The 87,598-nt window shown below is 66.8% G+C and carries 82 protein-coding genes; 35 read left to right on the forward strand and 47 right to left on the reverse strand.

Annotation, left to right across the window (positions count from 1 at the left end):
• The first annotated feature begins 253 nt into the window (after positions 1–253).
• The 6 genes from GPA22_RS14315 to GPA22_RS14340 are packed head-to-tail and all read left to right on the forward strand — an operon-like array spanning position 254 to position 8,420.
• Positions 254–1,117 carry a M15 family metallopeptidase gene (locus tag GPA22_RS14315; RefSeq protein ID WP_246264388.1) on the forward strand — a complete coding sequence of 288 codons (864 nt, stop codon included), beginning with the start codon at positions 254–256 and terminating at the stop codon, positions 1,115–1,117.
• Between the two features lie 57 nt (positions 1,118–1,174).
• Complete coding sequence (locus tag GPA22_RS14320) at positions 1,175–1,441, forward strand: PAAR domain-containing protein (protein ID WP_169256743.1); 267 nt, start codon at positions 1,175–1,177, stop codon at positions 1,439–1,441.
• Between the two features lie 20 nt (positions 1,442–1,461).
• Entirely contained in the window at positions 1,462–2,874 is a 1,413-nt protein-coding gene (locus tag GPA22_RS14325) for a hypothetical protein (protein ID WP_169256744.1), read from the forward strand.
• Between the two features lie 13 nt (positions 2,875–2,887).
• The gene (gene tssM, locus GPA22_RS14330) at positions 2,888–6,667 is read left to right on the forward strand and encodes a type VI secretion system membrane subunit TssM (protein WP_169256745.1); all 3,780 of its coding nucleotides are present in this window, start codon (positions 2,888–2,890) and stop codon (positions 6,665–6,667) included.
• Complete coding sequence (gene tagF, locus GPA22_RS14335) at positions 6,664–7,641, forward strand: type VI secretion system-associated protein TagF (protein WP_169256746.1); 978 nt, start codon at positions 6,664–6,666, stop codon at positions 7,639–7,641. The genes tssM and tagF overlap by 4 nt, the downstream gene beginning before the upstream one ends.
• Positions 7,638–8,420, forward strand: a complete 783-nt coding sequence (locus tag GPA22_RS14340; RefSeq protein ID WP_169256747.1) for an OmpA family protein — start codon at positions 7,638–7,640, stop codon at positions 8,418–8,420. The genes tagF and GPA22_RS14340 overlap by 4 nt, the downstream gene beginning before the upstream one ends.
• 15 nt (positions 8,421–8,435) lie before the next feature.
• Here GPA22_RS14340 and tssA read toward each other — a convergent pair whose 3' ends face one another.
• The 6 genes from tssA to ffh all read right to left on the reverse strand — a co-directional run bounded on the left by tssA (position 8,436) and on the right by ffh (position 13,639).
• The gene (gene tssA / locus GPA22_RS14345) at positions 8,436–9,494 is read right to left on the reverse strand and encodes a type VI secretion system protein TssA (RefSeq protein WP_169256748.1); all 1,059 of its coding nucleotides are present in this window, start codon (positions 9,492–9,494) and stop codon (positions 8,436–8,438) included.
• Between the two features lie 74 nt (positions 9,495–9,568).
• On the reverse strand, positions 9,569–9,952 hold the full coding sequence (gloA, locus tag GPA22_RS14350; protein ID WP_121429850.1) for a lactoylglutathione lyase: 384 nt from the start codon (positions 9,950–9,952) through the stop codon (positions 9,569–9,571).
• 14 nt (positions 9,953–9,966) lie between these two features.
• Positions 9,967–10,758 carry a M48 family metallopeptidase gene (locus GPA22_RS14355; RefSeq protein WP_343036056.1) on the reverse strand — a complete coding sequence of 264 codons (792 nt, stop codon included), beginning with the start codon at positions 10,756–10,758 and terminating at the stop codon, positions 9,967–9,969.
• Positions 10,740–11,492 (reverse strand): competence/damage-inducible protein A, encoded by a 753-nt coding sequence (locus tag GPA22_RS14360; RefSeq protein ID WP_169256749.1) that lies wholly within the window; start codon positions 11,490–11,492, stop codon positions 10,740–10,742. The genes GPA22_RS14355 and GPA22_RS14360 overlap by 19 nt, the downstream gene beginning before the upstream one ends.
• 3 nt (positions 11,493–11,495) lie before the next feature.
• Complete coding sequence (locus tag GPA22_RS14365; protein ID WP_169256750.1) at positions 11,496–12,266, reverse strand: EI24 domain-containing protein; 771 nt, start codon at positions 12,264–12,266, stop codon at positions 11,496–11,498.
• Positions 12,267–12,280: 14 nt separating this feature from the next.
• Entirely contained in the window at positions 12,281–13,639 is a 1,359-nt protein-coding gene (ffh, locus tag GPA22_RS14370) for a signal recognition particle protein (RefSeq protein ID WP_169256751.1), read from the reverse strand.
• Positions 13,640–13,681: 42 nt separating this feature from the next.
• On the opposite strand from ffh, the gene GPA22_RS14375 reads away from it, so the two are divergent.
• The 14 genes from GPA22_RS14375 (at position 13,682) to cysQ (ending at position 26,891) form a co-directional block, all read left to right on the forward strand.
• Positions 13,682–14,509, forward strand: a complete 828-nt coding sequence (locus tag GPA22_RS14375) for a cytochrome C assembly family protein (protein ID WP_169256752.1) — start codon at positions 13,682–13,684, stop codon at positions 14,507–14,509.
• A 120-nt stretch (positions 14,510–14,629) separates the two neighbouring features.
• A complete protein-coding gene (pilB, locus tag GPA22_RS14380) occupies positions 14,630–16,348 on the forward strand; it encodes a type IV-A pilus assembly ATPase PilB (RefSeq protein ID WP_169256753.1) in 1,719 nt (572 codons plus the stop codon).
• A 16-nt stretch (positions 16,349–16,364) separates the two neighbouring features.
• Positions 16,365–17,600, forward strand: a complete 1,236-nt coding sequence (locus tag GPA22_RS14385) for a type II secretion system F family protein (RefSeq protein ID WP_169256754.1) — start codon at positions 16,365–16,367, stop codon at positions 17,598–17,600.
• A 55-nt stretch (positions 17,601–17,655) separates the two neighbouring features.
• Entirely contained in the window at positions 17,656–18,507 is an 852-nt protein-coding gene (locus GPA22_RS14390; protein ID WP_169256755.1) for a prepilin peptidase, read from the forward strand.
• 125 nt (positions 18,508–18,632) lie between these two features.
• Entirely contained in the window at positions 18,633–18,896 is a 264-nt protein-coding gene (locus tag GPA22_RS14395; protein ID WP_169256756.1) for an FmdB family zinc ribbon protein, read from the forward strand.
• A 15-nt stretch (positions 18,897–18,911) separates the two neighbouring features.
• Entirely contained in the window at positions 18,912–19,538 is a 627-nt protein-coding gene (locus GPA22_RS14400) for a DUF502 domain-containing protein (RefSeq protein WP_169256757.1), read from the forward strand.
• A gap of 43 nt (positions 19,539–19,581) precedes the next feature.
• Complete coding sequence (gene aspS / locus GPA22_RS14405; protein WP_169256758.1) at positions 19,582–21,381, forward strand: aspartate--tRNA ligase; 1,800 nt, start codon at positions 19,582–19,584, stop codon at positions 21,379–21,381.
• Positions 21,382–21,555: 174 nt separating this feature from the next.
• A complete protein-coding gene (locus GPA22_RS14410) occupies positions 21,556–23,178 on the forward strand; it encodes a response regulator (RefSeq protein ID WP_169256759.1) in 1,623 nt (540 codons plus the stop codon).
• A gap of 42 nt (positions 23,179–23,220) precedes the next feature.
• Positions 23,221–23,604 carry a guanyl-specific ribonuclease gene (locus GPA22_RS14415; protein ID WP_169256760.1) on the forward strand — a complete coding sequence of 128 codons (384 nt, stop codon included), beginning with the start codon at positions 23,221–23,223 and terminating at the stop codon, positions 23,602–23,604.
• A gap of 14 nt (positions 23,605–23,618) precedes the next feature.
• Entirely contained in the window at positions 23,619–24,062 is a 444-nt protein-coding gene (locus tag GPA22_RS14420; protein ID WP_169256761.1) for a barstar family protein, read from the forward strand.
• Positions 24,063–24,068: 6 nt separating this feature from the next.
• Positions 24,069–24,533, forward strand: a complete 465-nt coding sequence (nudB, locus tag GPA22_RS14425) for a dihydroneopterin triphosphate diphosphatase (RefSeq protein ID WP_169256762.1) — start codon at positions 24,069–24,071, stop codon at positions 24,531–24,533.
• Between the two features lie 120 nt (positions 24,534–24,653).
• Complete coding sequence (locus GPA22_RS14430; RefSeq protein ID WP_169256763.1) at positions 24,654–25,070, forward strand: Hsp20/alpha crystallin family protein; 417 nt, start codon at positions 24,654–24,656, stop codon at positions 25,068–25,070.
• Between the two features lie 115 nt (positions 25,071–25,185).
• Positions 25,186–26,088: an acetylglutamate kinase gene (gene argB, locus GPA22_RS14435; protein ID WP_169256764.1), complete on the forward strand. Its 903-nt coding sequence runs from the start codon at positions 25,186–25,188 to the stop codon at positions 26,086–26,088.
• A gap of 11 nt (positions 26,089–26,099) precedes the next feature.
• Positions 26,100–26,891, forward strand: coding sequence for a 3'(2'),5'-bisphosphate nucleotidase CysQ (gene cysQ, locus GPA22_RS14440; protein WP_169256765.1), 792 nt, complete (start codon positions 26,100–26,102; stop codon positions 26,889–26,891).
• Between the two features lie 135 nt (positions 26,892–27,026).
• On the opposite strand, the gene GPA22_RS14445 is transcribed toward cysQ, so the two are convergent.
• Positions 27,027–27,278, reverse strand: a complete 252-nt coding sequence (locus GPA22_RS14445; RefSeq protein WP_211169142.1) for an acyl carrier protein — start codon at positions 27,276–27,278, stop codon at positions 27,027–27,029.
• 149 nt (positions 27,279–27,427) lie between these two features.
• On the opposite strand from GPA22_RS14445, the gene GPA22_RS14450 reads away from it, so the two are divergent.
• Complete coding sequence (locus GPA22_RS14450) at positions 27,428–29,023, forward strand: acyl-CoA ligase (AMP-forming), exosortase A system-associated (protein ID WP_169256767.1); 1,596 nt, start codon at positions 27,428–27,430, stop codon at positions 29,021–29,023.
• A complete protein-coding gene (locus GPA22_RS14455) occupies positions 29,020–30,264 on the forward strand; it encodes a pyridoxal-dependent decarboxylase, exosortase A system-associated (protein WP_211169134.1) in 1,245 nt (414 codons plus the stop codon). The genes GPA22_RS14450 and GPA22_RS14455 overlap by 4 nt, the downstream gene beginning before the upstream one ends.
• Before the next feature lie 78 nt (positions 30,265–30,342).
• On the opposite strand, the gene GPA22_RS14460 is transcribed toward GPA22_RS14455, so the two are convergent.
• Positions 30,343–31,446: a porin gene (locus tag GPA22_RS14460; RefSeq protein ID WP_169256768.1), complete on the reverse strand. Its 1,104-nt coding sequence runs from the start codon at positions 31,444–31,446 to the stop codon at positions 30,343–30,345.
• Between the two features lie 332 nt (positions 31,447–31,778).
• The gene (locus tag GPA22_RS14465; protein ID WP_169256769.1) at positions 31,779–32,945 is read right to left on the reverse strand and encodes a porin; all 1,167 of its coding nucleotides are present in this window, start codon (positions 32,943–32,945) and stop codon (positions 31,779–31,781) included.
• Between the two features lie 389 nt (positions 32,946–33,334).
• On the opposite strand from GPA22_RS14465, the gene rpoH reads away from it, so the two are divergent.
• Positions 33,335–34,183, forward strand: a complete 849-nt coding sequence (rpoH, locus tag GPA22_RS14470) for an RNA polymerase sigma factor RpoH (protein WP_169256770.1) — start codon at positions 33,335–33,337, stop codon at positions 34,181–34,183.
• 46 nt (positions 34,184–34,229) lie between these two features.
• Here rpoH and GPA22_RS14475 read toward each other — a convergent pair whose 3' ends face one another.
• From GPA22_RS14475 to coxB, 11 genes are all read right to left on the reverse strand, one after another.
• Positions 34,230–34,823 carry an SCO family protein gene (locus GPA22_RS14475; protein WP_169256771.1) on the reverse strand — a complete coding sequence of 198 codons (594 nt, stop codon included), beginning with the start codon at positions 34,821–34,823 and terminating at the stop codon, positions 34,230–34,232.
• A 34-nt stretch (positions 34,824–34,857) separates the two neighbouring features.
• Entirely contained in the window at positions 34,858–35,766 is a 909-nt protein-coding gene (cyoE, locus tag GPA22_RS14480; protein ID WP_169256772.1) for a heme o synthase, read from the reverse strand.
• Positions 35,738–36,775 carry a COX15/CtaA family protein gene (locus tag GPA22_RS14485; RefSeq protein WP_169256773.1) on the reverse strand — a complete coding sequence of 346 codons (1,038 nt, stop codon included), beginning with the start codon at positions 36,773–36,775 and terminating at the stop codon, positions 35,738–35,740. Before GPA22_RS14485 ends, cyoE begins: the two co-directional genes overlap by 29 nt.
• On the reverse strand, positions 36,772–37,428 hold the full coding sequence (locus tag GPA22_RS14490) for an SRPBCC family protein (protein ID WP_169256774.1): 657 nt from the start codon (positions 37,426–37,428) through the stop codon (positions 36,772–36,774). The genes GPA22_RS14485 and GPA22_RS14490 overlap by 4 nt, the downstream gene beginning before the upstream one ends.
• The gene (locus tag GPA22_RS14495) at positions 37,406–38,131 is read right to left on the reverse strand and encodes an SURF1 family protein (RefSeq protein WP_169256775.1); all 726 of its coding nucleotides are present in this window, start codon (positions 38,129–38,131) and stop codon (positions 37,406–37,408) included. Before GPA22_RS14495 ends, GPA22_RS14490 begins: the two co-directional genes overlap by 23 nt.
• A 14-nt stretch (positions 38,132–38,145) precedes the next feature.
• Complete coding sequence (locus tag GPA22_RS14500) at positions 38,146–38,997, reverse strand: cytochrome c oxidase subunit 3 (RefSeq protein WP_169256776.1); 852 nt, start codon at positions 38,995–38,997, stop codon at positions 38,146–38,148.
• Between the two features lie 19 nt (positions 38,998–39,016).
• Positions 39,017–39,259: a DUF2970 domain-containing protein gene (locus GPA22_RS14505; protein ID WP_169256818.1), complete on the reverse strand. Its 243-nt coding sequence runs from the start codon at positions 39,257–39,259 to the stop codon at positions 39,017–39,019.
• Between the two features lie 5 nt (positions 39,260–39,264).
• Positions 39,265–39,828, reverse strand: coding sequence for a cytochrome c oxidase assembly protein (locus tag GPA22_RS14510; RefSeq protein ID WP_169256777.1), 564 nt, complete (start codon positions 39,826–39,828; stop codon positions 39,265–39,267).
• A complete protein-coding gene (locus GPA22_RS22635; protein WP_211169135.1) occupies positions 39,825–39,947 on the reverse strand; it encodes a cytochrome oxidase small assembly protein in 123 nt (40 codons plus the stop codon). The genes GPA22_RS14510 and GPA22_RS22635 overlap by 4 nt, the downstream gene beginning before the upstream one ends.
• Positions 39,948–40,086: 139 nt before the next feature.
• On the reverse strand, positions 40,087–41,664 hold the full coding sequence (ctaD, locus tag GPA22_RS14515; protein ID WP_169256778.1) for a cytochrome c oxidase subunit I: 1,578 nt from the start codon (positions 41,662–41,664) through the stop codon (positions 40,087–40,089).
• 56 nt (positions 41,665–41,720) lie between these two features.
• Positions 41,721–42,848: a cytochrome c oxidase subunit II gene (gene coxB / locus GPA22_RS14520; protein ID WP_211169136.1), complete on the reverse strand. Its 1,128-nt coding sequence runs from the start codon at positions 42,846–42,848 to the stop codon at positions 41,721–41,723.
• Positions 42,849–43,197: 349 nt separating this feature from the next.
• Here coxB and rfaE2 point away from each other — a divergent pair, with 349 nt between their 5' ends.
• Complete coding sequence (gene rfaE2, locus GPA22_RS14525) at positions 43,198–43,686, forward strand: D-glycero-beta-D-manno-heptose 1-phosphate adenylyltransferase (RefSeq protein ID WP_169256779.1); 489 nt, start codon at positions 43,198–43,200, stop codon at positions 43,684–43,686.
• A gap of 29 nt (positions 43,687–43,715) precedes the next feature.
• Here rfaE2 and GPA22_RS14530 read toward each other — a convergent pair whose 3' ends face one another.
• Positions 43,716–45,953 carry a putative bifunctional diguanylate cyclase/phosphodiesterase gene (locus tag GPA22_RS14530; RefSeq protein ID WP_169256780.1) on the reverse strand — a complete coding sequence of 746 codons (2,238 nt, stop codon included), beginning with the start codon at positions 45,951–45,953 and terminating at the stop codon, positions 43,716–43,718.
• A gap of 10 nt (positions 45,954–45,963) precedes the next feature.
• Complete coding sequence (locus GPA22_RS14535) at positions 45,964–46,236, reverse strand: hypothetical protein (protein WP_169256781.1); 273 nt, start codon at positions 46,234–46,236, stop codon at positions 45,964–45,966.
• A gap of 167 nt (positions 46,237–46,403) precedes the next feature.
• Here GPA22_RS14535 and recQ point away from each other — a divergent pair, with 167 nt between their 5' ends.
• The gene (gene recQ, locus GPA22_RS14540; RefSeq protein WP_169256782.1) at positions 46,404–48,233 is read left to right on the forward strand and encodes a DNA helicase RecQ; all 1,830 of its coding nucleotides are present in this window, start codon (positions 46,404–46,406) and stop codon (positions 48,231–48,233) included.
• A gap of 13 nt (positions 48,234–48,246) precedes the next feature.
• Here the strand turns inward: recQ and GPA22_RS14545 are convergent, their stop codons facing one another.
• Positions 48,247–48,849: an EAL and HDOD domain-containing protein gene (locus tag GPA22_RS14545; RefSeq protein ID WP_169256783.1), complete on the reverse strand. Its 603-nt coding sequence runs from the start codon at positions 48,847–48,849 to the stop codon at positions 48,247–48,249.
• A gap of 270 nt (positions 48,850–49,119) precedes the next feature.
• Positions 49,120–49,980, reverse strand: a complete 861-nt coding sequence (locus GPA22_RS14550; RefSeq protein ID WP_169256784.1) for a cation diffusion facilitator family transporter — start codon at positions 49,978–49,980, stop codon at positions 49,120–49,122.
• A 55-nt stretch (positions 49,981–50,035) separates the two neighbouring features.
• Here GPA22_RS14550 and GPA22_RS14555 point away from each other — a divergent pair, with 55 nt between their 5' ends.
• Positions 50,036–50,530: a YidB family protein gene (locus GPA22_RS14555; RefSeq protein ID WP_425483961.1), complete on the forward strand. Its 495-nt coding sequence runs from the start codon at positions 50,036–50,038 to the stop codon at positions 50,528–50,530.
• A gap of 72 nt (positions 50,531–50,602) precedes the next feature.
• On the opposite strand, the gene GPA22_RS14560 is transcribed toward GPA22_RS14555, so the two are convergent.
• Positions 50,603–51,655: a Glu/Leu/Phe/Val dehydrogenase gene (locus GPA22_RS14560; RefSeq protein WP_169256786.1), complete on the reverse strand. Its 1,053-nt coding sequence runs from the start codon at positions 51,653–51,655 to the stop codon at positions 50,603–50,605.
• Positions 51,656–51,747: 92 nt separating this feature from the next.
• Positions 51,748–55,365: an indolepyruvate ferredoxin oxidoreductase family protein gene (locus GPA22_RS14565; RefSeq protein WP_169256787.1), complete on the reverse strand. Its 3,618-nt coding sequence runs from the start codon at positions 55,363–55,365 to the stop codon at positions 51,748–51,750.
• A 436-nt stretch (positions 55,366–55,801) separates the two neighbouring features.
• On the opposite strand from GPA22_RS14565, the gene GPA22_RS14570 reads away from it, so the two are divergent.
• Positions 55,802–56,416 (forward strand): LysE family translocator, encoded by a 615-nt coding sequence (locus GPA22_RS14570; protein ID WP_246264393.1) that lies wholly within the window; start codon positions 55,802–55,804, stop codon positions 56,414–56,416.
• Positions 56,417–56,444: 28 nt separating this feature from the next.
• Here GPA22_RS14570 and GPA22_RS14575 read toward each other — a convergent pair whose 3' ends face one another.
• Both GPA22_RS14575 and GPA22_RS14580 read right to left on the reverse strand, forming a co-directional pair.
• On the reverse strand, positions 56,445–57,230 hold the full coding sequence (locus tag GPA22_RS14575) for an AraC family transcriptional regulator (RefSeq protein WP_169256789.1): 786 nt from the start codon (positions 57,228–57,230) through the stop codon (positions 56,445–56,447).
• 24 nt (positions 57,231–57,254) lie between these two features.
• Positions 57,255–58,526, reverse strand: coding sequence for an Hsp70 family protein (locus GPA22_RS14580; RefSeq protein ID WP_169256790.1), 1,272 nt, complete (start codon positions 58,524–58,526; stop codon positions 57,255–57,257).
• Positions 58,527–58,910: 384 nt separating this feature from the next.
• Between GPA22_RS14580 and GPA22_RS14585 the strand changes: the two genes are divergently transcribed.
• The 5 genes from GPA22_RS14585 (at position 58,911) to GPA22_RS14605 (ending at position 63,751) form a co-directional block, all read left to right on the forward strand.
• Positions 58,911–60,044 carry a branched-chain amino acid ABC transporter substrate-binding protein gene (locus GPA22_RS14585; protein WP_211169137.1) on the forward strand — a complete coding sequence of 378 codons (1,134 nt, stop codon included), beginning with the start codon at positions 58,911–58,913 and terminating at the stop codon, positions 60,042–60,044.
• Positions 60,045–60,205: 161 nt separating this feature from the next.
• Positions 60,206–61,138, forward strand: a complete 933-nt coding sequence (locus GPA22_RS14590) for a branched-chain amino acid ABC transporter permease (RefSeq protein WP_169256791.1) — start codon at positions 60,206–60,208, stop codon at positions 61,136–61,138.
• A gap of 18 nt (positions 61,139–61,156) precedes the next feature.
• Positions 61,157–62,245, forward strand: coding sequence for an ABC transporter permease subunit (locus GPA22_RS14595; RefSeq protein WP_169256792.1), 1,089 nt, complete (start codon positions 61,157–61,159; stop codon positions 62,243–62,245).
• Positions 62,242–63,012, forward strand: a complete 771-nt coding sequence (locus GPA22_RS14600; RefSeq protein ID WP_169256793.1) for an ABC transporter ATP-binding protein — start codon at positions 62,242–62,244, stop codon at positions 63,010–63,012. The genes GPA22_RS14595 and GPA22_RS14600 overlap by 4 nt, the downstream gene beginning before the upstream one ends.
• A complete protein-coding gene (locus tag GPA22_RS14605; protein ID WP_169256794.1) occupies positions 63,002–63,751 on the forward strand; it encodes an ATP-binding cassette domain-containing protein in 750 nt (249 codons plus the stop codon). The genes GPA22_RS14600 and GPA22_RS14605 overlap by 11 nt, the downstream gene beginning before the upstream one ends.
• A 40-nt stretch (positions 63,752–63,791) precedes the next feature.
• Here the strand turns inward: GPA22_RS14605 and GPA22_RS14610 are convergent, their stop codons facing one another.
• From GPA22_RS14610 to GPA22_RS14695, 18 genes are all read right to left on the reverse strand, one after another.
• Positions 63,792–64,250, reverse strand: a complete 459-nt coding sequence (locus GPA22_RS14610; protein WP_121429896.1) for an Lrp/AsnC family transcriptional regulator — start codon at positions 64,248–64,250, stop codon at positions 63,792–63,794.
• 110 nt (positions 64,251–64,360) lie between these two features.
• Positions 64,361–64,705, reverse strand: a complete 345-nt coding sequence (locus GPA22_RS14615) for an FKBP-type peptidyl-prolyl cis-trans isomerase (protein ID WP_169256795.1) — start codon at positions 64,703–64,705, stop codon at positions 64,361–64,363.
• Positions 64,706–64,738: 33 nt separating this feature from the next.
• A complete protein-coding gene (msrA, locus tag GPA22_RS14620) occupies positions 64,739–65,302 on the reverse strand; it encodes a peptide-methionine (S)-S-oxide reductase MsrA (protein WP_169256796.1) in 564 nt (187 codons plus the stop codon).
• A 60-nt stretch (positions 65,303–65,362) separates the two neighbouring features.
• Positions 65,363–69,265, reverse strand: coding sequence for a translocation/assembly module TamB domain-containing protein (locus GPA22_RS14625; protein WP_343036057.1), 3,903 nt, complete (start codon positions 69,263–69,265; stop codon positions 65,363–65,365).
• A gap of 90 nt (positions 69,266–69,355) precedes the next feature.
• Positions 69,356–70,144: an indole-3-glycerol phosphate synthase TrpC gene (trpC, locus tag GPA22_RS14630; RefSeq protein WP_169256798.1), complete on the reverse strand. Its 789-nt coding sequence runs from the start codon at positions 70,142–70,144 to the stop codon at positions 69,356–69,358.
• A gap of 7 nt (positions 70,145–70,151) precedes the next feature.
• A complete protein-coding gene (gene trpD, locus GPA22_RS14635; protein ID WP_169256799.1) occupies positions 70,152–71,183 on the reverse strand; it encodes an anthranilate phosphoribosyltransferase in 1,032 nt (343 codons plus the stop codon).
• Between the two features lie 46 nt (positions 71,184–71,229).
• Complete coding sequence (locus tag GPA22_RS14640) at positions 71,230–71,805, reverse strand: aminodeoxychorismate/anthranilate synthase component II (RefSeq protein WP_169256800.1); 576 nt, start codon at positions 71,803–71,805, stop codon at positions 71,230–71,232.
• An 84-nt stretch (positions 71,806–71,889) separates the two neighbouring features.
• Positions 71,890–73,377 (reverse strand): anthranilate synthase component I, encoded by a 1,488-nt coding sequence (trpE, locus tag GPA22_RS14645; protein ID WP_169256801.1) that lies wholly within the window; start codon positions 73,375–73,377, stop codon positions 71,890–71,892.
• A 229-nt stretch (positions 73,378–73,606) separates the two neighbouring features.
• Positions 73,607–74,284: a phosphoglycolate phosphatase gene (locus GPA22_RS14650; RefSeq protein WP_169256802.1), complete on the reverse strand. Its 678-nt coding sequence runs from the start codon at positions 74,282–74,284 to the stop codon at positions 73,607–73,609.
• Positions 74,281–74,976 (reverse strand): ribulose-phosphate 3-epimerase, encoded by a 696-nt coding sequence (rpe, locus tag GPA22_RS14655; RefSeq protein ID WP_169256803.1) that lies wholly within the window; start codon positions 74,974–74,976, stop codon positions 74,281–74,283. Before rpe ends, GPA22_RS14650 begins: the two co-directional genes overlap by 4 nt.
• A 100-nt stretch (positions 74,977–75,076) precedes the next feature.
• Positions 75,077–77,434, reverse strand: a complete 2,358-nt coding sequence (locus GPA22_RS14660; protein WP_169256804.1) for a GspE/PulE family protein — start codon at positions 77,432–77,434, stop codon at positions 75,077–75,079.
• Between the two features lie 75 nt (positions 77,435–77,509).
• A complete protein-coding gene (locus GPA22_RS14665; RefSeq protein WP_169256805.1) occupies positions 77,510–78,277 on the reverse strand; it encodes a 3',5'-cyclic-nucleotide phosphodiesterase in 768 nt (255 codons plus the stop codon).
• Between the two features lie 114 nt (positions 78,278–78,391).
• Positions 78,392–79,096: an FHA domain-containing protein gene (locus GPA22_RS14670; RefSeq protein ID WP_169256806.1), complete on the reverse strand. Its 705-nt coding sequence runs from the start codon at positions 79,094–79,096 to the stop codon at positions 78,392–78,394.
• A 28-nt stretch (positions 79,097–79,124) separates the two neighbouring features.
• On the reverse strand, positions 79,125–79,895 hold the full coding sequence (locus GPA22_RS14675) for a PP2C family protein-serine/threonine phosphatase (RefSeq protein WP_169256807.1): 771 nt from the start codon (positions 79,893–79,895) through the stop codon (positions 79,125–79,127).
• A gap of 24 nt (positions 79,896–79,919) precedes the next feature.
• The gene (locus tag GPA22_RS14680; protein ID WP_169256808.1) at positions 79,920–80,873 is read right to left on the reverse strand and encodes an ornithine cyclodeaminase family protein; all 954 of its coding nucleotides are present in this window, start codon (positions 80,871–80,873) and stop codon (positions 79,920–79,922) included.
• A 122-nt stretch (positions 80,874–80,995) separates the two neighbouring features.
• The gene (locus GPA22_RS14685) at positions 80,996–82,279 is read right to left on the reverse strand and encodes a TRAP transporter large permease (protein WP_169256809.1); all 1,284 of its coding nucleotides are present in this window, start codon (positions 82,277–82,279) and stop codon (positions 80,996–80,998) included.
• Complete coding sequence (locus GPA22_RS14690) at positions 82,276–82,971, reverse strand: TRAP transporter small permease (RefSeq protein ID WP_169256810.1); 696 nt, start codon at positions 82,969–82,971, stop codon at positions 82,276–82,278. The genes GPA22_RS14685 and GPA22_RS14690 overlap by 4 nt, the downstream gene beginning before the upstream one ends.
• A gap of 78 nt (positions 82,972–83,049) precedes the next feature.
• Complete coding sequence (locus GPA22_RS14695; protein WP_169256811.1) at positions 83,050–84,054, reverse strand: TRAP transporter substrate-binding protein; 1,005 nt, start codon at positions 84,052–84,054, stop codon at positions 83,050–83,052.
• A 138-nt stretch (positions 84,055–84,192) separates the two neighbouring features.
• On the opposite strand from GPA22_RS14695, the gene GPA22_RS14700 reads away from it, so the two are divergent.
• The 3 genes from GPA22_RS14700 to GPA22_RS14710 all read left to right on the forward strand — a co-directional run bounded on the left by GPA22_RS14700 (position 84,193) and on the right by GPA22_RS14710 (position 87,241).
• Complete coding sequence (locus GPA22_RS14700) at positions 84,193–86,187, forward strand: sensor histidine kinase (RefSeq protein ID WP_246264395.1); 1,995 nt, start codon at positions 84,193–84,195, stop codon at positions 86,185–86,187.
• Positions 86,184–86,798: a response regulator transcription factor gene (locus tag GPA22_RS14705; RefSeq protein ID WP_169256812.1), complete on the forward strand. Its 615-nt coding sequence runs from the start codon at positions 86,184–86,186 to the stop codon at positions 86,796–86,798. The genes GPA22_RS14700 and GPA22_RS14705 overlap by 4 nt, the downstream gene beginning before the upstream one ends.
• A gap of 71 nt (positions 86,799–86,869) precedes the next feature.
• A complete protein-coding gene (locus tag GPA22_RS14710) occupies positions 86,870–87,241 on the forward strand; it encodes an RNA-binding S4 domain-containing protein (protein WP_169256813.1) in 372 nt (123 codons plus the stop codon).
• A 30-nt stretch (positions 87,242–87,271) separates the two neighbouring features.
• Here the strand turns inward: GPA22_RS14710 and tilS are convergent.
• On the reverse strand, positions 87,272–87,598 hold a 327-nt coding region (gene tilS / locus GPA22_RS14715), incomplete at its 5' end, for a tRNA lysidine(34) synthetase TilS (RefSeq protein ID WP_169256814.1).

Genomic DNA, 87,598 nt, shown 5'->3' on the forward strand with positions numbered 1-87,598 from the left:
GCCCCCGACCGCGAGCACCACCCCGGCCAAAAGCACTTTTCTCACCCACCTGCCGCCCGCAACCCCTCTGCCACCTCCCGACAGTTCATCGAGGATCGGGAAGTCGCACACGTCACCTCGATGCGGGGCTGATGCGAAGAGGCTCGGCACACGGGAAGGGGCGGTCGCAGACACGGGCGATGAAGAACACATATTGGCAGACAATACACATGGAATATTCATATACAATACTCGATTCTAACGACAACAGCATTTGCTGCCCACCGACGGAACCGTGATTTCGCCAGCCTTTCTCGTCGCGCCCATCGCTTACTTCCTTCTTGTTTGCCTCGGCCTGGCATTCGCACGGCATTCCGCTATCACTGCGGGCACGCGGCGAGCACGTCGATTTGCCACCGCGTTGCGTCGCAGTCTCGGCGTCGCCACGCGATCTGTTCGTCTCGGCTGGCATCACCTGCGCGACCATCGCAGGCGCACGGCCACCCCGCTGATCCCGAACCGAACCGTCGCGATCGCCGGCCTCGCACTGACCGTCCTTCCACCGCTGGCCGTGCTCGCCTTTTCACCGCGCACGCTGTATGAATTTCCGACGGACAACGCCCTGCCTGATCGGCAGATATCGGTGCTTCTCGCGGGCGAACGCCTCACCCCCCCGTCGCCCCTGCCTCCCGCGGTGTTCGCTACAGCGGAAGTCGAAATGCTCATTCCGTACGCCGGGACCGCCAGCAGAGACTGGAATCTGCTCGACGATCAGTTCCGGCAGCAACTTCTCACCGTGTTCAAGGTGCTGAAGGAGAGCTACGGCTATGAGGCGGTGTTGCTCGAAGGCTACCGCAGCCCGGAGCGGCAGGCCGAACTGGTCCTGCGCGGTCCTTCGGTGACCCAGGCAGGTCCGAACATGAGCTACCACCAGCACGGCCTTGCAGCAGACGTCGCCTTCCTGCGCGACGGCAATCTCGTGATATCCGAGCACGATCCGTGGGCGATGCAAGGCTACAGGCTGTACGGCGCCCTTGCCGAGGCTGCCGGACTGACCTGGGGCGGGCGCTGGAAGATGATGGACTTCGGTCACGTCGAACTGCGGCGGCGCGGGATCCTTCCCGACCGGCACTCCTGAAACTCGCAGCCCGGGTCTGCGAAAAGTCATCCACCCTCTGCTTGGAAACCACGTCTCATGACACGTCCATTCATCCTGATCGGGGATCGGACCGATCACGGCGGTACGGTGATCGGGGCATCGCTCAGTAGCGACTGCAACGGCAAAGGCATCGCGCGCGTCGGCGACAAAGTCACCTGCCCGCAGAAAGGGCATGGCCGTGTAACGGTGATCGCGACGGGGGATCCCACCACGATCATCGACGGCCGCCCGGCCGCGCGTCATGGCGACCGGACCGCCTGTGGCGCGATCCTGATTGCGTCCCAGGCACTTACGGTCGACTGAGACCTCCCCTCCAGCCATCCATGTTCTCGATCACCTTCAGGTCTGCACTCCTCGCATTCCTTGCCGCAATGCTCGTCTGGGCGCTGGTTCTCGGATGGTGGCAGGCAGGCGGCTACCAACCCGGCGCGGCTGACCTGGTCACACACCTCATCGTCCTTCCGGCATCGCTTCTCGCCGGGTTCCGGCTCCTGTATTCATTCATCGAACACCTCCGCGCGCCGGGAGTCGACGCGGCGAGTTCCGGAGCACTCGGAGCGACCACGCTCATGGATTCGCCCCCTTTGCCGGCGGATCGCGACGAACGCAGTTCCCGTGTTCACCTGATCGGCCACGCGCTCCTGAGCGCGCATGGAACGGACGCCGCACAGGTGGCCGAAGCGAGCCGGCAAGGATGCGCGCCCGTGCTCGACGACGAACTCCGCGACGTAAACGGCTTCCCGGTCTTCGCAGCACGCGTGCCTTCGCTTCCGATAGATGAAGTCACGGAACAGCTGAATGGCCTCGGCGCGGCGGCGATGACCCCAGCGCTCGACGACGAGGACCTGCGCACCCTGGCCATGCTGCACATGACGCTTCCCCTGGCGCTCGATGAAATTGCCGAAATGGTTGTGCGCGAGCCCCGGGCACTCCGGTCCGTAATCTGGTTGACAAGCCGTGCCTGGCCCGACGCACGCCGAACGCGGCTTACGGAGTGGTTACGGCGCGAGCATCTCGCCCCCCGTGGCGTCGAAGCCGTCAGCGTTGAAGTTCGCTGCGTCCGGGACGACGCGCAGGCGTTCGAAGCCATCGACCAGTTGATCGCCGACCTGAACCGCCAGACGACACCGGCCATCGTTCTCGTGATGGGCGCGGTGTCCCACGTGGGCGAAGGGACCGTCGCGCAATGGCAGGCCGAGTCTCGCCTGTTCATGGCCAACATGCAGGAGGGCTTGATTCCCGGAGAGGCCGCCGCGGTCATGCTGCTCGCGAATGCCGCGGGCGCCGCGCTTACCCCGGGCCGGCCCGCAGCACTGATGTCGCGGGCCGCATCGGGCCGTTCCGAGCATTCTGCGCACGCGGCGGCCAGCCGGGCACTCGTGGGAAGCTGCATCGACGCAGCGCTGGCGGGCGCCGGCCTGAATGCATCCGACATCGCGAACGTGTTCGCCGACGCGGACCACCGCGCCGGCATAGCAAGGCAACTCCTCCCGACGCTTGTGGAACGATTTCCGGCACTCGAGCCGTTTGTCGACACCTTGACACTCGGTACGGCCACGGGATTCGCATCGCCAATCGGCGGGCTCGTTGCCTTGCTGTGTGCCGTCGATGCCGTCAGCACTTCGAATGGTGCCGCACTGTGCCTCACCTGCCAGTCCCCACTTGCCAGCGCGGCGATGATCGTCCACGCCGGCGGCTCCCCCTCTGTCTCTGCAAACGCTCACCCCAACGCCTGACGGCACTTGAACGATGTCTGCACTCCGAACCTTCCTGACCGACTCACGCACCCTCTCCTTCCTCGGAATCCTGGCGCTGTCGGCCTTCCTCATGCTCGGCGCCCGGACGCTGGAACTCGCGTTGTCATGGGCTGCGATCGCCTCTTTCGCCTTGCTCGTGATCTGGATCGCCATCTGGGCATGGCGCAGGCACCTGACCGGGCGGGCCGCTGCGGCGCTCGAACGCTTGCTCGATCCACGCACGGCAGCAGGCGAAAGCTGTGCGCAAGCGGAGATCGAGACCCTGCACAAGCGCATGAAGGACGCCATCCGGACGATCAAGACATCCAAGCTGGGACAGCTCTCGGGACGAACCGCCCTGTATGAGTTGCCCTGGTACATCACGATCGGCAATCCTGCCGCAGGAAAGAGCACGGCGGTGGTGAACTCGGGCCTGACCTTCCCGTTCGGCGACACGGGCGGCAGCGTCGTACAGGGGCTTGGCGGCACACGCAACTGCGACTGGTTCTTCACCACGGAGGGCATCCTCCTCGACACGGCGGGCCGTTACTCGGTGGAAGAAGAGGACCGCGGGGAATGGCTCGGCTTTCTCGACCTGCTGAGGAAGAATCGTCCGCTTGCGCCGATCAACGGCATCATCGTGACCGCGAGCATCGGCGAGCTGCTCGGCAATCCGCCCGCCCATGCCATCGCCCTCGCCAAACACCTGCGTCAGCGGGTCCAGGAACTCACCGAGCGGCTGGAAGTGTTCGCGCCGGTATATGTGATGTTCTCGAAGGCGGACCTGATTGCGGGCTTCAGCGATTTCTTTCAGGACCTCGACTGGAACGAGCGCGACCGCATCTGGGGCGCGACCCTGCCTTACGAGACCGCGGGCGGCAATGACGCGATCACGCTGTTCGAGCGTCACTTCGACGAACTGCATGAAGGGCTGCGGGAGTTGAGCGTTGCACAGATGTCGGTTGCGCGGGGCGAGCGAATGGCGCCGGGACTGCTTGCCTTCCCGCTCGAGTTCGCCGCGATCAAGCCGGTGCTGCGCTCCTTCATCGCGACGCTGTTCGAGGACAATCCGTTCCAGTTCAAGCCGATTTTTCGCGGCTTCTACATCACGTCGGCAATCCAGAGCGGCGAAACACCGAGCAGTTCCAGCGCGCGCGTGGAAACGCGCTTCGGCCTGTCGGGTGAAGGCTCGGCCACGACCCGAATCGCCTCGAACAACGGCTTCTTCCTGAAGGATCTGTTCTCGAAGGTGATCTTCGCCGACCGGCACCTGGTCCGGCACTATGTCAGCAGACGCAAGCGCCAACTCCAGCATGCCGTTTCGCTCACCGCTGCGGCACTCCTCGGCCTATCCCTGGCTGGCTGGAGTTGGTCCTATGCGAATAATCGCAGCCTGGTGGAAAACGTAAGAGCCGATCTCGACAAGCTCGTCCGCATCCAGGAGGGCCGCATTGACCTGCAATCGCGGCTCGAATCACTCGAAGCCCTGCAGGAACGCATCGCACAACTGCAGCACTTCGAATCCTCCCCCTCCCCCTCCTACTCCCTCGGACTGGGACTTTTTCAGGGCGACGATGTAAAGGCGCGGCTGCTCGACGAGTACTACCGGGGAGTAGCCGCAGTCCTGCTCGCGCCCGTCAGCGAAAGCCTCGAAGGCTTTCTGACGGCCGTCAATCGCCCCCCCGGCCAACTCACGCCGACCACAAATACCCCGTCTGACTCGCCCGGCACGTCGGTGGCAGGCGCACACCCGTACAAGGAGGCCTCACCGACAAACGCGCAGGATGCCTACAACGCGCTGAAAACCTACTTGATGCTCAGTAACAGGGAGCACACGGAAATCGGGCACCTCTCCGATCAGCTCAGCCGTTTCTGGCGCAACTGGCTTGAAGCAAATCGCGGCCCCATGCCGCGAGAACGGATGATGCGCAGCGCGGAACGGATCCTGAGCTTCCACCTCCGTCAAGCCAACGATCCCGCCTGGCCCACCATCGCCGGAAAGCTCGCGCTGATCGACGAAACCCGTGAAACGCTGCGCCACGTCGTGCGCGGCACGCCTGCAATCGAACGGGTCTATGCGGACATCAAGGCAAGGGCTTCCACGCGTTTTCCACCGGTGACGGTGGCGCACCTCCTGACGCAGGGTGATTCGAATCTGGTTGCCGGCAGCCATGTGATCTCGGGCGCGTTCACAGCCGAAGCCTGGCGCGACTACGTTGAGGCCGCCATCAAGGAAGCGGCCACGGGCGAACTGCAGAGTACCGACTGGGTGCTCGACACCAGCGCGAAGGATGATCTGTCACTCGTCGGTAGCCCGGAACAGATCCAGAAGACGCTCGTCGCGCTGTACAAGAAGGAATACGCCAACGAATGGCGGCGTTTCGCGCTGGGCATCAGCGTCAGCGGTTTCGACGACTTCCCCGCCGCAGTGGCAGCCATGAATCGCCTTGGCGATACGTCGTCCTCGCCCCTCGGCCGGCTCCTGCGCACACTGCATGAACAGACGGCATGGGACAACCCCATGATGAACCCCGCCATCGCCGAGCGCGCGCAGAGAGGCTTCATCGAGTGGTTCAAACACTCCATCTTGCGGATGTCGCCGGCGCCGGTCGCACTGGATGTGAATCTGAGCGCAGCCAGGACCGACGGCCCGACGGGCACCATCGGCCGCGAATTCGCGGGCGTCGGGCGCCTGCTGGCACGCAGGGACGGCGGAGACCCCATCCTCGACCTCTACCTGCGCCAGTTGTCCGGGCTGCGCACGCGGCTGAATCTCCTGGCAAATCAGGGCGACCCGGGGCCGGGCTCGATCAGGCTCATGGCCGAAACCATCGAGGGAGGCAAGTCCGAACTGGCCGACACCCTGCGCTTCGTTGACGAGCAGATGCTCACCGGCATGCCCGACGACCAGCGCGACATGCTCCGCCCGCTGCTCGTCCGCCCGCTGCTCCAGACCTTTGCCGCGCTCCTGCCTCCGGCCGAGCGGGAACTCAACAAGATCTGGGTGGCAAACGTGCATGAACCGTTCGGCCGCAAGCTTGCCCGCAAGTATCCGTTCGACGGCACCTCCAGTCTGGAAGCCACACCGGGCGAGATCGGGCAGTTCTTTGGTCCCGACGGAGCGATCTCGCGTTTCGCCTCGACAAGCATCGGCGCTCTGATCGTCCGGCGTGGGGACTATATCGAGCCGCGAACCTGGGGCGATCTGGGTATCCGCCTGCGTCCCGAATTCGTCTCCGCGTTCCCGGGATGGGTCGCGCCCCTGGACGGCGGCGGCGCCGTACAGGGGGCTGCGCCGGCACAGACGAGCTTCCGGCTGCTGCCGCTTCCCGCACCGGGCACGACCGAATACACGATCGAAATCGACGGCCAGAAGCTGCGCTACCGCAACGGTACCGCCCAGTGGGCGACCTTCGTCTGGCCGAATCCCGCAGGGACTCCGGGAGCACACATCGTCGCGACGACCTTCGATGGACAGGAACTCGAAGTCGCAAGCTTCAGTGGGCGCTTCGGGCTCGAAAAGCTCATCAATTCGGCCGCACGCACCCGGAATGCAGACGGATCGTTTGATCTTGCCTGGCAAGCAGGCGGGATTTCGATCCCGGTAACGCTCAAGATCGTAAGCAGTCCGGACATTCAGACGGGCAAGGACCCGGGCCCCAAGGGGTCCCGCAACACCCCCCTCCCGTCCAGCGTGGCCGGCGAGACAAGTGTCGAGGAGCAGGCGAAGTCCGGCACAGGCAATCCGACTGCAGTCGCGGCGACGAACTCCGAGCGGGGAGCGCAACCGTGACTGGCACCGGCAACACCGGCTTTTTCGGCAAGCTGCCCGCCCGCGGGGATTTCATCAAGGGCGGAGGAACTACCCAGTTGATCGCGATGCTCGATCGCTGGATCTCGGAGAGCATGAACCTCTTGTCCACGGATCCGCGGTGGCGCATTCAGTACGACAGCATGAGCCCCGTCCACTTCGCCTTCGTCGGGCCGCACAGCCGTCTCGCCGTCGTCGGCCACCTGCAGCCCAGCCACGACGCCTCGTCGCGACGTTTTCCGTTTCTCGTCGCCTCGACCATCGAGTGCGATCCGGAACGGTCGCGCAGGGGGCCCGAAGCCTTCACAGCCTTATGGGAGAAATTCGCGCATCTGGTCGGGCTTGCGCGAACGGCCGACGAACCGGCCTCCGTGCTGCAGGCCCTTGCCGACATCGATCACGGGCAGATGCTGGCGCAAATGCTGCAACAGCCCCCTGAACATGCGGCACCGGACACCGTGACCATCGGAGAGATCGACCACCTCCTCACGCACCGCGGACACACAGGAAGCGCCCGCCGCATCATCCTGTCCCTCGGGATCATGCTGCAGCCATTGCTCGGTGACAACAGACTCAGGATCGAACGCGGACTTCAACTCCCGTTGCCTGACGATCCTGTCCGGCGCGACGCGATCGCCCAGATCTGGCTGAATCTGATTTTCGGCTTCCTCAGGAATTCGCAACGCGAGCTTCAGTTGTTGCAAGGGCAGGTCAACGGCCGCAACACGCTTGTCGTCGGATTCAACGGCGCATCGCCATGTCCGCTCGTCACCCTTATTTCACCGGGGAGCGCCCCCGACGCACTCGTGAACCTGGAAGACCCCGAGTGGGTCGATGCACATCCCGCCCTGTCCGACGACTATGGCATTGCCAAGCTTTCGAGCTATCTGTCGCAATCGGACACGACCTTGGCGACTGCGCTGGCGACCTTCCGGGAAGTCTTTTTCGGAGAATGATCTTGAAGCTCAAATCGAAACTCGCGGCGGGTCTTGTCTGTGCCGCGACAGCGGCAGGCGCAATGCCACCGGGCGCCCCCGCTGCGGACGGAATGGTCTACGTGACAGGCACAGTGCCCGACGAACGCGCCCGCTCGACCCTCATCGCGCGCCTTCAGGGCATTTATGGCAAGGACAAGGTTGTCGACCGCCTCGAAACGGGAGGCGTCGTCGCACCACCCGACTGGACGGACCACGTGACGCAAATTCTGGGAGACGGTATCCGCGAGGTTCGCCAGGGACAACTGGACGTCGACGGAACCCAAGTCACCATCAGTGGCAACGTCGCCAACGAGGCCCGCCGACAGCAGGTCGCAAGCGCGATCGCCACCGCGCTGAACCCCACCTACACGGTGAACAACGGACTGCGGGCGCCTGCCGGCGCACAGGCCGTGCTCGATCAGACGCTCGCAGACCGGGTGGTCGAATTCGAGAGCGGATCCGCGATCCTGACCGCGGCCGGCATCACCATTCTCGACCAGATGGCCGCAGCCATCGCCAGACTCGATCGCCCCCGCATCGAGATCATCGGTCATACCGACTCGACGGGAAACCGGATGGCAAATGTCGCCTTGAGCCTCGCCCGTGCCGATGCGGTCAAGACCTATCTCGTCGGGACCGGTATCGCCGCCGCGAGCCTGAATGCCTCCGGCGCCGGCCCCGACCGGCCGATCACATCGAACGAGACGCCCGCCGGGCGGGCGCGCAACCGCCGAATCGAATTCCGGCTCGTCAACTAGGCCGGGCCGGACACGTCAGTGGCCGGCTGCATCCCGCGACACGAGTCCCAGCAACTCCTCGACATGCGTGAGCGCCCCGTCATCCTTGACGACGCTCCGCAACCATTCGTGCAGGGACATGTCACCCCAGCGTGCGGCCTTGTCGGCCAGATAGGCCACCGGGCTATGCGGTTCGGTGCGTCGGAAGAAGTCCGCGACCTCCCGAAGCCGCAAGAGGGCGTCCGCGCGTGTCGCGATCGGGCCGGCCGGCGCTCCGAACGCACCGGCCGGACGAGACTCTGCGCTGGCCGGCGCTTCCGGGGCGCCATGCGGCAACGCCGGCACGCCCGTCTCACCGGCGTAACGTCGCAAGGTGCCGAACGCCTCGGACAGCGCCTGACGCGCATCGCCGAAGCCCGGTCCGTCGAGGCCGAGTTTCGCATCGACGACCCGTTGCAGTTCGTTCAGCGCCTGCCGCGCCGCTTCCGCCTCCCTCGAGCTTCGCGCAAAGAAATCGGCCGCGGTGTCGCGCCGTGCCGCCTCGAATTCCTCGAGTGTCACGGACACGGCGCGCAAGGGCGGCTCAGCCTCCCGCGAATTGCGCTCGGGATTGCCTGCGCGATGCCTGGCGGCTTCCAGATCGGCCAGCGAAAACCGGCCAAGGGGGGAGTCGGTGATGGGCATCTCGCGGACGATGCGGCGGGACTGCGTCAGCAGCCAGTCGAGATTCCCGGCGCGCATTTCCTGATCGCCGTCCTCGGGCAGCGGATGGAGGTCGTCCCAAAAGATTTCGCACAATCCGGCGACGAGCCTGTAGCCGTCCGCCAGCCCCGCAAATCCGCGCGTCCGCGCCGCCGCTTCGGTCAGCCAGACGGCGAGACGAACATCCTTCGCGCGCGCGGCCAGTGCCTCAGCGCAGAGACGCACGACGCGCGGCCAGTCCGCCTCCTTGAGCGGCCTGACCCATTCCCCTTGACTTACCGAAGGATCGTCGAAGCGGCGCGCCTCCTGTATTTCGTCGAAAAGGATGGAGAAGGTCAGATCCTCTCCACAGCGGTTGCCGGCCAGCGGGCGAAGCAGTGCGTCCAACTCCATGAGCGATTCCGGTCCAAAACGAAACCGCCATATTACATGACAATCGCATTGTTTCTGCGCTGATCCGCAGGCAGTCAGCGATGCTGGATCAGTTCGATCTTGTAGCCGTCGGGATCCTCGACGAACGCGATGACCGTCGTGCCATGCTTCATCGGCCCGGCTTCGCGGACGACCTTCCCGCCGCGAGCGCGAATCTCGTCGCACGCGCGATAGGCATCGGGAACCGCCAGCGCGATGTGTCCGAACGCATTGCCCAGCTCGTACGCATCCACGCCCCAGTTGTACGTGAGCTCGATCACGGCCCCTTCGGCTTCATCCTGGTAGCCGACGAAGGCGAGTGTGAATTTGCCCTCCGGGTAATCGTGACGGCGCAGCAGACGCATGCCCAACACTTCCGTGTAGAACTTGAGCGAACGCTCGAGATCGCCGACACGCAGCATGGTGTGAAGCAGTTTCATTTGTGCACTCCTCTTCAGCCTTCAGTGATAAGTCCGGCATCGCCACCATCGATCACCGGCAACTCGCGCCCGGCTTCCCGCAGGCGCAGGCGCGCAGCCTTCCAGTCCGGATACAGGCCGGCGACCACGGCCCAGAAACGCGGAGAGTGGTTCATTTCCGCGAGGTGTGCCACCTCGTGGGCCACGACATAGTCGATGAGTTCGGGTGGCAGATGAATGAGGCGCCAGTGCAGGCGGATGCCTCCGCGACTGCTGCAACTCCCCCATCGCGTCCTCGCCGACGTCAGGCGCACCGGCGGAACCGGCCGCCCGAGCCGGAAGCAGAATTCCGCGACCCGTTCGCCAAACCATGGCAAGGCGCGTGCGCGCAATGCCCGCACGAGGGCCTTGCGTTCCGACGTAGCCGGCAGCACCAGTTCTTCGACGCCGTCCAGCCCCCTCCGCCAGCGCGCCGCGCGCGCACTGTCCCCCTGGCGCAGCCGGCATGTCTCGCCCAACAGCGGAATCGGCGTGCCGTCGGCAATGTTCAATGTCGGCGGCGGCGGAGTGCGCGCGGCGAGCTTCTCCAGCAGCCAATCGCCGTGGTCACGGATGAAACGCTCGATATCCGCTTGTGTCGCAAGCCACGGGACGGCGACGCGGACGCCGCGATGATCGATCTGCAATGCGAAACTGCGTCGCGCGGAGCGCCTCAGCAGGTAGACAACGTCCCGTGCGCCGAGACGGATCCCGCCCGACTCCTCGCTCGCAGGACGGGACTGGCGTCGCAACAAGCCTGCCGGTTTGCTCACGCCTTCTCCTGCCACACGTATCCGCGCGCCCCGACCTCTGCCTTGATGCGTGACATGGCCGCCGCGACACTCACCGCCGGACCTTTGACGCCGAGTTCTATCGATCGAACCTCGCCCACGGACGCCGGAACGTTTGGCAGGCTGAACAGATTCAGATCCGGAAACTCGGCCGTAACCTCCTCCATGAGATCGACCAGTCGCCCTTCCATCGCATCCAGCACCGTGATTGCGGCCTCGACGTAGTCTGCCGCATGGTGCAGGTGGCGAAATCGGGTATCCAGCACCCACTCCACCATCGGCCAGGCCATGACCGGAAAGCCGGGAACGAAAAAATGCTTGCCGATGGCAAACCCGGGAACCTGGTTGTACGGATTCGGGATGATCGCGCTGCCCCGCGGATACGTCCCCAATTGCAGACGGTGCGACGTGATCTCGTCGCCGAACTTCGCCCGCAGGATCGCCTCGGCCTCGGGGTGCAGCACGAGATCCAGACCCAGCGCTTCGGCCGCGGCCTGGCGCGTACGATCATCCGGCGTGGCACCGATGCCGCCGAAGCTGAACACGGCATCCCCGGTCGCCAAGGTTTCGCGCAGCGTGGCAACGAGACCCGCCGCATCGTCGCCGACATAGCGCGCCCACGCGAGCCTCAGGCCGCGCGCGCCGAGCAGTTCGATCAGTTTCGCCAGGTGCTTGTCGCTGCGCCGGCCTGACAGGATCTCGTCGCCGATGATGAGCGCGCCGAATGCCATGCGTCACTCCCGGCCTTGGGGTGCGGGCAGGGCCTCCAGTATCGTCACCCCCCGCTCTGCGCGCTCCCGTCGCAGTGCCTCGAGCATGAAATGGACAAAGGCCAAGCCGCAGAATGCGGGGGCGACCAGGTTCACGACCGGCACATAGGCGAGCAGCGCACACCCGCCGCCGAGCAGCAGCATGGATGCCTTCTGCACCCGCGGCAAACGCAGCAGCTCCTCGCGGTCGGCGTGCAGCATCAGCGCGTCGTAGCCGAATGCGCGCTGGTTGAGCCAGCCCGTCAGCACCACCGAGGCCACGAGCCCGGCGCCGGGGATCAGCCACAGCGGGAGGGAAACCAGCATCCCGAGCAGAAACAGCGCCCCTGCCACCAGCGCATTCCAGGCGCTGCCCAGGTTCGAGCCGCCCCGCCGCTGTTCCAGATCCCCGTAGTCCCGCTGCGCGACCCGCTCGAGCATCATCGGCAGCGCGAACACGGCCACCAGCAACGCTGCCGTCACGTAGATCAGCGGCAGAAAGGCCAGCGCCAGCGCGATCTTGACCACGACCAGCGTCGCCGCGGCGCCGAGGTCGGTCGTCGCCAGCCACTCCCCGACGAATGCCCATCCCTGGATCCAGTGCACGATCGCGTCGACCAGCGTCGACCACGACAGGACGGCGACGGTTGTCCACACGACCAGCGCCGCCACGCTGGGCCACACCAGATGGACGAACACACCCTTGCGCCCGAGACTGCGCAATGCCCGACCGACCGCAAGCAGAATGTTGCGCATCCGTCCGGCTCCCCTCAGCGTGGCATGCCCGGCAGCATGCCTTTCATGCCGCGCATCATCTTCTGCATGCCGCCCTTGGAGAACTGCTTCATGACTTTCTGGGTCTGCTCGAACTGGTTGAGCAGGCGATTGACTTCCTGCACGGTCACTCCCGCGCCCGCGGCGATCCGCCGCTTGCGGCTGGCCTTGAGAATTTCAGGCTTCGCGCGCTCGGCAGGCGTCATCGAATTGATGATGCCCTCGATGCGGCCGATCGCCTTCTCCTCGACGCCGCCCTGCAGCTTGCCGGCCATCTGGGAGAACTGCGCGGGCAGTTTGTCCATCATCGACGCGAGGCCGCCCATCTTGCGCATCTGCGCGATCTGCTCCTTGAAATCGTTGAGATCGAAGCCCTTACCGGTCTTGAGCTTCTGCGCAAAGACCCGCGCTTTCTCCTCATCGACACCGCGCCGCGCCTCTTCGACCAGACCGAGGATATCCCCCATGCCGAGGATGCGGCTGGCCATGCGCTCGGGGTGAAACTCCTCGAGGCCCGTGAGCTTCTCGCCGACACCGGCGAACTTCAGCGGCTTGCCGGTCACGTGGCGAACCGACAGCGCCGCACCGCCACGCGCGTCGCCATCGAGCTTGGTCAGGACGACGCCGGTCAGCGGAAGCGCCTCGTTGAAGGCCCGCGCCGTATTGACCGCATCCTGACCCAGCATCGCATCGACCACGAACAGGGTCTCGACCGGGTTGATCGCAGCGTGGATCGCCTTGATTTCGGCCATCATCGCTTCGTCGATCGCGAGCCGGCCGGCCGTGTCGAACAACACCACGTCGTAGTAGTGGCGGCGCGCGTGATCGACCACCGCGAGGGCGATATCCACCGGCTTCTGGTCGGGCGTCGTCGGGTAGAAATCGATCCCGGCCTGCGCCGACACCGCCTTCAGCTGCTCGATCGCAGCGGGCCGGTAGACGTCGGCCGACACCGCGAGGACCTTCTTCTTCATCCGCTCGTGCAGCAGCTTGCCCAGCTTGCCGGTGGTCGTGGTCTTGCCTGCGCCCTGCAGGCCCGCCATGAGGATCACCGCGGGCGGCTGCGCCGCCAGATTCAGGCCGGTATGCGTCCCCCCCATCAGCGCCTTGAGTTCGTCGTGCACGACCCCGACGAGCGCCTGACCGGGCGTCAGCGAGCCGACGACTTCCTGGCCGACGGCCTTCTCCTTCACCCGGGCGACGAAATCCTTGACAACCGGCAGCGCGACGTCCGCCTCGAGCAGCGCAAGCCGTACCTCGCGCATTGCATCCTGGATATTGTCTTCGGTGAGGCGCGCCTGGCCACGCAGGGTCTTGACGACCTTGGACAGGCGCTGAGTGAGATTGTCGAGCATATTGGCTGAGGCCCTAAGGCTTGGAGTAAACTGCGGATAACTATGCAAACCATTCTACTTCATCTGTTCGCTGCGACGCTCTACGCGGTCCTGGGCGCCCATTTCTGGCGCGTCACCGCTCAGGCGTCCCCCCAACAGCCGCGACGCGGAATGTCGGTTGCGGAGCGCCTGACCATGCTCGCAGCCATTGCAACCCACGGCTGGGCGCTGCAGGGGGAATTGTTCCCGGGCGAAGGCATGCGCTTCGGCTTCGGCTTCGCCGTCTCACTCGTCATCTGGCTCGCGGTCTGCTTCTACTGGATCGAAACTTTTTACGCGCGCCTCGACGGATTGCACGGCTTCGTCGTCATGGCGGGCGTCGCTGGCAGCCTGCTGCCCCTCGCCTTTCCGGGCCAGCACCTCCTCGTCAATGCCGGCAGTCCGGGATTCCGCGCCCATTTCATCATGGCGATGCTCGCTTACAGTGTCTTCACCCTGGCGGCACTGCATGCGATGCTGATGGCGATCGCCGAGCGCCAGCTGCACAGCGGGCGGCTGACAAAGACCTTCGCCAACCTTCCTCCACTGCTGACGATGGAAACGCTGCTGTTCCGGCTGATCGGCATCGCCTTCATCCTCCTGACGCTCACCCTGACCTCCGGCGTCGTGTTCTCCGAAGCCTTGTTCGGGCAGCCCTTCCGCCTCGACCACAAGACCGTCTTCGCGATCGTCTCGTGGCTGCTCTTCGGGGCGCTGCTCGTCGGGCGGCGTGCTTGGGGATGGCGCGGTCGCGTTGCGCTGCGCTGGACGCTTGCCGGCTTCACGACACTGGTGCTCGCATATGTAGGCAGCCGTTTCGTGATCGAGGTGCTTCTCGGCCGAGCCACCTGACCGGCCCGGCCCGTGCCCGCCGCAAACACCCCAGCCGCCATCCGCACTGCTGCAGTCTTTAGTCTTTACAATTCCTTACGCGGCGGGCAAGATCAGATGTCAGTTAGCTAAGACCGGGACATGGCAGCAAACCCCCAGACCGCCCTGAGCGGACTCGCGCGAGCACTGATCCAGCATGGCCGGCTCTCCGAAGCCGACGCCGTGGCGTGCACCAAGAGTGCAGCTGCGGTTCCGAACGGATTCATCCTCGAACTGGCGCAGCGCAAGCTGCTGACCGCCAAGGCCGTCGCCTGGTTCGCCGCTGAAACATTCGGTTACCCGCTGCTGGATATCGCGTCCGTAGACCGCGCCAGCATTCCCCGCGACGCCATCGACCGCAAGCTGATGGCCAAGCACCAGGTGGTTGCGCTGGGCAAACGCCAGAACCGCCTCACCGTTGCGACCGCCGACCCGTCCAACATGCGGGCGCTCGACGAGATCCGCTTCCAGACGGGGATGCAGGTCGACCTCATCGTCGTCGAAGCCGACCGTCTCGCGCGCCTTGCCGAGTCGCTGTCGGAGTCGACCGAGGACACGCTCAAGGAACTCACGGGCGAAGAGTTCGACATGGACCTCCTGCAGGATCAGGAGGTCGCCGAGCAGACAACGACCGATGACGCGTCGCAGGAAGTCGACGACGCGCCGGTCGTCAAGTTCATCCAGAAAGTCCTGATCGACGCGATCAATGAAGGCGCGTCCGACATCCACTTCGAACCGTACGAAAAGTACTACCGCATCCGCGTCCGTACCGACGGCATCCTGCGGGAGATCGCACAGCCGCCCCTGATCCTCAAGGAAAAGATCGCCGCGCGCATCAAGGTCATCTCGCGCCTGGACATTTCCGAAAAGCGCATCCCTCAGGACGGGCGCATGAAGCTCGTGCTGTCGAAGAACAAGTCGATCGACTTCCGCGTCTCGTCGCTGCCGACCCTGCACGGCGAAAAGATCGTCATGCGTATTCTCGACGCCTCGTCGGCGATGCTGGGCGTCGACGCGCTCGGTTACGAGCCGGACCAGAAGAAGCAGCTACTCGACGCCATCGAACGTCCGTACGGCATGATTCTCGTGACCGGACCGACCGGTTCGGGCAAGACGGTGTCGCTGTACACCTGCCTCAACATCCTCAATAAGCCGGGCGTCAACATTTCGACCGCAGAGGACCCGGCGGAAATCAACCTCGCCGGCATCAACCAGGTTAACGTGAATGACAAGGCCGGCCTGACCTTCGCGGCGTCGCTGCGCGCCTTTCTGCGTCAGGATCCGGACGTGATCATGGTCGGCGAAATTCGCGACCTCGAAACGGCGGAAATCTCGATCAAGGCCGCCCAGACCGGCCACCTCGTGCTGTCGACGCTGCACACCAACGACGCCCCGACCACGCTCGAGCGCCTGCGCAACATGGGCGTAGCGCCGTTCAACATCGCGTCCTCGGTGATCCTGATCACCGCACAGCGCCTCGCGCGGCGGCTGTGCACCTGCAAGCAGCCGGTCGACATCCCGATCGAAGCCCTGCTCGGGGCCGGCTTCTCCGGCGACGAGCTCGATGGCAGCTGGCGCCCCTACGGTCCGGTCGGGTGCGAACGCTGCAAAGGCAGCGGCTACAAGGGGCGCCTAGGCATTTACCAGGTCATGCCCATCTCCGAGGAAATTGCCCATATCATCATGACCAATGGCAATTCGATGGACATCGCCGCACAAGCCCAGCGCGAGGGCGTGCGCGACCTGCGCCAGTCGGGCCTGCTGAAAGTGAAACAGGGTGCGACCTCGCTCGAGGAAGTCCTCGCCACCACCAACGAATAGGGAACATCGAACGCTCATGGCGACCACTACCACCCGAGCCAGAGGTGCCGCTATCGGCCCCAAGGAAATCCTCTACACGTGGGAAGGCAAGGACAAGAACGGCAAGCAGGTACGCGGCGAAATGCGCGCGAGCGGCGAATCCGTGGTTCAGGCCACCCTGCGCCGCCAGGGCGTGCAGGTCCTCAAGGTCAAGAAAGCCAAGATGTCCCGTGGCCACAAGATCACGGACAAGGACATCGCTCTCTTCACGCGCCAGCTGGCGACCATGATGAAATCCGGCGTCCCGCTGCTGCAGGCGTTCGACATCGGCATCAAGGGCTCGGGGAACCCCAGCCTCGCGCGCCTGCTGAACGAAGTCCGCAACGATGTCGAAACCGGTTCCAGCCTGTCCCAGGCCTTCAGCCGTCACCCCGTCTATTTCGACAAGCTGTTCTGCAATCTCGTGGGGGCTGGCGAACAGGCCGGCATCCTCGACGGCCTGCTCGACCGCATCGCGACGTACAAGGAAAAGATCCTCGCGATCAAGGGCAAGATCAAATCGGCCATGTTCTATCCGATGGCGGTCATCGTGGTCGCGGCCATCGTCGTGACCGTCATCATGCTGTTCGTGGTGCCCGAGTTCAAGAAGGTGTTCGCGAGCTTCGGCGCCGAGCTTCCCGCCCCGACGATGATCGTGATCGGCATGTCCGACGCCTTCGTCGAATACTGGTATGTCGTGTTCGGCATCATCGCAGGCGTGATAACGGGGATCAGTTACACGTACAAGCGTTCGACGGCGATGCAGATCGCGGTCGACCGCGCCATCCTCAAGCTGCCCGTCGTGGGCGAGATCGTCCTCAAGGCGACCATTGCGCGCTGGACGCGCACGCTGTCGACGATGTTCGCCGCCGGCGTGCCGCTGGTCGAAGCACTCGACTCCGTCGGTGGCGCATCGGGCAACTACGTCTACCAGACGGCCACCAAGCAGATCCAGACGGAAGTCAGCACCGGCACCAGCCTGACGGTCTCGATGCAGAACTCCAACGTCTTCCCGAGCATGGTCGTGCAGATGGTGTCGATCGGCGAGGAATCGGGTCAGCTCGACTCGATGCTCGGCAAGGTCGCCGACTTCTTCGAACAGGAAGTCGACGACGCCGTCGCCGGCCTGTCGACGCTGCTCGAACCGCTCATCATGGTCTTCCTCGGTACGGTCATCGGCGGTCTCGTCGTCGCGATGTACCTGCCGATTTTCAAACTCGGCCAGGTCGTCTGAACCTGCCCGCGCAGCCCGGCGCAGCACTGCCGGGCTGCTCCACACGCTCTCTCCCATGCCCGAATTTCTTCGCGATCCTGTCGCATTCACGTTCCTCGCAACGCTTCTCGGCCTCTTCGTCGGCAGTTTCCTGAACGTCGTGATTCATCGCCTGCCGCGAATGATGGAGCGGGAATGGCACGCACAGGCAGCGGAGTTGCGCGATGAGCCGCCCCCCCAACAGGAGACGTTCAACCTTGCGACACCGCGCTCGCGCTGCCCGCACTGCGGGCATCTGATCACCGCGCTCGAGAACATCCCGGTCGTCAGCTACCTGATGCTGCGCGGACGCTGCCGCCACTGCGGGGCGCCCATCGGCCGCCGTTATCCCGTGGTCGAGACGCTGTCCGCCGTCCTGTCGGGCTACGCGGCCTGGCACTTCGGGGCGGGCCTTGCGGCACTCGGCGCAATGGCCTTCCTCTGGACCATGATCGCGCTCGCCTTCATCGATCTCGACACCCAGCTGCTCCCCGACAGTCTCACCCTGCCCTTGTTGTGGCTGGGCCTTGCCCTGAACCTGGGCGGCACCTACACGGATATCGCGACGGGCGTGGTCGGGGCGATGGCGGGTTACCTGTCACTGTGGTCGGTGTATTGGCTGTTCAAGCTGGCGACCGGCAAGGAAGGGATGGGCTACGGCGATTTCAAGCTGCTTGCGGCCATTGGCGCCTGGCTGGGCTGGCAGATGCTGCCCATGACGATCCTGTTCTCATCGCTGGTCGGAGCGGGGGTCGGCATCGGGCTCATCGTGTTCGCACGCCATGGCCGGAGCGTCCCGATCCCCTTCGGGCCCTACCTCGCGGGAGCGGGCATCCTGGCGCTGTTCTGGGGAAGAAGCCTCACGGAGCTGTATCTCGGCAGTTTCTGAGGCGGCAATTGAAGATCTGCGGCGAGCCCCCATATGGCAAATCGCTGGCGCCCCGCTTCAGGCGACTCACTTCTCGCCAATGCTGCGTTGCGCTAGACTTCACAGCTTGATTTCCGGAGGTTGCCATGCCCATTTACGAGTATCGTTGCGACAGTTGCGGGTTCCAGAAGGAACACCTTCAGAAGATGAGCGACGAGCCGCTCACCGTCTGCCCGTCGTGCAGCGCGAACAGCTATCGGAAGCAGCTCTCCGCTGCCGGCTTCCAGCTGAAGGGCACCGGCTGGTATGCGACGGACTTCAAGGGCGGCACTTCCGCGCCCGCAAAGCCGGCCGAATCCGCCAGCGCGCCGGCGGGTTGTGGCGGCGCATGCGCCTGCCACCCAGGCTGAGGGCGATCGGCGCACGTGAAAAAGTATTTCATCACCGGGCTGCTGATCTGGATCCCGCTGTCGATCACGTTCATGGTCCTGGCGTGGATCGTCGGCACGCTCGACCAGATCATCGAATGGCTGCCCAAGGGCCTGCAGCCGCGGAACCTGCTCGGCTTCGACATTCCCGGTGCCGGCCTCGTGGTCGGCCTCGTCATCCTGCTCGGCACGGGCCTCGTCGCGGCCAACGTCATCGGGCAGAAGCTCGTGCGCTACTGGGAGGCGCTGCTCGCCCGCATTCCGGTCGTGAAGTCGATCTACTACGGCGTGAAGCAGGTTTCCGACACGCTGTTTTCCAGCTCGGGCCAGGCGTTTCGCAAGGCATTGCTCGTCCAGTATCCGCGCGAGGGGTCCTGGACGATCGCCTTCCTGACGGGCAAACCCGGAGGCGACGCCGCCAATCACCTCAACGGCGAGCATGTCAGCGTCTATGTCCCGACGACGCCGAACCCGACGTCCGGGTTCTTTCTCATGATGGCGAAGGAAGACGTGATCGAACTCGACATGAGCGTCGATGAGGCCTTGAAGTACATCATCTCGATGGGCGTGGTGGCACCTCCCAACCACGTCACCCCAGCGCGCTCGGCGCTGCTGGTTGAGTAACCCGCGGCCGCACCGGCCGCGCCTTCGTTTCGGAACTGAACCCATGCGAACCAAGTACTGCGGCCAGGTAAACGCCGCCGACCTCGACCAGACCGTGACCCTGTGCGGCTGGGTACACCGCCGCCGCGACCACGGCGGAGTCATCTTCATCGATCTGCGCGATCGTGAAGGTCTCGTGCAGGTCGTCTGCGACCCCGATCGCGCCGACACCTTCCGCACCGCCGAATCGATTCGCAACGAGTACGTGGTCCGCCTGACGGGCAAGGTGCGCCGCCGCCCCGCGGGTACCGAGAATGCGAACCTCGTCTCCGGCGAGGTGGAAGTGCTGTGCCATACGCTCGAGGTGTTGAACGCTTCGGCGACGCCGCCCTTCCAGCTCGATGACGACAACCTGTCCGAGAACGTGCGGCTGGTGAACCGCGTGCTCGACCTGCGCCGCCCGCAGATGCAGCGGAACATGATGCTGCGCTACAAGGTGGCGATGGCCTTCCGCCGCTTCCTCGACGCGCAGGGCTTCATTGATATCGAGACGCCGATGCTCACGAAGAGCACGCCGGAAGGCGCGCGCGACTACCTCGTGCCCTCGCGTGTACACCCGGGCCAGTTCTTCGCGCTGCCCCAGTCGCCGCAGCTCTTCAAGCAGCTGCTGATGGTCGCGGGTTTCGACCGCTATTACCAGCTCACGAAGTGCTTCCGCGACGAGGACCTGCGCGCCGACCGCCAGCCCGAGTTCACCCAGGTCGATATCGAGACCTCGTTCCTGAACGAGACCGAGATCACCGCGATCATGGAAGACATGATCCGCTTCGTGTTCAAGGAAGCGCTCGCGGTCGAGTTGCCCAATCCCTTCCCGCGCATGACCTATGCGGAAGCGATGCGCCGCTTCGGCTCGGACAAGCCGGACATGCGCGTGACGCTGGAATTGACCGAAGTCACCGACGCCGTTCGCGACGTGGCCTTCAAGGTCTTCAGTGGCCCGGCCACCAGCGGCGGCCGCGTCGCCGCGTTGCGCATCCCGGGCGGGGCATCGCTGACGCGCGGCGAGATCGACGAGTACACCAAGTTCGTCGGCATCTATGGCGCGAAGGGGCTGGCCTACATCAAGGTCAATGACGTCGCGCAGCCCAACGAAACCGGCCTGCAATCGCCGATCGTCAAGAACCTCCACGAGACTGCGCTGCGCACCATCCTCGAGCGCACCGGCGCGCAGTCCGGCGACCTGATCTTCTTCGGTGCGGACAAGACCAAGGTCGTCAATGACGCCCTCGGCGCGCTGCGCATCAAGCTGGGCCACGAGAAGGGCTATGTGACCGGCGACGCGTGGCGGCCGCTGTGGGTGGTGGACTTCCCGATGTTCGAGTACGACGAGGAAGACAAGCGCTGGGTCGCATGCCATCACCCCTTCACCAGCCCGAAGGACGAGCATGTCGAACAGCTCGAATCGAATCCGGGCGAGTGCCTTGCGAAGGCCTACGACCTCGCCCTGAACGGCTGGGAGATCGGTGGCGGCTCGGTACGTATCCATCGCGCCGACGTGCAGGCGCGCGTCTTCGACGCGCTCAACATCGGCCCCGAGGAGCAGCAGATCAAGTTCGGCTTCCTGCTCGACGCGCTCAGGTACGGCGCCCCGCCGCACGGCGGTCTCGCCTTCGGCCTCGATCGCATCGTTACGCTGATGACCGGCGCCGAGTCCATTCGCGACGTGATCGCCTTCCCGAAAACTCAGCGTGCGCAATGCCTGCTGACCGATGCGCCGGGCGCGGTCGATGAGAAGCAGTTGCGCGAACTGCATATCCGCCTGCGCCAGAAGGTCGAGACCCAGGTCGAAGTCGCCAAGGCCTGAACGTCCGCACACATGGCATTATCGGGGGCAGATGGGTGACCATCTGCCCTTTTTCTTTTGCTCCCCTCCACCTGTCGGTACCCCGCAAGCACAAAAGCTACAGATTCTTCCCGACATTGCCGTAAGCTTCGGAAACGCCCCGTAGCGAAAAACCGAACCGCACCGAACGCGAACATGGCCGACCTCGAGCGACTGAATTTCCTCATCATAGAAAGCAACCAGGGCATGCGCAGCCAGCTGCGTTCGATGCTCAACAGCTTCGGCATCGCCAACGTCAAGTTCGCACCGTCGGCCGCCATGGCGATCAGCCAACTGCGCGACCGTCGCTACGACGTCATCCTGAGCGAGTACAACCTGGGTGACGGCCAGGACGGCCAGCACCTGCTGGAGGATCTGCGCAACAAGGAGATCATCCCGCTCGACACGCTGTTCATCATGATCACCGGCGAACGCAACTACGAGCGCGTGATGAGCGCCGCGGAACTCGCACCGGACGACTACATTCTGAAGCCGCTGACGCCCGACATGCTGCACATGCGGCTTCTCCGCGCGCTCGAAAAACGCGAAATCTTCCTGCCCGTGCATCGGCTGATCGAAACGGGGGAGACCCAGCAGGCGCTTGAACGGTGCATCGCCATGATGGAGTCCCATCCGCGCCACCGCATCGATTTCCTGCGCCTCCAGGCCGAGCTGCACGCCGCGCTCACGCAACCCGAACAGGCGGAAGCCATCTACCGCGAAATACTCGCGACCAAGGCGGTGCCGTGGGCACGGCTGGGGCAGGCGAAGATGCTGTTCGCGAAGAAAGACTATGCTGCGGCCGAGGAAATACTGAGCGCGCTGGTGGCGGAAAACAGCCGTTACGTCGATGCTTACGACTGGCTGGCCCGCACACGAGAGGAAACCGGCCGCATCCAGGAGGCCCGCGACGTGCTGGCGAGTGCAGTCGCGCTCTCGCCTCACCGCCTGAAGCGCCTGCGCCATCTCGGCAACGTCCAGCTCGCGGCCGGCGACGCAGCCGACGCCGAGCGGACCCTGGCCGAAGTGGTGCGCAAGGGCAAGTATTCCGATTTTCGGGACCCCGAAGATCATGTGCATCTCGTCCAGGCGCAGCTGAGCCAGGGGCGCACGGCGGAAGCGCAGGCGACGATCCGCGACCTCGAGTCCAGCATGGACGGCCTGGCGTCGACGCCCGTGTGCGCCTCGCTGTCGAAAGCCCTCTACCACACCCGCACGGGAGCCCCCGAGCTTGCCCAGGCGGCGCTGCAGGATGCCGTGCAGTCCGGAGCGGCCGTGTCTGCGCTGTCGATCGACATGAAGCAGGAACTGGTCAAGGCCTGCCTCGACAACCACCTGGAGGCGGCGGGCAGCCAGCTGGTGATCGACATCCTGCGCAACGCGGCGGACGAGCGCACCGTCGAAAGGACCCGCGCGATCCTGCGGGAGCGCGGACGCGGCGATCTTTCCAATGAACTGGAAGAGCGCGTCCACGCGGAAGTGCGCGGCCTCATCAGCGCGGGCGCGGACATGGTCAAGTCAGGCAACTTCGACGGCGCGGTGCGCGAGATGATGGCCGCAGTGCAGAAGATGCCGGGAAATCCGCACGTGCTGTTCAACGCTGCCCTCGCGGTATTGCGGCATATCGAGAATCGCGGATGGAACGAGCGCCTTGCGGCACAGGCACGCGGGTTGATCGCACGCACACGGCGCCTCGACCCGACCAACCCCCGCCTCGAGGCGCTGAGCGGGTTCATGCAGCAGCTGGTCAGGAAATACAATCCGCGCCACGGCGGCTGACCGGAAAGCCTGAATCGTATGCGCCACAGCCCTGCAAGCGGGATGGCATCGGAGAATCATTTGCGAGCATTGGTACTCAGACTGGCGCTGTTCGCGGCGACAGCACTCGCGGCACTCCCCGGATGCGGTCGCGGACCGGACAATGCGACGGCGGCGAATGCGCTCCCGCCCGAGGCGGTTGCCACGCTGCGGCTGATCGACCGGGGCGGCCCCTTCCCTTACCGCAAGGATGGCACGGTATTCCAGAACCGCGAGCGCCAGCTGCCGGACAAGCCGCGCGGCTACTACCGCGAATACACGGTGCCGACCCCGGGCGAGGATGATCGCGGCGCACGGCGCATCGTCACCGGCGGCAATCCGCCCGAGGTGTATTACTACACCGGTGACCACTATCGCAGTTTCCGCCGGATCGAGTCGCAGCGGTGATGCGGGAGGAATCGATGGTTCAGGAAAATCGACTGGCCGCGAGGCTGCACAAGGCGTCCGGTGCGGGGGCGTATCATTTGCCCGCTGACGGCGGAGCCGCCATCGCCGCCGCCGCCGCCGCGGCAGGCCTCGGCGTGGCTCATGTCGACCTGCAGGGTTGCCAGGACAAGGCCGAGTTCCTGCGCCGCGTTGCAGCAGCGTTGCGTTTTCCCGCATGGTTCGGGCACAACTGGGACGCGCTCGCGGATTGTCTGACCGACATGAGCTGGTGGCCGGCCGACGGCCATGTGCTGATCCTCGCCCATGCGGATCGTTTTCGCGCCGCCGCGGAAAAGGATTTCCTGCAGGCGCTGGAGATCCTTGGCGAAGCCGCGAGCGAACGAGCAGCGGACGGCGTACCTTTCTGGATCTTCGTCGGCCTGACCGCCGACGGACTCGCCCACCTGCGCAGGTTCTGACACGCGATGACCTACAAACGGCCGGTGTCGGTGCTCGTGGTCGTGCACACCGCGGCCTTCGACATCCTGTTGCTGGAACGCGTGGCACCGCCGGGGTTCTGGCAATCGGTGACGGGGAGCCTGGAGGCGGGCGAGACGCCCGCCGAGACCGCGTTGCGGGAACTGCGCGAGGAAACGGGCATCTCGGCCCGGCCGGAGCACCTTGTCGATTGGCACCACTGCAACCGCTTCGTGATCCGCGACGAATGGCGCCACCGCTATGCGCCGGACGTTTCGCACAACACGGAGCATGTCTTCAGCCTGTGCGTGCCGGATGGCCAGGTGGTAACGCTCGCGCCCGACGAGCACGACGCCGTGCTCTGGTTGCCGCAGGAGGCCGCCGCGGCGAAGGTGTTCTCGTGGACGAACCGCGATGCGATCCTGCAGCTTCGCGAATACTACCGCGGCAGCGGAGACCGCACACCCGGTTAGCTCCCGCCGCCCTGGCCGGTCGGCGCAAGCGCCTCCGGGGGCACGGTGCCGGTCTTGAAATGCCCCATTCCGATTCTATATTTGGGGTGAGAAGACCATGTTGCCGGAGAGGAGAAAGCCATGAGCAATCTGATTCGTCGCGATCCCTTCGATGACCTGCTGCGCGGATTCTTCGTCCGCCCGGTCGATTTCGGCGGCGGTGTCAGCGAAGCTCCCCACATGCGCGTGGATGTGAAGGAGGACAACGACGCCTACCAGGTTCACGCGGAACTGCCGGGCATCAGGAAAGAGGACATTCATGTGCACATCGACGGCCCGGTGGTGTCGATCAGTGCCGAACGCAAGCAGGAAAAGGACGTCAAGGAAGGTGAGCGGGTGCTGCGCACCGAACGTTATTTCGGCAAGGTGTCGCGCAGCTTCCAGCTCGGCCAGGAAATCGACGAAGCCCGGTCGAGCGCCCGATTCAACGATGGCGTGCTCGAACTGAGTCTGCCCAAGAAAGCGCACGAGCAGGCAAAACGGCTGACGATCGACTGACGATCCCCGCGGTCTGGCGTCCGGCAAAGCCGCAATCCCCCGGAAAGGGATTGCGGCTTCTGCTTTGCAGCATGACTCTTTAAAATGGCGGCGCACAATCATTCAGGAAGCTGCCATGTCCGACTCCCCCGACACCGGCAAGGTGACGCCCGCGCTGAAGGCCGAAATCCTCGCGGAGGCCCTGCCCTACATCAAGCGTTTCTTCGACAAGACGATCGTCATCAAGTACGGCGGCAACGCGATGACCGATCCGAAGCTGAAGGACTGCTTCGCGCGCGACGTCGTGCTGCTGAAACTGGTCGGCTTGAACCCGGTCGTCGTGCACGGCGGCGGCCCGCAGATCGAGAACCTGCTCGCGCGCGTCGGCAAGAAGGGCGAGTTCGTCCAGGGCATGCGCGTGACCGATGCGGAGACGATGGAAGTCGTCGAGATGGTGCTGGGCGGTCAGGTCAACAAGGAGATCGTTAACCTCATCAACCAGGCAGGCGGGAAGGCCGTCGGCCTGACCGGCAAGGACGCGAACTTCATCCGCGCGAAGAAGCTGTTGATGCAGAAGAAGGACGCGCCCCCGGGAGACCTCGTCGATATCGGCCAGGTCGGCGAGATCACGCAGATCGACCCGAGCCTGATCTCCTTCCTCGACAAGGGCGACTTCATCCCGGTGATCGCACCGATCGGCGTCGGCGAGGACGGGGAAACCTACAACATCAACGCGGACGTGGTCGCCGGCAAGCTCGCCGAAATCCTGAAGGCCGAGAAACTCGTGCTGCTGACGAACACACCCGGCGTGCTCGACAAGGACGGCAAACTGCTGACCGGCCTCACGCCGCGCCAGATCGACGGCCTCGTCGAGGATGGCACGCTGTCGGGCGGGATGCTGCCGAAGATCGGTTCGGCACTGGACGCGGCGCGCAACGGCGTGAAGTCGGTGCACATCATCGACGGCCGCGTCGAGCACTGCCTGCTGCTGGAGATCCTGACCGACCACGGCGTCGGCACGATGATCAAGAGCAAGTAACGGCGGGCCCCGTGTCGGATCATCATCACCTGCCCGATCTCCTCGAGCGCCTGCTGCCGATTGCGCGCCAGGCCGGCGAGGTCGTCATGTCGGTGTACGCGACCGATTTTTCAGTACGCGGCAAGGACGACGCATCGCCGGTCACCGAGGCGGACGAGCGCGCCGAAGCGGTCATCCTCGCCGGACTCGCACTCCTTGCGCCGGACATTCCCGTAGTGGCCGAAGAGGCGGTCGCAGCGGGACGTGTTCCGGCGATCGGCGAGCGCTTCTGGCTCGTCGATCCGCTCGACGGGACCAAAGAATTCATCAAGCGCAACGGCGAGTTCACGGTCAATATCGCGCTCGTCGAGAACGGCCGGCCGCTGCTTGGCGTGGTGCTGGCGCCAGCCCTCGGCAAGCTGTACGCGGGCTTGGCCGGCGCCGGCGCCTTTGTCGAGGACGGACAGGGCCGGCATGCGATCCGCTGTCGCGTGCCGCCGTCCGAAGGCCTCACCGTCGTCGCCAGCCGCTCACACGGCGATACGGCAGCGCTCGATGCCTTCCTTGCCGGACGCAAGGTCGCCAGACTCGCCAGTGCGGGATCGTCGCTGAAGCTGTGCCTGATCGCCACAGGCGAAGCCGATCTGTATCCGCGTCTGGGGCGCACGATGGAATGGGACATCGCCGCCGGCCATGCGGTGCTGGCCGCTGCGGGCGGGCGCGTGGCCGAACTCGATGGGCGTCCCCTCGGTTATGCCAAACCGGGCTTCGAGAATCCGCACTTCGTCGCATGGGGCTTCGAGGAAGGCACAGCGCCCGGGTGACCGAGACACACAGTCCGGCTGCCGATCATTGCCCTGCACGGATTGCTGATCCACGGCCGCAGCGGTGTGCGGCGAACCTCCCCATTTCGGTCTCTGCCCTGCCGGCGACGCCGGCATTGCCCGACCAGAGACCTTTCAGCGGGCGCAGAGACGGGAAACGAAGTCGACCACCGTACCGACCGTGGCGAAGGAACTGCCGTCGATCTCGTCGTCCGGCACCTCGATACCGAAGCGCTCCTCGATTGTGTGGATGACGGCGAGCACGGCCATCGAGTCGAGTTCGGGCACGCTGCCGAGCAGCGCCGTATCGGCGTCGAACTGCAAACCGCGGCCATCGAGGCTCAACACTTCGTCGAGCAGGGCCAAGACCTGTTCCTGGATGTTCAAGGCAAAAACCTCACTGCACCTACCAACGTATTTTCCTGGGGCAACCGTCCGCGCGACGCGGAAGTCGCGCATTATACTTCCGGTCCATACCTGCCCGGCCCCCTCCGCGGCGGGAAAGAATGCGCAATGCCCACCCTGACGACCGCAAAATGATGCCGACCGCCCTGCTTCACGACCTGATACGCGCCGCCGCGGTGCGCAATCCCGCACAAACGGCACTGACACGCGGCACGCAAACTTTATCGTACGCGGAACTTGAAGCCCAGTGCGGTGCATTCGCGCGGGGACTGCTCGGGCTGGGCCTTGCGCGGGCAGAGCGCGTCGCGATCTACCTCGACAAGCGCATCGAATTCGTCGCCGCCGCTTTCGGGACGAGTACCGCCGGCGGGACGTTCGTGCCGGTCAATCCCCTGCTGAAGGGCGAGCAGGTCGGGCATATCCTGCGCGACTGCAACGTCCGCGTGCTGGTGACGAGCGCCGAGCGGCTCGCGCTGCTGCAGCCGGTGCTGGCGCAGTGCCACGACCTGCGCCAGGTAGTGCTGGTCGGTACGCCGGCGGAGTCGCCGACGGTCGAAGGGGCGACCGTGCATCGCTGGAGCGAGCTTGCGGCCGCCCCCGCACGCGCCGGACATCGCGTGATCGACACCGACATGGCGGCGATCCTGTACACCTCGGGCAGCACCGGGCGCCCCAAGGGCGTGGTGCTGTCCCACCGCAACGTCGTCACCGGCGCGCGCAGCGTCGCGCAATACCTCGATAACGATGCCGGCGACACCCTGCTCGCGGCGCTGCCGCTGTCCTTCGACGCCGGCTTCTCGCAACTCACGACGGCCTTCCACGCAGGCGCGCGCGTAGTGCTGATCGACTACCTGCTGCCGCGCGATGTGCTCAACGCAGTCGTGCGCGAGCGCGTGACCGGACTCACTGCGGTGCCGCCCCTGTGGATCCAGCTGGCGGGACTCGACTGGCCGGAGACCGTCGGTGAGCACCTCCGCTACATTGCCAACACCGGTGGGCGCATGCCCTTCGAGACGCTGAAAACGCTGCGCACCAGGCTGCCGCGCACCCGCCTCTTCCTGATGTACGGTCTGACCGAAGCCTTCCGCGCGACCTACCTGTCGCCCGAGGAGGTCGACCGCCGGCCCGATTCGATCGGCAAGGCGATCCCGAACGCCGAGGTGCTGGTGCTGCGCGAGGATGGCACGGAATGCGCGCCGAACGAACCCGGCGAGCTTGTGCAGCGCGGCGCACTGGTCGGCATGGGCTACTGGAACGATCCGGAGAAGACCGCCGAGCGCTACAAGCCGCTGCCCGCCGGCATCGGCGGGCGCGACGCCGGGTTGATGCTCCCCGAGATCGCCGTGTTCTCGGGCGACACCGTGCGCCGCGACGAGGAAGGCTTCCTGTATTTCATCGGCCGGCGCGACGAGATGATAAAGACTTCCGGCTATCGCGTGAGTCCCACGGAGATCGAGGAGATCGTCTATGGCACGGGCCGCGTCGGCGAATGCGTCGCCTTCGGACTGCCGCATCCGGCGCTCGGCCAGGCAATCTGCATCGTCGCAACACCCGCCCCGGGCACGACGCTCGACACGGCGGCGCTGCTCGCCGACTGCCGCGGCCGGATGCCCGCCTACATGGTGCCGGCATGCATCGAAGTGCGCAGCGGCCCCTTGCCGCGCAACCCCAACGGCAAGATCGACCGCAAGGCGCTCGCCGGCGAAATGCAGGAGGCCGCCCGATGAGTGGCGCCGCGAAATCCCCCCCGGTCCACGCGCCGATGACGCAGTTCGCGAGCGAAAACGGCGAGCTCCTCGTCGGCGGCATCCCGCTCACCCGGCTCGCTGCGCGGGTCGGCCGCACGCCCTTCTACGCCTACGACCGAGGGCTGCTGACCCGGCGAATCGCCGAACTGCGCGCGGCACTGCCCGCGGCGATCCAGTTGCACTACGCGATGAAGGCGAACCCGATGCCGGCGTTGGTCGGCCACATGGCGAGGCTGGTCGACGGCATCGACGTGGCGTCAGCCGGCGAGCTGAGCGTGGCCCTCGACGCCGGCGTCGCCCCCCACGACATCAGCTTTGCCGGGCCGGGCAAGCGCGACGCGGAGCTGATGCAGGCAGTCGCCGCCGGCATCCTCGTGAATGTCGAATCGTTCCGCGAGATCGCTCCGCTGGCGGCCGCCTCTGCCGTGCTGGGGGTCCCGGCACGCGTCGCCGTCCGCGTCAATCCCGACTTCGAACTGAAGTCGTCGGGGATGAAAATGGGTGGTGGACCGAAACAGTTCGGGGTCGATGCGGAACAAGTCCCCGAGCTGCTCGGCGAAATCGGCCGCGCAGGCCTCGCGTTCGAAGGTTTCCACCTTTTCGCCGGATCGCAGAACCTCAAGACAGACGCGATCGTCGAAGCGCAACGCAAATGCTTCGAGCTCGCCGTGCGCCTCGCCGAGTCGGCGCCCGCGCCGGTGAAGTTCCTGAATCTCGGGGGCGGCTTCGGCATTCCGTACTTCCCCGGCGAACAGGCGCTCGATCTCGCACCGATCGGCGAGAACCTCGCCACGCTCGTCGGCGACGCGGCACGCGAGCTCCCTCAGGCTGCGCTCGTCATCGAACTGGGACGCTACCTCGTCGGCGAGGCGGGCCTCTACGTGTGCCGGGTCGTCGACAAGAAGGTCTCGCGCGGCCACACCTACCTCGTCACCGACGGCGGCCTTCACCACCACCTTTCCGCATCGGGAAATTTCGGCCAGGTGATCCGCAAGAACTACCCGGTCGCAATCGGAAACCGGATGGGCACGGTGACGGGCGAGCCGGTGTCGGTGGTCGGACCGCTATGCACGCCGCTCGATCTGCTTGCCGACCGGATGCCGCTGCCGGAGGCAGAACCGGGCGACCTGGTGGTCATTCACCAGTCGGGCGCCTACGGTGCCAGCGCGAGCCCGCAGGCCTTCCTCGGCCATCCTGCCGTAACCGAAGTATTGATCTGACAGCGCTGCAGGTTCGCAGGACCGCGAAATGAAAACGGGCGCCGAAGCGCCCGTTGCGGTCAGACCGTCGTCGGACGATCAGAAGTTGTGACGCAGGCCGACACCGATCGAGGTGTTGTCCAGGCCCAACCCCGTACCCGACAGGAAGCTGTACGCGCCGCCGCCGTCATACGCGCCGCCGGTGGCCGTCGACACCTTCTGCTTGTCGTTGTCGATCTTCGTCCACTGCGCGTAGACCTTGGTACGCTTGGACAGGTTGTAGTTGTACGCCAGCGTGAGCTGCTTCGCGCCCGTATCGCTGGTGTCGCTCCAGTCGCGCGCGACGCCGTAGTTCACGTGGAACTCGTTGGCACCGACCGGCACCATCACGGCGACGCGGTAGTAGTTGCGCGAATGGTCTCCGGTCAGCCCCGTGATGTCCTGCAGGCCGCCGTTCTCCGACCTGTCGTGCTCGGCAAGGGCGCCGACGACAACCGCCTTGAAGTCATACACGCCGGCCAGCGCCAGCATGCTGTCCTTGCTCTTGCCCTGGGCGAAGTTGAAGAAGCGGTTGGTCTGCGCGTAGCCGAAGCCGACGTGCAGCGGGCCGTTGTCGTAATTCAGCGTCCCGGAGTAGTGCGCCGGACGATCGTTGCGAGTGGCCGTTTTGACCGCCTGCTCGTTCAACGCCGAGTACTGGGCTTCGAACGTGAAGCCGCCACCGAAGGTCGGGCTCGCGTAGGCGACCGAGTTGCGGATGAAGAAGTTCTCGGGGTCGAAGGCAGGCACCCACAGGAAGGCATCCGACGAGTTGCCGGTGTCGTGGTTGTGCATGCCCAGGTAGTCATGCGTCGCGTAGTACAGCGGGCTGGTGAGGTAGCCGAGCTTGACCGTACCCAGGCTGTTGCTCTTCAGGCCGACGAAAGTGTCGCGGCTGGCGAGATTGCCGCCACCGGAATCCGACTCGAAACGGCTCTCGACCTGGAACAGCGCCGACAGGCCGTTTCCGAGATCCTCGTTGCCGCGGAAACCGATACGGGAGCTGTTGTTAACCAGTTTAGTGACGCTCTCCTGGCCCTCGATCTTGGTCTGTTCCAGCGAGGTATTCACGCGACCATAGATGGTCACATTGGATTGCGCCTGGGCGGCGCCGGCGACACCGATGGCAGCCAGCGCGATGGCCAGCGTCTTGACGTTCAGCATTGATTCGACTCCCCACTTGTAATGGATTTGATTGTCGGCTTTCTGCAACTTGCGCGCATGGCATCCCGTGTGAGGATCCATGCCCGATGCAGAGGCACCGCGCGATTATAGGGGGCGCAACAATGCAGGGGAGGAGAACCTTACCCGATCGTCACAGAACTGTCGCATGCATGCAACAGAAGGAAGACCCTTATTGCGGGCATCGCGTGCGAACGCCGGTCTGTTGAAGGAAGCGGCGCCAGACGCCGTTGCGTTGCCGCCATTAGCAGGCAACGTAGACAAAAAAACGGGCGCCGAAGCGCCCGTTTTGACCAATTCCGGACGAGCCGGAATTAGAAGGTGTGACGCAGGCCCAGACCGAAGCCGGTCGGGTCCTGGTCGGCGCGAACGCCACCGATGCTGCTCAGGTAGAAGTCGACATTCGACTCACGCTGGTTGTTGATGCGCGTGTAGTAGGCCTTGACCATCGTGCGCTTGCTCAGGCTATAGGTATAGCCGAGGGTCCATTGCGCGAACTGGGTCTTGCCGTCCAGGTCGGCGCATCCGATACCATCGACGCACACCTCTTCCTTGATCTTCTGCGAACGCGAGTACTGCAGATAGACGGCCTGGTTGCCGGCGAACTTCTGCTCGGCGCCAACCATCCAGGCGGTGCGCTTGGCTTCCGTCGAAGCAATCGACAGATCGGCTTCGTACTTCGTCTGATCCCACAGAGCCGAGATCGAGGTATTGGTCGGGAAGGTGTACTTGGCGGCGACACGGGCAGTCTTCAGCTTGTCGCTGGCGTTGCCACCCAGGCCGAAAGTGCCCGCGAAGTTACCATTGCCGGGGTTGGCCGCGGCGCTCGGATCCTTCGACAGCGCGTAGCCGGCCGACACGTACAGCGGGCCGTTCTCGTAGGCCGCAGCCAGCTGGTAGGCGTTCGCGTTCACGTCTTCCGCAGGTGCGGTCCGATCCAGCTTGTTCTCACCGGCCGAGTAGGCGAGCTGAGCAGCGAAGCCGCTGAAGTTCGGGGACGTGTACATGACGGCGTTGTTGATGCGCTCGTCGACGCCGGTCTTGATGCCGCCGATCGTGCCGTAGGTGGCAGCCTGGAAGCCGATGCCGGTCGCAGCCGGGTTGAAGTCGACCTTGGCACCCGCCTGACGCATGAACGTGGTGAGCTTGCCGAGCTGGACGGTACCGAAACCGCCGGTCAGGCCGACGAAGGTGTCACGGGTTGCCAGGGTGCTGGTGCCCGAACCGTCGGCGTTGAAGCCGCTTTCGACCTGGAACAGGGCCTTCAGGCCGTTGCCGAGGTCTTCGGTGCCGCGGAAGCCGATCAGCGAGCTGTTCGAGGTGACGCGGGTGCGACGCTCGATGTCGGCAGCGTTGCCGCCCTTCGCTTGCACCGATTCCACGGTAGCGTCGACCACGCCGTACACGGTGACGTTGGACTGCGCGAAAACCGGAGCGGACGCCAGGCCAGCGATGGCCAGGGCGATCAGTTTCTTCTGCATGTATTTCTCCTCTAATTGAAGCTGAAGCCGCGGTCATGACCCCGGCCCGACTTACCTCTCAAGCGAGAAGTTGCCACGATTGTGCTTAAGGGGCGCGCGGCGGTGCAAGAATCGTTCGCGCGGAACACGGCAAATGGATAAAAGTTGTTGCACAGGCGCAACAAGACGCCAATGCGGCAGCCGCCTGTAATTTGCGGGCGAGCATCCGCGTCGCTGCGGATCCCCTGCCAGCCCGCGTTCCGGTCCGTCGTGCTACCCGACGCGGGTAGGGGGCGCGGTAAATTCCACGCCTGCTGCATAGCCGGGACCACTCGCATGGGAACTCGCGGCCGGCTTTAGCACTCTGAGGCGTTGAGTGCTAAAATCACGCGCATGGAGGACCACTGTACATGAGCCAAGCCCTGTCGTTCCCCGTTCCGTCTGCCGCCGGCAGCATCGATCAGTACATCCAGTCGGTGAATCGCATTCCGCTGCTCACCGAACGCGAGGAGGTGGAACTGGCGACCAGGTTGCGCGACGAGGGCGACGTGGAGGCGGCGCGCCGGTTGGTGATGTCGCACCTGCGCCTGGTGGTGGCGATCGCGCGCGGCTATCTCGGCTACGGGTTGCCGCATGCGGACCTGATCCAGGAAGGCAACATCGGGCTGATGAAGGCGGTGAAGCGCTTCGACCCGACGCGCGGCGTGCGGCTGGTGTCGTTCGCGATCCACTGGATCAAGGCCGAGATCCACGAGTACGTGCTGAAGAACTGGCGGCTGGTGAAGATCGCGACGACGAAGGCGCAGCGCAAGCTGTTCTTCAACCTGCGCAGCCTGAAGCAGGATTCGACGACCTTGAGCGGCGACGAGATCCACGCGGTCGCGGCGCAGCTGGGCGTGAAGCCCGAGGAAGTCATCGAGATGGAGACGCGCCTGACCGGGCGCGACATCCCGCTCGAGGGCGACAGCGACGACGACGATGAGCGCTTCGCGCCGATCGCCTACCTGCCCGATCCGCACGCGGAGCCGTCGCAGGTGCTGGAGCGCGCCGAGCTTGCGCACCTGCACGACGTCGGCTTGCACGAGGCGCTCGCGCGCCTGGACGAACGCAGCCGCAATATCGTGCAGCGGCGCTGGCTGGCGGAAGGCGACAGCGCGACGCTGCATGAACTGGCGGCGGAGTACGGCGTCTCGGCGGAGCGCATCCGCCAGATCGAGGCGAAGGCGCTGCAGAAGATGCGCGGGCTGCTCGCAGCCTGAGCGGTTTTCCGGCCCGCACGCGAACGGCAGCCACTGGCTGCCGTTTTCATTTTCCGGCGAGCAGGGTGCGGAGGTCGGCGACGATGTTCTCGGCGGTCTCGCCGTGCTTCACGTACAGGCGTGCCCGGCCGGTGGGGTCGAAGACGTAGGTGCCGGTGGAGTGGTCGACGGTGTAGTTGGGGCCGGAGGTGTCGCCGCTCTTCTGGTAGAAGACGCGGAATTCCTTCGCCACCGCGGCCGTCTGCGCCGCGTCGCCGCGCAGGCCGAGGAAGTGCGGGTCGAACACCGGGACGTACTGGGCCAGGAGCTGCTGCGTGTCGCGCTCGGGATCGACGGTGACGAAGAGGACCTGCACGCGCGCCGCGTCGGGGCCGAGCTGGCGCATGGCTTCGGCCATGGTCCCGAGGTTGGTCGGGCACACGTCGGGGCACTGCGTGTAGCCGAAGAACAGCGTGACGACCTTGCCGCGAAAGTCGGCGAGGGTGCGCGGCGTGCCGTTGTGGTCGGACAGCGCGAGCCCCTTGCCGTAGTCGGCGCCGGTGATGTCGGTGGCGCGGAAAGTGGTGGCGGAGCTGGGGCTGGAGCAGGCAGCGAGGGTGGCAACCGCAAGGGTTGCGGCGACGATCAGGGCGCGGAGCATCTTTTCCCGGAATGAGGCGAATCGAAACGATGGATCAGAAACGCAGGTAATGATCCGCCAGCAGCGCCGCGAAGAGCAAGAAGAGATACAGGATGGAGAAACGGAAGGCGCGTCGCGCGCGGGCGTCGCTGTAGTCGCGGTACAGCCGCCAGGCGTGCCCGAGGAAGGCGCCGCCGAGCGCGGCCGCGGCGATCAGGTAGAGGAGCCCGCTCATGCGCGTGGCGAAGGGCAGCAGCGTGACGCCGAAGAGGATGCATGTATACAGCAGCACCGACAGGCGCGTGAATTCCGGGCCGTGGGTGACGGGCAGCATCGGCAGCCCGGCGCGCGCATAGTCGGCGCTGCGGTAGAGCGCGAGGGACCAGAAATGCGGCGGGGTCCAGGCGAAGATGATGAGGAAGAGGAGCAGCGCGTCGGCGCTGACCTCGCCCGTGACGGCAGCCCAGCCGAGTACCGGGGGCATGGCGCCGGAGGCGCCGCCGATGACGATGTTTTGCGGCGTGCGCGGCTTGAGGAAGATGGTGTAGACGACCGCGTAGCCGACGAAAGTGGCGAGCGTGAGCCACATCGTGAGCGGATTGACGAGCTGGTGCAGCAGGACGAGGCCGGTGCCGCCGAGGGCGGTGGCGAAGGCGAGCGTTTCGCGCGGGGTGATTTCGCCGCGCGGCAGCGGGCGACCGCGGGTGCGGCTCATGCGGGCGTCGATGTGCGCTTCGATGAGGCAATTCATTGCCGCTGCGGCGCCGGCGACACAGGCGATGCCGACGGTGGCGGCGAGCACGAGGGCCGGCGGGGGCAGGCCGTCGGGCACGGCGAGGAACATGCCGATGATGGCGCAGAAGACGATCAGCGTATTGACGCGCGGCTTCGTCAGCACGTAGAAGGCGTGCAGGCGCGATCCCGCGATATGGGATTCAGGCGTATGAACTTTCGCGGCCGGCATGGCCTGCCCTCCTCTGCGCGGCCGGTACGGGGAGGCGGGTCCCGCGCAGGCCGTGATTGATCCAGACCATCACCATGACCAGCGCCGCAGCGCCCGCGTTGTGCGCGACCGCGAGCGGCAGCGGCAGGCTGGACGTGACGTTGGCGATGCCCAGGGCGAGCTGGGCGGCGAGCGCGGCGAGCAGGACGACACCGAAACGGCGCGTCGCTGTCCGGCGCAGCAGGGCACAGCCGAGCGCCAGCAGCGCGGTGGCGGCAAGCAGCGCGCCGATGCGGTGCGACCAGTGGATGGCGGTGAGTGCCGCGAGCGGGAGCGCTTCGCCGTCGGCCGTCATGCCGAGCTCGCGCACGACGTGGAAGGCGTTCGCGTAGTCGGCCGCGGGCTGGAAGCTGCCCTGGCAGGTGGGGAAATCGGTGCAGGCAAGCGCAGCGTAGTTGGTGCTGGTCCAGCCGCCGAGCGCGATCTGGAGGGCCAGCAATATGAAGGCGGCGCGCGCGAGGCCGGCCAGGCGGCGCGAGACGGCGACGCGTGGCAGCGCATGCACGCGCAAGGCGAGCCACGCAAGCAGGGCCAGGGTCGTCAGCCCCCCCAGGAGGTGGGCGGTGACGATGGCGGGCTTGAGCAGCAGCGTGACGGTCCACTTGCCGAGCAGCCCCTGGAAGATCACGACGGCGACGAGCGCGGCGGCGATCCGTGGGGAGGCCCCCGCCGTGCCGCGCCGGCGCCACGCGAGGACAGCGATGGCGACAATGAGCAGGCCGAGGCTGGCGGCGAGGTAGCGGTGGATCATTTCCTTCCACGCCTTCTGCAGGCTGACCGGCCCCTGCGGGTCGGCGGCATGGGTGTCGCGGATCTCGTCGGCGGCGTGATGCGGGCTCACCTGGCCGTAGCAGCCCGGCCAGTCGGGGCAGCCGAGGCCGGCGTCGGAAAGGCGGACGTAGGCGCCGAAGACCACGACGAGGGTCGTCAGCGCGAGTGCGAGGAGAATCAGGCGGCGGTAGGCGGTCATCCCGGAGTCCGCATCGGGTTGGCGGAGTTCGGCCGGGGCGACTGCCCCCGGCCGAGCGCCGAATACTTGAGCAGGCGTTGCAGATCTTTGACGACGCGGCGCGGGTCGGCGTTCTCGGGGAAGCGCATCATCACGCTGCCGCGCGGATCGACCAGATAGACGTGGCGGCCACGCTCCGCGCCGGGCAGCCGTTCAAGCCAGGCCGGCGTGGCGCGGGCGAGGCGCAGGCCGGCATGGGGCGCGAGCAGGTCGTCGGCCGGCGTCGCGGCGTCGGACACCAGCCACAGGCGCGCGACGCGGTCCATCTCCTCGCCTTGCGCGAGCCGCGACTGGCGCATCGCATAGAGGGCCTCGGCACAGGCGCGGTCGCAGGTACCGGGCGCGGCGAACAGCAGCGTCCAGCGGCCATCGAGCTCGCTGCGGGCGAAATCCGGCTGGCCGGCGACGCCCGGCAGGACGGCGTCGGGCAGGGCGGCGGGGACGAGCAGTTCGCCGTAGTTCGTGCGCCCTTCGGGTTGCCAGACGTAGTACGCGAAATAGGAGGCGGCGACGGGCAGCACGCAGACGAAGGCGAGCAGCGCGAGCGTGCGGCGCCCGGCACGGGTTTGCGCGGGCGTTGCGGGCGAACGGTCAGACAGGCTTGCGCTGGTCATGCCGGGGGCTCCGGAAAGCGTTCCACAGGTACCACAGGGTGAGTGCGGTCGCGAGCGCCGAGAGGGCGTACCACTGCAGGGCGTAGCCGCGGTGACGGTCGATGCCGGCGTCGGGTTCGGGCCAGTCGCGGATCAGGCCGTCGGCGGCGGGGCTGGTCTGCTGCACGTAGAAGTCGGCGACCGGCAGATGCGTTTCGGCGCGGTAGCGGGAGAGATCGAGGGCCTGCCGGACGGGGCCCGAAGACGTGTCGCCCCCGAGCAGGAAGGGTTTGGCGTCGGGATGGCGCACACGGCCGGTGACGACGATCGCGCCGGGCGGATTGTCGATCCGGGGAAGTTGCGTCCGGTCGGCTGACGCCGCGATCCAGCCGCGATTGACGAGCACGACGCCCCCCTGCCCTGCGAGCTGCATCGGCGTGACGACGTGGTAGCCGGCGTGGCCCTGGTGCACGCGGTTGTCGATCAGGATGCTGCGCCCGGGGAGCCATTCGCCGCGGAGTTCGAGTTTCTGCCAGTCGGCCGGGGGCATCGCACCGGGGGGCTGTGCCGGGCGTTCGACAGCCGCGCGGTATGCCGCCTGCAGCTCGGCCTTTTCCGCTGCGCGGCGTGTCTGCCAGTTGCCCAGTTGCAGCGTGAGCAGCGCGAGCGCGATGCCGGCGAGCAGCGGCACGGGGTGCGGGCGGGCGTTGCGGCGCAGGCTCATCCGGACAGTCCTGCTCACAACAGGTAGACGACGAGGAAGAGCAGCAGCCACACGACGTCGACGAAGTGCCAGTACCACGCGGCGGCTTCGAAGCCGAAGTGGCTGTCGGGCGTGAAATGGCCGGCAATCGCGCGGCCGAGCATCACCGTGAGCATGATCGCGCCGACCGTGACGTGCATGCCGTGAAAGCCGGTGAGGAAATAGAAGGTGGAGCCGTAGATGCCGGTGTCGAGACGCAGGTTGAGTTCGGCGTAGGCGTGGCGGTATTCGTAGATCTGCAGGCCGAGGAAGAGCAGGCCCAGCAGGATGGTGACGAGCAGGCCGAGCTTGAGCTGGCCGCGCCTGTCGTTGCGCAGGCCGTGGTGCGCCCACGTGAGGGTGACGCCGGAACTCAGGAGGATCAGGGTGTTGAGCGCGGGGATGCCCCAGGCGGTCATCGGCGTGAAGGCGTCGGGCTTGTCGGGGCCGGCGGTGGGCCAGCCGCCGACGAAGCCCTGCCACAGCAGCTGCGCCGTATCGCCGGTCGAGAGCCAGGGCACGGCGAGCACGCGGGCGTAGAACAGCGCGCCGAAGAAGGCGGCGAAAAACATGACTTCGGAGAAGATGAACCAGGCCATCGACCACCGGAAGGAGCGGTCGACCCTGTGGCCGTACTTGCCGCCTTCGGATTCGTGCACGACCTGGCCGAACCAGCCGAACAGCATGATAACGAGCACGGCGATGCCGAGGAAGAAGATCCACGGCCCGGCCTGGATGCCGTTGAGCCACATCGTGGCGCCGCCGGTGAAGAGGAGCAGCGCGACCGAGCCGAAGATGGGGTACTTCGAGGGCTCGGGCACGAAGTATTTTTCGAAGGTCTGCGTCATGTGCGGTCTCCTTCCTTCCCTACCCCGATGAGCCGACCACCAGGCGCACGACGGCGATGATGGTCAGCACGAACACGAGCCCGGCGAGCAGGCCGGCGACGATGACCGCGCGCGGGTCGAGCGAGTGGGCGTCGCTCTCGTAATCGTGGCGCCGCCGTATGCCGATGAAGGACCACAGCACGGCGCGCAGCGTGGCGAGGAATCCGGCGCGCGGCGGCGTGGCGGGCTCGTTGCGGGGCGCGTGCGGGTCGTGGTTTTGCATGGCGATCACGAATTGCCTCCCGCACCTTCGCCGGCGACGCGGCGCGCGGCGACTTCGAAGAAGGTGTAGGAGAGCGTGATGACCCGGACGTCCGCGGGCAGGCCGGGGTCGACGACGAAGGCGACGGGCATGGTGCGCGTTTCGCCGGCGGCGAGCGTCTGCCTGGCGAAGCAGAAGCATTCGAGCTTGCGGAAGTATTGTCCGGCCAGCTGCGGGCCGTAGCTGGGGACGGCCTGGCCGGTGACGGGTTCACTGCGGGTGTTGGAGACTTCGTAGGCGACGGTGGCGAGTTCGCCGGGGTGGACGCTGATCTGGGTTTGCAGCGGGCGGAATTGCCACGGCAGGTCGTGGGTGTTGGCGTCGAACTGGATGGTGATGGAGCGCGCGAGGTCGACCTGGGTGTTGGCGACGGTGTCGGGCTTGATCAGGTTGTTGATGCCGGTGACTTCGCAGATCTTTTCGTAGAAGGGCACGAGCAGGAAGCCGAAGCCGAACATGACGACGGCGGCGATGGCGAGGCGCACGAGGAGGCGGCGGTTTTCCGCGGCGACGCGGCCTTGCGTGGTCATGGCGCGGGCCCCTTGAAGCTGAACAGGGCGGCAACGAAGAATGCGAGCGCGACGGCCGCCAGCAGGAGGGCCGTGCGGCGATTGGCGGCGCGGCGGGCGGGATCGTCGTTGCGCGTCATTGTGCTGCAGCCTTCGATCCGCGCCGGACGGGGTATCCGCTCTGCAGGCTGCGGAACTCGCTCTGCGGGCTCAGACAGTCCTCGCCTGCGCCGCGGATACCCCATCCGGCGCTCGCATCGGGGAAGCGTGACCGCGTGTTCATCTCACCACCGGCGCTTCTTCGAAAGTGTGGTGCGGCGCGGGCGACGGGACGGTCCATTCCAGTCCCTCGGCGCCTTCCCACACGCGTGCCGACGCCTTTTCGCCGCCGCGCACGCATTTCACGACGGCATAGAGGAAGATGAGTTGCGACAGGCCGAAGCCGAAGGCGCCGATCGAGGCCATCATGTTGAAGTCGGCGAACTGCAGCGCGTAGTCGGGGATGCGGCGCGGCATGCCGGCGAGGCCGAGGAAGTGCATCGGGAAGAAGGTGACGTTGAAGAAGATCATCGAGCACCAGAAGTGCAGCTTGCCGATGCGCTCGTCGGGCATGTGGCCGGTCCATTTGGGCAGCCAGTAGTAGGCGCCGGCGAAGAGCGCGAAGAGGCTGCCGGCGACGAGCACGTAGTGGAAGTGGGCGACGACGTAGTAGGTGTCCTGCACCTGGATGTCGATCGGGGCGATGGCGCAGATGAGGCCGGTGAAGCCGCCCATCGTGAACACGAAGATGAAGCCGACCGCGAAGAGCATGGGCGGCTCGAAGGTGAGCGAGCCGCGCCACATCGTCGCGACCCAGTTGAACACCTTCACGCCGGTGGGCACCGCGATCAGCATCGTCGCGTACATGAAGAAGAGCTGGCCGGCAGCGGGCATGCCGGTCGTGAACATGTGGTGCGCCCACACGCTGAAGGACAGGATCGCGATCGACGCGGTGGCGTAGACCATCGACGCGTAGCCGAAGAGGGGCTTGCGCGAAAAGGTCGGGATGATCTGGCTGATGATGCCGAAGGCCGGGAGGATCATGATGTAGACCTCCGGGTGGCCGAAGAACCAGAAGATGTGCTGGTACATCACCGGGTCGCCGCCGCCTGCGGCGTCGAAGAAGCTGGTGCCGAAGTGGCGGTCGGCCAGCACCATCGTGACCGCGCCGGCGAGCACGGGCATCACGGCGATGAGCAGGTAGGCGGTGATGAGCCAGGTCCAGCAGAAGAGCGGCATCTTCATCATCGTCATGCCCGGCGCGCGCATGTTGAGGACGGTGACGACGATGTTGATCGCGCCCATGATGGAGCTGAGACCCATGATGTGGAGGGCGAAGATCGCCATGTCCATGCCCATGCCCATCTGCACCGAGAGCGGCGCGTAGAGCGTCCAGCCCGCCGCGGTGGCACCGCCGGGGACGAAGAAGGAGCCGATCAGCAGGATCGCGGCCGGCGGCAGCAGCCAGAAGCTCCAGTTGTTCATGCGCGCGAAGGCCATGTCGCTGGCGCCGATCATCAGCGGGATCTGCCAGTTCGCGAAGCCGACGAAGGCGGGCATGACCGCGCCGAACACCATCACGAGACCGTGCATGGTGGTGAGCTGGTTGAAGAACTCGGGCCGCACGATCTGCAGGCCCGGCTGGAAGAGTTCCGCACGGATCGTCAGCGCCAGCACGCCCCCCGAGAGGAACATGATGAAGCTGAAGACCAGGTACATCGTGCCGATGTCCTTGTGGTTGGTCGTCGTGATCCAGCGCATCAGGCCGGTGGGGCCGTGATGGGCGCCGTGCGCGTGATCGGACATGACTGCCGCCATGCTGCCTCCTTGACGATTTCGGTCCTGCTATCGGATTCGCCTGCCTTCGGTCGGCGTCACTTGCCCCGTGCCGCCGCGATCTGCGACGGCTGGATGGCTTCGCCGGTCTTGTTGCTCCAGCTGTTGCGGGTGTAGGTGATGACGGCCGCGATGTCGGCGTCGGACAGCAGCTCGCCGAAGGCTGCCATCGGCGTGCCCGGGCGGCCGTTGAGCACCACTGCGATCTGCCCGGCGGCCTCGCCGAGCACCACTTTCGAGCCGTCGAGCGGCGGGAAGGCGGGCGGCAGCCCCTTGCCGTCGGCCTGGTGACAGGCGACACAGTTCGCGGCGAAGACCTTCGCGCCCTGCTCCACGAGTTCCGCGAGCGACCAGTCGCGCGCCCCGGCGCTCACCGCGGCGGCCATCGCGGCCTGCCGGTCGGCGACCCACTTGCTGTAGGCTTCCTGCGACACGACATGCACCTCGATGGGCATGAAGCCGTGGTCCTTGCCGCACAGCTCGGCACAGTTGCCGCGATAGACGCCTTCCTTGTCGGCGCGGAACCACGCGTCGCGGATGAAGCCGGGGATCGCGTCCTGCTTGACGCCGAACGCGGGCAGCCACCACGCATGGATCACGTCGGACGCGGTCGTGAGCACGCGGATCTTCTTGCCGACCGGCACGACGACGGGATTGTCGACTTCGACCAGGTAGTGCTCGCCCTTGGCGGCCTTGCCGTCGATCTGCTCGTGCGACGTCGCCAGGTTGGACACGAAGCGGATACCCTGCCCTTCGCCCTGCAGGTAGTCGTAGCCCCACTTCCACTGGTAGCCGGTGGCCTTGATCGTGATGTCCGGGTCGCGCGTGTCCTTCATCTCCAGCACCGTCTTGGTCGCCGGCCATGCCATGCCGAGCAGGATGAGGATCGGGATGACCGTCCAGGCGATCTCGACCGCGGTGTTCTCGTGGAAGTTGGCGGCGACGGCGCCTTTCGACTTGCGGTGATGGATCACCGCCCAGAACATCACGCCGAACACGATCACGAAGATGAAGAGACAGATCAGCAACATCAGCGTGTGCATGTTGTAGATCTGCTCGGCGATGCCGGTGACGGGGGACTGAAGGTTGTAGCGACTCTGGGCCATGAGGGCCGGCGACGCGAGCGCGGCGAATACGGCTACTGCATGACGACCGGCAAGACTCATGTCTCTACCCTCAATCGAATGCACAGGCTCTTGCGAGCCGTATTTCAGCGAACCCGAATGGATCATGCCATAGCAAAAATGGCACTCGCAACACGGATATTTGCTATTTGTCAATATGCTGCGGCGCAATATGTGATAAGTGGCACCGCGCGCGCGACATTTGTCGCCTGGTCAGGGTTTTCCCGCACGACATTGGCGTCGGCGAAAAATGCGATCCGTTCGGATCGGGGTGCCGCACGGCGGGGTCGGGACGAAACCGTTTACGGTTGTATTTGATGCCCGGTTCAATAGAATCGGCGACGCCCTGCAGCGCCGCTGCGGGCCCATATCCTTGATCGCGCGAGTCCCGATGACCTATCCCCGCCCCGGCTTCGAAGCCAAGATCTGCCCCCCGGAAGCGCTTGCCGAGCGCGCCGCCGCACTCCCCCGCCCGCTGGTATTCACGAACGGCTGCTTCGACATCCTGCATCGCGGCCACGTCACTTATCTCGCGCAGGCGCGCGCGCTCGGGGCGGCGATGGTCGTGGCGCTGAACACCGACGCGTCGGTGAAGCGGCTCGGCAAGGGCGACGACCGGCCGGTGAATCCGCTCGAAGACCGCCTCGCGGTCATGGCGGCGCTGGAGAGCGTCGATCTCGTGACGTGGTTCGACGAGGACACCCCGCTGCAGCGCATCCTCGATGCCCGCCCCGACGTGCTGGTGAAGGGCGGTGACTGGAGCGTGGACCGGATCGTCGGCGCGGCAGAAGTCACCGGCTGGGGCGGCCGCGTGCACTCGATCCCGTTCGAGCACGAGCGTTCGACGACGGCCCTGCTCGGACGCATCCGCGGCGCCTGACCCTCGCCCGAGCGTCGGCGAGCGGCGCTTCAGTCCAGAATCAGGCGGGCGCCCCGACCGGCCGCATGCTCGTCCAGCCAGATGCGCCAGTCATCGGCGGGCATCGGCCGCGCGAAGTGATAGCCCTGACCGAGCTGGCAGCCCATCGCCTGCAGCCGCGCGGCCTGTTCGCCCAGCTCGATGCCCTCGGCGATCAGTTCGATGCCGAGGCGGTCCCCCAGGCCGCACACGAGGCCGGCGATCTCGCCGCCCTTGCCCGCGCCGCCGATGTCGTTGATGAAGGCGCGGTCGATCTTGAGGCGATCCACATTCATGCGCTGCAGCTGGCTCAGCGACGAGAAACCGGTGCCGAAGTCGTCGATCGCGATGTCCAGCCCGATCGCCTTGATGCGCCCGACAAGCTCGATCATGCGGTCGCCCTCGCCCATCGCGACCGATTCGGTGATTTCCAGCTCGATCTGCTGCGGCGCGACGCCGCTGTCCTCGATCGCGGCGCGCAGGCGTCCGAGGAAGTGCGGATCGCGGAACTGGATCACCGACACGTTCACCGCCATGCGCACCGCGCCATGCCCCGCCTGCGCCATGCGTGCGGCCTCCTCGCAGGCGCGGCGCAGCACCCACTCGCCGATCGACAGGATCAGGCCGGAGCGCTCGGCCAGCGGGATGAAGTGGTCGGGCGGGATCAGCATCCCGTCGCCCGTGCGCCAGCGCAGCAGCGCCTCGGCGCCGACGCAGCGTCCGGTGGCGAGTTCGATCTGCGGCTGGAACACGAGGAACAGCTCGTTCGCGCCGAACGCCCCGCGCAGGTTGTGCAGCAGATTCACGCGCCCGCGGATCTCCTCGCTGACGCCGCGGTTATAGCGCGCGACCGAACCGCGCTCGGCCTGCTTCGCGCGCTTGAGCGCGAGGTAGGCATCTTCCAGCGCCTCGCTGCCATCCCCGCCGACGTCGTCGAGGCGGACGATGCCGATCGTCACCGACACGATGGCGCTCTCGCCTTCGACCTCCAGCGGGTCGGCGAAGAGGCCGTCGAGACTGCTCACATCCGCATCGTGGGCGGTCCAGAACACCGCGAAGCTGTCCGAACCCACCCGCGCGACCCGGACTTTCGCGCCGCATCCGGCAACAATGCGCGCTGCGACCCCCTTCAGCAACGCGTCGCCGTAGTGATAGCCGAAAGCGCCGTTGATCTCGCCGAAATGGTCGATGTCGACCACCGCGAGCACCCCGCGGCGGCCTTCGCGCTCGTGCAGGTGGGCGTCGAGCAGTTCCAGCAGCTGCCGGCGGTTGGGCAGATGCACGAGCGGATCGAAATACGAATACTCGTTGAGCCGCTGCACGAGGTCGACGTTGTCGAGGCACACCGACACGTTCGCGCGGAACATCTCCAGCAGGCTCGGATCGAGCTCGTCCGCCGCATGGCCGGTCTCGACGTAGGCGGCGAGGTCCCGCCCCGGCCGCGACCCGAAGTACAGCGCGATGCCCTGCCCCGGCTCCACGACGTTCGTGCGCAGCGCCAGCGCGCGCTCCAGCAGCGCACGGATCGCCGGTTCCTGCAGCGCGTCGAGCGGCTGGCGGCTGGCGTGGCCGAAGCGTCCGGCAGCGGCGATCACCTCGCACGGCGTGCCGGCATCGCGGCGCGCGCACACCAGTCCGTCCGCCGGCAGCCCGAGCAGCCCCGCCAGCTGCGCGATGACGCCGGCCGCGAAATCGGCAAGCCCCTCGCAGCGCAGGAGTTCGCCGCTGCCGCGCACGATATGCGCCAGCCCGGCGCGGCTCGCCTTGACGATGCGGATCTGCTGGTAGGCGCGGATCGCCGCAGTCAGCGACGCATAGAGCTGGGTGCTCGACAGTTCCGACTTGTTCCCGTAGTCGTTGATGTCGTAGTCGCGGATCGCGGCGATTTCGGGCACGTAGCCCGGCGGATCGGTGCGCAGGATGATGCGCACGTCGCGCATGTGGAGTTCGTGGCGGATCTCGTCGACCAGCTGCAGGCCGGCATCCTGCGTTTCGATGACCACGTCGAGCAGGATCACCGCGATGTCGCGCTCGGCGGCGAACAAGGCGCGCGCATCGGAGACGGAATACGCGTGCAGGAAGGCGAGCGGGCGGCCGAGAATCTCCGTGCCCGCGAGGCTCAGCTCGGTGCTGCGATGCACCCCTTCGTCGTCATCGACGATCGCGACCTTCCACCGTGCAGCGGTGGTCGCGGGCGCCAGTAGCGGTTCGGTGGCGAACTCGAGGAGGTCGTCATCGCGAAAACTCATCGATGGCGGGTCATCCCTGCATGTCGCCGCGCGACTCGCGCACCGTGTCGCGCCAGTCGGAAGTGATGCTTTCCTCGAATTGCGGGAACTCGCGGTCGTGCTCCACCAGCAGGCGCAGGATCGTGCGCGCATGGTCGCCGGGGAAGCCGCGCCGGTGACCGTCGCGCGTGTCGTTCATGAGCCGCTTGAGGTATTCGCGGCAGTCGCGGGTTCCCCACAGCTCATCGATCTGCGTGAGGTGGGGATAGGTCTCGTACAACTTCGAAACGTTGGTCTTCCGCATGGGTTCCCCCCGCCGTGTCTGACCCGCTACTTCAGCAAGAATTGAAAGATAGCACCGCCATTGCGCCGCGTCGAATTCCCCACCACCCGGGAAACCATGTCATCGGCATCATTTCGGCACCTCGCTCGCACTTCCCGGCCTGTCTCGACCCCGCCCGCCCCGGTACAATGCCGGCGATGACCGCCCACGCCTCGCCCTCTCCGCTTCACGTCCTCGAACACGTCTTCGGCTACACCGCCTTCCGTGGCGAACAGCAGGCGATCGTCGAGCACGTGGCCGCGGGCGGCGATGCGCTGGTGCTGATGCCCACCGGCGGCGGCAAGTCGCTGTGCTACCAGATCCCGGCCCTGCTGCGCCCCGGCACCGCCGTGGTGGTGTCGCCCCTGATCGCGCTGATGCAGGATCAGGTGAGCGCCTTGCAGGAAGCGGGAGTAGCTGCAGCCTACCTGAACTCCAGCCAGGCGGCGGACGAATCCATCACGGTGGAACGCGACCTCGTCGCCGGCCGGCTGGACCTGCTGTACGTGGCGCCCGAGCGCCTCCTCACCGGGCGCCTGCTCGCGACGCTCGACCGCCTGCACGAGGCCGGCCGCATCGCGCTCTTCGCGATCGACGAGGCGCACTGCGTGTCGCAATGGGGGCACGACTTCCGGCCCGAGTACCTGCAGCTCTCCGTGCTGCCCGAACGCTACCCGGGCGTCCCGCGCGTCGCGCTGACCGCCACGGCCGACGCCGAGACGCGCGAGGAGATCGCACAGCGCCTGGGCCTCACCGCGGCGCGGCGCTTCATCTCGAGCTTCGACCGCCCCAACATCCGCTACCGGATGGTCGACAAGGACAACCCGCGCAACCAGCTGCTCGCCTTCATCCGCGACGACCACGCCGGCGAAGCCGGGATCGTCTACTGCCTGTCGCGGCGCAAGGTCGAGGAGACGGCCGCGTGGCTGGAGGAACAAGGCATCCGCGCGCTGGCCTACCACGCGGGCATGCCGCAGGAAGTTCGCGCGGCGAACCAGAGCCGCTTCCTGCGCGAGGACGGGCTGGTGATGTGCGCGACGATCGCCTTCGGCATGGGCATCGACAAACCCGACGTGCGCTTCGTCGCCCACCTCGACCTGCCGCGCTCGATCGAGGGCTATTACCAGGAAACCGGCCGTGCCGGACGCGACGGCCTCGCCTCGCAGGCGTGGATGGCCTGGGGAGCGCAGGACATCGTGCAGCAGCGCCGCATGATCGACGAGTCGGAAGGCAGCGAGGATTTCAAGCGCCGCGCGCGGGCGCGCCTCGACGCGCTCGTGGGGCTGGTCGAGACCACCGCGTGCCGCCGCCAGCACCTGCTCGCGCATTTCGGCGAGACCGGCGCAGCCTGCGGCAACTGCGACAACTGCCTGGAGCCGCCGCGCACCTGGGATGCGACCGACGCGGCACGCAAGGCGCTGTCGGGTGTGTTCCGCACCGGCCAGCGCTTCGGCGCCGGACACGTGATCGACGTGCTGCGCGGCGAGCTCACCGACAAGGTGCGCGACTGGGAGCACGACAAGGTGAGCACCTTCGGCATCGGCGCCGAGGTGGACGAAAAGACCTGGCGCACTTTGTTCCGCCAGCTCGTCGCGCGCGGACTGCTGGCCGTCGACCATGACCGCCACAACGCGCTGACGCTCACCGATCTCGCTCGTCCGCTGCTGCGCGGCGAAGCGGATTTCGCCTTGCGCCTCGCGCCCGAGAAGCGCCGCACGAAACGCGCGCGCAGCAGCCGCATGGAAATCCTCGACGGCGTGCCGCTGACCCTCTTCGACCGCCTGCGCGCCTGGCGCGCAGCGACCGCGCGCGAGCGCAACGTGCCGGCCTATGTGATCTTCCACGACGCCACGCTGCGCGAGATCGCGCTCGCGCGGCCGACGTCGATCATTGAGCTGGCACGCGTTTCCGGCATCGGCGACCGCAAGCTCGAGGCCTACGGCGACGCGATCATCGCCGAAATCCAGCGGGAAGTATGACGAAACGGGCGCTTCAGGCCGCCAGCAGCGTCGGGCGGGCGAAGAGATAACCCTGGAAGAGGTCGAAACCGAGCGCGAGGCAACGCCGTGCGCGCTCGAGCGTATCCACCTTCTCCGCGAGCAACTTCGCGGGATGCAGGCGCAGGCGGCGCACCAGTTGTTCGAGCGCGGCGGGGTCCACCTGGAGGATGTCGAGTTTCACGACATCCACGATGTCGAGCAGCGGCTCCATCTCCCGGCTCACGGCGCAGACATCGTCGAGCGCGAGGCGGTAGCCGAGGTGTTTCAATTCGGCACAACGCTCCAGAACGGCGCAATCGATCTCGATCGTTTCGAGCAGTTCGAGCACGACGCGTTCGCGGGGCAGTTTCTCGATGCGGCCGCTCATCAGCATTTCCGCGTCGACATTGACGAATCCGGTGCTGCCGCCGATCACGCTGTTGAGACCCAGGCGCCCGAATGCGCGCGCGATCACCTGCGCCGTGGCGCGGGCGTCGTCCGTCACGCGGGCTTCGCCCGATTGGTCTTCGCGAAAGAGGAGTTCGTAGGCAGCGACCTTGCGCTGCCGGTCGAAAATGGGCTGGCGCGCGAGAAAGATGTCGTTCTGGGTGCTCATGGCTGCCTCCTTTGCAGGCGGCGGAAATCACTGCCCGCACGATAGTTGAGCAATACCCGTGCCAGTCGCGAGCTCACCGGAACATGAGGCGGGCGGCGGGGGCTGCGCACAGGGCTCCCGAACTCCACCCCCATTCGGGCCTTTTCACCCACATCTGGTGCAGAGAGACTGGGGAAAATTTCCCACGCGACTCTCTCACTTGCATTAACAGCGGAGCCCCCCGCTATCATCCCTCGGGCGCGAATTACTTCCGCCCACCCGCGAGACGGATCATCGGGCCGGTTCGACGTGCGTCGTCAGCCGCGCGCCTGCCTGCACCTCCACGGCCCGCTCGATTTCGTCGGCGAGCGCATGGGCGCGGGCGACCGACCAGTCACCGGGCAGGCGGAGGTCGACGTGCGCAAAGTGCATCGATCCTGCAACACGTGTCTTGAGGTTTGCGAAACTGCAACCGCGCGACGCGAACGAGGCGAGCACGGCCTCGATGCGCGCGATGTCCTCATCGCCGAGCGCCCGGTCCATCAGCCCGTCGACCGAGCGGTGCATCAGCCCCCAGCCCTCGCGCAGGATGTTCAGCGCGACCGCCGCGGCAATCAGCGGGTCCAGCCAGACCCAGCCGCTCACGCTCGCCAGCCCCACGCCGACCACGACACCGGCGGTCGTCCACACGTCCGTCATCAGGTGGCGGGCGTCGGCTTCCAGCGCCAGCGAGCGGTTCGCGCGCCCGACCTGGAACAGGACGCGCGCGACAGCAAAATTGATGGCACTCGCGCCGATCGACAGCGCGGTGCCGATGCCGAGCTCGCCCAGCGGCTGCGGATGGAGCAGGCGCTCGCCGGCCGTAAAGAGGATCGCCAGCGCGGCGATGAAGATCATCACCCCCTCGAAGGCGGCCGAGAAATACTCCGCCTTGCCGTGGCCATACGGATGTTCGGGGTCGGCCGGGGCGCGCGCGAAGGACACCATCAGCAGCGCGAAGGACGCGCCGGCGAGGTTGACGAGGGATTCGAGGGCGTCGGAGAGATAGCCTACCGAGCCGGTCAGCCACCATGCCCCCGTCTTCATCCCGATGGTCGTCAGGGCGGCGAGGAGCGAGAGCAGCAGTGCCTGTTGAGGAGTCAGCGTGCGCATGATGCAGGGGATGGTGCGATGCGCAACATGGTAAACCACGCGTGCCCGGCGATGCTTGCGGAATGCGGGCAAAAGAGCGAACAATGGCGCTTCTGTCGCAAACGCCAAGGAGGCCGCAATGGGATTGTTGGACGGATTGGCCGGCCAGGTGCTGGGAAGCGTACTGGGCGGCGGGCAACAGCAGGGAGCGCAGGCACCGGGCGGTGCGCTGTTGCAGATCGCGATGAACCTGCTGCAGAACCAGCCGGGCGGGCTCGCCGGACTGCTGCAGCAATTCCAGAACGCCGGGCTCGGCGATGCGGTGGCGTCGTGGGTCGGCACCGGCCAGAACGCCGGGATCAGCGGCGATCAGCTCTCCAGTGCGCTCGGCGCGGACACGATCGGCGGCATCGCGAACCAGCTCGGCATCCCGCAGCAGGAAGCAGCCGGCGGACTCGCAGCGCTGCTGCCGCAACTCATCGACCAGCTCACGCCGCAAGGCCGGCTGCCGGACGACAACGCCCTGTCCGGCGGACTGGCAGATCTCGCATCGAAGTTCCTGCGCGGTTGATGCGATTTACCGCCGCCGGCGGGCGACCCTCCACAGGAAGGATCGCGACGCCGGCGACGGATGAGCAGCCGCTCAGCGCTTGAAGCGCTCCTCGGCAATCGCGTCGGCGACTTCCCCGGTCGGGCGCTCTTCCTTGCGCGCACGCGCGAAGATTTCCATCAGGTTGTCGTAGATGCTCTCGATGTGCTTCGTCAGCGCGGCGCGGTCGAAGTTGCCGGTGCGCTCGTAGTACACGTCGATGATGCCGCCGGCGTTGATGACGTAGTCGGGCGCGTACAGGATGCCCTTGTTCATGAGTGCTGCGCCGTGGCGCGGCTCGGCGAGCTGGTTGTTGGCGGCGCCAGCGATGACCTTGGCCTTGAGCTGCGGCAGCGTCTGGTCGTTGATGATCGCGCCCATCGCGCACGGGGCGAAGACGTCGACGTCGAGGCCGAAGATCTCGTCCGGCGCGACGACCGTCGCTTCGAGCTCCTTCGCCGCGCGCAGCAGCGGCTCGCGGTGGATGTCGGTGACCCACAGCTGGGCGCCGGCTTCCTTGAGCTGACGGGCGAGGTCGAAGCCGACGTTGCCGAGGCCTTGCACGGCGACCTTGAGGCCGGCGAGCGAGTCGCGGCCGAGGCGCTCCTTGACCGCGGCCTTGATGCCGACGAAGGTGCCGTAGGCGGTCGCGGGCGAGGGATCGCCGCTGCGCACGCCGTTCTCGGAGGGCTTGTCGACGATCCCGGCGACGTGGTCGGTGAATTGCGACATGAACTTCATGTCGTCGACGCCGGTGCCGGAGTCTTCCGCGGCGATGTAGCGGCCGTTGACGCGCTCGACGGCCTGGGCGAAGGCCTTCAGCAGCTCGGGGGTCTTGTCGGTGCGCGGGTTGCCGATGATCACGGACTTGCCGCCGCCGAGCTTGAGGTTGGCCATCGCCGACTTGTAGGTCATGCCGCGCGACAGGCGCAGCACGTCGCGGATCGCTTCCTCTTCGCTGGCGTAGGGCCACATGCGGCAGCCGCCCAGCGCCGGGCCGAGGTTGGAGTTATGCACCGCGATGATGGCCTTGAGGCCGCTCTTCTCGTCGCTGCAGAAGACGACCTGTTCGTGGTCGTGGAAATCGCTCAGGTTGAAAACGCTCATGATGTCTCCTTCATTGGTCTGGAAAGGGTGCAACGCGCCCTCCACCGCGGCTCGTGGCCGTGGCGGAAGGTTTGCTGCTGGGCAAAACGGGATTAACCGGGGATGACCGCGATGGTCTTGCGGACCTTGCCGTTCGTCACGTCGGCGGGGCGCTCCTTGCGGCGGAAGGCCGCGAGGAGTTCCGCTTCGCGCATCCGCGCGTTGCGCAGGTAGCGCTCGCGGATGTGGCCGAAGCCGCGGATCTGCTCAGGCAGGTTCGCGATTTCGACAGCGGCCTCGTAGTTCGCCTTCTCGACGCCGACGAGGATCTCCTCGACGATGCGCTCGTAGTCGGCGATGAGCTGGCGGTCGAGCTGGCGGTCGAGCTTGCGGTCGTGCGTGCGGGCGAAGGGGTCGAGCATCGTGCCGCGCAGGCCCTTCATCTTCGCGAGCTGACGCATCGCCTTCAGCATCCACGGGCCGTACTTCTTCTTCTGCAGCTCGCCGGTGACCGGGTCCTTGTCGGCGAGCGTCGGCGGGGCGAGGTGGAAGACGAGCTTGTAGTCGCCTTCGAACTGCTCCTCGACGCGCTTGAGGAAGTCGCTGTCGGTGTAGAGCCGCGCCACTTCGTACTCGTCCTTGTAGGCGAGCAGCTTGTGGTAGCCGCGCGCGACCGCTTCGGTGAGCTCGGTCGTGCCGGGCTGGACCTTGGCTTCGGCGCTGCGCACGCGCTCGACCAGCTTCGCGTAGCGTTCGGCGTAGGCGGCGTCCTGGTAGTCGGTGAGGAAGGCCTTGCGGCGGGCGATCACTTCGTCGAGCGAGGCCGACAGCTTGTGGTGCTCGGGCGTGCCATGCTGCGGTTTCGCGGCCTTCTCGACCGCATCCGGATCGACGGCGGCGCGGCGGCCCCACTGGAACGCAGCCTTGTTGGCCTCGACCGCGGCGCCATTGAGCTCGATCGCGCGCATGATCGCGTCGCGCGTCAGCGGCACGAGACCGCGCTGCCACGCAAAGCCGAGCATGAAGAGGTTGGTCGCGATCGAGTCGCCGAGGATCGCGGTCGCGAGACGCGAGGCTTCGAGGAACTCGACGTTCTGGCTGCCGACGGCGTCGACGATCTGCCCTTCCATCGACGCTGCCGGGAACTGCGGGTCCGGGTGCTTCGCGACGTTGCCGGTGCGTGCCTGCGCCGCGAAGCCGCGGACGAATTCGCTGGTGTTGGTCTGGTCACGGTTGATGACGACGCGGGTGTGGCTGGTGCGCATCTTCGCGAGCGATTCGTCGCTGGCGGACACCACCAGATCGCAGCCGATCACGACGTTCGCTTCACCGGCAGCGACGCGGGCGGCGAAGATGTCTTCCGGACGGTTGGCGATCTTGACGTGCGACCACACGGCGCCGCCCTTCTGCGCGAGGCCGGCCATGTCGAGGATCGACACGCCCTTGCCTTCGAGGTGCGCGGCCATGCCGAGCAGCGCGCCGATCGTCACGACGCCGGTGCCGCCGACGCCGGTGATGAGGATGCCCCACGGCGCGTTGGTCGCCGGCAGCATTGGGTCGGGCAGCGATGCGAAGACGTCCGCGGCGGCGGTCGCAGCCTTGCCCTTGCGCAGCTTGCCGCCTTCGATCGTCACGAAGCTCGGGCAGAACCCCTTCACGCACGAGAAGTCCTTGTTGCACGAGGACTGGTCGATCGTGCGCTTGCGGCCGAACTCGGTCTCCACCGCCGTCACCGACATGCAGTTCGACTTGTCGCTGCAGTCGCCGCAACCTTCGCAGACGAGGTCGTTGATCACGACACGCATCGCCGGATCCGGGAACTTGCCGCGCTTGCGACGGCGGCGCTTCTCGGCGGCGCAGGTCTGATCGTAGATGATCGCGGTGACGCCCGGCACTTCGCGCAGCTCGCGCTGCACGGCATCGAGCTCGTCGCGGTGGCGGATCGGCACGCCGTGCGGCAGGTCCGCCGGGCCATAGGCGCGCGGCGTGCCGTCGTTGACGACGATGATGTTGTGGATGCCTTCGGCCTGCAGCTGGCGCGCGATGATCGGTACCGACAGCGTGCCGTCGTGCGGCTGGCCGCCGGTCATCGCGACGGCGTCGTTGTAGAGGATCTTGTAGGTGATGTTCACCTTCGCTGCGACGGCCGCGCGGATGGCGAGGATGCCCGAGTGCATGTAGGTGCCGTCGCCGAGGTTCGCGAAGACGTGCGGCGTCTTCGTGAAGGGGGCCTGGCCGACCCAGGGCACGCCCTCGCCGCCCATCTGGCAGAAGGTCTGCGTCGTCTCGGGCGACAGCCACGTCGCCATGTAGTGGCAGCCGATACCGGCGATCGCGCGCGAACCCGTGGGCACCTTGGTCGAGGTGTTGTGCGGGCAGCCGGAACAGTAGTGCGGCACGCGCTGGATCGACAGGCGCGGCTTGGCGAGCGCGGCTTCCTTGGCGTCGAAGAAGGCGAGGCGGGCCTTGATCTTGTCCGAGGTGTAGAAGCGCGCGATGCGGGCGGCGATCACGCGGGCGATCATCGCCGGGGTGAGGTCGCCGGCGGCGGGCAGCATCCAGTCGCCGTGCGGCAGCGCCCATTCGCCCTTCTCGTCGAACTTGCCGATGACGCGCGGACGCACGTTCTCGTTCCAGTTGTAGAGCTCTTCCTTCAGCTGGTATTCGAGGAACTGACGCTTTTCCTCGATCACGAGGATCTCGTCGAGGCCGTTGGCGAACTCGCGCACGCCTTCCGATTCGAGCGGCCACACCATGCCGACCTTGTACAGGCGGATGCCGATCTCGGCCGCGACGTGCTCGTCGATGCCGAGGTCTTCGAGCGCCTGGCGCACGTCGAGGTAGCTCTTGCCCGAGGTGATGATGCCGAGCTTGGCGTTCGGGCTGTCGATGATCGTCTGGTTGAGCTTGTTCGCACGGCAGTACGCGAGCGCGGCGTAGAGCTTGTGGTGCACGAGGCGCTCTTCCTGCACCAGCGGGGGATCGGGCCAGCGCAGGTTGAGGCCGTCGGCCGGGATCGGGAAGTCCGCCGGGATGACAGTCTTGACCTTGAACGGGTCGATGTCGACCGATCCGGAGGTTTCGACGGTGTCGGTCAGTGCCTTGAACGCGACCCAGCAGCCCGAGTAGCGCGACAGCGCGAAGCCGTGCAGGCCGTATTCGAGGTAGTCCTGAATGCCCGCGGGGGCGAGCACCGGCATCATCATCGACTTGAAGATGTGCTCGGTCTGGTGCGGCAGCGTCGAGCTCTTCGCGCCGTGGTCGTCGCCCGCGATCACCAGCACGCCGCCGTGCTTCGAAGTGCCTGCGGCGTTGGCGTGGCGGAACACGTCGCCGGTGCGGTCGACGCCGGGGCCCTTGCCGTACCAGATCGAGAACACGCCGTCGTACAGCGCGTTCGGATCGAGGTTCACCTGCTGCGTGCCCCACACGGCAGTCGCCGCGAGGTCTTCGTTCAAGCCGGGCTGGAAGCGGATGTGCTGCGGCTCGAGGTACTTCTTCGCCTTCCAGAATTCCTGGTCGACGTTGCCGAGCGGCGAGCCGCGGTAGCCGGTGACGAAGCCGGCGGTGTTCAGCCCCGCGGCCTGGTCGCGCAGGCGCTGCATGATCGGCAGGCGCACCAGCGCCTGGATGCCGGTCATGTAGGCGCGACCGGAGCTCAGCGTGTACTTGTCGTCGAGGGAAGCCGGAGCGAGGGGGACGGAGCCCTTCGGGGATGCGATATTGGACATGGCACGTTTTCCGCCGCAGCCGCTACTCCGCGAGCGCTTGTGGCGCCCCGGTCCGGCCTGCCGGCGTTGTCTCCTTTATGGTTGCTGTTGTGCGTCCGCGGCATCGAACGCCAGACTGCATCCTAAGGATAGGGCGTCGGGGAGATTTTTCTCGTTGCGGCGGAAATCAGCCCGCCGGGAAAAGTTTTTTCGCGAATGGCCATTTTCGCGAAACGCGGCATACTCCCGCCGGATTGCATTGCAGCATACGGGCCTTGGGGGCGGGGTTTTGCGGCAAAGCTGCCCGCCGGTCAGGCGGGGGCCGGCGGCTGATCAGCGTACAGGTTTCGAGGATGCGCCCGTCTCAATGCACCAAAACAGTGCAAGTTGCGCAACAGCCTTCAATACTCATCCTCGCAAGCGAGCAATGATGCAAGGAGGAGGTGACGGAATGGTAATGATGACTCACGCACTCGGCTGGCAGGAGTTCTGGCTGCCCACCATGCTGTTCGCGCTGGCAACCTCGGCCTCGCCAGGGCCGGTCAACATTGCGGCAGCCTCGTCGGGCATCGCTTTCGGGCTGGTGCGAACCTTGCCGCAAGTGCTGGGCGCAACCATCGGGTTTTCATCGCTGCTGGTGGCCATGGGACTGGGCATGCATGCGCTCGTTGCCAGCGTACCGGCCATCCAGACGGTGCTTAAAGGCGCGGGCAGTGTGTTCCTGGCTTACCTCGCCTGGAAACTGTGGCATGCATCGGACACCCCGTCCGAGATCGTCACCTGCAAGCCGCCCGGCATGCTGGAGGGCGCATTTGCCCAGTGGGTCAATCCGAAAGCATGGATCGTGGCTGCGTCCGGCATCGCCACTTACACCTACCCGGGTGCGGCTTATGGCACCAGCGTGATCGCAATGTCGATCGTGTTCCTGGTGATCTGCTTTCCGTCAGTGGGGGCCTGGGCCTTGTTCGGTGCGGCGACGCGCAAGCTGCTGAGAACCGAGCGCGCCGTCAGGCGCCTGAACATGGCGATGTCGATGCTCTTGCTGGTGTCGATCAGCACGCTGTTCCTGTAGCGGGACGCCGGACGGGAACCCGGCCGATTCAGCGACGCTGGATCACCTTGCGCAACCGCCCCGGCGTCACCCCGAACACCGCCTTGAATGTCCGCGTAAAATGGGCCTGATCGGTGAAATGCAGAAGCAGCGCCAGGTCGGATAACGAAGCCTGTTGTTGATTCAGCAGAAAACGCGCCTTGAGCGCCCGTAACTGGCGCAGGTACGCGGACGGGGAGAGCCCGGTCTGGCTGCGGAAAGTCCGAAGCGTATGCCATCGGCTATGCGGCAAACGTTCGACCAACTCCCCTGCTTCCACGTCGGACTGCCACAGCCGGTGCATGGCATTTTGCAGCGGATGCAGCTCACGCTCCCGCACGCGGGTTTCCCGCGGCGATGGCAGGAGTGCCGCGAGCGCCCTCAATAACGCGTCGGTTCTCGGTGCGTCGACATGACGGGTATCCAACGCCGCAATGTGCCCGGCGAGTGGCGGAGCAGTGAATACCCGCGAGCTTGCGTTCGCCAGGGCCGAAAATCGACCGGCGTCTATTTTCTGCAAGCATGTGTCACCGATGTACAGCACCTTGTAGCGCACGTCGGACGAAGCCGCGGAACAGGCATGCACCTCGAACGGCGGGATCAGGAACAGGTCACCTTGCCGGGCCTCGTATTCACGGTTGCCTGCGCGAAAACTGCATGTGCCTTCCAGGATTACGCCGATAGACCAGGCATCATGAAAGTGGCCGTCCAGCCCATGCGGCCCCATCCGGGCGCTGACCACCTCGACACCGTGCTGCGGCGCGATTGTCCACCCGGTGATGTGCTTGTCGCTCATGCTCACAATCGTTCCATCGTGAATTCAGCCGTAGCGCCGCGCCGCCTCCACCGCCAGCCCCGCGCCGATGCTGCCGTACAGGTCGCCCTCGACGCTGCGCGCCTGCGGCAGCTCGGCGGCGATGCGCGCGCGCAGCTGCGGCACGGCGCTGCCCCCACCGGTGAAATAGATCGTGTCGACCTGCTCACGCCGCACGCCGGCCTCGTCGAGCAGCGCACGCACGCAGGCCGCGACGCGGTCGACCAGCGACAGCGTGGCGCGGACGAAATCGGCGTCGGTGATCGTGTGGGCGAGCGCCGCCTCCAGCCGCTCCAGGTTCATCGTCGCGACGGGCGCCGCCGAGAGATCGATCTTCGCCTGCTCCACCTGCAGCGCCAGCCAGTGCCCTTCGCGCTGGCTGATGAGCTTCGCGAGGCGATCGAGTTCGGCGCGGGCGGCCGCGTCGCGATAGACGTTCTGCAGGTCCGCCCACGCCTGCCGCGTGTAGGCGAAGTTGATCGTGTGCCAGGTTGCGAGCTGGAAGTACACGCTGGACGGGATCTCCGCCCCGCTCTTCATGCGGCTGCGGTAGCCCAGCAGCGGCATCACGCATTCGAGGCTCAACGCACGGTCGAAATCGGTGCCGCCGATATGCACGCCGCCATTGCCGAGCAGGTCCTCGCGCCGGTCGTGGTCGTCGTGCGAACGGCGCGCGCGCTCGGGCGACAGGCGCACGAGCGAGAAGTCCGCGGTGCCGCCGCCGATGTCGGCGATCAGCACCAGCTCCTCGCGCGCGAGCGACAGTTCATAGTGCAGCGCCGCGCCGATCGGCTCGAACTGGAAGCTCACGTCGCGGAAACCGACCTGCGCGGCGATCTCGGCCAGAGTCTGCTGTGCCTTGCGGTCGGCGTCCTCGTCGTCATCGACGAAGCGCACCGGGCGGCCGAACACCGCGTGGTCGAAACTGCGCCCGGCCTGGGCCTCGGCGCGCGCCTTCAGCTCGCCGATGAAGTTTGCGAGCAGGTCGCGAAAGCGCAGCGCCCGCCCCTGCACCTCCGTCTGGCCGTCGATGAGGCTGCTGCCGAGCAGGCTCTTCAGCGCGCGCATCAGGCGGCCCTCGTAGCCTTCCAGATACTCCGCCAGCGCCGCGCGGCCGAACGCGGTCGTCTCCTCGTCGGCGTTGAAGAACACCGCCGAAGGCAGCGTGGGCTTGCCATCCTCGAGCGCGAGCAGCGTCATCGCCCCCGGGCGCACCCAGCCGACGGTGGAATTGGAGGTGCCGAAGTCGATACCGCAGGCGCGGGCGGGTTGGTCCATGAAGCAAGTATCCGCGGGATGGGGCCGCGATGCTACCGGACCACCGTGATGATAGGAACTTTCGCGAAGGGAAATGGCCGCCGCAGGGGGTGCTTGTTGCACCGCGCCACCCCCTTTCGGCACGAATCCCGCCAAAACACCCCGTCAGGGGAAAATTTTTCCTCGACGTGTACGTAAATCCCGCAAAAGCCGCAAAACAATTCCCCACCCCCCTCCTTACCATTCATCCCCACGCAACCGAACCCACGAGCGGCTGCGACAAAACTACAGGCAGGAGACAAACCATCGTGGATCTACCGGTTGCCGCGCGAGCGGCCGGTGTCCCTTCGTCTCCGCCGCCTGTGCTGCAGCACCCGCGCACCGCCCACAAGGAGGAGACATCCCATGAAGCACAACAAGCTGATTTTCGCCCTCGCTGCCGCCAGCCTCGCCGCCGGTGCCGTCCACGCCAAGGAAGTCGTCGTGCGCATCGGCCACGCCGGCCCGCTGACCGGCCCGGCCGCTGCCTTCGGCAAGGACGGAGAAAACGGCGCGCGCCTCGCGATCGAGGACGCCAACGCGAAGGGCATCAAGATCGGCGGCGACACGGTCAAGTTCGAGCTCGTCAGCGAGGACGACCAGGCCGACCCGCGCACCGCGACCACCGTCGCGCAGCGCCTGACCGATTCCGGCGTGAAGGGCGTGGTCGGCCACGTCACCTCGGGTGCCTCGATCCCCGCCTCGCGCATCTACGAGCAGGCCGGCATCCCCGTGATCACGCCCTCCTCGACCAGCCCCAAGCTGACCCAGCAGGGCTACAAGATGACCTTCCGCGTCATCGCCAACGACCTGCAGCAGGGCAACGCGCTCGGCAAGTACGCGGTCGATCAGCTCAAGGCGAAGAAGATCGCCGTGATCGACGATCGCACCGCCTACGGCCAGGGCCTCGCCGACGCCTTCGCGAACTCGGTGAAGACCTCCGGCGGCCAGATCGCCGGACGCGAGTTCACCAACGACAAGGCCACCGACTTCATGGCGATCCTCACCAAGATCAAGGCCATGAACCCCGACGCCGTGTTCTACGGCGGCATGGACGCGCAGGCCGCGCCGCTCGCGCGCCAGATGAAGCAGCTCGGCATGACGGCGAAGCTGCTGACCGGCGACGGCGGCTGCACCGGCGAGATGATCAAGATGGCAGGCGACGCGCTGTCGGCGACCACCTTCTGCACCCAGGCCGGCATCCCGCTCGACAAGATGCCCGGCGGCGCGGCCTTCCGCACCCAGTTCAAGCAGCGCTTCGGCAACGACATCCACGTCTATGCGCCCTACGCCTATGACGCGATGATGTCCGTGATCGAGGCGATGAAGGCGGCCAACTCGGTCGAGCCGGCCAAGTACCAGCCCGCGCTGCGCGCCCTCGCCTACCAGGGCGTCACCGGCCCGGTCGCGTTCGACGACAAGGGCGACATCAAGGGCGGTGCGATCACCGTCTACAACTTCGACGCCGGCAAGTGGGCGCCGCTGCAGACCATCCAGTAACAGTTCTCCTCGCGCCGGCCGGCAGTTCCGCGGTCGGCGCACCTCTTCCCCAAGATCACGACGCTCGCCCTGCGTCCGCCTGTCGGCGGAGGCAGTGGCAGCGCTCGTCCCGCAATCCGGCGGCGATCGCCGTCGCGGTGTGCAACACCAAGGGTGAATCGATGGAAACCTTCCTGCAACAAATCCTCAACGGCCTGGTGTCGGGCAGCATCTACGCGCTCGTCGCGCTCGGCTACACGATGGTCTATGGCATCCTCGGCCTGATCAACTTCGCCCACGGCGAGCTGGTGATGATCGGCGCGCTGGTCGCGCTGCAGACCGTGACGCTCCTCTCGGGCGCCTTCCCCGAGCTGCATCCCGTCTTCCTGCTGCTCGCTGGCGTCGGGGTCGCGGTGCCCGTGTGCATGGTGGTCGGCTACCTGATCGAGCGCATCGGCTACCGGCGCCTGCGCAACGCGCCGCGGCTGGCGCCGCTGATCACCGCGATCGGCGTGTCCTTCCTGCTGCAGACGCTGGCGATGATCATCTGGGGCCGCGAGTTCCACGTCTTCCCGCAGCTGGTGTCGACGACCCCGATGCAGCCGATGGACGGCGTCGTCGTGTCGCCGCTGCAGATCTTCACGATCGTCGTCGCCCTCGCGCTGATGGGCGGACTGATGCTGCTGGTGAACAAGAGCCGGCTGGGCCGCGCGATGCGCGCGACCGCCGAGAACCACCGCGTCGCCGGCCTCATGGGCATCAACGCCAACGGCGTGATCGCCGCGACCTTCATCATCGGCTCGGGCCTCGCGGCGCTCGCCGGCGTGCTGTACGCGTCGAACTACGCGATCGCGCACTACGCGATGGGCTTCACGCCGGGCCTGAAGGCCTTCACCGCGGCGGTGCTGGGGGGCATCGGCAACCTGCCGGGTGCGATGGTCGGCGGCCTCGTGCTGGGCCTCGTCGAGAGCTTCGGCGCCGGCTACATCGAGCACCTGACCTTCGGCTTCCTCAACTCGAGCTACCAGGACATCTTCGCCTTCATGATCCTCGGCGCCGTGCTGATCTTCCGCCCGTCCGGCCTGCTCGGCGAACGCGTCGCGGACCGCGCCTGACCCCACAGGAAAGAGACCATGACCACGAACTCCACCGCCCTTCCGCTGCCGGCGAGCTTCGCGCTCGACCGACGCCTGCAGCGCCCCCTCGTCATCCTGCTCGCGCTCGCCGCGCCGCTCATCGCGCTCGCGATGGGCAAGAGCTGGGTGCGCGTGCTCGACTTCGCGCTGCTGTACGTGCTGCTCGCGATCGGCCTCAACCTCGTCGTCGGCTTCGCCGGCCTGCTGGATCTCGGCTACATCGCGTTCTACGCGGTCGGTGCCTACACCTGGGCCTTCCTTGCGTCGCCGCACTTCGGCCTCCACCTGCCGTTCTGGATCGTGCTGCCGCTGGGCGCGGCCTTCGCGGCGCTCGCGGGCATCGCGCTCGGCTTCCCGACCTTGCGCTTGCGCGGCGACTACCTCGCGATCGTGACGCTGGGCTTCGGCGAGATCATCCGCATCTTCATGAACAACCTGAACCAGCCGATCAACATCACCAACGGCCCGCAGGGCATCGACTCGATCGATCCGCTGACAATCGCGGGCCTGGACCTGTCGAAGGACCTCGACCTGTTCGGCTTCCAGGTCTCGTCGCTGTTGCTGTACTACTACGCCTTCCTCGCCTGCGTCGTCGCCGCGATCATCCTCGTGCGCCGCCTGCAGATCTCGCGCATCGGCCGCGCCTGGGCCGCGATTCGCGACGACGAGCTGGCCGCCAAGGCGATCGGCATCGACACGCGCATGATGAAGCTGCTCGCCTTCGCGCTGGGCGCGACCTTCGGCGGTGTCTCGGGCGGCCTCTTCGCGGCCTTCCAGGGCTTCGTCAGCCCGGAGAGCTTCAGTCTGATGGAATCGATCGTCGTGCTGACGATGATCGTGCTGGGCGGCATGGGCAACCTCGCCGGCGTCATCGTCGGCGCGATCCTGCTCACCGCGCTGCCCGAATTGCTGCGCCACTTCGCGGTGCCGATGCAGATGGCGCTGTTCGGCAAGACGTTGCTCGACCCCGAAGTGCTGCGCATGCTGCTGCTGTCGCTGGCGATGATCGTAATGATGCTCGTCCGCCCCGCCGGCCTGCTGCCCGCCCGTACCCGCTATGCCCACCGTGACCGGAGGAACGCATGATCACCCTGCTCGAATCGCGCGCCGTGAATAAACGCTTCGGCGGCCTGAAGGCGCTCACTGACGTCTCGCTGACGATCCGCAAGGGCGAGGTCTACGGCCTCATCGGCCCGAACGGCGCCGGCAAGACCACCTTCTTCAACGTGCTCACGGGCGCCTACGCGATCGACGGCGGCGAGTTCGTCATGAACGGCGCCGAGCTGCCCTCGGCCAAGCCGCATCTGGTCGTGCAGCACGGCATCGCGCGCACCTTCCAGAACATCCGCCTGTTCCGCGAGCTCACCGCGCTCGAGAACGTGATGGCGGGCCACCACATCCGCTCGTCGGCGGGCGTGTGGGGCATCCTCACGCAGAGCCGTGCGGCGCGCGAGGAGGAGCGCCTGATGCAGGAACGCGCGCTGGAGATCCTCGACTACGTCGGCATAGTCCGCCACGCTGACACGGTCGCGCGGAACCTCTCCTACGGCGACCAGCGCCGCCTCGAGATCGCCCGTGCGCTGGCGACCGAGCCGCAACTGCTGGCGCTCGACGAACCGGCCGCCGGCATGAACGCGACCGAAACCGCGGGGCTGCGCACGCTGGTCGAGACGATCCGCGGCGACGGCATCACCGTGCTGCTGATCGAGCACGACGTGAAACTCATCATGGGACTGTGCGACCGCGTCGCCGTCCTCGACTTCGGCAAGAAGATCGCCGAAGGCACGCCGGCCGAAGTCCAGCGTTGCCCCGACGTCATCAAGGCTTACCTGGGAGGCCACCGTGCGCACTGAGAACACCACCCCCATCCTCGAAGTCCGCGGCCTCAAGGTCGCCTACGGCGGCATCCAGGCGGTCAAGGGCATCGACCTGCAGGTGCGCGAAGGCGAACTGGTGTCGCTGATCGGCGCGAACGGCGCCGGCAAGACCACGACGCTCAACACGCTGGCCGGCGTCGTCCCGCACAACGGCGGCGTGATCCGCTACGCGGGCGAAGACATCGGCAAGCTGCCCTCGCACCTGCGCCTGCGCAGGGGGCTCGCGCTGGTGCCGGAAGGCCGCGGCATCTTCACCCGCCTCACGGTCGCCGAGAACCTGCAGACCGGCGCCTACACGCGCCGCGACACCGACGGCATCGCCGCCGACATGGAGAAGGTATTCACGCTGCTGCCGCGTGTGAAGGAACGCCTCAACCAGGTCGCCGGCACGCTGTCCGGCGGCGAACAGCAGATGGTCGCGATCGGGCGCGCGCTCTTGTCGCGCCCGCAGGTGCTGCTGCTCGACGAACCGTCGATGGGCCTCGCGCCGCTCATCGTCGAGAAGATCTTCGAAGTGATCCACTCGATCACGCGCGAAGGCATGGGCGTGCTGCTGGTCGAGCAGAACGCCAACCTCGCGCTCGAAGTGTCCGAGCGCGCCTACGTGATGGAAGGCGGCCGCGTCACGCTCGAAGGTACCGGCAAGGCGCTGCTCGACGACCCCAAGGTGCGCAGCGCCTATCTGGGCGAGGAGATCGAGGAACTGGCGGCCTGAAAAACCACCCCTCGCGAGGCAAGCATCGGCGCTGCCCGCCCTACAGCGGCAGCGCCGTCTCGTTCTTGATCTCGCGCAGCGCGACGCTGGAATTGGTGATGTCGACTTCCGGGATCTTCAGCAGGAAGTTGTGCATGAACGAGGACAGCGCCTCGAGGTTGGGCAGGTAGAGTTTCAGCAGGCAATCCGTCTCGCCGAGCAGCTCGTAGCATTCGACGACCTCGTCGCAGCCCTTGATTGCCTGCTCGAAACGGTCGAGCACGTCGGCGCTGTGCTTCTTGAGCTTCACGCGCACCCACACGCAGGTCTCGAGCCCCAGCTTCTTGCGGTCGAGCAGCGCGACGTAGCCGCGGATCAGCCCCGCCTCCTCGAGCTCGCGCACCCGCCGCCAGCACGGCGACGAGGACAAGCCCACCTTCTCGGCCAAGGTCTGCGTGCTGATCGTCGAATCCTTCTGCAGCAGCGCGAGAATGCGCCGCTGGGTCGGGTCGAGTTTCATGTCTCCCCCTTTTCCTGTCGTGACGGGCGGGCGAACGCCCGCCGCCGCATCGCCGGACCGGAGCCGGGCGACGCCGGGGCCTATGCGTGGCCCCTTGTCGTGTCACGCGATCAGAGAACCTTCAGCAGCTCGACCTCGAACACCAGGGTCGCGTTCGGCGGAATCACGCCGCCCGCGCCGCGTGCGCCATAACCCAGTTGCGGCGGGATGGTCAGCTTGCGCTTGCCGCCTTCCTGCATCCCCTGCACGCCCTCGTCCCAGCCGCGGATGACGTGGCCGGCGCCCAGCGGGAAGTCGAACGGGTCGTTGCGGTCCTTGCTCGAATCGAACTTCTTGCCGTCGGTGAGCCAGCCGGTGTAGTGCACCGAAACACGCTTGCCCGCGACGGCGGTGGCGCCGCTGCCGACTTCCAGATCCTCGATGACGAGGCCGCTGGCGGTGGTGGTTTGGGACATCGAATCTCTCCTGCGCGGGTTAAAACCGCGATTCTAACCGCCCCGCCTGCGCCGGTTGGCGAACTTCTCGCGGAACTTGGAGATCTTCGGCGCCACGACGTACTGGCAGTAAGGCTGGTCCGAGTGGTTGGCGAAGTAGTCGTAATGATAGGGCTCCGCAGGCCAGAACGTGCCCGCGCGCTCCACCTTGGTGACGATCGCACTCGGGTACACCCGCGCCTCGCCCATGTGCTCGATGAGGCCGAGCGCGACATGCAGCTGCTCGTCGTTCGTCGCAAAGATCGCGGAGCGGTACTGCGTGCCGATGTCGTTGCCCTGGCGGTTGAGGCTCGTCGGATCGTGGATCACGAAGAAGATCTCCAGCAGGTCGCGATAGCTCACGACTGCCGGGTCGAACACGATCTGCACGGCCTCCGCGTGGCCGGTGCCGCCGTCGCACACCTGCCGGTAGGTCGGCGCGTCGACACGCCCGCCGATGTAGCCGGACGTCACCGACTCCACTCCGTCGACTTCCTTGTAGACGGCTTCCAGACACCAGAAACATCCCCCCGCAAGAATGGCCGTCTCGCGTGTTGCGGGTGTCTCGCTTCTCGTCATGCGTGCTTTCTCCATCGAAAATCCCGCGATTAGGACAGCATTGTCGTCCGGCGATTCCCGCTATTCGAATGAAATCGTGTAATAGATGTCCGCCGCGTTGTCGCTGCCGCCGCGCGCCACCAGTGACACCCTGCGGCTGAGCTGGTAGGTCAGCTTGACGAGGCTTTCGGCCCCGCCCAGGCTCTGCTCGAAGGACAGGAACAGGTCCGACGACAGGCGCTTGCCCAGCGTCAGGACCTGCCCGCCGACGTTGTCGCCCCCTCGCACGATGGTACCTTCTCCGACAACGCGGCTGGTGGCACTTCGGGTGACACCGCCAACTTCTCCCTGTCCGATCGACAATTCATCGAAGCCGAGGCTGCGCGACAGCTGGTCGGTCATGCCGCCTTCGGGGCCGCCGAGCAGCGCCTGCGCGGCCGGCAGCAGCAGCCCCATGTCCCCGCCGCCGCCCGCGCTCGGCGCGCGCCCGAGCACGATCCACGACAGCTTCTCCGGGTCAGGCACGTTCGGCTCCGACACCAGCCGGATGAGCGGACGCCGCGCGCTGCCGGCGATCTCGATGCCGGCCTCGACCGCGAGCCCCTTGCGCAGCGCGACGACATTGAGCCCCGGATTGTCCGGCGCCCCCTGGAAGTTGATCAGGCCGCGCTCGATCGACAGTGCCTGGCCGTAGCCGCGATAGGTGCCGCCCGCCGTCGCGATCGTGCCGATCGCGCTCGGCGGCGCGCCGTCGCGCAGGCGCAGCCGCAGGCCGCCGGTCAGCCGCGTATCCACGCCCAATGCCGACAGGTAGAAATGGTCGCCCAGCGCGATCGCAACATCGGCCGCGACGCGCAGCCCGCCCCCGCCGGTGCGCGGCTCGCGGCCGAGGACCACGACATCGTCCGAGAGGCTGGGTGCGGGGGAGTCGGACGCCTCGATGTAGCCCGCGTCCGCACGCAGGTTCGCCGCCAGGTCAACGTGCGTCCAGGTACTGTTGGCCGCGCCGACGCCCGACAGGATCAGCCAGCGGTCGCTGCGCTGCAGGATCGGCAGGCGCTCGGCCTCGAAGGAAAAGCGGCCGATGCCGCTGTCGAGCGCGATCTCGCCGCTCGCGCCGAGGCGCCCCGGTGTGGCCGTCAGCCGCGCCACCGGCAGGCGGCCGTCGCGCGGACGGACCCGGTTCGGCGACACGAACTCCAGCCGGGCGAGGCGCAGGCGATCGCGATCGAACTCGGCCTGCAGCTCCCCGCCGGAGAGATGCAGGCCCTGATCCACGAGCGCCAGCGACAGCTCGCGCCCCGCGATCGTGCCGCTCGCGCGCGGCGCCGCCGGCGTGCCGGCCAGTGCGAGGCTCGCATCGAGACTGCCGCCGGTGACGACGTTCTCCTGCATCAGGCGGCCGATCCAGGCCACCGACGGCATCGCCAGATGCGCCGACCCGAGCAGCGCCGCATCGGGGGCGAGGCGCCAGCCGCCGCCCGGCGCCCGCTCGGCCTGCGCCGTCGCCGCACCGGCCAGTTCGCCCAGTTCGCTGCCGCGCGCCTCCAGCGCCAGCGCGAGGCGGTTGTCGTGGGCGCCGAGGCGCGCCTCCAGATGCTCCAGTCCCAGGCGTGCCGGGATCTCGCCGCTCACCGTCAGGTCGCCCGCCTCGCGGAACACGCGCGCCGAGCCTTCGACGACTTCGCCCAGCCTCAGGTCCCACTCCGCCCCCAGCACCAACGGCCCCGGTCCGCGGCGCGGGCGGCCTTCGGGGCTCGCGACCAGCCCGAAAGCCAACCCGCTCAGGGCGCCGCGCGCGACGGCCTGCTGCGGCGACCAGCTCGTCTCGTCGAGGCGGATGCGCCCGCGTTGGCCGGCGTCGAGCGTGGCCGCGCCCAGCGCCGCGCGCTGCGCCCCCAGCTCCAGTGTCGCCGCATTCGTCAGGCGTGCCGGCCAGCGCCCCGCCGTCTCCAGCGCCACCAGCCGCCCGCGCCATGTCGTGCCGGCATTCGCCACGGCATCCGCGACCCCGCCTTCCATGCGCAGCCGCAGACTGTCGCCGCCCAGGCCGGTCGCGACGACGTCGACCGCATGGGCACGACGGGTCCCGTCGACCCGCAGGCTCCCCTCGCTGACCCAGTCGGGATCGTCCGCAGCGCGCCCATCCTTCTCCGCCTTCGCTGCCGTGTCGACCGACCTCAGGCCGCGCAGATTCACCGCGAGATGCAGCTCGCCGTCCGCCCCCGACGCCAGCGATCCGTCCCCGTCTGCCGACGCGATGCGCAGTTCCCCCGGCAGCCGCAGCGCCTCGGCGGCGAACTTCATGCTGCCGGCCGGCAGCGCCGCGCCGCCGGACAGCAGCCCCGCGAGCGTCAGCCGCCCGCCCAGACGCGGGTCGAGCGCGGCGAGCGCCGGCGCATCGACATCCACCTTCAGGACGTCCTGCCGCGCCCCCCAGGCACCGCGGGCGAGGATGCGGTTGCCGGCGAGATCCAGATCGAGATCGCCGTCGGCGAGACGTTCCCCTTCGACGACGGCGCGCAGCGTCCCGCGCACCGCCTTTCCGTTCAGCTGCCCCGGCAACAGGTCGACCACGGCGTCGTAACGCGGCGCCGCACCCAGCGCGGCCGCGAGCCGGAAATCCAGGTTCAGCCTCGCCTGCGGTGCGCCGGCGATGAAGCTGCGCGGATCGAAGGACGACACCGCGCCGTGCGCCGCGAGGCTGCGCGCCCCGCCTTCGCCCAGCGCCGTCACGACGGCCTGGGCACGCAGGCGTGCGTCCTTCACGCGCACGTCCATCTCGGCGCTCTGGCGCTCGCGGTCGCCCTCGGCCTGCAGCCTGCCAGTCAGCACCGAGCGCGGCAGACGTCCGTCCAGCCGCTGCATCTCCACGCCCGCCAGCTGCAGCGTGGCGCTCAGGCGACCGAGCGGATCGCCGGGCGCCCCGGATGCCTCCCCGCCGCCCTGCTCGTTCAGCCCCCCCGGCCGCCAATCGACGTCGCCGGTGACGCGCCCGCCCCCCGCCAGCTGCAGGACCAGGTCTTCCGCCCGCATCCGCTCCGGCGCCCAGTGCAGCCGGGCGGCGAGCTTCGTGAGGGGCAGCCCCTGCCGGTCGATCGCGTCGGGGCGCCGGTTCTCGACCGTGGCCGGCCCGGCCAATCCCCATCCGCCCTGCGCATCGGCCTGCGCCACGAGGTCCGCCGCGATGTGCAAGGCCGCATGTGGCGCGGACGGCTCGAACACCGACGGATCGAGCTCGCCCAGCGCGACGCGCAACCGGCGCAGCGGCACCGCCTCGAAGGGCGACGCGAGCACGTCGCCGTCGCCGGCGAGCCCTGCACCGGCGGCTTCGATCCGCAACTGCGGCGCAAGCAGGTCGCCGGCCGCGACGAGCGCCAGCCGGAAGTCGCGCCCGCCCTGCGTGCCGTTCAGGCTCGCGTTCGCCGACAGCCGGAACGGCGCCTGGCCGTCGATCTCCCCGGCGAGCTCGGCCCGCCCGAAAGGCAGGATCGCGCGGAGGGATTCGATGCGATGGCGCGAACCGTCGCTGCGCACGCGTGCGCCGAAATCGGAGAACTCGAACGTCGCTTTTGCGGCGCCAAGTTCGCCGTCTGCCCATTCGCGCAGCACGAACCGGCCGACGCTGAGCGATTGCGCCGCCAGCGCTACCGGCAGGACGAGGGATTCGGGAGGCTTGACCGGGGATTCGCCGCCCGGACGCGACGCCAGCTCGACGCGCTCGGCAGCCAGTTCGTCGATGGCGAGGCCGCCGTCGAAGAGCGCCGCCGGTCGCCACGCCAGCGCGAGCCCCTCGGCACGCACACGCAGATCGGGCATGTCGATGCGCAGCACGCCAACGCGCAGCGGCCCCACGAGCCGGCCCGAAGGCGACTCCAGCACCACGCGCCCGCCGCTCAGCGCGCCCGCGACCGCCGCGGCCGCCCTGAGGCCGGATTCGCTCAGCACGAGCCAGGCCGCCACCAGCGCGGCCAACGCCGGCACGGCGACGGCCGCCCCAAGGAGGACCGCCCACCGCCTGCGCGGGCGAGCGGCCGGTTGCGGAGCCGGTGGCGACGTCACGCGTCGCCCCGCTCAGCCGAACAGCGCGCGCAGCTCCTCGCCCGGGTCCGGCGCACGCATGAAGGCTTCGCCGACGAGGAAGGCATGCACCGCGTTCGAGCGCATCAGCGCCACGTCCTGCGGCTTGAGGATGCCGGACTCGGTCACCACGAGCCGCCCGGCGGGGATGCGCGGCAGCAGGTCCAGCGTGTTCTGCAGCGTGACCTCGAAAGTGCGCAGGTTGCGGTTGTTGATGCCGACGAGCGGGGTCGCGAGCTGCAGCGCGATGTCGAGCTCGGCCGCATCATGCACCTCGACCAGCACCGCCATGCCGAGGCTCGTCGCGATCGCCTCCATCTCCTGCATCCGCGCGAGATCCAGCGCCGCGGCGATCAGCAGGATCGCGTCCGCACCCATCGCACGCGCCTCATACACCTGCCACGCGTCGACGAGGAAATCCTTGCGCAGCGCCGGCAGCGCGCACGCCGCCCGCGCCGCCTGCAGGTATTCGGGCGCGCCCTGGAAGAACTGCCGGTCGGTCAGCACCGACAGACAGGCCGCGCCGGCGCGCTCGTACTGCACGGCGATCTCGGCGGGAACGAAGTCCGGCCGGATCACCCCCTTCGACGGGCTCGCCTTCTTGACCTCGGCGATCACGGCCGCGTCGCCGGCAGCGATCTTCGCGCGCATCGCGCCGACGAAGTCGCGCGCGGCGGGCGCCATCTCGGCCTCCGCGCGCACCCGCTCGAGCGGGCGCACCGCCTTGCCCGCCGCGACTTCCTCGACCTTCACGGCGAGGATCTTGTTCAGGATGTCGCTCATGCCTGCCTCACGCTAATTGCCGGTTGAAGGCGAGGAACTCCTCGAGCTTCGCCCGCGCCGCGCCGCTCGCGATGATCTCGCGCGCCCGCACGATGCCGTCGGCGATCGAGTCCGCGAGGTTGGCCGTGTACAGCGCCACGCCCGCGTTCAGGATCACGATGTCGCGCGCCGGGCCCGGCTTGTTGTCGAGCACGCCCAGCAACACCGCCTTCGACTCCTCGGCGCTCTGCACCTGCAGGTTGCGCGTGCCGGCCATCGCCATGCCGAAGTCCTCGGGATGGATCTGGTACTCGCGGATCTCGCCGTCCTTGAGTTCGCCGACCATCGTCGCCGCGCCCAGGCTCACCTCGTCCATGCCGTCCAGGCCGTAGACGACCAGCACGTGCTTCGCGCCCAGGCGCTGCATCACGCGCGCGAGGATGCCGACGAGGTCGGGGTGGAACACGCCGAGCAGCGTGTTCGGCGCGCCGGCCGGGTTCGTCAGCGGGCCGAGGATGTTGAAGATCGTGCGCACGCCCATTTCGCGCCGCACCGGCCCGACGTTCGCCATCGCGCTGTGGTGCGCCGGCGCATACATGAAGCCGATGCCGGTCGCCTCGATCGAGGCCGCGACCTGCTCCGGCGCGATGCCGAGCTTCACGCCGAGCGCATCGAGGACGTCCGCCGCACCGCTCTTCGACGACACGCTGCGCCCGCCGTGCTTGGCAACGCGCGCGCCGGCCGCCGCGGCGACGAAGATCGTCGTGGTCGAGATGTTGAAGGTGTTCGCGCCGTCGCCGCCGGTGCCGACGACGTCGAGGAAGTTCTGATCCGGCCCTTTCACCTGCACCTTCGTCGCGAGCTCGCGCATCACGGTCGCGGCGGCGGAGATCTCGCCGATGGTCTCCTTCTTCACCCGCAGGCCGGTGAGGATCGCGGCGGTCATCACCGGCGACACCTCGCCGGCCATGATCTGGCGCATCAGCGACAGCATCTCGTCGTAGAAGATCTCGCGGTGTTCGATCGTGCGCTGCAGCGCTTCCTGGGCAGTAATCGTCATGGCAATCCTTGTCTTTTCACGCAGGCCGCTGGCCTGCGCTCGGGTTTCATTCAGCGCGGCTCTGGTCGAGGAAATTCCGCAGCATCGCGTGGCCGTGCTCGGTCAGGATGGACTCGGGGTGGAACTGCACGCCCTCGACCGCGAGCGTCTTGTGGCGCACGCCCATGATCTCGCCGTCGTCGGTCCAGGCCGTCACTTCCAGGCAGTCGGGCATGCTCTCGCGCTCGATCGCCAGCGAATGGTAGCGCGTGCAGGTCACCGGATTGGGCAGGCCGGTGAACACGCCGAGGTTTTCGTGATGCACCGGCGACGTCTTGCCGTGCATCAGGCGCTTGGCGTGCACGATCTTGCCGCCGAAGGCCGCGCCGATGCTCTGGTGGCCGAGGCACACGCCGAGGATGGGGATCTTGCCCGCGAACTCGCGGATCGCCGGCACCGAGATGCCGGCCTCGGCCGGCGTGCAGGGGCCCGGCGAGACCACGAGCTGTTCGGGCTTCATCAGCGCGATCTGTTCGAGGGTGATTTCGTCGTTGCGATACACCTTCACCTGCGCGCCGAGCTCGCCGAAGTACTGCACGAGGTTGTAGGTGAAGCTGTCGTAGTTGTCGATCATCAGCAGCATGGATGCATTCCTTGTTGCACGTCGGCACGCATGGCGCGCCGGACGGGGGGAGCACGGCGGCGTGCGGGCCGCCGCTCCGCGGGTTCAGTCGATGCGGGTGTCGAGCCCGGATTCCGCCATCTCGGCGGCACGCAGCATCGCGCGCGCCTTGTTCTGCGTCTCCGTCCATTCGGCGTCCGGGTTGGAGTCGGCGACGATGCCCGCGCCGGCCTGCACGTGGATATGACCATCCTTGATCACCGCCGTGCGGATCGCGATCGCGAGGTCCATGTCGCCGTGGAAGCCGATGTAGCCCGCGGCGCCCGCGTAGATGCCGCGCTTGACCGGCTCGAGCTCGTCGATGATCTCCATCGCGCGCAGCTTCGGCGCCCCGGACACCGTGCCGGCCGGGAAGGTCGCGCGCAGCACCGCGAGCGCGTTGAGGTCGTCCTTCAGGCGCGCTTCGACGTTGGAGACGATATGCATCACGTGCGAGTAGCGCTCGATCGTGAACTGGTCGGTCACGCGCACGCTGCCGGTCTCGGCGACGCGGCCCGCGTCGTTGCGGCCGAGGTCCAGCAGCTGCAGGTGTTCGGCGCGCTCCTTCTCGTCGGCCAGCAGATCCGCTTCCAGCGCGAGGTCCTCCGCCTGCGTCGCGCCGCGCGGGCGCGTTCCCGCGATCGGGCGCACCGTCACGCGCTTGCCCTGGCCGTCCTCGTCGAGGCGCACGAGGATCTCGGGGGACGCGCCGACGACGTGGAAGTCCTCGAAGTTGAAGTAGAACATGTAGGGCGAGGGGTTCAGCGAGCGGATCGCGCGGTACAGCGCCATCGGGCTCGCCGCGTAGGGCTTGCTCATGCGCTGCGACAGCACGACCTGCATGATGTCGCCGTCGACGATGTACTGCTTGGCGCGATTCACCGCCGCCTTGAAGGCCTCCTCGCCGAAGCTCGACACCGCGGGCTGCGGCTCGGCGTGCATGTCCTCGGGGATCTCGACCGGCGCGCGCAGCCGCGCGAGGAGTTCGCGCAGGCGCTTCTTCGCGCGCTTGAAGGCGCCGGGGACTTCCGGCTCGGCATACACGACCAGCGTGAGCTTGCCCGAGAGGTTGTCGACGATCGCGATTTCCTCGGACAGCAGCAGCAGGATGTCGGGCGTGCCAATGGTATCCGTCTGCTGCGCGTGGGCGAGGCGCGGCTCGATGTAGCGCACGGTGTCGTAGCCGAAGCAGCCCACCAGGCCGCCCGCGAAGCGCGGCAGGCCGTCGCGCGGCGGCACCTTGATGCGCTCCATGAACTCGGCGACATAGTTCAGCGGATCGCCGTAGTCGCGCCGCTCGACGAGGCGGTTGCCGGTCAGCAGCAGCGCCGAGCGGCCATAGACCTCGATGCGCGTCGAGGCCGCCAGCCCGATCATCGAATAGCGGCCGAAGCGCTCGCCGCCCTGCACCGATTCGAGCAGGTAGGAATACGGTTCGTTGGCGAGCTTCAGGTAGATCGACAGCGGCGTGTCGAGGTCGGCGAAGGTTTCGAGCGTGACCGGGATGCGGTTGTAGCCCTGCGCGGCCAGCGCGTTGAATTCCTGCTCAAGCATGGAGACTCCACGGAAAACGGTTCAATTCGGCAAGGGGTGCGGGCAAGTCGCCGCCCGCGAAGCAGTCGCGTATTAGTGGCCCGCAGGCCACGAGCGCCAGCCGCGCCAGCGCAGTTGCGCGGCGACAAACTGGATGCTTTCCTCTACCGAATCCCGGTTCCTGTAGGTCACGATGTCTCGATCGGATGATGATGTCTTGCGGCGTTTCCTGCCGAGAGGCGCCGGGGCGTCACGCCGCTGCGATGCGGTCGAGCGCGCCGGTTGCGATCGATAGTAGCCCATCGCATTCGATGGTGTCCACCGCCATGCCTTCGCTATATCCATAGGTCACGAGCAGCACCGGCATGCCCGCGCCGCGTGCGGCGAGCGCGTCGTTGGCCGAGTCGCCGATCATCAGCGCCTGCGGCGAGGCGACGCCCAGGAGCTCGCAGGCGTGGTGCAGCACCGCCGGATCGGGCTTCTTCACCGGCAGCGTGTCGCCGCTCACGACCGCACCGAAGTACGACGTCAGCCCCATGCGCTCGAGCAGCGGCAGCGTGAAGGCCTCGGCCTTGTTGGTGACGCAGGCCAGCCGCAGTTCCATCGCGCGCATCGCCTCCAGCGTCTCGATCACGCCGGGATAGATGCGCGTGCTGCGGCCGTTGACGTCGGCGTAATGGCGGCGGAACACCGCGACCGCCTGGTCGATCTCGCCCTCGCCGGCCTCGGCATCCTCGGTCATGCAGCGGCGCACGAGGTTGGGGATGCCCTTGCCGACGAAGGAATGGATCTGCTCCAGCGGGCGCGCCGGACGCCCCATCTCGGCGAGCGTGAGGTTGGCCGCGTCGGCAAGGTCGTGGATCGTGTCGAGCAGGGTGCCGTCCAGGTCGAACAGCACCGCCCGCACCGGAAAGCGGGCAAGCTTCATTGCTTCACCTTCGCCAGTTCGGCGCGCATCGCGGCGATCACGCTGTCGTAGCGGTGGGGATCGGAATCACGGCCGGCGCCGAACACCGCCGAACCGGCGACGAAGGTGTCAGCCCCCGCGGCGGCGATCTCGGCGATGTTGCCGACCTTCACGCCGCCGTCGATCTGCAGCAGGATCTGCCGCCCGGTCGCCGCCTCGTAGGCGTCGAGCCGCTCGCGCGCCGCACGCAGCTTGGCCAGGGTGCCGGGAATGAACGACTGCCCGCCGAAACCGGGGTTCACGCTCATCAGCAGCACCATGTCGATGTCGTCGAGCGCGTGATCGAGGTAGTGCAGCGGCGTGGCCGGGTTGAATACCAGGCCCGCCTTGCAGCCGTGGTCACGGATCAGCGCGAGCGTGCGGTGGATGTGGTCGGACGCTTCCGGGTGGAAGGTGATCACGTTCGCACCGGCCTTGGCGAAGTCGGGGATGATGCGGTCGACCGGCTTCACCATCAGGTGCACGTCGATCGGCGCCTCGGTATGCGGCCGGATCGCCTCGCACACCAGCGGACCGATCGTGAGGTTCGGCACGTAATGGTTGTCCATCACGTCGAAATGGATCCAGTCCGCACCGGCGGTGATGACGTTGCGGACCTCCTCGCCGAGGCGGGCGAAATCGGCGGAGAGCAGGCTGGGGGCGATTCGGTACATTGTTGTGTTCTCCAGGGGTTGGCCCCCATTTTAACCCGCGTCTCCGTGGCGGTCGCACGGGCTTCCTGCGTCGCGCAACCGACGCCGGCCATCAATCGACCTAGCGCACGCACACCCTGCGCACCTGCTCCATGTCGGTGACGCCGGCAAACACCTTCTCGATGCCGTCCTGGCGCAAGGTGCGCATGCCTTCGGACAGTGCGAGCGCCAGGAGCTCGGCGACGCGCGCGCGCTCCTGGATCAGGCGCTTGGCCTCGCTGGTGGCGACCATCAGCTCGTGCAGACCGACGCGCCCGCGGTAGCCGCAGTTGCACTCCGGGCACCCCACCGGTCGGTAGAGCGTGAAGCGGCCGTCCGCACCATGTTCCGCCTGCAGGCGGGCCAGCACCGCCGCACGCGCCGCAGCCGGATCGGCCTGGAAGGCCGGGGTCGCCGCCATGTCCTCGCAATACTCGTCGAGCATCTGCCGGACCTCACCCTCCTCCGGGCGATAGGCTTCCTTGCACTTGCACAGCCGCTTGGCGAGACGCTGCGCCAGCACCCCGAGCAGCGCGTCGCCGAAATTGAACGGGTCCATGCCCATGTCGAGGAGGCGCACGACGGACTCCGGCGCGCTGTTCGTGTGCAGCGTCGACAGCACGAGGTGGCCGGTCAGCGAGGCCTCGATGCCGACCGACACGGTCTCCAGGTCGCGCATCTCGCCGACCATGATCACGTCGGGATCGGCGCGCAGGAAGGAGCGCAACATCGTCGCAAAATCCAGCCCCGCCTTGCGGTTCACCTGCACCTGGCGCAGGCCCTTCTGCGTGATCTCGACCGGGTCCTCGGCAGTCCAGATCTTCGTCTCGGGCGTGTTGATGTGGCCGAGGATCGAATGCAGCGTGGTCGTCTTGCCCGAGCCGGTCGGGCCGCACACGAAGAACAGGCCGTAGGGCTTGGTGATCGTGCGCTTGAGGCGCTCGAGGTTGTGCGGGCTGACGCCGAGCTTGTCGAGCCTGATCGGCTCGCTGTGGCCGAGCAGGCGCATCACCACGTCCTCGAGCCCGCCCGCGGTCGGCACCGTCGCGACGCGCAGCTCGATGTCCAGCGGCGCGAACTTGCGGAACTTGATCTTGCCGTCCTGCGGCTTGCGGCGCTCCGAGATGTCGAGGTCGCACATGATCTTGATGCGCGTCACGAGCGGGTTGCGGTAGCTCGCCGGGACCTGGATGTAGGGCACGAGCGTGCCGTCCTTGCGGAAGCGGATCAGCGTCTTTTCCTTGCCCGGACGCGGCTCGATATGGATATCGGAGGCGCCCTGGCGGTGGGCGTCGATGATGACCTTGTTCACGAGCTTCACGAGCTCGTTGTCGGCCGCCGCGGAGACGTCGTCGGCAACCGACCCCTCCTGCTCGTCGTCCATCAGGTCGTGCAGCAGGTCGTCGACCGAACTGCTCTCGATCGACGGCTCGAAGTACTGGTCGACGGTCTGCTCGAACTCGCAGCGCGTGGTGATGCGATAGGCGAGCTTCTTCTTCGGGAATACGTTCTCGGCGATGCGCGACACGCGCACCTGCTCGGGGTCGTAGGTGAGCAGGACGATGCCTTCGTTCGTCTCTTCCAGCGGCAGCCACTGGTTCTGCACCACGTACTCGCGCTTGATGTTGCGCAGCAGGTCCATCTGCCTGACGCGCTCGGAGCGGAAAGGCTCGTACGCGACGTTGAAGAAGCGCGCCGCCGCGTCGCCGATCTGCGGCAGTGTCAGCCCGTACTTCTGGACGAGGACGTCCTCGACGTGGGCGCCGGTTTCGTGCGCGATGCGCGTCGCATCGTCCATCTCGCCGGTGACGATGCGCCCGTCGGCGATCAGCGCGTCGTAGCGCGAACGCAGCGCCGCCGGCGCATTGCTGCGCTGCGCGAACGCCACCCCCAGCGTCTGCGCGAGCCCCAGCAGACCTTCCGTCGCAACGGGCGGGAAATCCTCTCCGCCCAGCGAATTGACCACCTCGACGACACCGTGCAGCGTACCGCTGTTCGGATCGATGATCGGCGCGCACAGCATCTGGCGCGTACGGTAGCCGCCGAGGGTATCACCGAGGGTGCGAAAGCGCAGGTCTGGCGAGATCGCCGCCAGTTCGGCGGCATCATAGACGTCGCGCAGGTTAAGCGCCTCGCGCGTCAGCGCGACGAAGCCGGCGATGCTGCTCTCGTCGATCGGCAGGCGCGCGCCGGGCGACACGCCACGGCCGGTCTTCACGCGCGCCAGCAGATGCGTGCCACCGTGGTTGACGACGAAGAAGGACAGCCGCTCCGCACTGAACAGCGCACACAGATCGGTCGACAACTCCGACACGATCTCGTCGATATCCTTGCTCGCATGGATACGCGCCGTGATCGCCTGCAGCCCCTTGAAAAAGGCCAGCCGCGTCGCGACTTCCCCCCCGGCGCCGGGCTTTCCCTGCATAGAGCTGATTGACATGCGGATACCTGATGACGGCTGAAATGACAAGCATTCGGAACCGGCCATTCTAGCCTCACCGGGGCAGGGGGAGAATCAGAACTCGATGACCTGCCCCTGATGCAATACTTCAGCGCGCAGGCGCCCGCCCGCATCCGCGATCTGCGCCATCACGCGCTCACGCTGTCCCGGCTTGATATGACTGATATATACCCTCGGATTGACCGTGAGCTCGTTGAGGAGGCCCGCCACCATGGCCGGGCTCATGTGGCGCGACGCCAGCGCAAGCCCGTGCTGCTCGTCGGGAAAGGCGGCCTCGATGATCAGGTGGTGCAGCCTGGGGCAGGCATTGATCGCTGCAATGAGCTCCGGCGAATAGGTGGTGTCGCCCGAATAAACGAGCTGGCCATCGCCGCCGTCGAGGCAGTACGCGACGGCCGGCACGCTGTGCAGGGCCGGCAGCGGCGTGATGACGCGCGTGCCGAGCTTCACCGGCTCGCCGACCGCGAGCGGCTGCAGCCGCAGGAAAGGCCGGCGCCGATCGGGGATGGCGGTGAAATCGGGCCAGATCAGCCAGTTGAACACGTGCGCACGCAGGATGCGCAAGACCTCGGGGATCGCATACACGGTGATCGGGACACCACGCATTTCGCCCACGGCGTCGACGATCAGCGGGATCGCCGCAATATGGTCCATGTGGGAGTGCGTGACGAAGATGTGATCGACGGCCGCGAGTTCCTCCAGCTCCAGGTCGCCGGCCCCGGTGCCGCAGTCGATCAGGATGTCGTCGTCGGCCAGGAAGGCGGTCGTGCGGCCCTCGGCTCCGCCAATGCCTCCACTGCAGCCCAGCACCTTCAGCTTCATCGTTCCCCGCAAGTGCAACGCCGCGCGACCCGGCGGCTCGGCAGTGTTCCGTTGATTTTCGACACCCTAGCACCGCGCCTGCGGAATCGGCGTGCAGTACGGCACGACGAAAAGTCAGCCCTGCAACGAAAAGGCCATGCGCACCCCGGCGATCTCGACGATGTCGCCGTCACGGAGCGGATGGGCCCCCGCCTCGATCGGCCGGTTGTTCACCTGCGGGAAGCTCTCGCCTTCCGCATGGGTGATGAAATAGCCCTGCGGGCGCCGCGAAATCACCGCGACCTGCAGGCCGGGCTTGCCCAGCGTGGTCACCGCCTTGGCGAGCTGGAGTTCACGGCCGGCAGTCGGACCGCTCAGGACCTTGATGATCCCGAGCTGCGATTCGTCGAACGCCGGCTCGGCGGTGACGCTGGCCATCACATCCGGCGGCAGCATCTGGGTCTCGCCCGCCGCGGGCGCTGTTGCGGACGCCGCCCCCGAAGCACGCAGTTCGTCCGACGGCTCGAAGCGGTCACCCCGCGGGCGCCGCTTCGCGTCGGCGAGAAACTTGAGCCGGTACTTGCCCAGTTCGATGACGTCGTTGTTGTGCAGCACGCACTTCTTGACCGGCTGGCCGTTCACGTAGGTGCCGTTGGTGCTGTTCTGGTCTTCGAGGAAAGCGTCGTCGAGGATGGTCGTGATCAGCGCGTGCTGCCCGCTGATCGCGAGGTTGTCGATCTGGATGTCGTTGTTCGGCTTGCGACCGATCGAAACGCGCTCCTTGTCGAGGGCGATTTCCTTGAGGACCAGCCCGTCCATGCTGAGGATCAGCTTCGGCATCGTTTCCTTTCCTTCGTCCAGACGGCGCTCATGCAGCCATGCGCGCCAGTATCACGGAAATATTGTCGCGCCCTCCCCGCTCGTTGGCCAGTGCCACGAGCTGGTCGGCGGCGGCTTCGAGGGGCGCCTGCATCGCGGCGGCAGGCCGCAGCACGTGCGCGATCGCATCGTCGTCGAGCATGTCGGTGAGCCCGTCCGAACACAGCAGGAAGATGTCCCCCGAACGGGCGGAATGGATACCCGGCTCGGGCAGGACGAGGGGCGAGACGCCCAGCCCCCGCGTGAGGAGGCCCCGGAACTGCGAGCGCGCCGCTTCCTCGGGCGTCATGATGCCGGCGTCCAACAGCTCCTGCAACATCGTGTGGTCGCGCGTCAGCTGCTGCAGCCCGACGTCGCGCAGCCGGTACATCCGAGAGTCGCCGACATGGGTAGCCACCACGCAATCGGCAAGAAAGACGGCCGCGACCAGCGTCGAGCCCATGCCCGAGAGATTCGGGTCGCGCGCTGCCTGCGCGCGGATGTCGGCATTGGCGTCGTGTGCGGCCGCCTCCAGCACGGCAGCGGCCCGTTCGGGCACGCAGGCATCCGCCTCGGCAAGTTCGCGCTCGAGGCGCTGCAGGGTGCTGTCCACGGCAAGCCGCGAGGCGACGTCCCCGCCGCGATAGCCGCCCATGCCGTCGGCCAGCACGGCCCATCCGCGCTCCTCGCGCACCGCAATCGAATCCTCGTTGCGTTTGCGCACCTGCCCCACATCACTGCGCGAGCAGAACTCGAACCGGCCCGGAGACGAGGTGGACATGGCTCTGCGACGCCCGCATGCGCCTCAGTACGGCAACTCGCAGCCGAGGCCGCGCTCGCGTGCGCGCGCAACGACGCGGGCCGCGACGGCGATGTCCTGGATCGCCATGCCCTGCGATTCGAACAGCGTGATCTGCTCCGCAGACGTGCGGCCCGGCCGCACGCCGGCAATCACTTCGCCCAGCTCGACCCAGCGGCCCGGTTGCGTGCGCCCCTTCTCCAGCAGCGGCATCAGGTCGCCCGCCTCGCGCACCGCGATCTCGCGCGAATCGACGCAGATCACGTCCGCGCGCCGCACCGCGGCCTCGGACAGCTCCTGCCGCGCCAGGCTGTTGGAACCTGCCGCGGTGACATGGGTGCCCGCCGCGAGCCAGTTCGCATCGAAGAGCGGCTTGGGCGAGGTCGTGATCGTCACGACCACGTCCGCGCCGCGCACGGTGTCCTCGGCGCTTGCCGCCGGCACGACCTCGCGGCCGGTCTCGCGGCTCATCTGCGCGCAGAAGGCGGCGAGCCGCTCCGGATTGCGCGCGAATACCTTGATGCGCTCGATCGGCCGCACCGCGCACAGCGCGAGCACCTGCCCCTGCGCCTGCCAGCCGGAGCCGAACACGCCGGCCACGCGGGCATCCGGTCGCGCGAGCCACTTCGTCGCGACGCCGCCTGCCGCACCGGTCCGCATCATGCCGAGCCGGTCCGCCTCCAGCACGGCAACGGGATCGCCACTGGTGGCGTCGAAGAGATGGACCCAGAAGCGGTTGCGCCCGCCCGCCGACGTATACACCTTCAGGCCCGTCAGGTTGAGGTCCGGCACGCCGCCCTGCAGCAGATGCGTCATCGACGCCGGCAGGCGCACGCGCTGGCGCGGGTAATCCACGGTCTCGCCACGCCCGTGGGCGCCCATCACCTGCTCCACGGCCTCGAGCACCATCGGCATGTCCAGCAGGCTGCCGACCTCTTCTTCCTTCAGGTAGATCGTCATATGCGCGAAATCATCCTTTCACGATGCCGCCGCGTGCGGCCGATGGGCCAGTCTACTCCAGCTTGGCGGCGACGAAAAAAGGCCCGCCACGATGGGCGGGCCGTTCGGCAGGCGCCGGCGCGTCACATCATGCCGAGCGCCCTGGGCAGCACCAGCGAAATCCACGGCACATAGGTAACGAGCACGAGGAAGATCAGCATCGACACCAGCCACGGCCACACCGCGACGGTGAGCTCGGTGATGCCCATCTTCGTGATGCCGGAGGCGACGTAGAGGTTCAGGCCGACCGGCGGATGGCACATGCCCACTTCCATGTTCACGACCATGATGATGCCGAAATGCACCGGATCGATGCCGAGCTTGACCGCGATCGGGAACAGGATGGGCGCGAGGATCAGCACGATCGACGACGGCTCCATGAAGTTGCCCGCGATCAGCATCAGGATGTTGGCCATGATCAGGAAGCCGACCACGCCCACGCCGGTGCCGATCATGAAGTCCGCCATCTGCTGCGGGATGTTCTCGTGCGTGAGCAGGAAGGAGAACAGCACCGCGTTGGTGATGATGTAGAGCAGCATCGCGCTCATGTTGGCGGAGTTCAGCAGCACCTTGGGCACATCTTTCATGCCCAGGTCCCTGTACACGAACACCGCGACGAAGAACGCATACACCGCGCTCATCGCGGCGGCCTCGGTCGGCGTGAAGATGCCGGTGTAGATCCCGCCCATCACGACGACGATCAGGAACAGGCCCCATGCGGACTCCCTGAACGCGCGCAGCCGCTCCCCCGCGCTCGCCTTCGGCTGGCGCGGATAGTCGAACTTGCGTGCGCGGTACCAGGTCGTGAAGCCGAGGAAGAACGCGAGCAGCAGGCCGGGCACGACGCCCGCCATGAAGAGCGCGCCGACCGAGGTGTTGGTCGACACCGAGTACATGACCATGACGATCGACGGCGGGATCAGGATGCCGAGCGCGCCCGAGGTCGTGATGACGCCCGCGCCGAACTTGTTCGGGAAGCCCTGCCTGACCATCGCCGGCAGCAAAATCGCGCCGATCGCGACCACCGTCGCGGGGCTCGAACCGGACACCGCGGCGAACAGCGCGCACGCGAGCACGCCACCCAGGCCCAGGCCGCCGTGCCAGTGGCCGACCATCGCGGTCGCGAAGTTGATCATGCGCCGCGCCACGCCCCCGTGGGTGAGGAAGTTGCCCGCGAGGATGAAGAACGGGATCGCCATGATCTCGAACTTCTCGATGCCGGTGAAGAGCTTCAGTGCGACCGATTCGATCGGCACCTGGGTCATCGTGAACAGGAAGGTCAGGACGGTGAGGCCCAGCGAGATCGAGATCGGCATCCCGGTGAGCATCAGCACCAGGAGCAGGACGAAGATGATGGCGGCGCTCATTGCTTGCCTCCCTTGCCGTTTTCGCCCATCTGCTTGTGCGTCAGGTCGTGCGGATGCAGGTTGTCGTCCATGTCGAGGTAGTTCGCGTCGACCGGCAGGTTCTCCTCGTCGATACCCTCGACGTGCCCGTGATCATGCGTCGGCAGCTCGCCGGTGCGGATGAAGGCCACCATCACCTGCAGGAAGCGGAAGCACATCAGGTAGGAACCAAGCGGGATCGCCGAGTAGACGATCCACGTCGGCCATTCCAGGTCGGGGGTCGTCGGCCCTTCGTACAGGTCGCCGGTGTCCATGCCGAACCAGGTCAGGAACTGGTAATGCGCGCCGTTCTCGAGCACGAAGGTCAGGCCCAGCGTGCCGACGATACCGGTGAACAGCGCCCCGGCGCCCAGGCCGATGACGACGAACTTGGCACGGTTGGCGTCCGACAGGCGGTTGATGAGCACGTCGACGCCGACGTGGATGCCGGTGCGCACGCCGTACGCGGCGCCGAACTTCGCCATCCACACGAACATGATGATGGTGAGCTCCTGCGCCCAGCCGAGGTTGAGGGACAGCAGCCAGTCCTGCACGCCCGGAATCGACAGGCCGGAGCCGTAGCGGTGCACCACCGATACGAAGATGATCAATGTTGCCGCACCCATGAGGAAGGTGATGAGCCACTCCTCGAGGTGATCGAGCACTTTAAGCATGAGGGTTTCTCCCGTCGCAAGGACGCCCGCCCGCGCAGGACCCTGCGCAGCGTGGCGGGCGTCGGAGCTGTGGATGGATTACAGCCTGGACGGGTCGAACCCGGTTTCCTTGTAGATTTCCTTGATGATCTCGGCGCCGATGCGCGACTCCATCTTCTTGTGCACCGGCACAAGCGCCTTCTTGAACGCCAGCTTCTCGGCGTCGGTCGGCTTGTAGATCGCGGTCTTGCCCGAGGCGCGCACGGCCTCGAGGGCCTTGTCGTTCTCGTCACGCGCGATCTTGTTGGCGAAGTCGGTCGACTCCTTCATCGCCTGCTCGAGCTGGCCGCGCACCTCGGCCGGCAGGCCGTCCCAGAACTTCTTGTTGGTGATCACTGCATAACCCAGGTAACCGTGGTCGGTCAGGGTCATGTGCTTCTGCACCTCATGCATCTTCTGGGTGTAGAGGTTCGAATGCGGGTTCTCGGTGCCATCGACGACGCCCGTCTGCAGCGCCTGATACACCTCGGAGAATGCCATCACCTGCGGGATCGCGCCCAACACACGCATCTGCTCCTCGAGCACCTTGGACGACTGCACGCGCAGCTTCTTGCCCTTCAGGTCCTCGGGCGTCTTGATCGGGCTATTGGCCGACAGCGACTTGAAGCCGTTGTCCCAGAACGCCAGGCCCTTGATGCCGCGCGCCTCGAGCTTGCCGAGGAGCTGCTTGCCGACCGGCCCCTGGGTGACCTTGTGCAGGTCCTCATAGCCGTCGAAGATGTACGGCAGGTCGAAGACCTCGAATTCCTTCACGCCCAGCGGACCGAACTTCGCCAGCGAAGGCGCGAGCATCTGGACGGCGCCGAGCTGCAGCGCCTCCATTTCTTCCTTGTCCTTGTACAGCGTGCTGTTCGGGTAGACTTCGACCTTGACGGCACCCTTGGTGTACTTCTCGGCAAGTTCCTTGAACTTGTCGGCCGCCTTGCCCTTGGGCGTGTCGTTGGCGACGACGTGGCTGAACTTGATAACGACGGGATCGGCGGCGACCGCGGCAGCGGACAGCCCCATTGCGACGAGACCAATGAAAAGGGAGCGGATCTTCATCCTCTATCTCCTCCAAATTACATAGTTATATATACCTGTCCCATGTCCGGGCGGGTGCCGTGCAGCAACCAGAAGCGCCGGACACTTGTTTCAGTTTATGAATCGCCCCCACCCTATAACATTGTGGTTATCCACAACATGGACGCCGTCCACCCGCAGATGAGCTCCCGCGCGACCATCGCCCTGACCGCCCGGCAGCGCTGGCTGACGGCCGTGCCTTACCTGACCGTGCTGCTGTTTCTCGTGGTGATCGCCGCGCTCGTCTGGTTCACGCGCGCCTACGACGAGGAGGAGCAGCGAGCCACGCTCATCAACGACGTGCTGTGGATGGAGCAGAACCTGCAGTTCAAGCTCGACCGCAACGTCTCGCAGCTCGCACAGATCGGCCAGGAGATCCTTTCCACCACCGACCACCACCCATCGCAGACCTCGGCCGCACTGCGCCAGCTCGTGCGCTCGGAGAACGGCCTCGTGCGCGTGATGTGGCTCGACGCCACCGGCCACATGCAGGGTGCGCTGCCCCCCCTCGGCGAAGGAGAAATGCCCGGGGAATCACCGAGCGAACAGTCGGCCTCGCGATTCCGCCTCGCCCGGGCGCTGGAAAGGCCCATCTACGGCCAGATCCATGCCGCCGCCGGCGACCGCCAGCAGTTCGAGGTGCATGTCCCGATCTACTCCGAGAACGGTTTTGCGGGCGCGATGGTGGGCGTCTACTCCCTGCGCGAGCTCGTCACCGACGAGCTGCCCTGGTGGTTCGCCGAGCGCTACCGCGTGAGCGTGCACGACAGCGACGGGCGCGTGCTCGTGTCGAAATCCAAGGTCGCGCCGCTGTCGGACCGGCTGAACTATTCGATGGCCCTCGATCCGCCCGGCGGCGGCCTCACGCTGCAGGTCACCGCCTACCGCGGCGAGACGCGCTGGGTCCAGGTCCTGCTGATCGGCTCCATCCTGCTGCTCGGCGGCATCCTGATCTGGAGCGTGCTGCAGCTGCGCCGCGAGCTGCAGCGCCGCCACCGGGCCGAACAGGCCCTGCGCAGCGAATCCTTGTTCCGCCGGGCGATGGAGGACTCCATGCTCACCGGCCTGCGCGCCCGCGACCGCGACGGCCGCATCACCTATGTGAACCCCGCCTTCTGCCGGATGGTCGGCTACAGCGCCGCGGAGCTCGTCGGCTGCACGCCGCCGATGCCCTACTGGGACCCGGAGTTCCTCGAACAGACGCAGGAGGTCCACGACCGCGTCCTCAGCGGCAACGCCCCGCCCGACGGCTTCGAACTGCGCCTGCGGCGCAAGAACGGCGAACGTTTCGACGCCCTCATCTTCGAAGCCCCGCTGATCGACGCCGCGGGACGGCACACCGGCTGGATGGGCTCCCTGCTCGACATCTCCGCCCAGAAGCATGCCGAGGAACTCGCGCGCCAGCAGGAAGAACGCCTCCAGGCCACATCCCGCCTGATCACGATGGGCGAGATGGCCTCGACCCTCGCGCACGAACTCAACCAGCCGCTTGCGGCGATCGCCAGCTACAACACCGGCTGCCTCAACCGCCTCGAACAGCCCACGCTGGACCGCGAGGAGTTCAAGGACATCTTCGACCGCATCGGCCGGCAGGCACGCCGCGCCGGCGACATCATCCGCCGCGTGCACGACTTCGTGCGCCGCTCCGAGCCCAAGCGCGAACCGCTCGACATCAACCTGATGATCCGCGAGGCGATCGGCCTCATCGAAGCCGATTCGGCCAAGCGCGGCATGCGCGTCGAAACCGAGCTCGACGAATCGCTGCCGGCCGTGGCGGCCGATCCGGTGATGATCGAGCAGGTCATCGTGAACCTCGTGCGCAACGGCATGGACGCCATGCGCGACAATCCGCCGTCGCGGCGCACCGTGCGCGTGAACACGCAGCGCGAGGGCGACATGCTCGTCGTGCGCGTCGCCGACAACGGCACCGGCATCGATCCCGAAACCGCCCGCCGGCTGTTCGAACCCTTCTTCACGACCAAGACCGAAGGCATGGGCATGGGCCTCAACATCTGCCGCTCCATCGCCGAGCTGCACCACGGCCGGCTCGGTTTCGAAACCAACCCCGACGGCGGTACCATCTTCACCTTGTCGCTACCCGTGGAAACCTCATGACCCAGCCTTGCGCCCACATCATCGACGACGACGAAGCCATCCGCGACGCCCTGCAGTGGCTGTTCAAGACGCGCGATGTCGCGTGCGCCACCTGGTCGAGCGCCGAGAGCTTTCTCGAGGCGCTCCAGCCCGGCTGGCGCGGCTGTGTCGTGCTGGACATCCGCATGCAAGGCATGAGCGGCCTCGAATGCTTCGACGTGCTGCGCCAGCGCGGCAACCAGCTGCCCGTCATCTTCATCACCGGCCACGGCGACGTGCCGATGGCCGTCGCCGCGCTGAAGAAGGGCGCATTCGACTTCATCGAAAAACCCTTCAACGACAGCGATCTGGTCGACATCGTCATGCGGGCGCTGGAGATCGACGCGAACAACAAGCGCGCCGAGGCCACCCGCGACACTGTGGAGGCGCGCCTCGCCCTGCTCACCGCGCGCGAGCAGGAAGTCATGGAGCTGATCCTCGCCGGCAAGTTCAACAAGGTCATCGCCGACGAACTGTGCATCTCGATGCGGACCGTGGAAGCCCACCGTTCCAAGGTGTTCGAGAAGATGGAAGTGCGCTCCGCGGTCGAGCTCGCGCAACTCGTCAATCTCGTCCGCAACCGCGCCCTCTGACTCCCGCCGGAATCCGCCCCATCGTGCCGCACCCCGATCACCCTCACGCTCACCACTCCGCTGTCGAGCGCATGCGCATCGACAAATGGCTGTGGGCCGCGCGCTTCTTCAAGACGCGCTCGCTCGCCAGCCAGGCGATCGAAGGCGGGCACGTCAGGCTCAACGGCCAGGCGGTGAAGCCCGCCCGCGAGCTGCGCGTCGGCGACAGCCTCGACATCGTCGCGGGCGGCACGCAATGGACCGTCATCGTGCGCGGGCTCAACGAACAACGCCGTCCTGCCGTCGAGGCGCAGCAGCTGTACGAGGAAACGCCCGAAAGCAGCGCCCGCCGTGCGGCCGAAAAGGAAGACCGGCGCCTCGCACCGGTCCCCGGCAGCGATCTGCGCGGACGGCCGACGAAGAAGGCGCGCCGCCAGATGCGCGGCTTCAACGAAGGTTTCTGATCACCGGAATGGCCGCCGCCGCGTGGCCATTCAGCGCTCCCAGACCGGAACGAGTCCCGGCTCGCCCGGCGCGCAGCGGAATTCCGCCGCGACCCCGACCTCCCCGATCCACGCCGCCTCACCATCCACTCGCAGCACCGGCAGGCGCTCCCGCAGCCACGCGGGGATCCCCGCTTCCTGGCACAGGTTCTTGAAACTGCGGCGCGGCCGGCCCGCGCCTTCGCGCAGCGCGAGCCCGCTCCAGCGCGGACTCAGCACGACCTCCCCGGCACGGTCCAGCGCAGCCCGGCTCAGCCCTGCGCCGACCGCCTCCGCAAAGACCACCTTGCCCGCCCCCCAGGGCAGCTCCTGTCTCTT

The organism is Aromatoleum toluvorans (assembly GCF_012910905.1).
Classification (GTDB): Bacteria; Pseudomonadota; Gammaproteobacteria; order Burkholderiales; family Rhodocyclaceae; genus Aromatoleum; species Aromatoleum toluvorans.

What these genes read in the sequence shown, in the direction of transcription:
- GPA22_RS14320 (WP_169256743.1), top strand. Translation starts at nt 1,175, where the DNA reads ATGACACGTCCATTCATCCTGATCGGGGATCGGACCGATCACGGCGGT.
- GPA22_RS14325 (WP_169256744.1), top strand. Translation starts at nt 1,462, where the DNA reads ATGTTCTCGATCACCTTCAGGTCTGCACTCCTCGCATTCCTTGCCGCA.
- tssM (WP_169256745.1), top strand. Translation starts at nt 2,888, where the DNA reads ATGTCTGCACTCCGAACCTTCCTGACCGACTCACGCACCCTCTCCTTC.
- GPA22_RS14340 (WP_169256747.1), top strand. Translation starts at nt 7,638, where the DNA reads ATGATCTTGAAGCTCAAATCGAAACTCGCGGCGGGTCTTGTCTGTGCC.
- tssA (WP_169256748.1), bottom strand. Translation starts at nt 9,494, where the DNA reads ATGGAGTTGGACGCACTGCTTCGCCCGCTGGCCGGCAACCGCTGTGGA.
- gloA (WP_121429850.1), bottom strand. Translation starts at nt 9,952, where the DNA reads ATGAAACTGCTTCACACCATGCTGCGTGTCGGCGATCTCGAGCGTTCG.
- GPA22_RS14360 (WP_169256749.1), bottom strand. Translation starts at nt 11,492, where the DNA reads ATGGCATTCGGCGCGCTCATCATCGGCGACGAGATCCTGTCAGGCCGG.
- GPA22_RS14365 (WP_169256750.1), bottom strand. Translation starts at nt 12,266, where the DNA reads ATGCGCAACATTCTGCTTGCGGTCGGTCGGGCATTGCGCAGTCTCGGG.
- ffh (WP_169256751.1), bottom strand. Translation starts at nt 13,639, where the DNA reads ATGCTCGACAATCTCACTCAGCGCCTGTCCAAGGTCGTCAAGACCCTG.
- GPA22_RS14375 (WP_169256752.1), top strand. Translation starts at nt 13,682, where the DNA reads ATGCAAACCATTCTACTTCATCTGTTCGCTGCGACGCTCTACGCGGTC.
- pilB (WP_169256753.1), top strand. Translation starts at nt 14,630, where the DNA reads ATGGCAGCAAACCCCCAGACCGCCCTGAGCGGACTCGCGCGAGCACTG.
- GPA22_RS14385 (WP_169256754.1), top strand. Translation starts at nt 16,365, where the DNA reads ATGGCGACCACTACCACCCGAGCCAGAGGTGCCGCTATCGGCCCCAAG.
- GPA22_RS14390 (WP_169256755.1), top strand. Translation starts at nt 17,656, where the DNA reads ATGCCCGAATTTCTTCGCGATCCTGTCGCATTCACGTTCCTCGCAACG.
- GPA22_RS14395 (WP_169256756.1), top strand. Translation starts at nt 18,633, where the DNA reads ATGCCCATTTACGAGTATCGTTGCGACAGTTGCGGGTTCCAGAAGGAA.
- aspS (WP_169256758.1), top strand. Translation starts at nt 19,582, where the DNA reads ATGCGAACCAAGTACTGCGGCCAGGTAAACGCCGCCGACCTCGACCAG.
- GPA22_RS14410 (WP_169256759.1), top strand. Translation starts at nt 21,556, where the DNA reads ATGGCCGACCTCGAGCGACTGAATTTCCTCATCATAGAAAGCAACCAG.
- GPA22_RS14415 (WP_169256760.1), top strand. Translation starts at nt 23,221, where the DNA reads ATGGCATCGGAGAATCATTTGCGAGCATTGGTACTCAGACTGGCGCTG.
- GPA22_RS14420 (WP_169256761.1), top strand. Translation starts at nt 23,619, where the DNA reads ATGGTTCAGGAAAATCGACTGGCCGCGAGGCTGCACAAGGCGTCCGGT.
- nudB (WP_169256762.1), top strand. Translation starts at nt 24,069, where the DNA reads ATGACCTACAAACGGCCGGTGTCGGTGCTCGTGGTCGTGCACACCGCG.
- GPA22_RS14430 (WP_169256763.1), top strand. Translation starts at nt 24,654, where the DNA reads ATGAGCAATCTGATTCGTCGCGATCCCTTCGATGACCTGCTGCGCGGA.
- argB (WP_169256764.1), top strand. Translation starts at nt 25,186, where the DNA reads ATGTCCGACTCCCCCGACACCGGCAAGGTGACGCCCGCGCTGAAGGCC.
- GPA22_RS14450 (WP_169256767.1), top strand. Translation starts at nt 27,428, where the DNA reads ATGATGCCGACCGCCCTGCTTCACGACCTGATACGCGCCGCCGCGGTG.
- GPA22_RS14455 (WP_211169134.1), top strand. Translation starts at nt 29,020, where the DNA reads ATGAGTGGCGCCGCGAAATCCCCCCCGGTCCACGCGCCGATGACGCAG.
- GPA22_RS14460 (WP_169256768.1), bottom strand. Translation starts at nt 31,446, where the DNA reads ATGCTGAACGTCAAGACGCTGGCCATCGCGCTGGCTGCCATCGGTGTC.
- GPA22_RS14465 (WP_169256769.1), bottom strand. Translation starts at nt 32,945, where the DNA reads ATGCAGAAGAAACTGATCGCCCTGGCCATCGCTGGCCTGGCGTCCGCT.
- rpoH (WP_169256770.1), top strand. Translation starts at nt 33,335, where the DNA reads ATGAGCCAAGCCCTGTCGTTCCCCGTTCCGTCTGCCGCCGGCAGCATC.
- GPA22_RS14475 (WP_169256771.1), bottom strand. Translation starts at nt 34,823, where the DNA reads ATGCTCCGCGCCCTGATCGTCGCCGCAACCCTTGCGGTTGCCACCCTC.
- cyoE (WP_169256772.1), bottom strand. Translation starts at nt 35,766, where the DNA reads ATGCCGGCCGCGAAAGTTCATACGCCTGAATCCCATATCGCGGGATCG.
- GPA22_RS14485 (WP_169256773.1), bottom strand. Translation starts at nt 36,775, where the DNA reads ATGACCGCCTACCGCCGCCTGATTCTCCTCGCACTCGCGCTGACGACC.
- GPA22_RS14490 (WP_169256774.1), bottom strand. Translation starts at nt 37,428, where the DNA reads ATGACCAGCGCAAGCCTGTCTGACCGTTCGCCCGCAACGCCCGCGCAA.
- GPA22_RS14495 (WP_169256775.1), bottom strand. Translation starts at nt 38,131, where the DNA reads ATGAGCCTGCGCCGCAACGCCCGCCCGCACCCCGTGCCGCTGCTCGCC.
- GPA22_RS14500 (WP_169256776.1), bottom strand. Translation starts at nt 38,997, where the DNA reads ATGACGCAGACCTTCGAAAAATACTTCGTGCCCGAGCCCTCGAAGTAC.
- GPA22_RS14505 (WP_169256818.1), bottom strand. Translation starts at nt 39,259, where the DNA reads ATGCAAAACCACGACCCGCACGCGCCCCGCAACGAGCCCGCCACGCCG.
- GPA22_RS14510 (WP_169256777.1), bottom strand. Translation starts at nt 39,828, where the DNA reads ATGACCACGCAAGGCCGCGTCGCCGCGGAAAACCGCCGCCTCCTCGTG.
- GPA22_RS22635 (WP_211169135.1), bottom strand. Translation starts at nt 39,947, where the DNA reads ATGACGCGCAACGACGATCCCGCCCGCCGCGCCGCCAATCGCCGCACG.
- ctaD (WP_169256778.1), bottom strand. Translation starts at nt 41,664, where the DNA reads ATGGCGGCAGTCATGTCCGATCACGCGCACGGCGCCCATCACGGCCCC.
- coxB (WP_211169136.1), bottom strand. Translation starts at nt 42,848, where the DNA reads ATGAGTCTTGCCGGTCGTCATGCAGTAGCCGTATTCGCCGCGCTCGCG.
- rfaE2 (WP_169256779.1), top strand. Translation starts at nt 43,198, where the DNA reads ATGACCTATCCCCGCCCCGGCTTCGAAGCCAAGATCTGCCCCCCGGAA.
- GPA22_RS14530 (WP_169256780.1), bottom strand. Translation starts at nt 45,953, where the DNA reads ATGAGTTTTCGCGATGACGACCTCCTCGAGTTCGCCACCGAACCGCTA.
- GPA22_RS14535 (WP_169256781.1), bottom strand. Translation starts at nt 46,236, where the DNA reads ATGCGGAAGACCAACGTTTCGAAGTTGTACGAGACCTATCCCCACCTC.
- recQ (WP_169256782.1), top strand. Translation starts at nt 46,404, where the DNA reads ATGCCGGCGATGACCGCCCACGCCTCGCCCTCTCCGCTTCACGTCCTC.
- GPA22_RS14545 (WP_169256783.1), bottom strand. Translation starts at nt 48,849, where the DNA reads ATGAGCACCCAGAACGACATCTTTCTCGCGCGCCAGCCCATTTTCGAC.
- GPA22_RS14550 (WP_169256784.1), bottom strand. Translation starts at nt 49,980, where the DNA reads ATGCGCACGCTGACTCCTCAACAGGCACTGCTGCTCTCGCTCCTCGCC.
- GPA22_RS14560 (WP_169256786.1), bottom strand. Translation starts at nt 51,655, where the DNA reads ATGAGCGTTTTCAACCTGAGCGATTTCCACGACCACGAACAGGTCGTC.
- GPA22_RS14565 (WP_169256787.1), bottom strand. Translation starts at nt 55,365, where the DNA reads ATGTCCAATATCGCATCCCCGAAGGGCTCCGTCCCCCTCGCTCCGGCT.
- GPA22_RS14570 (WP_246264393.1), top strand. Translation starts at nt 55,802, where the DNA reads ATGATGACTCACGCACTCGGCTGGCAGGAGTTCTGGCTGCCCACCATG.
- GPA22_RS14575 (WP_169256789.1), bottom strand. Translation starts at nt 57,230, where the DNA reads ATGAGCGACAAGCACATCACCGGGTGGACAATCGCGCCGCAGCACGGT.
- GPA22_RS14580 (WP_169256790.1), bottom strand. Translation starts at nt 58,526, where the DNA reads ATGGACCAACCCGCCCGCGCCTGCGGTATCGACTTCGGCACCTCCAAT.
- GPA22_RS14585 (WP_211169137.1), top strand. Translation starts at nt 58,911, where the DNA reads ATGAAGCACAACAAGCTGATTTTCGCCCTCGCTGCCGCCAGCCTCGCC.
- GPA22_RS14590 (WP_169256791.1), top strand. Translation starts at nt 60,206, where the DNA reads ATGGAAACCTTCCTGCAACAAATCCTCAACGGCCTGGTGTCGGGCAGC.
- GPA22_RS14595 (WP_169256792.1), top strand. Translation starts at nt 61,157, where the DNA reads ATGACCACGAACTCCACCGCCCTTCCGCTGCCGGCGAGCTTCGCGCTC.
- GPA22_RS14600 (WP_169256793.1), top strand. Translation starts at nt 62,242, where the DNA reads ATGATCACCCTGCTCGAATCGCGCGCCGTGAATAAACGCTTCGGCGGC.
- GPA22_RS14610 (WP_121429896.1), bottom strand. Translation starts at nt 64,250, where the DNA reads ATGAAACTCGACCCGACCCAGCGGCGCATTCTCGCGCTGCTGCAGAAG.
- GPA22_RS14615 (WP_169256795.1), bottom strand. Translation starts at nt 64,705, where the DNA reads ATGTCCCAAACCACCACCGCCAGCGGCCTCGTCATCGAGGATCTGGAA.
- msrA (WP_169256796.1), bottom strand. Translation starts at nt 65,302, where the DNA reads ATGACGAGAAGCGAGACACCCGCAACACGCGAGACGGCCATTCTTGCG.
- trpC (WP_169256798.1), bottom strand. Translation starts at nt 70,144, where the DNA reads ATGAGCGACATCCTGAACAAGATCCTCGCCGTGAAGGTCGAGGAAGTC.
- trpD (WP_169256799.1), bottom strand. Translation starts at nt 71,183, where the DNA reads ATGACGATTACTGCCCAGGAAGCGCTGCAGCGCACGATCGAACACCGC.
- GPA22_RS14640 (WP_169256800.1), bottom strand. Translation starts at nt 71,805, where the DNA reads ATGCTGCTGATGATCGACAACTACGACAGCTTCACCTACAACCTCGTG.
- trpE (WP_169256801.1), bottom strand. Translation starts at nt 73,377, where the DNA reads ATGCTTGAGCAGGAATTCAACGCGCTGGCCGCGCAGGGCTACAACCGC.
- GPA22_RS14650 (WP_169256802.1), bottom strand. Translation starts at nt 74,284, where the DNA reads ATGAAGCTTGCCCGCTTTCCGGTGCGGGCGGTGCTGTTCGACCTGGAC.
- rpe (WP_169256803.1), bottom strand. Translation starts at nt 74,976, where the DNA reads ATGTACCGAATCGCCCCCAGCCTGCTCTCCGCCGATTTCGCCCGCCTC.
- GPA22_RS14660 (WP_169256804.1), bottom strand. Translation starts at nt 77,434, where the DNA reads ATGTCAATCAGCTCTATGCAGGGAAAGCCCGGCGCCGGGGGGGAAGTC.
- GPA22_RS14665 (WP_169256805.1), bottom strand. Translation starts at nt 78,277, where the DNA reads ATGAAGCTGAAGGTGCTGGGCTGCAGTGGAGGCATTGGCGGAGCCGAG.
- GPA22_RS14670 (WP_169256806.1), bottom strand. Translation starts at nt 79,096, where the DNA reads ATGCCGAAGCTGATCCTCAGCATGGACGGGCTGGTCCTCAAGGAAATC.
- GPA22_RS14675 (WP_169256807.1), bottom strand. Translation starts at nt 79,895, where the DNA reads ATGTCCACCTCGTCTCCGGGCCGGTTCGAGTTCTGCTCGCGCAGTGAT.
- GPA22_RS14680 (WP_169256808.1), bottom strand. Translation starts at nt 80,873, where the DNA reads ATGACGATCTACCTGAAGGAAGAAGAGGTCGGCAGCCTGCTGGACATG.
- GPA22_RS14685 (WP_169256809.1), bottom strand. Translation starts at nt 82,279, where the DNA reads ATGAGCGCCGCCATCATCTTCGTCCTGCTCCTGGTGCTGATGCTCACC.
- GPA22_RS14690 (WP_169256810.1), bottom strand. Translation starts at nt 82,971, where the DNA reads ATGCTTAAAGTGCTCGATCACCTCGAGGAGTGGCTCATCACCTTCCTC.
- GPA22_RS14695 (WP_169256811.1), bottom strand. Translation starts at nt 84,054, where the DNA reads ATGAAGATCCGCTCCCTTTTCATTGGTCTCGTCGCAATGGGGCTGTCC.
- GPA22_RS14700 (WP_246264395.1), top strand. Translation starts at nt 84,193, where the DNA reads ATGGACGCCGTCCACCCGCAGATGAGCTCCCGCGCGACCATCGCCCTG.
- GPA22_RS14705 (WP_169256812.1), top strand. Translation starts at nt 86,184, where the DNA reads ATGACCCAGCCTTGCGCCCACATCATCGACGACGACGAAGCCATCCGC.
- GPA22_RS14710 (WP_169256813.1), top strand. Translation starts at nt 86,870, where the DNA reads ATGCGCATCGACAAATGGCTGTGGGCCGCGCGCTTCTTCAAGACGCGC.